Source organism: Sphingobacterium sp. LRF_L2 (genome assembly GCF_965644235.1).
Taxonomy (GTDB): Bacteria; Bacteroidota; Bacteroidia; order Sphingobacteriales; family Sphingobacteriaceae; genus Sphingobacterium.
Genome location: NZ_CBFFRI010000005.1, coordinates 332,491 through 421,387, shown reverse-complemented (window position 1 = coordinate 421,387; position 88,897 = coordinate 332,491). Strand labels below are relative to the sequence as shown.

Annotated in this window: 56 protein-coding genes and 1 pseudogene (1 of these 57 cut by a window edge); 14 read left to right on the top strand and 43 right to left on the bottom strand. The window is 39.9% G+C overall.

The annotated features are described in order from the left end of the window. Positions 1–667: 667 nt before the first annotated feature. The 3 genes from ACSZOX_RS12980 to ACSZOX_RS12970 form a co-directional block, all read right to left on the bottom strand. Positions 668–802: a hypothetical protein gene (locus ACSZOX_RS12980; RefSeq protein ID WP_437920429.1), complete on the bottom strand. Its 135-nt coding sequence runs from the start codon at positions 800–802 to the stop codon at positions 668–670. 65 nt (positions 803–867) lie between these two features. Beyond that, complete coding sequence (locus ACSZOX_RS12975) at positions 868–1,215, bottom strand: hypothetical protein (protein WP_437920428.1); 348 nt, start codon at positions 1,213–1,215, stop codon at positions 868–870. Further along, complete coding sequence (locus tag ACSZOX_RS12970) at positions 1,212–2,297, bottom strand: hypothetical protein (protein ID WP_437920427.1); 1,086 nt, start codon at positions 2,295–2,297, stop codon at positions 1,212–1,214. Before ACSZOX_RS12970 ends, ACSZOX_RS12975 begins: the two co-directional genes overlap by 4 nt. Positions 2,298–2,557: 260 nt before the next feature. On the opposite strand from ACSZOX_RS12970, the gene ACSZOX_RS12965 reads away from it, so the two are divergent. The 4 genes from ACSZOX_RS12965 (at position 2,558) to ACSZOX_RS12950 (ending at position 6,011) form a co-directional block, all read left to right on the top strand. Further along, the gene (locus tag ACSZOX_RS12965) at positions 2,558–3,547 is read left to right on the top strand and encodes a hypothetical protein (RefSeq protein ID WP_437920426.1); all 990 of its coding nucleotides are present in this window, start codon (positions 2,558–2,560) and stop codon (positions 3,545–3,547) included. Beyond that, positions 3,540–4,649 (top strand): hypothetical protein, encoded by a 1,110-nt coding sequence (locus tag ACSZOX_RS12960; protein WP_437920425.1) that lies wholly within the window; start codon positions 3,540–3,542, stop codon positions 4,647–4,649. Before ACSZOX_RS12965 ends, ACSZOX_RS12960 begins: the two co-directional genes overlap by 8 nt. A gap of 360 nt (positions 4,650–5,009) precedes the next feature. After that, positions 5,010–5,498 (top strand): MauE/DoxX family redox-associated membrane protein, encoded by a 489-nt coding sequence (locus ACSZOX_RS12955; RefSeq protein ID WP_437920424.1) that lies wholly within the window; start codon positions 5,010–5,012, stop codon positions 5,496–5,498. Between the two features lie 132 nt (positions 5,499–5,630). Then, complete coding sequence (locus ACSZOX_RS12950) at positions 5,631–6,011, top strand: hypothetical protein (RefSeq protein WP_437920423.1); 381 nt, start codon at positions 5,631–5,633, stop codon at positions 6,009–6,011. A 66-nt stretch (positions 6,012–6,077) separates the two neighbouring features. On the opposite strand, the gene ACSZOX_RS12945 is transcribed toward ACSZOX_RS12950, so the two are convergent. From ACSZOX_RS12945 to ACSZOX_RS12935, 3 genes are read right to left on the bottom strand one after another with little or no spacing between them, the layout of a single operon-like run. Then, the gene (locus ACSZOX_RS12945) at positions 6,078–7,469 is read right to left on the bottom strand and encodes a RagB/SusD family nutrient uptake outer membrane protein (RefSeq protein ID WP_437920422.1); all 1,392 of its coding nucleotides are present in this window, start codon (positions 7,467–7,469) and stop codon (positions 6,078–6,080) included. A 4-nt stretch (positions 7,470–7,473) separates the two neighbouring features. After that, positions 7,474–10,653: a SusC/RagA family TonB-linked outer membrane protein gene (locus ACSZOX_RS12940; protein WP_437920419.1), complete on the bottom strand. Its 3,180-nt coding sequence runs from the start codon at positions 10,651–10,653 to the stop codon at positions 7,474–7,476. Continuing rightward, positions 10,653–12,044, bottom strand: coding sequence for a redoxin domain-containing protein (locus tag ACSZOX_RS12935; protein ID WP_437920418.1), 1,392 nt, complete (start codon positions 12,042–12,044; stop codon positions 10,653–10,655). The genes ACSZOX_RS12940 and ACSZOX_RS12935 overlap by 1 nt, the downstream gene beginning before the upstream one ends. Positions 12,045–12,279: 235 nt before the next feature. On the opposite strand from ACSZOX_RS12935, the gene ACSZOX_RS12930 reads away from it, so the two are divergent. Together ACSZOX_RS12930 and ACSZOX_RS12925 are read left to right on the top strand one after the other, a co-directional pair. Next, the gene (locus tag ACSZOX_RS12930; protein ID WP_437920417.1) at positions 12,280–12,447 is read left to right on the top strand and encodes a hypothetical protein; all 168 of its coding nucleotides are present in this window, start codon (positions 12,280–12,282) and stop codon (positions 12,445–12,447) included. 430 nt (positions 12,448–12,877) lie between these two features. Beyond that, positions 12,878–13,360, top strand: coding sequence for a helix-turn-helix domain-containing protein (locus tag ACSZOX_RS12925; protein WP_437920416.1), 483 nt, complete (start codon positions 12,878–12,880; stop codon positions 13,358–13,360). Between the two features lie 223 nt (positions 13,361–13,583). On the opposite strand, the gene ACSZOX_RS12920 is transcribed toward ACSZOX_RS12925, so the two are convergent. From ACSZOX_RS12920 to ACSZOX_RS12885, 8 genes and pseudogenes are all read right to left on the bottom strand, one after another. Then, positions 13,584–14,108, bottom strand: a complete 525-nt coding sequence (locus ACSZOX_RS12920) for a hypothetical protein (RefSeq protein ID WP_437920415.1) — start codon at positions 14,106–14,108, stop codon at positions 13,584–13,586. Positions 14,109–14,120: 12 nt separating this feature from the next. Beyond that, positions 14,121–14,411: a hypothetical protein gene (locus ACSZOX_RS12915; RefSeq protein ID WP_437920414.1), complete on the bottom strand. Its 291-nt coding sequence runs from the start codon at positions 14,409–14,411 to the stop codon at positions 14,121–14,123. A gap of 37 nt (positions 14,412–14,448) precedes the next feature. Further along, positions 14,449–14,925, bottom strand: a pseudogene (locus ACSZOX_RS12910) (SMI1/KNR4 family protein). 200 nt (positions 14,926–15,125) lie between these two features. After that, a complete protein-coding gene (locus tag ACSZOX_RS12905) occupies positions 15,126–15,404 on the bottom strand; it encodes a hypothetical protein (protein ID WP_437920412.1) in 279 nt (92 codons plus the stop codon). Between the two features lie 2 nt (positions 15,405–15,406). Then, a complete protein-coding gene (locus ACSZOX_RS12900) occupies positions 15,407–15,673 on the bottom strand; it encodes a hypothetical protein (protein ID WP_437920410.1) in 267 nt (88 codons plus the stop codon). Positions 15,674–15,945: 272 nt separating this feature from the next. Then, complete coding sequence (locus tag ACSZOX_RS12895) at positions 15,946–16,410, bottom strand: hypothetical protein (protein WP_437920409.1); 465 nt, start codon at positions 16,408–16,410, stop codon at positions 15,946–15,948. A gap of 1 nt (position 16,411) precedes the next feature. After that, positions 16,412–19,897 (bottom strand): DUF6443 domain-containing protein, encoded by a 3,486-nt coding sequence (locus tag ACSZOX_RS12890; protein ID WP_437920408.1) that lies wholly within the window; start codon positions 19,895–19,897, stop codon positions 16,412–16,414. A gap of 33 nt (positions 19,898–19,930) precedes the next feature. Next, positions 19,931–23,659, bottom strand: a complete 3,729-nt coding sequence (locus ACSZOX_RS12885) for an RHS repeat domain-containing protein (RefSeq protein ID WP_437920407.1) — start codon at positions 23,657–23,659, stop codon at positions 19,931–19,933. A gap of 522 nt (positions 23,660–24,181) precedes the next feature. Between ACSZOX_RS12885 and ACSZOX_RS12880 the strand changes: the two genes are divergently transcribed. Next, positions 24,182–24,355 carry a hypothetical protein gene (locus ACSZOX_RS12880; protein WP_437920405.1) on the top strand — a complete coding sequence of 58 codons (174 nt, stop codon included), beginning with the start codon at positions 24,182–24,184 and terminating at the stop codon, positions 24,353–24,355. 115 nt (positions 24,356–24,470) lie between these two features. On the opposite strand, the gene ACSZOX_RS12875 is transcribed toward ACSZOX_RS12880, so the two are convergent. From ACSZOX_RS12875 to ACSZOX_RS12850, 6 genes are all read right to left on the bottom strand, one after another. Continuing rightward, a complete protein-coding gene (locus ACSZOX_RS12875) occupies positions 24,471–25,388 on the bottom strand; it encodes an Rpn family recombination-promoting nuclease/putative transposase (RefSeq protein ID WP_437920404.1) in 918 nt (305 codons plus the stop codon). A 187-nt stretch (positions 25,389–25,575) separates the two neighbouring features. Further along, a complete protein-coding gene (locus ACSZOX_RS12870; RefSeq protein ID WP_437920403.1) occupies positions 25,576–26,598 on the bottom strand; it encodes an endonuclease/exonuclease/phosphatase family protein in 1,023 nt (340 codons plus the stop codon). Between the two features lie 4 nt (positions 26,599–26,602). Then, a complete protein-coding gene (locus tag ACSZOX_RS12865; protein WP_437920401.1) occupies positions 26,603–27,994 on the bottom strand; it encodes a DUF5689 domain-containing protein in 1,392 nt (463 codons plus the stop codon). A gap of 7 nt (positions 27,995–28,001) precedes the next feature. After that, complete coding sequence (locus ACSZOX_RS12860; protein WP_437920400.1) at positions 28,002–30,728, bottom strand: TonB-dependent receptor; 2,727 nt, start codon at positions 30,726–30,728, stop codon at positions 28,002–28,004. 81 nt (positions 30,729–30,809) lie between these two features. Beyond that, on the bottom strand, positions 30,810–32,258 hold the full coding sequence (locus ACSZOX_RS12855) for a fimbrillin family protein (protein ID WP_437920398.1): 1,449 nt from the start codon (positions 32,256–32,258) through the stop codon (positions 30,810–30,812). A gap of 48 nt (positions 32,259–32,306) precedes the next feature. Beyond that, positions 32,307–33,896 (bottom strand): DNA/RNA non-specific endonuclease, encoded by a 1,590-nt coding sequence (locus tag ACSZOX_RS12850; RefSeq protein WP_437920397.1) that lies wholly within the window; start codon positions 33,894–33,896, stop codon positions 32,307–32,309. Positions 33,897–34,254: 358 nt separating this feature from the next. On the opposite strand from ACSZOX_RS12850, the gene ACSZOX_RS12845 reads away from it, so the two are divergent. From ACSZOX_RS12845 to ACSZOX_RS12825, 5 genes are all read left to right on the top strand, one after another. After that, positions 34,255–35,259: a clostripain-related cysteine peptidase gene (locus ACSZOX_RS12845; protein ID WP_437920396.1), complete on the top strand. Its 1,005-nt coding sequence runs from the start codon at positions 34,255–34,257 to the stop codon at positions 35,257–35,259. A 496-nt stretch (positions 35,260–35,755) separates the two neighbouring features. Beyond that, positions 35,756–36,580: a helix-turn-helix domain-containing protein gene (locus ACSZOX_RS12840; RefSeq protein WP_437920395.1), complete on the top strand. Its 825-nt coding sequence runs from the start codon at positions 35,756–35,758 to the stop codon at positions 36,578–36,580. Between the two features lie 352 nt (positions 36,581–36,932). Next, positions 36,933–40,184 carry a SusC/RagA family TonB-linked outer membrane protein gene (locus tag ACSZOX_RS12835; protein WP_437920394.1) on the top strand — a complete coding sequence of 1,084 codons (3,252 nt, stop codon included), beginning with the start codon at positions 36,933–36,935 and terminating at the stop codon, positions 40,182–40,184. A 27-nt stretch (positions 40,185–40,211) separates the two neighbouring features. Next, entirely contained in the window at positions 40,212–41,699 is a 1,488-nt protein-coding gene (locus ACSZOX_RS12830) for a SusD/RagB family nutrient-binding outer membrane lipoprotein (protein WP_437920393.1), read from the top strand. Between the two features lie 9 nt (positions 41,700–41,708). Continuing rightward, positions 41,709–44,162 carry a phosphocholine-specific phospholipase C gene (locus tag ACSZOX_RS12825; RefSeq protein ID WP_437920392.1) on the top strand — a complete coding sequence of 818 codons (2,454 nt, stop codon included), beginning with the start codon at positions 41,709–41,711 and terminating at the stop codon, positions 44,160–44,162. An 84-nt stretch (positions 44,163–44,246) separates the two neighbouring features. Here the strand turns inward: ACSZOX_RS12825 and ACSZOX_RS12820 are convergent, their stop codons facing one another. The 13 genes from ACSZOX_RS12820 to ACSZOX_RS12760 form a co-directional block, all read right to left on the bottom strand. Further along, the gene (locus ACSZOX_RS12820) at positions 44,247–46,751 is read right to left on the bottom strand and encodes a sugar-binding domain-containing protein (RefSeq protein ID WP_437920390.1); all 2,505 of its coding nucleotides are present in this window, start codon (positions 46,749–46,751) and stop codon (positions 44,247–44,249) included. Between the two features lie 46 nt (positions 46,752–46,797). Then, positions 46,798–48,723, bottom strand: a complete 1,926-nt coding sequence (locus ACSZOX_RS12815; protein ID WP_437920389.1) for a family 43 glycosylhydrolase — start codon at positions 48,721–48,723, stop codon at positions 46,798–46,800. 146 nt (positions 48,724–48,869) lie between these two features. Further along, positions 48,870–49,547, bottom strand: a complete 678-nt coding sequence (locus tag ACSZOX_RS12810) for a DUF3823 domain-containing protein (protein WP_437920388.1) — start codon at positions 49,545–49,547, stop codon at positions 48,870–48,872. 14 nt (positions 49,548–49,561) lie between these two features. After that, positions 49,562–51,397, bottom strand: coding sequence for a RagB/SusD family nutrient uptake outer membrane protein (locus ACSZOX_RS12805; protein WP_437920387.1), 1,836 nt, complete (start codon positions 51,395–51,397; stop codon positions 49,562–49,564). A 15-nt stretch (positions 51,398–51,412) separates the two neighbouring features. Next, a complete protein-coding gene (locus ACSZOX_RS12800; protein WP_437920386.1) occupies positions 51,413–54,550 on the bottom strand; it encodes a SusC/RagA family TonB-linked outer membrane protein in 3,138 nt (1,045 codons plus the stop codon). Positions 54,551–55,093: 543 nt separating this feature from the next. After that, positions 55,094–59,116: a two-component regulator propeller domain-containing protein gene (locus ACSZOX_RS12795; protein WP_437920385.1), complete on the bottom strand. Its 4,023-nt coding sequence runs from the start codon at positions 59,114–59,116 to the stop codon at positions 55,094–55,096. 36 nt (positions 59,117–59,152) lie between these two features. Then, a complete protein-coding gene (locus ACSZOX_RS12790) occupies positions 59,153–61,105 on the bottom strand; it encodes a glycoside hydrolase family 97 catalytic domain-containing protein (protein WP_437920384.1) in 1,953 nt (650 codons plus the stop codon). 240 nt (positions 61,106–61,345) lie between these two features. Then, complete coding sequence (locus ACSZOX_RS12785) at positions 61,346–62,908, bottom strand: SusD/RagB family nutrient-binding outer membrane lipoprotein (RefSeq protein ID WP_437920383.1); 1,563 nt, start codon at positions 62,906–62,908, stop codon at positions 61,346–61,348. 59 nt (positions 62,909–62,967) lie between these two features. Then, positions 62,968–66,117 carry a SusC/RagA family TonB-linked outer membrane protein gene (locus ACSZOX_RS12780; protein ID WP_437920382.1) on the bottom strand — a complete coding sequence of 1,050 codons (3,150 nt, stop codon included), beginning with the start codon at positions 66,115–66,117 and terminating at the stop codon, positions 62,968–62,970. Positions 66,118–67,307: 1,190 nt separating this feature from the next. Beyond that, positions 67,308–67,934, bottom strand: a complete 627-nt coding sequence (locus ACSZOX_RS12775; RefSeq protein ID WP_437920381.1) for a TetR/AcrR family transcriptional regulator — start codon at positions 67,932–67,934, stop codon at positions 67,308–67,310. A 757-nt stretch (positions 67,935–68,691) separates the two neighbouring features. Next, positions 68,692–69,696: a class 1 fructose-bisphosphatase gene (gene fbp / locus ACSZOX_RS12770; protein ID WP_437920379.1), complete on the bottom strand. Its 1,005-nt coding sequence runs from the start codon at positions 69,694–69,696 to the stop codon at positions 68,692–68,694. 147 nt (positions 69,697–69,843) lie between these two features. Continuing rightward, complete coding sequence (locus tag ACSZOX_RS12765; RefSeq protein WP_437920378.1) at positions 69,844–71,472, bottom strand: RagB/SusD family nutrient uptake outer membrane protein; 1,629 nt, start codon at positions 71,470–71,472, stop codon at positions 69,844–69,846. A 45-nt stretch (positions 71,473–71,517) separates the two neighbouring features. Continuing rightward, complete coding sequence (locus ACSZOX_RS12760) at positions 71,518–74,472, bottom strand: SusC/RagA family TonB-linked outer membrane protein (protein ID WP_437920377.1); 2,955 nt, start codon at positions 74,470–74,472, stop codon at positions 71,518–71,520. Between the two features lie 603 nt (positions 74,473–75,075). Between ACSZOX_RS12760 and ACSZOX_RS12755 the strand changes: the two genes are divergently transcribed. Beyond that, entirely contained in the window at positions 75,076–75,720 is a 645-nt protein-coding gene (locus tag ACSZOX_RS12755; protein ID WP_437920376.1) for a TetR/AcrR family transcriptional regulator, read from the top strand. A 600-nt stretch (positions 75,721–76,320) separates the two neighbouring features. Here the strand turns inward: ACSZOX_RS12755 and ACSZOX_RS12750 are convergent. From ACSZOX_RS12750 to ACSZOX_RS12720, 7 genes are all read right to left on the bottom strand, one after another. Continuing rightward, positions 76,321–77,199, bottom strand: coding sequence for an aldose 1-epimerase family protein (locus ACSZOX_RS12750; protein ID WP_437920374.1), 879 nt, complete (start codon positions 77,197–77,199; stop codon positions 76,321–76,323). Positions 77,200–77,271: 72 nt separating this feature from the next. Continuing rightward, a complete protein-coding gene (locus ACSZOX_RS12745) occupies positions 77,272–78,270 on the bottom strand; it encodes a mannose-1-phosphate guanylyltransferase (protein ID WP_437920373.1) in 999 nt (332 codons plus the stop codon). Positions 78,271–78,345: 75 nt separating this feature from the next. Then, a complete protein-coding gene (locus tag ACSZOX_RS12740) occupies positions 78,346–78,777 on the bottom strand; it encodes an adenylyltransferase/cytidyltransferase family protein (RefSeq protein ID WP_437920371.1) in 432 nt (143 codons plus the stop codon). 83 nt (positions 78,778–78,860) lie between these two features. Further along, entirely contained in the window at positions 78,861–79,340 is a 480-nt protein-coding gene (locus ACSZOX_RS12735; RefSeq protein ID WP_437920370.1) for an adenylyltransferase/cytidyltransferase family protein, read from the bottom strand. Positions 79,341–79,785: 445 nt separating this feature from the next. After that, positions 79,786–80,385 (bottom strand): hypothetical protein, encoded by a 600-nt coding sequence (locus ACSZOX_RS12730; protein WP_437920369.1) that lies wholly within the window; start codon positions 80,383–80,385, stop codon positions 79,786–79,788. 77 nt (positions 80,386–80,462) lie between these two features. After that, entirely contained in the window at positions 80,463–81,506 is a 1,044-nt protein-coding gene (locus ACSZOX_RS12725; protein WP_437920368.1) for a glycoside hydrolase family 43 protein, read from the bottom strand. A 23-nt stretch (positions 81,507–81,529) separates the two neighbouring features. After that, positions 81,530–82,564, bottom strand: coding sequence for a glycoside hydrolase family 43 protein (locus tag ACSZOX_RS12720; protein WP_437920367.1), 1,035 nt, complete (start codon positions 82,562–82,564; stop codon positions 81,530–81,532). 466 nt (positions 82,565–83,030) lie between these two features. Here ACSZOX_RS12720 and ACSZOX_RS12715 point away from each other — a divergent pair, with 466 nt between their 5' ends. Further along, on the top strand, positions 83,031–85,433 hold the full coding sequence (locus ACSZOX_RS12715) for a TonB-dependent siderophore receptor (RefSeq protein WP_437920365.1): 2,403 nt from the start codon (positions 83,031–83,033) through the stop codon (positions 85,431–85,433). 87 nt (positions 85,434–85,520) lie between these two features. On the opposite strand, the gene ACSZOX_RS12710 is transcribed toward ACSZOX_RS12715, so the two are convergent. The 3 genes from ACSZOX_RS12710 to ACSZOX_RS12700 all read right to left on the bottom strand — a co-directional run. Beyond that, positions 85,521–86,870: a PepSY-associated TM helix domain-containing protein gene (locus ACSZOX_RS12710; RefSeq protein ID WP_437920364.1), complete on the bottom strand. Its 1,350-nt coding sequence runs from the start codon at positions 86,868–86,870 to the stop codon at positions 85,521–85,523. Between the two features lie 115 nt (positions 86,871–86,985). Further along, positions 86,986–88,224 carry a hypothetical protein gene (locus ACSZOX_RS12705; RefSeq protein ID WP_437920363.1) on the bottom strand — a complete coding sequence of 413 codons (1,239 nt, stop codon included), beginning with the start codon at positions 88,222–88,224 and terminating at the stop codon, positions 86,986–86,988. Positions 88,225–88,256: 32 nt separating this feature from the next. Continuing rightward, positions 88,257–88,897, bottom strand: the 3' end of a protein-coding gene (locus tag ACSZOX_RS12700; RefSeq protein ID WP_437920362.1) for a TonB-dependent receptor. 1,813 nt of this gene lie beyond the right edge of the window; 641 of the gene's 2,454 nt are visible here — the last part of the coding sequence; its start codon lies beyond the right edge, outside the window; the stop codon is at positions 88,257–88,259.

Genomic DNA, 88,897 nt, shown 5'->3' with positions numbered 1-88,897 from the left:
TGTCTCCGATCCAAAAATCAATTTGAACCCATAATCCGTGACAGGATCAATGTAAATAGGTGTTGTTAGCATGGCTTATTATAAATGGTTAAGCAACAAATATAATAAAACAACATAATAAAAACTAATAATTTTAGCATTAAAATTTGTATAAGCAAATGTTTTACATAGCACAACAGTCCCCAAAGTCACAGAACGATATAAAAACCGATGAATACTCACGTATCATTTAATCAAACAGTTTTAATATGTAATAGACAAATACGGGTTCCTTCTGAAATATAATACTTGCCAATTTGACCCTTTCTGACCTCTTTCCTGCCAGGAACAACAAAAAATCCCCCATAACCGACATTAAGTCTGAAGCAACCCGATGTACGTTTGTCTCAACCGCATATGAGTCTATCGCAAACGCAACTGCTTTTATCCCAAACTAGAATAAGTGTATCACAAACGCAACCAAGTCTGTCTCAAACGTAGTCAAGTTTATCGTCAACTTGCATCTGACACCCCAACCGCATATCAATCTGAAACAGCCGCGACTGCTTTTGTCACAACCGCAACCAAAGTTGCTCCAAACGCATCCAAGTTTATAACAAACGCATATCAGTTTATCACAAACTAGGTTCCGGTTACGACAGACTTACATCAGGTTATGACAAATTTTTCAGCATCTGCCCTTATTTCGGCCCTCTCCCATAGCCTTCAAAAGGTCCTCTTCGAAGTAAACATCCGTCCCGTTCAAGCGCATAGGCTTGAGCAATCCCAAGCGTACATCCCGCTTATAGGTGCTTTCGCTCATACCCAATTTGTCAGTGACCCACGTATCATTTAATAAAAGTAGTTTTAAAAAAATATTTCATCTCGTTATTGGTGGTTATCGTCACCTTCTTTCAAAAATGAATACTTTCGTTCCCAGAGATTCTTTAACCGCTTATACTCCTCCGGATGTTGCTTTGTGAGGTGATACCCATCGCAATACACACAGAAATATACAAAACGAATCTTAGGCCTACCATGACCACGCTTTCTACTATTTGCTCGCCGTTGAAAACGCTTATATTTCCATTTGAGCCAATACATGAAAAAAGTAGCTTCCGCTTGACTATTAAATTTCACTTTCCCTGTACCACGGCATTTACTCCGTTCGATACTATCGATATCGACCTGATACATCAAAGCATCCAGCGACTGTTGTTTTCTTCTTATCCTCATCGCTTATCTCCTTTATCTATCTCTATTTTCACATAATTTAAAATCCAAGGTTTAATGCTCTTCGACCGCTCTCTGGACAAGATAAAATCCTGCGGAATAGGTTTTTCCACCGAAATAATTAAAATCCCTCCCTTCACTTGCCTACAGCGCGAAATCAGATGTCCACCGATGCAATGTTTTCTATCGACAATTCTATAATGTCCCCTCAAGTTCCTTTCCGCCATTTTCAGCGATTCTTCTTTCGTTATAATCAAAGTAGGATCATCTTTCATGTTACACCAAACCTGTTTATCTTTAAAAAAGAAAATCCCAAAATTTTTAATTTCCATCGACTCAATAGCCTTTGTCCCATTAAATTCATATTTATCCTGCATGAAAGGCCCGGCATTAAATTTCTCTCTTTTTCTATCTTTATTATCCTGTGTATCTATCTGATCCGAGTCCGACGTAGTCAACTTTGCAAGCTGCTCCTCCACACGTACAATCAAAGCCCTCGATGATTCCGACTGTTCTACCAGAGAAGCATACGTTCTTTCCAGTATACCATATTTTTCGTCCAACTTCCGTTTTCGTTTCTTTATCACAGTACTGTATCTTGCCTGTCTTTCGAGCAGATTATAAGCATTGTACAACATACCGCATAAATTAGTCACCAACAGCACTAATGCCACCACGAAAAGATTTGTCTGGATGAACTTCGATTCACGCATCTGCAAAGGAGAGAAATACGATAGAAGCGCATAAACCATCGTAAAGAAAAAACAAGGTAATACCCAACACATAACCGCCTGATACACGATACGAACCCCCATCATTTTGTCCCAACGAACTTCGCGATCCAACACAGCATTGATCCAGAACAGATATCGGGTAACAACGTAAGATCCAAAAACAAAAAGGCCCAATATCTTGAAGAATGGTACATCCATCATCCATGCAGAGAATCCTCCTTGATAACCATAAAAACACAATGTTCCAGAAAAAAAAGCAATCAACAGCCCCTGTACCGCCCAGTGACGATACCGCTGTCCGTATGAACGAGCCTTTAACCTACGCTTTGTTGCTTGTTTTTCCGTATTCATAATTTAATACTACCTGGTCAGCCTTCCACCTAAAAATAGATTCAGGAAAAGGAAAGATTAATTTACGAAAAAAACCGATCTCAATAATTCTTTTTTTATAGACAAAAATAAATCATGCTTTTCTATCCCAAAATTTAACGCTTCAAACCACAAATCCGACAGTTCATCCGCAAAAATGCCTCTTCGTTAAAAAAAGAAAACCAACATCTAACTTTCCCTCAGCAACTTACTAAATTTACATAGATAACTAGCCTACCCAAATGAAAACGACATCTTACAACCAATGGCTTATAAGGGGCCTTATTATTATTACCGCTTATCAGTTATGCTGGAGTGGAGGTCGGCTCATTTCGCAGCTAATTGATCAGACCCTACCAGCTATCTACCCCATAAACGACCGGCTAAGCTCTCTAGGAAATCTATTGTTAGGCCTGCTTCTTACTATGCTTATCTTTATCGTGTTTTTCCTTGGTTACATCCTCATTATTTTCGCGACAAGACGAACGAGCATGTTTTTTGAACAGCTACACGCAATCCTTTACCGGCAGAACGAGCAAGGCGTCTACCATCCCTACTTATCACCTCGTAACCTGCTCTTGCTTTTATCTTCTTCAATAGGCACCTATTACATGCTATTTATCCATGACAGGACCTCCGGGATACTTTACTGGACGGCCTGCCTCTTAGTCATTGCGCTGTTGATCCAAAAGGAGCGCAAGTCTTCTTCAACCTTCGTTATGATTAGCCTTTTGGCTGTTTATCTTTTCTTTTGCACTGTCAAGCTAAACATGCTCATCGAATATCGGCTTCTCTATGACTCCGCCACAATTATTCTATCCCATATTCTTGCTATTGTTTTTACCGGCATACTGATTATACGGTTTTGGAGAAAAATACCAAATGGTATCCAGAAGCTATCATGGCGCATCAACTTAGTTATCTTGCTGAGTATACCCACTATTTTCTACTTCAGAACAGCATTAACAGTTATCAACTGCGAATTTTGGACAAACCGCCCCGGCGAAAATTATAAAGCAGTAGTACAAGAGAAATGTCCAGTCTACCAAAACACATACGATCTATACATCAGCTATCACGACGGCAAAAAAACAAAGAGTACATTGCTGACCGTACATCCCAAATTATACGCGAAAGTAAAACGAGGTGATACCATTTCTATGCACCTACATGGCGGTAGTCTAGGTTGGCCATGGTACCACGACCATATTAGCAAACGTTATTATGAATAATGCGTTAAACATATTATTTGATACCGTTTCAACCTGCAACAAACAAGTACAGAGGGACGAAGAAGCCATTTTTAAAAGTGCTCTACAAGAAGCTTGTGCCCAGACGTTCTTAGAAATAAATAACATTTATCGCAACTACAGCAGTTTTGATATGGCTAACAAAGCGATCCAGCATTGCCACAAGTTACTAGTACAGTTCCATGATTCGATAATATCTGATACAGACATCCCCCCATTATTGCCTGAGACCGTTGGCCAACTACTGAACAGATTTGAACAGTCCTTTCACGAGCATCTACTTGCTGGCAGCCCACTACGGCAAGACATTCAAGACACACTCTACCAAGAAACCATTCAAAGGCTCACCTATATACAAGATGGCCTGCAACAAAAAAACATAGCCTCCTGTTATCTTTCCGAGCTCTTTACAGCAATAGAGAGCCTTTTCCGTAAAGGCAAACTCCCTTCACTACATTACCATCACCGGCACTATCTCGATCGGTTTCTATATGCGCTGGAAGAACTTGCAGCCGATCAGCGGAAGAAAAACTGGACATACCGGTTCATACAGACTCTTCTCAACTACAATTTCAACTATATGGGGATGATCAACCGATGGCAGCAACAACAGGAATCGACACTCACAAAGATGCTCGATTATGCGAGCCAAGAGTTCTATATCCTCCAACAAGAAGACAAACTGCGGCTTCATAGTCACAATAAAAATTATGTTTTCGATCTGGATCGTCCCTCGTTGGCAAAACATATGAAGGACTATCTAAAGCGGAAGAAGAGCCGATTGAAAAAACAAAGCGAATCTCAGCCGATAGCCGATACAGAAGTCTTGTTAAGTAACCTCAATGCCGATGAGCTGACAATTCTTTTCCATTATAGCCATAAAGTTCAACTCTTCCAATATTCCACCAAAAGAGAGGCTGCCAAAGCTTTTTCGCAGTATGTAAAAAGTAAAACCAACAGAAACATTTCGTGTAAAACATTAGAAAAATTTGACAAGGTCGATTTAGAGATCGCAGCCATCGTGATCCGTAAAAAACTAAAAGAAATGGCCAACCTACTGGAAAAAGATTTCAAAACCTTCTAATAGGAACCAGCCCCCGACACATTTCAACCATAAATGGCTATAAAAACATAGGACAGATCTACCAACCTCAAAAAAGAGGGGGAGATCCCTTTTCTCCCCCTTTGCATACTGTCAAGAAAACCAATCTTTCAGTGTCTTATACCTCTGTTATAATACAATCAGCTCATCTTTACACAGCACATTTTTTTTGCACAGCAATCTCTTTTCACCTTCAAAGCATCTGTTTAAATCAAAAAAAACGATACGGCTTAAAAATCTGTCATCCCCACGCTCACCTGTTTTTTGAACGAACTTTAACCTAAAGCAAAAGAGCAGAGGTCGTATAGACACTGAAATAGGAAATCAAAAACAACACAGATCATGAAAGCAGAAGCAATACATCCAATCACAAAAAATTACATGCATACCGTGGTGTATAGCTTTATCCTTCTCTGGAGCTATGCGGCGATCAGCAAACTCGCCCACTGGGAATTAAGCCGCGCAGAGATGCACAAGCAGCTATTCCCCTCGTATATAGCAAGCATACTATTCTGGCTCATTCCATTGCTAGAACTGGGGCTAGTCTATCTGCTGCTTATTCCCAAAAACAAACTGTGGGGAATACGCTTTTCCATCGCTCTTCTTTCTCTATTCAGCCTTTACCTGCTGACAGGCATAACACGGCTGTTCGGAAAAAATCCATGCATCTGTGCAGGTATCCTTCCCCAGCGCAGTGCAGGCGAGCACATCCTTTTCAACATTCTATTTATCATCTTAGGTATATCCATTTTGGTATTGGCCCATAAAAGCAGGGCGGGAAAAGACGTCGTTTCCGAACCAAGCAGAAAGGAGGATAATATCTCATCGTGATTTATCTTCAAGGGACAAGGTCTACCCCATCAAGGATTCCCTTTCCGGTAAACACCTTTGGAATACCGGCAGGCAGGTCATGCAATGGACCTGAGGAAATCAAAGCACGCTAACCATTAAATAATTTCAATTATGAGAAATCTATTTAAAAAATTTGACAGATTTGGTCTGTTGGCATTTGCAGCAGCGGGTGTATTTGCTATTTCTTGGAATACGCCAGAGAGCAGCACCATTGCCTCTACAACAGGCTGGTACAGTATCAGTGTAAACCCGTCAGACCAAAACAACAAATCCTCACAACAGATTGATGCTTTCGTAAGTTCGTCTGCACCATCTGGCAACTGTAACGTGTCGAACCCAGATAAACCATGCCAGGTTCACTTAGATTTGACAAACTTCAGTTCTGCAACCCCAATTGAGGATATGACTGTCCAACAAGCGCTTAATGCCGGAGCTAGCATTACCAGTGGTGGCACTGCTTCCCCAGACGGTTACGCGAGAGAAGAGGAGTAATCAACCAACAGTATAATAACAGGGCTGTATCAAAGAGATGGGGGAGACTATGCGCCTCCCCCATCTTTATGGATTCTGTTCAATCCCTGAGAGCGTTATTACCTCATCCGGGATTCTCCACACATACCGATCACTATTCGGTGCCAACGTATAAACCGTTCCATCAATCTCGCGTGAAAGCGTAACAGCATGAACACCCTCTTTATTAAACCGTCTCAGATCAGACCAACGTTGCCCTTGAAAAGCCAACTCCCTTCTTCTCTCCATTATCACAGTTGCCACCGCCTCTTCTATACTTGCAAAGGAAAATCTGTTCACGGTAGCATCCGTACTAAAGCGCGAACGCTGCAAACTAAATAAGAGTGCTGAAGCCTCTTCCAAACGATTGGTTCGAGCAAGACACTCCGCTTTCAACAGTAAAGCATCCGGAATACTGAGACCTAAAAAATATTGGTTCATTCCAAGGTAAGACCCTCGATAGTAAATATTACCCTGCGAATGTTTCAGATAATACACCGTTTTTCTCAGGTCATTTATTTCGTAAAGACCAAGGAGATCTTCTTCAACATTCATCCGGGTGGAATTCATTATGGTAAAGTTCGCCACATAGCAGAAAAACAACATTTCAGTATTAGTGGCGCCATAATCTGCGGAAAAGGGATAAGTAGCTGTCTTGCTCAGCCCATTGAAATCAATGAGAAGAAGTGGTAAATCACCCATAGCGTCGAGCTGCACCAACCCTTTATCATAGTTTTCCATATCGATATAAACCTTTGCAAGGAGGAGGCGTGCAGCATTTTCCGTGGGTCGGCTCTTTGCTGCCGCATTTGCAGGAAGGAGCTCAACTGCATCCAACAGATCATCCATAATCTGCTGATAAGTTTGCCTAAGCGATGACCGAACAGATCGGATAGTCACATCCGCTTCTAAACGTAAAGGTAACCCAAAATCTTCATCTGCGGTTGCGGGGCTATACATCTTGCAGAACTGCTGAACCAAAAGATAGTGGTTCCAAGCTCGGTAAAAGAGTGCCGAGCCCTTCACATTATTCCAAGCATCTATCTGAGCACTTGGAGCTGAGATCCCATTAATTCCTTCCAATGCGATATTTGCATACAGAATCTTTTTATAACCTTCGTCCCAATCATTCCCCGACTCACCCTGATACACATCCGCCGCCCAGATATATGCATTTTTCTGTTGGATACGATTGTTTGTTACAGGAACAGCGTTCCAGACCGCAGATGTAATCCGATATTCCTCTCCGGCAATAAAATTTAAGGAAATCGGAGGAAGCGAATTCATCGCTCCAGCCGCATTATCCAATAAAGCTTGAAAATCTTCAATTGTCGATGGATTCGCTATACTTGCACTGCTTTTCACATCCAGAAAGCCCTTAGAACATCCAGAAGTAATCAGCAGCAAACATACAAGCAACCATTTATTTGTCTTTGTCATGCTATTAGAGATTAAGATTTAAAGAAAGCGAATAAGTCCGCGGTGAAACAGACCATGCATCTACCGCATCCGGATCGATTCCCAGTCTGTTCTTTTTCCAGAGCAGTCCAACATTATTGACATGAAGCCCCAACGATAAGCCTCTTAAGCGGAGCTGACGAAGTAACACCTCCGTGAAGGTATAAGAGAGCGTAATATCCTTCAACCTTAAATGATCACCTTGCTCGATAAGAGCAGTACTGTAAACATAAGCCGATCTAGCACCGGCATAATTGCTTACCTCATTCATAGTGACAGCAGCTGGAACATTTGTAAACAGCTCATCGCCGGGCTTTTCCCATCGCTTTAAATAATCCCGGTGATAGATATTAGAATATTCGTCACCCTGTCCCATACTCGCCCTCCGAAATACATACCCCGCCTTCCATGACAACATAGCAGTAATCTCAAATGATCCATATCGAAATGCATTTCTCCAAGTTGCGTAATGTGTGGGGACAGACACTCCCGCGTTAGCCAACATATCTTTCGTAAGGTAATATTGATAATACGTATTATAATCCTGGCTACTCTCACCGTCCATGTAGATAATAGGCTGTCCAGTCTCAGCATTTAATCCATTCCAGGGTATCGCATATATAGCATCTCTAGACACGCCCTTTGCAGGAGGAGAAGGCGCATTAAAAAAATTATAAAGTTCCAAATTATCATCCGTACGGTAATTCTGAACAGCATTGCGAACCAGGCTATAGTTAAATCCGCTCGTCCAGCCCCAGTTATGCCATTTTTTCTTCAAAACAAGAGCCATGTCCAAACCTTTGGAACGGATATCAGCGTAATTAATCTTATAGTTTCCTGTAACACCGGTTGTCGGATCCATATAGTCGTCACCGATCAGATCTGTCCCATCCTTCATATAATAGTCTACATTCCCTCTCAAGACATTATCAAATAAACCGAAATCCAGGCCAAAATTGAAGGTACTCACTTTTTCCCAACGCAGCGATGGATTACCCACACTAAGGAGTGTGGCGTCCGTCAAACCTAGGAAACTCGTGCCATATTGCACCGTTGGGTAATGGGTCACCGTTTTGTTCACATTTCCAGCCACACCATAAGTTATCCGCAATCTGGCGTAAGGCAGGAAACCTCCCAAACGATAAAAAGACTCTTGGCTCACATCCCAACTCACTCCCGAAGACCAAAGTGGCACTCCTTTTTGGTTGGCCTTTACGCCAAAAAGATTTGATCCGTCCCATCTTAAACTACCATTGAATACATAGCGATTCCTAAAAGAGTAACCTACATTACCAAAATAAGACAAGTCCCGGTTTATGCCCAAGGCATGCCTGTTAGATGCCGAGGGGATATAGCGCGTTGCGCCATTAGGTCTAGTCGTATAAAGTTGTGAAAAATTATATTGATTGGAACCAGTAAGGTACTCATCGTTATAATTATAAAGAATAGATCCTGGGAAAACCTCGTTCTGTGCATGCCTCATTTCAAGCCCTGCAAGAGCCGTGAGTCGATGAGCACCTTTCCATAATGCATCGTAATCGAACTGACTGCGGCCATAATGAGAGATTCCTTCACCAGGATTACCACTTGACAAGATCCCATTGTAAGGAATTACCATTGATCCGTCAGCCTGTGTAAAACGATTGACCAGATCCCGCACATAATAACTATCCTTAAGGTAGTGCGTGCTGCTCCCGTTTTTATTTCTTGTAAGCTGGTAATTTGTACTTAACGAAAGACCCCCCACCAGTTTGATCTTCACCTCTGCACCGAAGCGAATCTCGTTTGACCATGACCGATTATCTGATAGATTGCGGTCAGCAAGCGGTCTATAGAGCCAGTCCAACAGGCCATTTTTGGAAGCTTGTTCCGCATAACTATAACGTATACCAGAGACTACAGCAGCAGGTCCATCTTCTCCCATCAGCCTGTAATAAGAAGAAACAGGAAAACTCGTATTGGTTGCAAGATCGTCTATATCGATTCCGTTCGATGTAGCATCCTGTTCAACATAAGCTAGTCCAAGACCAATATCCAAAAAATTAAACGGACGATAATCATTACGAAAATTAAGATTCAATCGCCTATTGTGGTCACCAATGACAGATTGGTAAGCCTTCATATATCCAAAAGAAGCCTGAAAGCTATTTCTGTCGTTACCACCTGCCATTCCAAGGTTGTACTGACTATTTCTTTCTCCACGGTACAAATATTTTTCTGCCTCGCGCCTTATGTCAGCCGCTAAAAACCTTTGTTCGTAAATCTGCAGTTCATCAGCAGTAATTAGCTCTTGCTCAGCTTGTTTCAAGAGATCAACGTAAAGAGGTATAGCGGTTTCATTATTAAACGAATAGCTTCCCTCCAAATATTTCTTCTTTTCTATTTCCATCTGTGCGGAAGAAGGCAAAAAAGAACTACCATAATCTAGTGTCACCTTTTCTCCCATTAACTGCACCTGATTAAAGTTAAGACGCATCTTTCCATCTCTGCCTCCCTTTTTCGTCGTTATGACAATCACTCCATTACCGGCCCTTGCACCCCAGATACTAGCGGCAGCAGCGTCTTTCAGCACAGAAATATTTTCAATGTCATTGGGATCAAGATTGTTTATATCCCCTTCGTAGGGAAAATTGTCCAATACGATCAGCGGCGTTGCATCAGATTCGATCGTCGAAAGCCCCCTTATACGGATATCCTCTTTGGAAGCCCCATTTGTATTCACAAATTGAAGCCCTGGCGCCAGCCCCTCTAGACGCGAAATAATATTCGAAGCGGGATTCCTGCTCAGATCACTGTTATCGATCAGAGAGAAAGAACCTGCTGCACGTTCCCTTGACATCAGATAATATCCTGTATTAATATTGACCTCCTCAATCTGGAGGCTATTGCTTTCAAGCAGCACAATCAACTCAGCCAAATTGTCTATAGGCAACATCCTTTTTTTATAACCGGTAGCGGTTACGATAAGGGTATCAGCAAGATTACAGTTCAACCGAAAATACCCCATCATATCGGCATGCACAACCGGTTCCTTACCTGCAATACGCACCGTTGCCGAACCAACCGCTTCTCCAGAAGAATTATCCAGTACACGTCCAGAAAGCTGCTGCCCTTTTAAATTGGAAGCAAGCGCAGCGTAAATTAACAAAAAGAGCATTATTCGCATCAGATCTTTCCTCCCTTCCGCTTTTTATCATGTTCGGTACCATTTATTTTAGATCTCAGCTTGACATCCTCACCGGCAAGCAGTTTTCTAAGCATCACAGCATTAAGATCTTCTGTATAGGGCATACCATACAGTCGGCCATCCTTTAGTATAAGCAGACCACCATATTGCCGTACCCTATAAAAAAAAGCGTTCAACAATCGCGTCTGCTCCCCGTAAAGCACTGGAAAACCCCAATCTCTCGCCTTCAAAAAATCTTGAATCCGGTCAGGACTGTCAACATACACAGAGAGCAACGGAATATCAATTTTCTCTTCCTGCCTTATCTGGTTAAAATATTCCATAGCCCTTATACATGGTCCACAGGCTACTGACCAAAATTTCAGCAAAACAAATGGTCGGTCTCTATATTCTGCTAATGTGATATTTGTTCGTCCCGATGCATGGTTATATACCGGAATTGGGAGCTGCCAGAATAACGGGGGCAACGAATCCCCCAATACGACTTCTGGAATGCCAGAAACATCCACATCCAAAAATACGATATCGGCTCGTCCATCTATAGCAAGAGTATCGATTTCGTATTCTTTCTTTGTAGAAACATATCCATACAACGATAAACGGATCTTTCCCACAATCTCTGATAATCCCTGTAGTTCAAAATAACCATTCTGATCTGTATAAGTCTCTTTGCCCGACATAACATCGACAACTTGTACAGCCTCCATTGGAAGAAGCGTAAGCGCATTTTTCACCCTTCCGTTGATTCCATATACAGTCCGAACAGCATGCCCATTTGCCCCGCTGTCCTTGCGGGGCTCCTGAGCTTGCAACTGATTACTAAACAACAAAACGGTTAAAACTATCAGCAGTAGGCACACCACTGTAGATCGTTGAAATATTAAAAACTGGAGCGAATGCAGGAGATTCTTCGGGTATCCATTTCTTCGAAGGTTCTTCGGGTACGCTTCGACACTTGTTCGTACCTCCTTCGAGGCTTGTTCGACTGTTCTTCGAGTCCAGCTCGAAGCGAGTCGAACAGCTCCCGAACAGTAGTCGAAGAAACCATGAGCAAAATCCCTTATTTTTACGAAAAAAGGCGAGCCAATTTCGGTTCCTTTTAAGTACCCGTAAAGTACCCTTCTAGTTCCAGTTAAGTACTTTTCGCTTAGTACTACATCAGTACTTGAACAGTACTTAACAGGTACTTGAGAAATGAGGGGTACCTGAATTGGAATTATCTTCCGCAGATCCCTCTTTTTTTGCTGAATATTTTGCGAATCGAAGCACCGGAAATAAAGTGTTCGGCTTCGGTTGTTCTTGGATTTGAATAGATGGGATAGCCATTCCAAGACATGCAGTCCTCTCCCACCCTCATAAAAATTCTTCATTTTTTAAGGTTTTATGCGATTTGGCATAAGCAGAGATAAAAGGGCTGCAGCTTCCTTTAAACCAGCGTACTTAGTGCCGCATCGCGGTTAGTAAATAAATTTGATAGAGACTACGTAACAAGGAAATTCAGATCAGATAATCGGTTTTATATAACGTAATGCCCTAAACGGTCTGCAAGTGAACCGACCACAGCGTATAAAAAATACAGCTGTACATTAGGAAAAATGGCAGAAAATGCTAATTTTAGGGTTGCGAATCTACAAATTAGACTGTCCATCGTACCAAAATCCTGCTACAGGCTTTTATAAGGTGGTCGGTCAGCAGACGGATGGTATGCAGAAGTGGCACTTCACCATAAATGGAGCAGCCTCTTCCGCATTAATACCCGTCTGTTTCCTATAGATTCGCCTTAAGCCGGCGAGCGGATAATATTTTTGACAAGCAGTTTACACGGATAACAAGGTGTAGCATCGCTTAGCGATTGCAATCCTGTGTTGTTGGTGTTGGTTAGTAAGAGTGACCTCATAAGCTACTTTATTTTGTGGTTAAAAAGATTCGGAGCAAATAGAGGAGGCTGTTGATATAAAGAAGCAAGCTCCACTACTGTCCACCGCTAACGAGGCACGACGAAGAGCCTAGAACGCGATTTCGAATAGGGAGCTTGCCCCTTCTTTCTGCAAACTTACAAAAAGCATGGGGGTTCGCAAACCCTACGTCTCGCGTTCATTGAAAATTCGTCGTTTTCGTTAACGAGACTCAATCAGAAAACTGATTTAAACAAATATAAAAATAAAAAATAAAAAAGTGAAACAAATATTTCAGATTAAAACAAATGACTGATTACAAGACTATTAAAATTAAAGAAATTAAACAAATATTAACGTCCTTAATTCAGCAGCGTCTAGTATCTGATGAAGAGAAGCGATTTCTGCAACAAAAAATAAATGATACAATCGGAACTAGTGCTCAGAGTTTTTCTGCTATAAAATTCTTAATTGTAGCAAAATTGATCAAAATTGATATTGATGACCTCTGTGAAAATGTGTTTCATGATCATAAATGGAAAAAATTAGATTGGAGTACTTTCGGCACCAATCATCTAAAGACATTTCTGACTCCATTTACTTTTAGTCAAAATTCTATTGCAGAATATGCAGGCATAGAGAAAGCGAGACTCAGTAGAGTGATGAATGGCCTCTTGGAAACACTTTACCCGCATGAAGTTTATGGCTTAGCAAAAGCTTTTGACTTAAATCCCAGCGAACTTTTCGATTACTTTTACGGAAATGGAGAGAAGCCTTTGGTCGGTTTATAAAGGCAAATACTCTACATAAAAAAAAGCTGGCTAAGATTTTAGATACTACGGTGGGCTATCTGTTGGGAGAAAACGAACAGGCAGACCTGTTTAAAGACCCTGCTATGCTCAAACGGTTTCTGGATATTGCAATGCTCCCCGAAAAGGAAAAGGAATGCCTGCTCACTACCGTTGACCATTTCATAAAGGCAAGTAAGTCAGGGCTTTTTCTATTTATAATCTGCTACAACTTCTGTTTGGCTATCTTATACTTCAACTGATAAGACTGCGGTATTTTACTAAAGCCTATCTTATCTATACTATCTACAAAAGATAAATAATCACTAGCTTCCCAAGCCTTTGATGCAACTTCTAATATCTGCTTTTGCATTAACTCAGATGTGTAATGATTATCTTCTGATATTTTAAACTTTATAAAATCGTCAATATCCCCTTTCAATAGTGCAATTCCTTCTTTGGTTTCAAAAAGCGTAGAAAGGTTTTGGACAAAAATTTCCGGAGTTACCTGTTCAACTGACAATGAAGAATTTAAAAGTTCTCTAACTGCATTATTTCTCAATTCATATAATGATTTTCCTTTCCTTCCAATTGATATATAGCAAGATTTTTCACAATCATTATAAACGATATTTATTTCAATAACAGAAGATTGAAATCGAAGAATATTTTTAAACTCTTCTGCTATCTCAACCCCATACTTTTGAAGTACCGGAAAAAGCTGTGTTTTTACAAGTGTGTTAAATTCCATAAACTAAATTATTTAATTGGTGGTAACCAAGCTCGTTGACTTGGGGTTATAAATCCAACCACGACTTTGTAATGTAAATCTTTCTGCGTTTAAGAAACCGCCTGTTGACCTTAATGCTCCATTTGGATGAACGAATGTTTCGTATATCGGTTTGCCTAACCCCATTTCTCTACGTAATGCTCCATAATTAGCTTTCCAATTTAATGCAGGTGTTCCCTTGTTAGGAAGGTGCAACATATAATCCCCTGTTCTCCAACCATGCGTAGTAGTAGTTGTCTTCTCTCCCCACTTAAATAAATTCAATCCACCTTATGTTCCCGTCTTAGCGGCAACTCTATTTTTATACAAATTCTTCTTTCAACCCATCTATGAATTCTTTGAAACCCTTAGCTATAAAATGTAAATTAGAATCATCTGCATCAGAAGAGACATTATAATTTACTTCATTTTCGTGATCCCAAAAATAAATATACCCTTCATCATTTTTATGGCATGAAATGCAAATCAAATTTCCCCCTGGATCGTGAGCAATTGGCAGTATATGGTCAGGAAGACGTTTTTCCTATAATTTGTATATCTGAATATACTTTTTCAAATTGCCATATTCTCCCTCATATATCGCTAAGAACCAGTCAATACACGATTCTGTGATTTTTCCATTCGCATTAAAACTAAAAATATTTGGCTCACAACGTCCTCCATTATATTTAAGCAGATGCTCTTTATACTCCCTTGGAAAATTTAATCCAACAAATTCTTCAATTTCTTCAATTTGAAAAAGGTTTAGTGGAGTCTCTGTTTGTAAGAATACAGCCATGTTTATGTTCTTTTATTTGTTAAGACATTCAGTGCCGGAGATGTTTCACATTTTTAGAGTCTTCTAATACACCATTCAATAAGTATAATCTGTCCGGAAATCTTGTTCTGCCACCGATATTGATTGCAGCTTTAGAATTCGACATTCCTAAAGCCTGTTCCATAGCACTTCCCATTGCTTTAGAATTTGCAATTCCCCCCTTAGCAGCTTTCGTCTACAAATGTACTTTTCAATTTATTTTTATATTTTATTTCATCATAGAATTTCTCATCAGGAATAGTATCAAACTCCATATTGTCATCATTCACTTCAGAAAACCCAACGTAGTTATCAACGTCAAATTGAATAACATAAAATTTATCTTTATGCCATACATCTAACATTATTGCCCCTGAATCAAAATTTGTATACTCATGCCTTATTGACATTGATTTCAAGAACTCGATTGTAGATTGAAATAACTTTTTAATATTTTCCATGTTTATTTACTAAAGAATAAATTCCCTGTTTTTCTTTCAAAAATGCTAAACATACCATTAGACTGAATTTCAATCCTATATCTCTTCGTTAAAGCAGTAGCACTACCATTGCTGTGATACGTCACATACTTATCATCTAGAATTCCAAACATCCTGTCATTGCCACCAGCATGTCTCAATTCAATATCATCTAATGTTTTATTGATTAAGCTCAAAGCATCTTTTGGATTTGATGGATTAGTTGCTTTTGATAGATTATTTTTGAACATTGAAAGTCTTTCTGTCCTTGAAAGGACCGTCTTAGCGACATCTGCCTCAACTCCTTTACCCTAGTTTCTATAATTTACTAAATCTTTCTCATTTTGATAACAATTCGTCCATTCATTTTCTGAGAATTTAAACTCCGTCTTTGTTATCCTTTTATGAAATAAATTTGAATTTGTTGCTTGCTGAATATGTGGAAAAGTAATAGTCGCAATTGTTACTTTCACATTAGCTACAAGTGCAACAAAAACAAACAGTAATATTTTGACAAGCAACTTCATTGTTTAAAAATTTCTTGAGCATCCGTATTTGCTTTTAATAACGGCAATTCAAGCGGTGATTTTCTTTCATAAATTATAGGGAAACACTTTAGGAAGTCAGTATTGCTGAACTCTTCATACTTCTTAATGCTTCCAATAAGGTAGCCATTTAATTCATAGCTACACAAAGCGTACTCTAAATGTGGGTTACACTGAAAGCACTGATTTACAAAATTTGTAATCAGTGCTAATTCACTATCAAAATTTTCTTTAGTAAAAAGCTGTTCAGGTATGCCAATACTCATTTCATCAAAATCACTTTCTTCATCTTCAAAGCAAGAAACAATAATTTGTTTTCCTTTAAACAGTTCTGACTTATTTTCGCCTTCAGATAAACCAAGTTGATTTAAACAAGCACCCATTTCAGATTTAGAAGTACTTGTTTTCCGGCTTATTAATGATATATCAAAGAATTCTGGCATACTATTTTACTGCTCCTGTTGATAATAAATATTTCACTTGGTCTGCACTCAATTTCCATCCACCTAGAAGATTTCCACTCATATCAGTCATCACATTCAAACCCGTACTTGGATTATAATAATGTAACGCTTGTTGAGTTCCCCTATATGTTCCTTGAATTGGTGTTAATCCTTTCATATGAGTTCTTAGCACTCCTTCAAATTCACCTGCCATCGCTTTGCTCCAATTTCCTGTAACTCCAAAATCTTTGGCGTGACGGCTAAACATATGCTGTAAAGAACGTTGTTCTATATTAAGTACCGCCTTAGCGGCCTTTCCCCCTAATTTGAAAGGTGTCGAGACCCAACCGGCGAAAGGAACCATAGCAGAAACGCTTAATGAAGCATTTAGATAATCTCCACGTCCCGCATACACTAAAGCATTGAAACCATCAGCAAATTCTCCGAAAACAGGAACCATACCGAGAAGGTCCAGTCCCGTCTGTATGCCATTTAAAGCTCTCTCACTGTTAGAGACGGTCTTAAATGAGTATGCCATACCTCCGACATTCACGTTGCCGTTTGTCGAAGAATATCTATTCGAAGCTATATTCTGACCATCCGTATAGCTTTCATTTGCAAGTGATACAGGATTAATTTCAACATGATCCAATTCATATCGAAATCCATTGGCTTCATCTTTAATGTAAGAGGAAAAGTTTTCAAAAGAGTACCCTCCAGACGAAATATACCCAAGAGCTTTCGCAATCTCATCCGGATCGGTAATATTTATATTCCCGGCGGCGTCTACACGATACATACCTGTAGGATCTGCGAACGAAATTGGATCATTACCAACATACGCATACGGAGAATACATAGAATATACTTCCGCCAGCGGATCCATTACGTTCCACCGTCCGATCTCCGCATCGTAGAACCTCGCGCCGTAATCCAGTTGGTCACCAAGTTCCGTCTGAACTTCCTTACCGTTATAAAGATACTTATTATTACCGCCCGTTACAAGAGCCCTTGTCTTACCAAATGGATAATAATCCTGCTGCTGTACGATGTCCACCGTAGTAGCCGAGGCTGTCCCTCGTTTGATAACTGCGCGAACATTACCTAAGTGGTCACCAAGATTGTAGTGGTAACTGTACGTCCCAGCGCTGTTCTGCAGGTAACCTTCCTCCGTCAGGATCATATCAATGGTACTGCTTCCTGTGCCCGTCTTGCTGTATTCGATTCCGTAGACATAATCACGTTGCGTCACCGTTGTACCTACCGTCGCGGTCTTACGCAGTTTTGCTCCCGTAGCATCGTAGAGATACGCTACACTTGTACCCGTTCTATTTGCCGTCTTCGGCAGGTTCAGGTAATTGTAGGCAAAGGTAGTCGCAAGGCGGTCTTTCGTCGCATTGCCATTCACATCATAGGTATACGTATTGGTGTTACCCGATAAGCTTGCCAAACGGTTACTCTTCCCATTATTGTTATACGTGTAGGTAGTCGAGGTTGTAGTTGTGGTATTCCCCGTATTACGGGCAAGCGTCTTGATGTTGCCCATATCGTCATAGGTCAATGCCTCGATCATGACCGTCGTGCCGGAGCTTGTACCGTTCTTTAGGCGGTTTAGCTTATCGTAACTGTAATTGAACGTACTGCTTGTCGTTGCCGCATGCCCCCAAAGCTGCTGGGCGATATTACCGTTAAATTGCGGTGCGGTAAGCTGTGCTCCCGCTGTATTTACATTGTAGTTCAGCAGTTCGGTAAACTGGGGAGCAGAGATATTCGTCACCCAGCCCCGTTCGTTATAGCCGTAACTTACGGTGGTCAGGAAACTCGTTCCGCTGTTCTCACTATGGATACCCTTCGTCTTGAGCTGACCGATCTCGTTGTAGGCCAAACGGCTCTGCAGGACCTCCGTCTGGCTATTGATCTTCTTTTTGGTATCCTTCAACCGACCCACATGGTCGTAGCTATTCGTGGTCAGGATCGTCGTCGTACTACCTGAGCCAGGGATATGCTCACGCTTAGATGTCAATAACTCACCGGCAAAACTATACGTATTCGTCACCCTCTCCGTACCGCTCAAATGGTTCTGAGCAATAGACTGGATCAGTCTTCCTCGCTTATCATAATAGTGCACTGTAAGCAGTGGTGAGGTACCGTCGTCCTGGCTCACCTTCGTTCCCGTCAGAAGCCCCTTGACCATAGCCGTACTGTCCAGTCCTGATGTGGCCGGCAGTACAGTCGAGGTCTTAAAGGCGTAATCATCATAATAGTTCGCCGTATATTCCGCTATCTGGGCAGATGTCGTTGGAAAGCTCACATTGGTATAGGAAGTCGTTCCCACACGACTCTCCCATTGGCCGCTCACCGCATCAGCAAGCGACTGTACCTGTTTGCGCGTAGTCTGTCCACTGGTGCTATTTGTATAAATCCCCGTAGAGACCACACGACCAAAAGCGTCGTATTTGGTGTAGCTCCATTTTCTGCTCACACGCTGCACAGAATCCTGTGTCAGTATGGGCTGATCATTCTTATTGTAAACGATATATTCCCAGCCTTTACCGGGGATCTTCTTCTCTACCAATCGACGCCTGCCGTCGTAACGGTAAGCATAGATCAGCTCGTTAAAGTCGGGTACACTATCTGTCAGCGCTGTTGCCGTGTAGCCTGGTGGCACCACATAGCGCAGATCACCGAAATCGTCATATACATAATACGTGTTCAGGGCTGCGGTATCGCTTTCCCACACTCTATTTAGCACTACCCTCCCCTCAAAATCTGTATATTCATCTACAGTACCGGCCTTACCGTTTACATTTACCCAGTTCTCGTCTTTAAATATTGCTTTGTATAGCTTGTCGGCAGCATAGTATGTTGTACCTCTTGCCCCCGTGGCCGTTATCTGCCATAGACGTACATCGCTCGCTGCGTTCGTTCCATAGTCCAACACCAGGGTATGACCCGTAGTCGAAGCAGTCGTTACAGAAGTTCTTACTGCCGCAGGCTGCCAGGCTGCCCCCGGAGCTCCCTGCTCCAGCACACGGTTCAGCGGACTGTTCTCGACAACAGTTACCATATACGGATAATCCGTTTTCTTCACATGGCTGTCCCAGCCCGTACTCTTGTAATAATTCGACTGACTCGTCTTCGCCGAAGTCTTGTAACTGCCATCATTACTTGTCTGCTCGGCATAGGGAAGGTATTTGATAGATTCCCTCCCGAAGCCGTCATATTCTATATACTGAACGATATCTTTCTTATCGTTGGCACCGCCCTGCCAATGTACCGTCTGCGAGTGACGCCCCAGACCATCGAAATAACGGATGGTACGATTAACCGAATCTACTGGCTTATCGTTCAATAATGTAGCGAGACTATTATAGGGACTGCGCGCAATAATTTCCAAAACGTAGTTCTGATCATTGCCGGAAACCTGCCCGCAACAATAATCCAACATAACAAAAAAAACTCCTAAAACAATTGATAATTTCTTCATGAAGCACAAGGGTTAAACTCATAGATAGACTCATTACTCAGATAATGGGACAACGCCATTTTCTATAGACGCAGCACCTACAGAGGGCATACCCTCGTCTGCACAAGTTCCCGACCAGATTAACTGTCCGCCCGTAATCACATACCAAACATATTTACCTCCCACAACCTCAAACAGTGTATAATAGCCATTGGGAACATATTGATCGGCACTGGGCGATGAATAAAAGTGCTGATCACCTTCCTCGGAAATCAGGAACGATCCAGTTTCGTTATATAACGTTATTCCTTCAAGCGGTTCCTGCCCATCGTCTTCGTATTCCTCTCCGTCGCCTAAAGGGGGGAGCTCACTTCCGCTACCAGATCCAACCGAATAATTACAAGCCTCAGACTGCCCCACCGCATAGCCTGCAAAAAATGAACTCAACTCTATCGGCTGTTCGGATTCATCAACCCCGCATTCCACTTGCTGACCTGAATGATTATAACAGTAGGTTTTTAGAATATAGCCATCAGCGTCTTTCACTACGGAAAGCCTTCCCTTAGCATCGTAACTATAATACGCTGACACCCCACGTCCATCCGTAACACTTGTAACTCCGACCAGAGGTTCGTATGTATAAGAAATAATATTAGCTCCGGGAAAATTGCTTCGTAATAATTTGGAAGTTTCGGTTATAAACTGATCATAAACATTGGACGAATGAAGAAAATCCAGTCTCCACTGCGCCACAGCCCCAACAATCTCAGGATAGGATATACCCTCAACTAAAGCAACCAAATAACGTCCTCCATATCCCCAGATATAAGAACTGGATATTCCATGTGCCGATTTGATTTCCAATGGATTTCCATAAGTGTCATACGATAATATCTCCGACTCCTTTTCATAACGTCCATCAGTATAATATGTAAAGTTTTCTGTCGCGGACTCTTCTTCCAACGGATCCCCTGAGTCCAGCAGAAGATAACGAAGCGGAACAAAATCCAACAAACCGACATTGTTGATCTTACCCTGTTCCCTAAGTGTCCCATTAGAATTATATTCATATCTTTTTGCTGAAAAAAGCTTTTCCTCGCCGCTTCCCATAACCTTTGACTCGCTCCGTTCCAAGGGAAGGGAAACTATATGCTTATTCCTTAATGCAGCAACCTTTACCAGATCATCATCGGTAAGATATATACCGGGTACATCTACTGGAAAATCACCTACATATACTGTTGATTGCCTTATGGTATCTCCTTGCGAACGATAGAACACTTGTTCGATCTTCTGCCGGCTCCCGTTATAGACATAGTGCAGACTGTCAACGACCTGTCGGTCTCCAACAATATCTTTGGTGATAACTTCTTTAAGATATGGATAGTAATTATAACCAAGCGTTGCGATATATCGTGCGGAAATTCCGTAAACAGCTCCGAATATGGGATTGGTATAATTTTTTAATAGCCGCTGGTTTTTGCCGTTATCTTCAAACCGGGCCTGATCATCGTAATACACATAGTCAATGACACGCAACAGGTCATTACCGGAATTATAATATTCTGCTTTCAGAACCTGCCCGCGTTCTAGATCCAATTGGTTTACAGCATCGGCTTTCCAGATGGAGCTCATTTCCTTATGATCATAAACGGCATTCTGAGCAGGTCTATTGTGGTAGCCGTTGTCATAATTTTTAAACCTTTTAACGGTCTTTCCGCCGCCATCATACACCACTGAAACACAGGAATAGGTGAGGATCTCTTTCTGTTTGTAATTTTTGGGATTGATGGGATTGCTCGCATATTGGTAATAAGAAACCGTTCTGTTCTGATTGTTGAACTGGTTCGCACGGTGGGAATTCGTCAGCGGTTGATTAACGTAATCTTCGTAATATAGAGGAACGTAACTTAGGATTCCCGAAGAAAGCGCGCTATCCTGAGGATCTGTATAGCGATAACTAGATCTTTTGACCATAGTACCATCTTTATCAAAGTCCGCAATGCCCTTCACCCGAATACCCGGACCCAGCAAATTTAAAGTATCGATTAAATTTATTGGCCAGCTTTCCGCTACTTTAGCATATTGGTTCCCTTCATAATCTATAACGGTAAAACCCTTTGTAGGATAGGTGATCTTTGTGAGAATATCAGCCTTCGCATAACTTGTATCAATCGCCAGTCCCGCAAAGAAAGCACTCCTAAAAGTAGAGTTCTTCATGTTTGTCCAGAAATAGGTCGCATTTGAAAGCGCATGACTTGGGTCAAGAAATGTCTTTCCATTATTATATCCCCACAGATCGTGGCTAAAAAGCATATAACCGCCAAGCTTCCTTGCATTATAATCAAAGGAATAAATCATCGGATTCGATTCATTCTTACCTTGGATTGATATGTTCCTCAGCTTCAGACGTTCACTCGTACTGGACGAATAGTTAAAAGCGATCTTCTTTACATAGACACTTTTCCCTATTTCCCGAACCGTAATGGCATTCAGTTTATCCGGATAACGGTTGTATAATCCCGAAGCTTTAACAACATCGGGGTATATATTATAGTAGACAGGACTATGTATCCTATCGGCATACCAGCTTGAATAGCCTGTAACCTCAATACCATAGTCTCCATTTATCATTTTGGGTGTGATATGGCTCCAGATCTGGCTACTGGCCGTACTATAATCAAAATCGATCTGATATGTACTAGCCTTGATTTGCGATAGGTAGACTGGGTTATACAGCGTAGATTTAACGTGCGGCAAGGTCGGTATACTGGTCGAAGTACTGCCCGAAGCGGTACTGATGATCGATATATTATCGTGTAGTACGCTCGAATTGACGATATAAGCCTTACCTCTCCTATAAACAAAATCTATCTTTTCGCCTAATGGGGATTGCATAGATGTAAGGTACCATCTTGTTGCTGTAATCTTACCAACCGAAGAATTGTTGAAGAGCTGACCTTCCCTTGAAAACTCAATAGATTCTGCCGTGCCACCAAAAGTATACGCAATACCTTTACTATCCGTAATCTTTAGACTGTAAGGACTCTGATAGAGGCCAATGTTTGCGCTATATACCTGACCGTAAAGCCCTGCTCCAACAGGATGGCTGGCGTCCTGACTTTCTACAGGGACAGCGACCGCCATGCTATTTATATACGAAACCTCTATCTTGAGTGCTTCTCCCTGTTCACTGATAAATTCGTAACCTCCTTCTTCGTTCTGGTAAAATATTCCCGATAGGCCGGCAAAATTATAATAGTATTCGTCGTAAACCCCAACTCCTTGGTACATTTGGGTAAACTCGCTTATGTACGACTCCATCTTTGAGGTACTTGACCAGTCTATTTCATCGGTAAGCCTGGCACTCTCTACAGGATTCCCTGTAGGGCTTGAATTTGCTATGACCTTCGAATGAAGCGCAATGTATCCGCCCGCGTTGATTTCCCACCCTAGACCTATTGAAGAAGGCGTTTGATCAGTCTTTATACCTCCCCCGGAAACATAATTTGCTGAAATATCCGTCCGGAGACCATGAAAATCAACACTGTGGAGCGCAATGGACGCAGACAGTCGACCAGTATATTCATCTACACCAACAACACGGCTGTTCAGATACTCTGGAAAACTACCCATACTTGGGGAAACTACAAGGAGTTCTTTTTTGAAAGAGGTGAGGTCTCCACTGGAGAGTTCAGCATTATACTGAGCATAGAGAGGAACAAAAAAGCATAAAATAAAAATAACAACAACTGTTATAATAGATAGTTTGATTTTTTCCATAGAAATATAATATACTAAACCTTTACACAAGCAAAAAAAACACCTAACAACTATTTTTTTTTTAAAAAGAAGAGACATATCAACCGATATTCCACACATAATTCAAATCAACACTACAATATAGCAATATTTAAAACAAAAAGATATTGTTTTTAATAAAAAATCAAACTATAACAATAAAAAAAATTATTAACCTATATTTTTTTTAATAAAAAACCATTAAACACACCTTAAAACATAAAAAAACAACATTTCATGTAAAAAAAAGGACAATCAACCTTTTTAAACAGACACTTTTCTATAAACAGCGAAGAATACTCTACTTCAACAAATAAATCAAAGTCGGAAAATTTCAATACATTCAAAGAGGAGTCATATACAAATAATAGAAGATATTTTAAAGATGAAAAAACCTCATTTATACGTAAACCTATCAGCACAGGTAACAAACGTGAGCGTGAATATATAGCGTACATTATACACCATACTGCATATTTCGACACCAACAGATCTATCTCCCAGATGTCTGCAGATTTTGTCAAGGAACACGACCTTCATCTTGAATCTGGAAGATTATATGAACTATTAAAAAAACATGTATCAAATGGGGTACTGGTTCGCGAACAGTCTACACGGGTGACCAACGATGAGATCATCTCCTCGCAAAAGATCTTTCTATTTCGAAAAAAGAAATAACAACAAAAACGAGCTCCAAAACCGAAAAATTTATCCTTGTTCGGATAATAAAAAATAGCCACCTGAAATATACAGATGGCTATTCTTTATTATATTTAGCAAATGCTTAAGCTTGTTATTTTAACTTCTCGATATCTTCAATTGATAGTCCCAACATATCGGCAACTACTTCAACTGCAAATCCACTGGCCAGCATCTTTAATGCAGCCGATTTTTTCTCTGCTTCAGCTTTAGCACGTTCTTCAAAACGTCCCTGTTCTAGACCTTGCTCGAAACCTTCTTCGAGTCGCTTCTTCTGCTCTTGTTCCTGATATTGCCGCGCAGCCTCCTGATCCCACTTCCGCTTTAAACTTACGTCATACATCGTACGTTCCTCCTTGTTTAATTTACAATACTCTGCTATCTCAAATAGTTTTTCAAATATCGACTTCCGCAAAAAAATTGGCAGCTTATCTAGCTTTGATAAATCACGTAAAACATAAAGCCAACGATCCAGATCGCTTTCCAATTCATGTTCTGCTTTTGTAAAGTTACGCAACTGCACGTAAATAAATCCCAAATCTTCATAAAAAACTTCACCTGTCTCCCTATTACACAGACAGATATCGTGCATAACAGCCTGTGACTCCTCCGCATCTGGTAACACAAAGCCATCCATCAGCACAATGACGTATACTTCTGTCACTTCGTAATTCCAGGCCTTTCGATTCCCTTTTGGTGCCTGATCGGCTATAATTTTGCTACCGTAATACAACATACGACGTTTCAGGTTCACCTGAGCCGTACGCTGGACCTCAATGACGAATTTTGCGCCATCAGCAGTGGTGCACATCAGATCAAAAATAACTGTACCGATCTCGACCCCATCCCCAACATGTTCATTCCGCACATAAACCAGATCAACGATATTCTTTCTACCGCGAAAGAACCCGTTTAATAGGGCTATTAATAAATCTTTGTTTGTCTCCGATCCAAAAATCAATTTGAACCCATAATCCGTGACAGGATCAATGTAAATAGGTGTTGTTAGCATGGCTTATTATAAATGGTTAAGCAACAAATATAATAAAACAACATAATAAAAACTAATAATTTTAGCATTAAAATTTGTGTAAGCAAATGTTTCACATAGCACAACGATCTTCCGCATAAAATTACATAGAAAAGGGGCTACCCAACCTTTTTGGACAGCCCCTTTTCTATAAACAGCAAAGAATATTCTACTTCACCAAATAAATCAAAGTTGGAAAATGGTCAGAGAAACCATTGATAAAAACACCAGAAAGGAACGTTCGCAACGGGTATCCTTTGTTACGTCCTTCTTGCTGAATTAAAAAATCACGGTTAAAAACTTCGGAACGCAGGTAACGAAGTCCTTGGTTTGGATTGTCGAGTAGCGGTTTCGAAATGATAATCTGATCAAAGAGATTCCACTGTCCTTGATAAGAAAGAGACCCTATTCCCTTATCGTAAAATTTCCACATCGTATTAAATAGTCCCTGCTCAGGTACCTCAGCTATATTTTTTTTTGCCTGCAAGACCTCTTTCACACTATTGTTCGTAGGATCATCGTTTAAATCGCCCATGATAATAATTTTCGCTTGCGGCTGCTCCGCATACAAAGAATCACAGATTCCTTTGGTGATTGAAGCAGCATGTTCGCGCAGCGTAGACGATTTTGCGCCGTAGCGCGATGGCCAGTGGTTCACAATGATGTGCAGTGTATCTCCAGCCAACGTTCCAGAAACCAACAGTTGATCCCTTGTACGAAAGCTGGTATCTGTAGGATGCACATAGCGGTAAGCACGCTCGTTAAAGGGCTTAAACAATTCTTTTTTATAAAGAAGAGCAACATCTACACCACGACGATCAGGTGAATCATAGTGTACAATACCCAAGTCGAGGGCACGCAACTGCGGGTTCGCGACAAGATCCTCCAATACTTTTCTATTTTCTAACTCGCAAACTCCTAGTACAGCGGGACCAGAGGATGATGTCGGGGAACCGATAGCGCGAATTGCGCGCGCCATCTGTCCTACCTTTTGTTCGTATTTTCCTAAGGTCCATGCATTGGCTCCATTAGGCGTAAACTCTTCATCGTTTATCGCTGGATCATCCTCGGTATCGAAGAGGTTCTCCAGGTTATAAAAAGCTATGGGATAAATTCTCTTGCCTTCTTGCGCCTGTAATGTACTTGACAAAAAGGAAAAGAATAAGACCCATAACATAAATTTCAACTTCATATGCTTAATCTTTTGTGACTACAATAGCATCAGATGAACCGCTTGAAGAACCATCTGAAGCTTTCTTGATAATGATGTTATCCATACGCATACCGTAAACGTTGTCCGCACCCGCAATAGAGAACTCTAAAGTGGATGTAGCTGCCGTAGCAATATCAGAAATCGTAATGGTATAATATTGGTTTCTATCCGCTGCCGTCCCAATAGTAACTAAGGTACTCGGTATAGTATAGGATACTCCATTCATTTTGACCTTCATAGCGTTGAGATTGGCGGACGCACCAATTTCATATACACTTGACATCAATTGGAAGCTCAATGTCAATCCAGTTGCATTATTGGTAGCGATACCTGCAATTTTTAAGGTAATATCCTTCGACGCCGGGAACCAAAGCGATGCGTTGATACCTGATCCTGTACGGATATCTGCAGAGCCACTTTCTTCGGTATAAGTAACTGGCGATTTCATATCAAAATCTGTAAACTCGGCAATTTTTGGACGATTGCCAGAAGCGTAGGTACCGTCACCAAAAGTTTCCTGAAAAATAATTTCATTATCCGGATCAGTTGGTGTTGTCGTGTCATCGGCTGCTGATCCATCGAAATTTTTCACATCATTTTCATCACGCAAGAACAACTGCCAAGAACCGTTGTAACGGCCAAGCAAACCTACTAAGGTTCCTTTTCCTGTTGGCAAGATGTTATTCGCAAAGCTTGAATACGAACTTGAACGTACATCTAATGTATTACCACTCAAATCCTTCACAGATTCATTTGTGGTTGCGTCGTTCGATGTGAAATTGTTTTTGCCTTCGTTCACAAAACGGACATCGTTTATGACAACTAATTTATTCACCATCGATGCATCCAAATTTGCCAAATCAATTTCTAACGGCTCAAGTGATGCCTCTTTCGGCCATCCATTAAGAGACACGTGCTCGTTGAAGATTTCCCAAGCGATACGGTTTGCATTGGTTCCGGCATAGCCAATCTGCAATTCTCCACCATACATCACCATAGAGAGTCCTTTTAAGTTGATGTAGATTTCTTGACCAGCTCGGTATGTTGTATACATACTATTTTGATCGACACCAATATTAATTGCTGCTGTCTCGTCTTGGATATACAACTGTTTGTAGATGTTTCCAGAGATATCGTTTCCAGAAACGACGGCACGAATGATATAATCTTCGGTAATCGCTGTTGCCGTAGAAATAGAAGCATATTCGGCCTTGAGTGCCGCTATCGTTTTATTAGCAGAAGCGCCCTCATAAACAGGCTCTGCAAGAGGCGGAGCCTCATAAACACGCTCGCAAGATGCCTGAAATAAAATCAACCCGATACAGCATACCGCAACAAAAATTCGGAACGGTAATGTTTTATATATATTTTTCATTTTCTACCTATTTAAATTTATAATTCACATTAATAAAGCAGTTTGTGCCCTGCATGTAGTAATATTTGGAAAGGAACTTGTTTGGATAGGAAAGATCCAGACGCCCTTGTTCGTACCCCCCTGTACGGATATTTGTGTCGTTCAACAGGTTGTTGACTGCAATATTCACATTGATAGAGTTTCGATTTTTCAAATAAATAATCTTTCCGATCGACAGATCCACGGTGTAGTAATTATCGTATTTCTCTTGTGTAGTCAACGATTTGTAGGCGTCGAACAATTCGATATCAGCTGGATTCACCGTGATGTAATTAGAAGCCAAACGACGCAACGGCGCTTGATCAATATAATAATCACCTGAGTAATTGATGTTTGCTCCTAAGAACCAGTAATCGTAAAAATAACGAACGCCAAACGTTCCTACAGTTTGAGGCATCCCTCCTACATAAGAATTCTTGAGGTAAACGGTCTCCATCTCGTTATTGATTTGCCCATTTTCCGAATTTAGAATCCCCATCGGATTATTTTTGTAATAGTATTCTGCTTTTGTTGCAGCCAAATCCAGTGTCCAGTTATTGTCTATTTTATAGGATAAACCTAACTCTACACCGCGATTTACTTGACTGATATCGCGCAATGCATGATTCACGAATGTACGCTGTGAGTCGTGGTAGTAACTAAAACGATCAATTAAATCGTTGAAATTAGTCTGAAAGACCGACAAGCGACCATTAAGACGTGGCATAGAAAAGATGTAGCTAAGATCGGTAGAAAAGATTTTGCTACTTTCTAGATCGTCCGTCGTGCGGTCGTTGATACGAGGAGAGATATAAGCGTCGTTCACCAAAGGTGCTTTCGTCATGTAATTGATATTTCCGGTGAACATGTGTCGACCATTGATCTTATAGGTTAACCCACCTTTGACTCCGTAATCTAAAAATTCATGACTTTGTCCTTTCCCATATGAATTATTCGGGTTACGCCCGTTTTTCATGTAGCCTACACGATCAAACTGGGTATAGGATAACTGCGTCCCGTAATAGAAATCCACCTTATCGTAACTGTATTCGTTTTGAATCCAGGCATTGGCCGAACGGATGTTGATATTAAAACGGTAACCGAAAATATCGCCTTTATAGGCTTTTGCATTGGGATTTAAAAGATCGTTTTGGCTGACTTGATTGTTACCTGCAAAATCTCTTTCTGAAAATTTATCAATATCCAATACATAAGATGCTCCAAGAAGATCGTCTACGGTTTTGTATTGCTGTGATTGCGTTCCCTTTGCCGCTATACCAGCTGTCAGCTTAGCGTGTTCATTGATTGTTTTGTTCAATGTACTGTTGAAACCACTTTCCAGCAGATCGCTATGTCTTTTTTCCAACATATAGATGGCCGCACCATCGTTCAATTTCTCTTCCAATTTATTGGCTAGATACATGTTATCCCAATTGATCTGGGTGAACGATGTTTTATTTGAGGTCCAAAGGTTTGTGTAGTAATCTTTGGTGGTTTGTTCCGTTTGATAAGACGGCAGATAGCGGTAATAATCTGGACGTGGGTCAGGTCCATCGTACCAGTTCAATGCGGTGTTCGCATACTTTCCATAATGCAGGGAGACACCTGTAGTCAAGCGTGTATTCGCGTCTATCTTCCAGATATGCGATAAAATTGCGGTAGGGTCATAAGCGGTCACCACCCGTGAATTACGCACTTCGCCATTTTGGTATCCCCAGTTGGGGTTATACAGGTTATTATCCAATAGGTCATACACTTCTTGGAAAGAAGCGGACTGTTGGCCACGGCGCACCGGTGAACCGAAAGTAACGAACGATAAGCTGTGTTGGCCTTGCTTAAATTGTTTTTCGACGGAAAAAGCATATGAAAAGTTTTCGTAGAAGGTTCCTTCAACATTTCCTTTATCAGCATATCTTCCTCCGATCAAGGCAGTAAAAGCCCAACCGTTGTCCTGTAAACCCGTGGAGTAGCTTAACATACCCCTACTGTAATAATTTCTATTGGTATAAGTCCCGGTAGCTTTGAAACCTTTGGCATATGTACTTGCCCGCATGTTGATATTTTCGGTACCACCGATAGAACCAAACGCAAAGGTAGAAGCTGTCATGTAATTATCATCGTCACCATTTCTTGTGAGATCGTTGATCGCTCCAATGGAAGCAAAATTGAATACCCCACGTAGCTGGTCATTGAAATGTACACCATTGATGTATTTCTGCTCGTAGATGTTCTGATACCCGCGTACACGGAAGCGGAAAGGGGATAATTGAAAAGCGACCTTATTTAGATAGACATCATTAGAAAGGATCACCTTGGCAGATATATTTTGACCTGCTGATTCGTTATCGTCGTCCAACATATCGTCGGCCGCCATCATCAGCGGTTGTGGATTTTCAATATCGATATTGGGTTGTACCGCGATTTCGCCCAATGCCAGAACGCCGGACGCCGGTACAAAAATAGCGAGTCGCTTTAATTGGATATTTTCTCCGGATATACTGACGGTTTCTTCACCGCTTGTTATTTCCGCTGTAGAAAAATTCCCACGCTCATCCGTGAATACGGTAATATGACTGCGCTCGAAGTAGACCTTCGCTTGTGCATAGGGGTCTCGCGTCCCTTGAATTCGTACAGTTCCATTTACGGCAACCGTTTGAGCCAGAACTGGCACTGCGGCGAGTAAAAAGAATAAATAGAGTATGTATTTTTTATACATTGACGTGTTTGATTACGAAAAAGAACAAGGAGTGCCTGAAAAGTAATATGCCTTCGAGACACTCCTTGTATGAATTAAATTTTATTTTGTACCGGAAAGAACGATGTCATCTAGACGGACACCTACTGTATTTGTTGCTGTTGTTGTAGAAAATACAAGAGTTGACGATGCAGGAACAGAGGTCGCTGCTGAAAGGTCTAATTCAATCTCATAAAAGATGTTTGCATCATTATTATCTCTTGATAAAACCTTTGATGTAGGAGTAAACTCCTGTCCATTCAATACAATTTTCAAATTACTTACATCGAATGTTGTTCCCGTATTAAATACATTGGCTGCAATTTGAAATTTCAAGCTTAATTGACTAGCTCCTGCTGTGTTAATACCCGCAATAGACAATTCTGCATCCTTATTCGCAGGCAACCAAACATGATTTGTACTTGTAGAAGTTTTACGAATATCAGCTGCACCGAACTGATCAGTATATGTTACCGAACTATTAGACCAACCTGTATACGCAGCTATTTTAGGATTACTAGAAAATGTAAGTGTTCCGAAGTCTTCTTCATAAATCGTTACCGTTTCGCCTGTAGGATCAGTAGGCTCTGTTGTACCGCCATCCTCGTCTTTGATAATAGTATACGAACCGGAAGGCACATCTGTCCAGTTGACAATTGTCGAAGAAACAACCGCCGCTGTTTGCCCGGAAGCATCGTTACTCAACTGAATCGAATACTGGTATTTTTTACCCGCTTCGAAAGTTGCTGTCGAAGGCATTTCCCACGTATAAGTAGCGCCACTCAATTGGAATACAACTTTTGCTCCGCTGATTGCGGTAGCAGGCAACACGATAGCTTCTGCTACTGTTGTACTCGTGCCTGCAGTCATTTTCGCATTGAAAGCTGTTTTGTTTGCTACATTCGATAGAGAACCACTTGCCAATGCAAAATCTGCAGTCGTGTTCAATCCATCAAACTGTACCGCTAGTCCGCTTAAACTAGAAACGCCCGAACCTGCCGCAACTGTTAGCTCAACTTTACTCAACACATGGCTGAATTCTAATTGTGCATTTGTATTGCTCTTGCTCAAGCCTGTCGCGTTTGCAGAGTACAACAAATCAATCTTATTTTGAGTCGACTGATCAGCAAGGTTAACAGATAGACTGTTGTTGCTTACTGTTGCCTGATATGGATAGTATGCAATGAAGTCTACAGTCGATCCATCTGTAGGGTAGAGAATCTCTTCGGAGGTAGAAGCTGCTGTGAAATTTCCACTCGTGTTTGGTGTAACATACTGTTTGTTACTAGCCAATACATTGGAAAGACCTGTACCTGTCTTCATGAAAACACCGATCGCATCGTTACTTTCCCAAGCATTGTTGGATGCTTTAGTCGTCACTTGGTTTGCAATTTTCGACGAAAACGTAACCGCTGATGTCATTTCGCTCTCTGGAAGAGGGGCCTTCTGACAAGAAGATGCTAACGCGATAGCCGATACCGCTGTTGCCAATAAAAGTTTGTTAACTTTCATAATTTCTAATTAGATGATGATTTGAACAATGTATATTGATTTCTTTTTTTATTTCCAGATCGTTGTATTGATTTGTCCTTTTTGCGTTGCCGTCAAATCGGGAAAAAACGTAAAGCCCGTCGCACTTTCTAATTCGGATACTGTTAACTGATAACTTGTATAGCTCGCTCCACTTCCTGGATTTGCATTATCCATCTTATAAGCTATGGTATAGTAATCCGTCCCTTTTTTCATAGCTAGGGCTTTGAAATAGTATTTTGGCAATGCGACATCGTTGCTGTTATTATCTTTCGTGTAAGAAACGGTAGTGCTTGTCGCCGAAGTTGGCATAGCACCAGTCACTACGTACATCGTGTCACACTGCGCTGTCCAAGTACGGATCTTGCTTTCCAAACTTGCCCATATTCCCTGATTCAACTGCGAGTTCTGCGCAGTCATATTGGAGAAATAAAATGTGGTATAGTTTGCCGCCTTGCTGGAAGTACGGTCTGCACTTGGTATTTGATGCCCACGATCGTAACCTGAGGCAGGAAAACCCGAGAACAAAGCTGGCTGATAGGCGCTGCTGATATCTGGATCATACTGCCATTCGTCTGTACGGCCAGAAGAACCGATATAATCGCTATGTAAAGGATAGGCTACCCAGTAGGCCATTTTTAATGCATTATCGTAGAGCATAGCATAGTTCCTTTTAGTATCGCTCCCTGGAAGATATTTGAAAACAAATTGCATATCACTCGACAGATTTTCCATTTTCGGGATTTCCAAATACGGCTGTGTAGTTGACGGACCTCCTGTCGCAGTACCGTTATCAATTTTGATATCAAGCGTATAACGATTGCCTTTTTCCAAAGCGGAGAAGGTAGGAATCGTCCAGCTATAAGATTCACCTGTGCTGCTTTGAAACTGAATAGTTTTCCCGGTCAATTCCTCTCCCGGCAGTAAGGTAAACTCCACAAGAGCTTGGGCATTTGTCAATGCGGTCAATTTACCTTTGATATTGGTCTCTTCACTTGTAGAGTTTGACAAGGTTCCTGCTGCCAGATCAAATTCGGCTTGCGTATGCGCGCTGGAAAGTACCGGCGTTAAACCGCTAACTTGAAGAGCCTCTGAGTTACTCAGCGTTAGACTGATCGCTAACCGAGAAAGTTGTCTTTCAAAAACCAGTGGTACAGCGGATGTGCTTTTCGTGATATTTTTCGCATTCGCAGCATACATTAAATCTAAAGCGGCCTGATCATCTTGATCGCTTAAATTCACTGCGTAAGTGAAATTGGTATTTTCCTGATAAGGATAGTAAGCTAAAAAATCGACAGCTTCCTCTTGTAGGTAAACAGGACTACTGCTCTGAAAAACGGATCCATTGATGGTAAATGTGGTATTTGCGACGTTGTTGACAATGTTAGACGAACTTAATTGTTTTCCGCTTTGCAACATGTATACACCAATTTGATCGCCTGCATCCCAAGATGTACCTGTAGCTTTTGTTGTGATCTGTCCAGTAATAGTCGGTGTAAAATAAACTGCCTCTTCTTGTTCTTTCAGAAAATTGTTTTGTTTACACCCCGAATAAACAATCAGTAGGATTGTGCTCAAAAATACAGCTTTCTTCACCCCGAAACCTTTGCGTTCGCTCATTTCTCTGTGTTATGGATATATGTTAATAATTCTATACTGCAAAACTAATTTTGCTGTGTTAAGTTAATATTAACACAAAATTAAGAATAACCTATTGGAAATCGAACCAAATTTTAAGCAAAAAAACAGCTTTTTCAGTTAAACCGCAGAAACACGCTCTGCCACAAAAGTTTGAATTCAATTTTATTTTACTATTCTTATATTTGCATGGATAAAATTCAGAAATCAAGGTATTCAGATGCATTTTTTTGACAAAAAACAGACATTTTTCTTATTAACCTGCATGCTTTTGCTCTCAGGATGCAAAAAAGACGATGAAAACCCTTTAATTAAAGCGAAACGAGCCGTTTTAATTTATATGGGTGCCAACAATAATCTGGTGTCCGATGCATACGATAACATCAACAAATTGGAAGAAGGAATGCAAGAATTACAAGGAGTTGATGCTGATATTATCGTATACGCGCGATTAGCAGGAACAACTCCTAAAATATACCAAATTAAAGAGGATCATACCACAGGTATCGCAAGCACCGTACTAAAAACATATAATGAGCACAATTCTGCCGACCCCGAGGTGATGCAAGAAGTCTTAAACGATATGCAAACTTATGCTGGTAATCAATCTAAAGGATTAATTCTATGGTCGCATGCTACAAACTGGTTACCGGAAACGACGATCAAACTGATGTCTTTCAATGACGATAGCGGTGAGAAAACAGATTTGAGAGACCTCATCGATATTATTCCTTCGGGTTTGGATTTTCTAATGTTCGATGCTTGCTCCATGGCAAGCGTGGAAGTGTTATATCCTCTCCGCAACAAGGCGCAGTATAGCATAGCTTCACCGACGGAAGTATTGGCGACAAGCATGCCCTACCAGCTGATTTTAAATGATCTTGCAAATACAGATCTAGAAACTGGATTAAAAAACACTGCCGAAAAATACTATCAATATTATGCAGCACAAAGTGGAGACTACCAATCCGCCTCAATCAGTGTCATGAATAATAGCTACTGGACAGACTTTGTTTCTCAAACGAATACGTTGATTACAAGTAATCCTATCTTAACAATAGACAGGGAGGCGTTACAACGTCTTGATTTTGACCCGTCCTCACTTTCAGCAGGGTTTGATTTTCTTGACTTCATCCAGCAACAATATGGAGAACAAATAGCGTTAAAGGAAAGCTTTAATAAATTGGTGGTTTATACTGCACATACCGATAATTTTTTAGGAACGCCGATACGTACATTCTCTGGTTTATCATGCTATGTGCCCACTTCGGCAAACAGTTGGGTACATGATTATTATAAAACATTGAGTTGGACACAAGATAGCAGCTTTTCTCTATTCCTTTAAGAATTTCGTAAAGTATATATACAACTATATAACACTTTTGAGAAGCAAGGAAAGCAGCTTCTCTTTTTCTGGTTTTTGAGACTTAAAGTATAGAAACGAGCGAAAACAGTTAAACGATAGTTTTTAAAACTACATTTCACTAGCTATAAGCTTTAGTCGATTTTAACGTAAAGCAAATTTACCACCTGCCTTAACCGACTTTTCCAAAAAACAAACACTATTTATCAACAAGTATTAACACGTTAAATTATAGGAGTTACTTTTTTTGGCATACTTTCAGCCTTACATTTATTAGTTATAAAGAAACGTATTGTAGTGCACGTGGATAAGATAAAACTGACACGAAAACAACGAATTTTGATATGAAAACAATTCCTGCGGTATTGTAGTTTTAGCACAATTTTATATCTATAAAGATCCGTCTCCAAATAGACATCGTATATGAACTTGAGGCTATAGCTTCGATTATTAAGAATGAAAAGAGGCGTAGGAATTCATGAAAAAAAACCTGGAAAAGATAAACATTTTTACCTTAACAGCGCTGTTCAGTCAAACGAATGCTTCCCTAGGAGAAATAAAAGATCTCTTCTTGGTAATCCGGACGTTAGGCCCTCTAGCTCTTTCTATTGGTCAAATACATTACCATATTCCAGCCAATAAGCTTGTATTTATCAGCCCCGGAAATCTGATTGCTCCACTAACTCGTATGGAAACTAAAGGATATGGTGTTACATTTTCAGCAAGTTTTTTCGATCGTTCAGATAAAGATTCTGAAATTCTCTATTCACGACTATTTTTTGATTACGAAAAACAAGTGCAGATTACAGACAGTATTAGCTCGGAAGAAGAAGCAAAAGATATTTTGAAAAATCGTGTCCCGGCTTTTGCGAGAAAGAGCAAGATTCTCTATCATGCGCTATTGCGTAAACATATCGAATCTATATTACTGGAAGGACTATTTAGTTTACCTGAACAAAGTTACGAGACAACAGCAGGCGGCTATTCAGATAGGAGTTTAGGAAATGCTTTTTTGGTTCTTGTAAATAAATACTGTAAAGAACAAACCAAGGTTTCGTACTATGCAGACTTACTGAATGTCACCCCTAGAAAGCTATCTACAGCCTGTCAACAAATTTTTGGACAGACTGCGAAACAGATCATTTCAGAAACACTTGTTAAAAAAGCGATAAACTATTTCCAACATAGCAATTTGTCAATTTCTCAAATTGCCTTTGAGATGGGCTTTTCCGACGAGAGCAACTTCCGCCGTTTTATAAAGACACATACTGGAAAGACTGCATTATCATTTAGGTACAAATAGTGGATATTAATCATTTTTGACACGGAAAATGTATGTTTTAACACGAAAGATTCCACAAAAGAAAAATAACTTTGTGCAATCTCTCTCCCAGGGAGATAATTTTCATAAGCATGATGGCCGAGCGTAAGTTTGGCCATTTTTTTATGTGCTAAAACGATACGATCGTAATTAAATTGCTTTAAACACCTAATATGAAGTGGAAGGTACATTTTCGTTGAGTCAATTTTATTATACAACAATTTCTTAACAGAGTCATGTTTTTAACTTCTTTTGGGGTTAATACTTGGTTAATATAATTTCTTTTGCTTTGCATCAATCTAAACACAGATTTTTTATTAATCGCTCAAGTGAAATGAATGAATCAAAATCCCGATTAGCAAAGCCTACTATAAATTTAGCTTTTGCTCTAGGCCTATCCATGGTACTCTCCGTACCTGGAGCTTGGTCTAAACCGTTGTTATATCATACGGATATGTTAACGAACCAAACTGTGCAATCCACTGTAAAAGGTAAAATCATATCAGAAGATGGTGAAGCTCTTGCAGGTGTCACCATTACGAATTTACGTAGTCAGCAAGCCACTGCTACAGATTTTAACGGTAGCTTCAATATAGAAGCTCAGCAAGGTGATTCCATAGAAGTAAAGGTAATGGGTTATCAAATAGCTGTCCAGATGGTTACCGGAAATAGCCTAAACATTACCCTTAAAAAGGAAGAATCCGCTATAGAAGAGGTTGTCGTCACAGCAATCGGTATCAAACAACAAAAAAGGAAAATTGGTTACGCTACGCAAGAAGTTAAGACAGATGTATTGCAACAATCCAAAACGATGAATATCGGGAATGCATTAACTGGACAAGTGGCAGGTTTAAATGTGAATAACCCAACTGGTATATTTCAGGCACCGACTTTTAATCTTCGTGGAAAAACACCGCTGATCGTAGTGGACGGTATTCCTGTAGAAACTGATTTCTTTGATATCCCAAGTCAAAATATAGAAAACATCAACGTGCTTAAAGGAACATCGGCATCTGCTCTTTATGGATCTAGAGGAAGAGATGGTGCTATCTTAATCACAACAAGAAATGCAAAAAGTGAAAAACTAGAGCTAACCGTGGGGACAACCAACATGTTTTCGGCAGGCTTCACGGTCTTTCCTGAATCACAGATGGAATATGGCAGTGGTTCAAATGGGCAATATGAGTTCTGGGATGGTGCTGATGGGGGTATTTCAGATGGTGACATGGCTTGGGGACCGAAGCTAAATACCGGGGATAAAGTTCCACAATGGAATAGCCCAATACGGGATAAAGAAACTGGAGAAGTTATTCCATGGTGGGGCGATGTAAGCGGGACCATTTATGATGACAAATCACGTTACGAACGTGTACCAACGGATTGGGTCGCGCACGATAACCTTCGGGATTTTTTACAAACGGGTCTAATCACAGAAAATAATGTTACACTTTCCTATAAAACGGATAAACTAAGCTTGTTTACGTCAGGAAAATATGCATTTCAGAAAGGTCAAGTACCGAATACAAAAGTAACAACTGGTGGAGCAAACATAAACGCTTCTTATCGTTTTTTACCAACGGTACAATTTGATTTGAATCTTTCGTATAATAAAGTTCAATCTCCGAATTACCCTCGCTATGGCTATGGCCCGAAAAACCATATGTATACGATACTCTTGTGGATGGGGAATGATGTGGACGGAAAAGATCTTGCAAACCATTTGTATGTACCTGGACAAGAAGGTTACAGACAAGCGAACTATAACTATGCCTGGTACAACAACCCCTACTTCGCTGCTTATGAATTGACACAACTTTATGATCAGGACGTATTGCATGGGCAAAGTAAATTAAGTTGGCAGATCTCACCTAAGTTTACTGTGCAAGGCCGTGTATCCGCACGCCAAAAGTCAAAATTTGAAGATATGAAGGTTCCAAAATCTTATATGAATTATGGAGATTCGCGGAATGGAGACTACAAGACCTGGGATAATAAACAAATCAATTTTGATGCGGATGTGTTGGCAACATATACAGAGAAATTCTCAGACAACTTTGGTCTGACATTGAATGCTGGGGGATCTACCTTTAAGCGTGATATACAAAATGCTTATATGTCAACAGATGGCCTTGTTGTTCCTTATATCTACAATATGAACAATAGCCAAGGTCCATTAATATATTATGTGGAAGGTGACACAAAGTCTCAAAACTATTTGACCGAGAAAGTTGTTCGAAGTGCATACGGGTCTTTAAACTTTGATGTTTTCAAATCTACTTATATCAATTTCTCTGCACGTAATGACTGGTCTTCAACACTACCTGTGCAAAATGCTTCTTATTTCTATCCATCTGTTTCGGTAAGTTCCATTCTATCGGATTACTTTAAACTAGGAAATGGAGTAGATTACTGGAAGATATATGGTTCCTGGGCTTCGGTGTCTAACGATTTGGATCCGTATAGTATTTCTTCTGTTTACAAAAAGTCATTGACTTACAGTTCAACACCTTCTGTAACATATCCTTCAGAACTTATTAATAACAATATTCTCCCAGAGCAATCTATATCGTACGAAATAGGAACCTCTCTCGGTCTTCTAAAAAATAAGTTGACGCTAGATTTAACGTATTACAACGTATTAGATAAAAATCAAATCATAGACTTGGATGTTTCGCAATCTTCGGGATTCAGCTCCAGGAAGGTAAATGGCCCTAAAACACGAACACAGGGCTTTGAGGTGATGCTAAATGCCAACCTGATCCAACACCGTAATTTTAGTTGGAACACTGCAGCAAACTGGAGCCGTTCGGTAGAACGTATTTTAGCCATATACGATGGCGTAAACACCTGGTCCGATCGAAAAGTTGGAGATCGTGCAGACGCCTATTATGCCACCGTATGGCAAAAATCAGCAGATGGTCAGCTAATCCTTAACGAGAATACAGGAATGCCCACACAGGATCAATACTTATCAAATATAGGGTATTTCAATCCGGATTGGCAATTTGGTTTCTTGAATACATTCAAATACAAAGACTTTACAATTAACTTGGATATCGACGGTTCTGTAGGTGGTATCATGCGTTCGCAGACTATAGAAAAAATGTGGTGGGGCGGTAAACACCCATCTTCTACTTTATATCGAGACCAAGAATATGAAACAGGACAAAATGCTTATAAACCTACGGGTGTCGTCGTAACTGGTGGTGAACTTGTACGCGATACGAACGGAAATGTCACTTCAGATACTCGGACTTATAGTCCTTATACGGGAACCGTCAATTGGCAATCTTGGAGCCAAAACTATCCTTATCGTGCGCGTGTCACCGAGGAGGAGAGTGAGCTATTCGCGAACGTGTATGACCGTTCTTTTGTTAAATTAAGACGTTTAGCCGTTTCTTACGATTTGAATAAGATTATTCGATCGAAAAAACTGAATGCGCTTGACGCTTCTGTCTTTGGATACAACCTCATGGTCTTAAAAAACATTCCTTATGTGGATCCTGACTTTGGTATCGGAAATGATGATAATCTGCAAGATCCATCGACACGTTACATTGGCGTATCGCTTAATTTTAAATTTTAAAGGGTATTCATTCCTCAAAAAAACACAATGAAAAACACAAAAACTATATATATCGTTCTTCTGCTGATTACAACATTCACGGGCATGGTTTCCTGCAAAAAGTTGTCAGATATCAATGAAAATCCGAACGACGCATCGACAACACATCCTAGAGCACAGCTTCCAAAAGTAGAATGGGATGCTTTTACAACCTGGCACGGTACTGCTCCCTTATATATCCTCAAAATGATCGTGCAAACGGATGGTGAGAATGCCAATCAAATCTACAACTGGCAACGGGGAAGTTTTGACCAATATGGTAACCTAAGAAATGTACTTAAGATGCAAGAGGAAGCCAAAAATATTAATGAACCAAGCTATATTGCGCTGGCAAAATTCTTTCGGGCGTATTATTTTTACAACCTTACGCTTACGTTCGGTGACATCCCTTATTCGGAAGCTCTACAAGGGGAAACTACAGGAGTCTTTACGCCAAAATATGACACACAAGAGGATGTTTTTTCTGGAATTTTGAAAGAATTGGAGGAAGCTAACGCTCTGTTAAAAGAAAATCCAGCAGTTATCGAAGGTGACATTATTTATGGTAGCTCCGAAAAATGGGTCAAAATGATTAACGCGTTCCGATTGAAAATTCTAATGACTCTGTCTAAAAAAGAAAGTAATACAACCTTAAATGTAAAAACACAGTTTGCAAACATCTTTGCGAATGAAGATCTTCTATCAAGTAGCGACGATGCTCAATTGCTCTTTCTAGATCAAGAAGATAACAGGTATCCGGAGTTCAACTCTAGTGGGTACGGATCAGGAATGTATATGGACTCTACCTTTATCCGTCGCTTGCAAGACCACAAAGACCCTCGCCTATTTGTTATTGCTTCACAAACACGTGTAGGTCAGGAAGCTGGTCTTGAAACGGATGATTTCTCTGCTTATGAAGGAGGCGATCCTATCGTCCCCTATTCACAGGTAAACGATAAAGCTGTCCTAGGAAAATTATCCAAAGTTCTTGGTCGATACACAGAGGATGCAACCACGGAGCCTTACGTGTTAATGGGCTATGCAGAGCAACAATTTATTATTGCGGAGGCAATGGTTCGCGGCTGGATCAGCGGCGACGCAAATGCGGCTTATAACGAAGGTGTAAAATCTGCATTTAAATTTTACGAAACTTACGCCAAGAATTTAAGTAGCTTTGTTTCTGAAGATAAGGCGAACAGCTATTTAGCACAAGATATTGTTCGTTTGGATGCAGTTTCTTCATCCGAGGATAAAATTGCCCGTATTATGATGCAAAAATATTTACGTTCGTTTCATCAGGGGGGATATTCAGCTTACTTTGACCATTTACGTACGGGGTATCCTACACTACGTAAATCGGCAAATGTACAAACGGCCTATCGTTGGATGTATCCACAAGCAGAGTATAATTATAATAGTACCAATGTATCTGCTGCAATACAGTCTCAATTCAATGGTAACGATAATATTCAAAGTAAACCTTGGTGGGTACAGTAAAAAATAACTATGGAAAATAGACGATCATTTTTAAAAAAGGCATCGTTATTGGCGGGGGCAACGGCAACTTTTCAGCTGTTGCCCTCTTCCATTCAACGTGCTTTAGCTATTGAAGCGCCCGAGGGCTCTTCTTTTCTTGACGCCGAGCATATTGTATTTCTAATGCAAGAAAATCGGTCTTTTGATCATTGCTTTGGAACATTGAGAGGAGTACGGGGATTTAACGATCCGCGGGCTATCAAACAGCCTAACGGACTACCGGTGTGGTTACAAAAAAATAAAGCGGGCGAGATCTATGCTCCTTTCCGTTTGGACATAGAGAATAGCAAAACAACTTGGATGGGTTCTCTTCCACACAGCTGGAGAGACATGGTCTATGCTCGAAATGCGGGAAAAATGGATACGTGGTTGGAAGCAAAAAAGGCTGGGAATGCCGACTTTCGTCATATGCCTCTTACTATGGGATACCATAATCGGCAGGATATTCCATTCTACTATGCTTTGGCGGATGCCTTCACTGTTTGCGATCAGCATTTCTGTTCGTCGCTCACTGGGACTAGTGCGAATCGTTCGTATTTTTGGTCGGGCACCATTCGGGAAGAGGCTCACAATGCCGCATCGACAGCGCATGTAGACAATGGGCAAATCAATTATCAAGATGTACGTTGGACGACTTATCCCGAGCGTCTACAGGAAGCAGGTATCTCTTGGAAAGTGTATCAGAATGAACTGAGTATACCTGTAGGATTTGAGGGAGAAGAGGAAGATTGGTTGGCTAATTTTACAGACAACAATCTGGAGTTCCATAAACAATACAATGTGCGATTCCATCCTGCTCATTATAGATATATGCAAAAACGCTTGCTTGAGGTAGAGCACTTATTGCGTACAGCACGCTTTAGCGACTCGAAAGAACATCGTAAGGTACAGGAGGAAGCAGAGCAACTTCGGAAAGATATTGTGCGTTTTAGCCCGGAAGAATTCAACAAATTGAATAACTTATCTAAAGAGATCCATAGACGTGCTTTCGTGACGAATACTTCAGACCCTGACTATCACCAGCTGGAAACTATTCGTTACAGCGATGCTGATGGTGAAAAGGAGGTGGAGGTTCCTAAGGGAGATATTTTCTATCAGTTTCGTCAGGATGTAAAGACTGGAAATCTACCTACCGTTTCGTGGTTGGTAGCTCCTTGCAGATTTTCGGATCATCCGGGATCTCCTTGGTACGGCGCCTGGTACGTTTCTGAGGCGATGGACATTCTTACTGCGGATCCTGAGGTGTGGAAGAAAACGATATTTATATTGACTTACGATGAGAATGACGGTTACTTTGACCATATACCTCCTTTTGTTCCTCCTCATACGGGACGTCCTGAAAGTGGTGCTGTTGCTCAAGGTATACATACGGAAGAAGAGTACGTAACGGTCGATCAGGAACGTATACGTAGCGGGAATTCAGAAAGCACACTAGATAGCCCAATTGGACTTGGATTCCGCGTTCCTTTGGTAGTGGCTTCCCCTTGGAGTAAGGGCGGCCGTGTAAATTCCGAAGTATTTGATCTAACCTCGCCCATACAGTTTATGGAATACTTTCTAGAGAAAAAATTCCGTAAGAAAGTAAAAGAAGAAAATATAAGCGATTGGCGTCGATTGATCTGTGGCAATATGACTTCCATATTCCAGCCTATTGATAAACAAGAGAAGGTGAATCTAGTACCTGTGGATCGCGACGCTTATGTGGAGCGTATCTATTCGGCAAAGGACAAAGGCTTTCCTTCGGGATTTATCGCCATCAATCCCGCCGATATGACAAACAATGACTATTCAACGCATTGGTCTTCGCCTCAAGAGGTTGGCACAAAGGACGCTTGTGCTTTACCTTATGACCTTGCTGTAAATGCTTTTATCGACGAGAAAAACCAACAGTTGACAGTACGATTTGAAGTCAAAGGTAAGCTTCCAAAAACAAAAACAATCGGTGTTCCTTTCATGGTTATGGCCGCTGTACCTTTTGGGGACGAACAAACATCGGGGCGCACTTGGAATTTCGCTATTCGGGAGGGTGAAATGTTAGCATACAGCTGGCCTCTTTCTGCATTCGGAGGTGATTTTTATCACCTGACCCTACATGGCCCTAACGGTTTCTACCGTTCATTTAAGGGAGGAAAAACTGGAGAAGTCGCATCAATTGAGGTATTGCAACTCGAACAAGAATTGGCATTGACGGTAGAAGTGAAAGAAAACCGAAAAGAGATCATGATTAAGGATCTGTCTTACGGTCAACAAACACAAGCTTCCCAAGCCAAACGTTTAAAAAAACGTATTGTACTGGAAGAATCGCATGGATGGTACGACCTAGAGATTACCGATAGCACCGACCCTTATTTCTCCTACCAATACGCTGGACATTTGGAGAACGGAAAAACAAGCCGCACCGACCCTTTGATGGGGAAAGCGTAATAGCCTTACATAAAAAGAAAATAACAAAAAAGCGTGCCTCTTGAGAGACACGCTTTTTTCAGGTTATTAAAATAGTTCTTGATGCTACAATAGCTTTATTGCAGCGGTAGTCGATTTCAACCAAGGGGCTGTAAAACGGACCACAACTTCTTCTCCGGCGTTTCCTTCGACTTGAATATAGACAATCATCTTACCGTGATAAACGCGTTGCTTATTATCAGTATAGTCACCCATATCCGCATTATTGCCAGCTTCCATTCCTAAGAGTCGTGCATTCCCTGAAATGTCACAAGTTATTTCATCTTCAGATAACAATACGGGAACACCTTTCTCATCAACGATTTGCAACTCGATTTGTGCAACACCTCCTTTTGAAGTGACATGCAATGGCGTCTTATTCATTATTTTAATCGCCGTTGGACGTGCACTTGATTCCAAATAATGCCGTGTAACTTCGGCTCCATTCGCATCTAGACCTACCACTTCTAATTTTCCATCGGCATATGGAATATCCCAATAGATCATCCCATGCTGATCCTCATCATAGCTTTTCACGGCACCTACAATCTTTCCATTGAGCTCTAAACGAGCTTTCTGCGCGTTCGTGTAGCAAACTACACGAATTTGTTGCCCAACAGTATAGTTCCAGATAGGCCAAGCATCCATGGAAGGAGCTTCGTTAGTCCGTTGCCCTTGCTCAGCTTCCAGCATAGACCAGGTATCTGTCGCTGCGCCTCCTCCCTGTACAGGATAAGTACCTAGATAAGCCATCGGTTTATCTGACCAAAGCGATTGACGAAAATAACCTCGAGGTTTAATAAATCCGGCAAAATCAACTAAGCCTGAATAGAAACCACGTGATGGCCAACGTCCGGATTCGCCTAGATAATCAATACCAGTCCACAAAAACTGACCAAAGATATGCTCATTATCGCGCACGGCTTTCCATGCAGAGAAATCGTGGCGGTTTTCACTACCGAAAATTACCCTTTGGGGATAACGCTCGTGGTCTTCTTGGTAACGACTTTCGGTGTAATTGTATCCCGCAATATCTAATGCTCCAGGATAAGCAGTCTCGTTGGACATCGCTACGCCTGCTAAACCAGCTGTTACTGCGCGGCTTTGGTCATATTTCTTAACAACGGCAACCAAACGCTTTGCAATATCGCCTAGACGCATCGCATCTGGAGCGTCTTTTTTGTAACCACCGTAAGAGGCTTGCGTGAAACCGCCTTCTTTTTTTTCTCCGCCTAAAATAGGATGAGAATAAGGATCATTTGGATAATCTACCTCGTTGCCTATGCTCCACGCGAAGATCGATAGGTGATTTCGGTCGCGTTTTACCATATCGGCCAAATCACGCTCGCCCCACTCTTCAAAGAAATCAAAAGTACCTTGGAAACCTGGCGTTCCGAAATTCCATCCTTCTAGCCATTTTCTTTTCGGGAATTCCCATTCATCGAAAGCTTCATCCATCACCAATAGACCTAATTCGTCACAGAGATCATACAATGAAGAAGCCTGTGGGTTATGGCTGGTGCGAATAGCATTTACGCCAAGTTCTTTCAAAGCCAACAACCGACGACGCCAAACTTCTGGATATACTTCCGCGCCTAACACACCTGCATCATGGTGCAAACAAACACCCTTAACCTTCATCCATTCTCCATTCAGCGCAAAGCCTTTATTTGGATCGAACGTAAAAGTACGGAATCCCGTCTTTATCTCCGATTGGTCAATCTGCTTCCCATCCTGGACTACTGTTGTCTTCAACGTGTATTGATTCGGTTTTGCTAAACTCCAAAGTGCGGGGTTCTTAACGCCTAATTGAAGTTTCAGTTCTGCACGATTTGCTGCAGCTACAGTGATCTTACGGGATTGCTTTGCAACAACCTTTCCGTTGCTATCCAGCAATTCTTGTTGTACCGTAATAGGGGCTGAACTGTTTGTGGTATTACTAACAGCTACCTGTGTCTGCAAGGTTCCAGCATTACCTTTTACCTCAGGATAGGCGTAAACGCCCCATTGTTCTAAATGTACAGGATTGGCTTTTACCAACCACACATCCCGATAAATGCCAGAACCAGTATACCATCTCGAATCTGCGCTTTGTGTATGATCTACCTTAACTGAAATTGTATTTTCTTTCCCATATTGAATATATGGTGTCACGTCGTAACCAAAAGAGATATATCCGTTAGGGCGTTTGCCAATAGACTTCCCGTTAACAAAGACCTCACTTCTGTTGTATACGCCTTCAAAATAGAGATACAATTGCTTTCCCTTGTCGGCTTCAGGAATTGTTAATTTCTTCTGATACCAAGCAATACCGCCGGGCAAATATCCTGTAGCACTAGCTAAAGTTGGGCTTAGCGGATATTTTACACTCCAGTCGTGTGGAAGCTGCACGCGTCTCCAAGAACGATCGTTATTATTTTTCGCGTCTTCACCATTTGTATCTCCCAAATGGAAACGCCAATCGGCGTTGAGCTTCTCCGCTTGGCCAAATCCTGCCTGTCCGAACAATGCGCTCGAACTCAAAAGGGCTAAGGCTAAACTTGTCGTTGTATATTTAAAAAAATTCTTCATATGCTATATTCGTTTTTGTACAACTACGTATATATTGTGTACACGATTAATGGCTAGGTATTACAGGTAAGATTTTTCCTTCGTTATCAAACAACAAGGGATCGATACACACTTCACGATTGAATCCGGCCGCATCCCCCATCTCTATTCCTTTCGGATAGTTGAAACGATGATATACGATGTACCATTCGTCCTTGCCCGGAATCTGCAATACCGAATTATGTCCTGTCCCGTATATTCCTTTTGTTGGGTCTTTCGTTAAGATTCGGTTGTTTGCGGGGATATCTATAGGGCCGAAGGGTGATTTTGATGTACCATAACGAACACTGTAATTTTCGCTACGTGTATCGTCTTCTGACCAAAGAAAATAATACGTTCCGTTTCGATAAATGACATATACTCCTTCTCTAAATGTTTTGTCTGGAGTTAATACTTTAATGGTATTTTTTTTGATTGATACCATATCTTTATTTAACTCTGCAACAGCGAGGTAACCATTTCCCCAATACAGGTAGCTTTTACCGCTTTTCGGATCATTGAAAACAGCAGGGTCAATCTCTTGCCCTCCTTTCACGCCTTCTGGTTTGAAATCAATCAAGGGTTTTCCAGAATCCTTAAATGGTCCCGTTGGTAAATCGGATACCGCTACACCAATTTTCTGTGCTGCGGTAAAATAATAGTAGTATTTGTAATCATTCTTTATTTTCTTCTCGGTGATTGTTGGTGCCCAAGCGTGACGAGGTCCCCAAGGAACGTCTTTTTTCAAATCAAGAATTACGCCCTCGTCTTTCCAATCTTTTAAGTTTTCAGATGAGAATGTCTTAAAATAGTACCCTCCCCAGCCGTCGAAACCATCACTTGTAGGGTAGATGTAATATTTTTTTGTTTTATTGGAGTATAACACGTCTGGATCTGCATAGAAACCATCCAATACCGGATTTTTCTTAAATGTTAAATCCATTCCTTCCGGTGTACCCCATTTTGTGGTCAGCGCAATCAGTTCTTTACGCGACAAGGGAATGATAGATCCATGCCGGGGATGAAAATCCATTGTCACTTCCTGATCAATAACTTTAAATCGATCTAAGTCATAAGACTCACAGAATTGGTACTTACCTTTTCCGTAGACATCATATGTCAAAATGTATTTATCGGAATGACTTAGTTTAAAAACACTTGAGCCCTCAACAGCGTCTCTTGTTTGCTGTTTATAACCGGGCTGTTCGATCCATTTACCAGAAGTTAATGAATCCGTCAGGGCCAGCTTAATGCCGTTGCCGTTACCTTCGGTTTTATAAAAAAGGTGAAACAAACCATTTTTATTGATGATATCACCATCAATACATGAAGTGCCATTTTTTGGAATAAAAAGCACTTTCGGTTCGCCTTCAAAATCTGTAAAATCAGCATTTGCATAAGCATAATATATGATGTCGGGGCCATTGCCATGTTGCATAGACCAATACACCATATATTTCCCTGCTGCAGGATCAAATATCGTTTGTGGAGCCCATACTCTTTTTAGATCATCTTGACCTTTATAACGTTGTTGTATATTGATAACACTATGTTTCCAATTCACTAAGTCATCTGATTTCAAAAGAATCATAGCACGATTAGAATCCCAACCTTTGGAGGAGGTCATGTCGGTAATAACCATATAAAATGATCTTCCATCTTCACCACGTAGAATATGTGGATCTCTGACTCCACCTGTCGTACTGATTTGTTTGGAATCGAGCACAGGTTTATTTCCATTTAAAGCACGATAGTTATACCCATCGGTACTAATCGCATAACAGACGGCTTCATCTTCTACAGCGTTTCCTTTGAAATAGGCGAATAAATAGCCTACATAATCCTTATCGGCCGGTCCATAGACGTACCCTTGGCCAAGTGCGCTTCCGATAAATCCTGTCCCTAGTACGACAGCCATCATCATCCGCAACCACTGAAATCCATTTTTCTTCATTTAAGGTTAAGTTTATATAGTTAAAAAATATAATTCATGTATACATAGCAAAGGCACGAGACCATATCTCGCGCCGGCACCTGATTCTATTTTGCCTTGATAGGTGCAGAAGAAATTCTGCACCTGATCGGTAGTCATTGCGGCAACTACTTTAAGGCAATTTTTTGTACTTGAGAATAATAATATTCTCCTGACGATGTGGACTTCACACCTACTCTAGCAAAAACATAGTCCAAGTTTTGTAAAGAACTTGGAATTGCAGCTGTAATATTTGTAACTGTACCTAACGTTAGGCTATTAACATCTAATTCTTGCGAATACTCATATTTAGAATTGTCTGTAAAAAGGGTCTCTCCAAGATAGAGTTTCACCGCATCGACATTCGCTGTGGAGACAATCTTGTTTACTTTAAAGGTAGCAATTAAGCTGTTATTCGAAACCAAAAAAGACTCATCTTCGACCGTAAAATATGGCGTAACAGGAACATCAATCTGCGTGTTCCCTTTTACCGTAATTTCTATGGTATCAGCAGCTTGGGGCAACCAAGGCGCATCGCCTACACGAAAAAGTTTATAATCACCATCAGAGACCACAGCTGAATATGTACCATCTTGATCAATATAGATATCCATAGGCGTCTGTAGGGCATATCCTTTTTGAATTACTTGCAATCTTGTTCCATGTCTACGTACACCTATTGTGGTGTTTTCGTACATTACTTTTCCGGTTAACATCGAAGATGGCTCCTCAAAATTATCGTACTCACAAGAGGTTAATAATCCCGTTATTACTATAGCTACTGCTAAAAAGAATTTCATTTTCATAATCTACCTCTTTATTATTGATACGGATTTTTAACAAGTTTTGGATTATTATTTAATACCGTCTGATTGATCGACGAATAATAATTTGCCATTCGGAAATAACGCGCTTGATAAAAACGTGTCGGTCTTATCTTTCGGAAAATAAATTTGCCATTGTCTTCATGCCCTGGCCTAACAATTTGATAAGGATATAGGCCATATACTACGGCATTTTGATCACTTTCTGAACCGTTCCATACGGTGTGCGCAATACGCCATCTTTTTAAATCGAAATAACGGTGATCCTCAAAAGCCAACTCTACTCTACGTTCATTCCTAATAATGTCATTGGTTAAGTTCGTTATACTATTTGCGGGGAATCCAGCTCTCTCGCGGACTTTATTAACGTAACTTACAGCATCAGCTTGTCCCAATTCAAATGCTGCTTCTGCTGCATTTAAGTAAATTTCTCCCATACGGAAATAAGGCCACCAGTTTTCAGCAGAAGTACCGCGCGTACTTGCTGCAGAGGCATCGCTCACAAACTTACGGATGTAAAAACCAGTATTACTCACATCCTGAGCATTGTCACGCGGTCCATCAAACCCCGTCCAAAGAATATCTCCGCTGTAATTTTTCCCCAATTCTCCCGCTGTCGAAAACTGATATGCACCGCTGGTCCAAAGCGCAACACCTGCTTGAATACTAACCGACTGCCCTTTAAATGTTGTACCAGGATAAACGACCGTACCATACAAACGACCATCCTTATTTGCAAAAATATCAGAAATATTTTCATAAGGAATATAGTTTCCTGCTTCATCTTGATAGCGTAATGTTCCTTTAGAACCATCTAAATAATCGAAACTTTCAACTAGGCTAAGCGATGGACTAATTGAAGACGAAGACTCATTATCTTCTGTCAAACTTTTCACAATATTATCGTAGGCAAAACGATGAACTTTTACACCAGTCTGAAAATCTTTAGCGAAGATTACTTCATCCGAATTCTTCTTATTCAACATATCATAGAAGTTCGCTCCTTTATCAGTATTGCCATTGTAAAGGCCATAGGCGCCATTAGAAATAAGAGCCTTAGATGCGTTTAAGGATTTCGTATAATAGTCATTGGCCATAGTACCCGGAATACCAACTTCTCCTCCAGTTGTTTGAATAGGGGATCCTAATAAATTATTATATTTAGCTATCGAGGCGGCATACAACATTGCTCTACTTTGTAATGCCGTTGCCGTCATCGCATTTGCACGTGTACGGCTATCAACATTCCCCCCAAGATCTTCTTTAATAGCTTCTAATTCCTCATAAATAAAATCATAGACCTCATACTCCTTCGCGCGTGGCAACTGTAACGGCGTTGGGTCTCCATTAAAGTTGTATTCCATGGTTTCCGTAACCAACGGAACTCCCCCCATACGCTTCACCAATTCAAAATAAACATAAGCGCGTATAAAACGAATTTCTCCTTTGAACAAAGCTTTTTGCTCTGCACTCAACTTTGTTCCTAATTCATCGAGCTTCTCCAAGGAAAGATTGAGATGACGGATGAAATCATAGTCCCAATAGCGTCCATAATCATCTCCAAATTGAAAATTATTTTTTGAATTTTGATCAAAATGTCCAGACCACATCGCATCATCAAGTTCTGTCATTCCTCCCGTATTAAACACGCCATGTAAATATGGTATGCGATCGTAATAATTAGCAAGATTAGCCAATATTAAATCAGGATCATTCCATAACTGTTCATCTGTAATATTTTCTTGGGACTCGCGTTCTAACCATGCATCGTGGTTACAACTTGTCAATAATAAAGAAACAACTGTTACTATACTGTATATAAAATATTTCATATCGTATTTTCAATATTAAAATGTGATATTAAAACCAGCCATCATCGTCCGTTGTTGTGGGTACACCACTGCTGCCTCAGCTTGTATTTCAGGATCAATCTGGAAACGTCCTACATTATCGAACGAAAATAAATTAGATCCACTGACATAGAATCGTATTTTACTGGCTTTGATTTTCTTTAAAAGCACTGGCGCAAAAGAATAACCCAATTCCAGATTCCTTACACGTAAATAACGGACGTTCGTTAACCAAAAATCACTATTTCGCGCATTACTCTCGCCTGGATTTCCGTTACGTAACGCTGGGTAATATCCCGCAACCCACGCACTATTCTCGTCGTAAGGATCCTCACGATGCCAACGGTCTTCCAATAAATAGGCTGGGGAATTTCCTCCACTATGGAAAGGATTTCGCAATTCGTAATTCTGATACCACGATTGCAACGCTCCGCCAGCAAAATCGATATTTAAATCAAACTGACGCCAGTTCAATCCAATACGTCCTCCAAAGGTCAACATCGGTGCCCAACTATTTGGATAGCCTATAGGTCGCTCATCCAGACTATTGATTACACCGTCACCATTCTCGTCTTTGTAAATAAAATCCCCTGGTAATAAGGTACGATTTCCCTGTCCGTCAATATCGACATCATAGGTTCGTATTTCTTCTTCTGATTGGAAACGGCCAACAACTTTGTAACCCCACCAAACACCTCCCCAACGATCTTCAGAGGAGTTTCGGTATTCATCCCAACCACTTGAAAAGCGAGGCTTATAGGACTCTAGTGCACGATACCGCGAATAAGTAACATTACCGCTTACGGTATAATTTAGCTCCCCCACTTTGTCTGAATATGTCAACATACCTTCAGCTCCATAGTAGCCATCTTTACCTAGATTTTCATTAGGCAGATCATAACCGATTTCTTCAGGCAGTAATACATCATATCTTTTTCCAGGCGTACCAGTACGTATGATTTTAAATGCATCCGCAGTAAAAGTCAACTTATTATCGAACATCGTAAGGTCTAGACCAATATTGTAATTCGTGTTCTTTACCCAAGAAAGATTTGTTACGGGAGGATCATTAGGACGTAAGCCGGTTTCATATGTTCCGTCCAAAACCGCACTACCTTGATTCCATGTATACCCATCCAGATAACCTAACATATTTACACCATCTTCTTTACCTGTCTGCCCTATGGACGCACGCAGCTTTAAGTCATTTACGACACTCTTGAGTGGTGCAAAGAAAGATTCATCAGATACTCGCCAGCCTAGTGATCCTCCTGGAAATAGTCCCCAACGTTTTCCTTTCGCGTAGAGGTAAGAACCATCATAACGTCCCAGAATCTCAACAAGATATTTTCCTTTGTAGTTATAGTTAGCCCGTCCAATAAAGCCCGCACGAGCTTCATATGACCAATCATTATCGTAACCACTTATTTCGTCTGCCGACACCCCTGGAATATAATTGTTTGACGGAATGGATGTTAGAGCTTTGTATTGTTTATCGTAGTCATAGCGCTCATATCCTAATGTTCCTGAGAAATTATGGTCGCCGATTTGTTTTGCATAGTCCAACTGAAAATTTGCATAGCGATACACAACTTCACGTTCGGTTTGAAAACGCCATCCCGCATCAGATCCTCCTGTTCTGTTGTACTCGTCTTTGTCTTTATCGTATGTATATACATCATAGGTATATTGGAATCCATTAAACTTATTATTTGTATAGTTATATGAAACAGTACCTTTTCCCGACAAACCAAATTTCGTTTTATATTGTGCGTAGAAGTTCATGTTGATATTCCGATTTAGATTATCTTTAAAACCAGCAATATCACGACTAAACAAGGCAGGATTATAAGAGAAGTTGCTCGTATGATTAATATATTCTGGATTATCATTTGCATAAGGGCCAACGGTTGGTCTATTCGTGAAAATCCCAAAAATAGAGGAAAAGTATCCATCCCCACCAGGTAAACCTACATCTTCACTTTTTTCATGAATACCAAAAATCTGTGTTCCTACAGTTAATCCTTCTATAACATTAGATTCTAAACTTAATTGGAGATTATTCCGTTTGTAGTTAAAGTCCTTTATCATCGCGTCCTGATCCATATTCCCTACAGATAGGTAGTAATTGGATTTTGAGCTTCCACCGGATATATTCGCATTCAAATAGCGTTGTGGGATATTTTTACGCACAATCATATCGTAATAATCATACCCCTGATACCCTGGCTCTGTACCAGCTTGCCACTTCGCAAGTTCCTCCTTAGTATATACACTATTTGGATCCTTACCCTCATTTTGTGCAGCCTCAACTAGCCCACGTGTATACTGTGCAGCATTCGCCATTTTCGGGAAACGTGTCAAATTCTGCCAACCAAAATAACCATTGGCATTTACTCGAGTAGTTTCGTCACGTTTTCCTTTTTTCGTTGTGACCAAAACAACACCGCTTGAAGCACGTAGACCATAAACTGCGGCGGCAGCATCTTTCAAAATAGAGATGCTTTCAATATCCTCCATGTTTAAGGCATTAAACATATCCTGACCTGAAACATTTGGAGAACCAACCCAATCTGTACCTGTCTGACCGCCGTATGCAATACCGTCAATTACATACAAAGGTGTTCCCATGTTACGAATCTCTAGACTTGCGCCACGCCCTGGACGTGCATCTTTCGCACGAACAGATATACCCTGTACTTTTCCTGCCAATGCACCAGCAGTAGTAGTCGACGACGAACGCACTAAATCTTCCGATTTAACACTACTAACCGCCCCGGTCACATTCCGTTTAGATTGCGTACCATAACCAACAACAACAACGTCTTCCAATGTTTGGTCATCCCCTTCAAGTACTACCGTAAAACTAGTCTGTTCTCCGATCGTTATTTTTTGGGTTTTGTAACCTATATAAGAAATTACCAACGTTCCTTTGGATGTTGTATTTAGTTCAAAACGACCATTCTCATCTGTATTTGTAATGATGTTGGACAAACCTTCCACAAGAACACTAGCTCCAATAATAGCTTCGTTATTCTTGTTTGTTACCTGTCCAGAAATCTTACTTTGTGCGTAAGTCAGGCTGGGGACTACCCACAACATGACATACATAAAAAGAGTTCTTAGGTTTTTCATATTTTGTTAGCGTTCAATATTCATTTTCATACGTTAATACTTTAGTTTAAATTTCACTTCCTTTATGGCACCAGACACACTACGGTCCCTGTCCATTACTTATCGTTTTATAAATAATCATACATGTGGCTTATTGCCATTTTATAAAAAAACCTAGGGAATGAAGGGCCATGATTACATGGTTTTAATTGGTGCTTTTTGATGACTCCCACCTCATTGTTACCTAGATCTATAATTGAATAACAGCTCAAATTTAACAGGTTTTTAACACTTCAATCATACACAAATCCGTCAAAAAACAGCTGTATTTTCGTCAAAAACACAGCTAAAACCCTTTAAAACGCATATTTTCAATTTCATGAATTTCATCCACGAGTAGGGAATTTAGAACAAAAACAACAATACAATCCTGCGATTCATTAGTAGATATATTATACCTATGCAACCGATTTCAATTTACGTCCATTGGATAACATTATTTGTTCAACTGAAAGAATTACTTTTAGTGTGGGCAATTAAAAAAATTCCCTCACAGAGGTAACGCTAAGGCTTATTGGCGAAGTTTTTCTGATATTCGGATGGAAGCTGATCGAACTCTTCCTTAAAGCATTGCCTAAAATATATCGCACTATTTATCCCAACCATAAAAGAAACTTCTGTCACATTATAATTTCCAGATCGTAATAATTCGGCAGCTTTATGTATACGGACTTTACGTACCAGTTGGTTGATGTTCTTCCCCGTAATTCCTTTAAGTTTTCGGTACAATGTAGATTGACTCATATTCATTCTTTCTGCCAAAGTTGCGGCATCCAACACCTCGTCTTGAATATGTTCTTCAACAATAGTGACAAAATCTTGCACAAAAACATTCTCTCGCCACATGTCGTGATTTGAGTTCTTATGTTCTTCTTCTTTGACAGCTTCCTGTGAAGACAATTGCTGTAACAACTCCGTATATAAGATTTTACGTTTTAACAACAAGTTATCAATACGTCTAAACAGCAGTTGGGCAGTAACAGGCTTGGTCAGATAGGAATCGCTTCCTAACTCGTATCCACGCTCCCTATCCAATTCTGTATCTTTTGCTGTTAAGAATATAAAGGGAATATGGCTCGTTTCCCGCTCCTGTTTCAATTGAGTTAACAACTGAAATCCATCTATATCGGGCATCATCACATCACTGATGATAATATCAGGAATTCGCGCCTTAGCCGAAATAAAGCCTTCCGCTCCGTTACTGGCTTCAATCACCTCGTATTGCGTGCGTAGCGTTTCTGCTAGATAGTTCCTTAGGTCGGCATCATCTTCCACCAGCAAAATTATTCCATTTTGATTCTCTGTTAATTCTACTTCCTCTAGCTCCACTTGTTTCCGCTCACTCTCGTTTACCATTTTCGTGCTTTTGTTTGTCAACAAGCGTACAGTAAAGATTGTTCCTTCTCCCTCTTCGCTCTGCACCGAAATCTTACCATGATGTATCGCTACAAGTTCTTTAACCAAGGCTAACCCTATACCAGTTCCTTGTCCCGTGGATTGTGGCACTTGATAAAATTTATCAAAGACACGATTAAGATACGGAGCAGGGATACCAATTCCTGTGTCTGAAACAGTAATTATTGCCCAGTTGGTCAATCGATCTTCCTCATACTGCAACTTAACAGAGATGCAACCTTTTTCAGTATACTTGTACGCATTCGCAAGGAGGTTATCAAAAATAAGCTGTACAATTTCGCCATCAAAGACAGTATTATTGTTCTTTTCAGGTAAATCACAATCTATCACGATTTCTTTATTCGTGTTTGCTTCAGCATGCTTTTGCACAATATCTCGTAGCATCTCTTCTAATGAGCCTTCGCCTAATACTAAAGTCTTATACTGCGATTCAACCTTTCTAAACTCCAAAAGCTGATTCACAAGGCTAAAAAGGCGATTAGCGCTTTTTTGCACCGTATGCACAAGTTTTTTATTTCTGGTCGTCAACTTTGAGTCTCTTACTAAATCATCCAGCGGACCTAAAATAAGCGTCAATGGTGTACGGAGCTCATGGGTAATATTCGTATAGAAATTTAATCGTTCTGTATATAACTTCTGATCTTGTCCATGTTGATGTTCTTTTACTTGAAGTTCTGATTCCGCCTTTATCCTTTTCACATAAAGTAATACGAGGACGTATATGATCGCTAATCCAAGAACAATATAGAAAACGATAGCCATATTGCTCCAATAGAAAGGCGGCTTGATTTTGATGAGCAGACGTTTATATTCCCCTGACCATTCTCCATTTTTAAGACGTGTACGAATCCGTAGTTCATAATCTCCAAAGGGAATATTTCGAAAATCTAGATTCTTTTCATTTCCTATAAAGATCCAATCATCGTCAAGTCCCTGAAGTTTATAGCTAAATTCCATTAAGTCATCCATCGCATAATCCATAACAGCCAATTCAATACGAAAGCTGTTTTCATTGTATTGGAGTTGAATTTTTTCGAGATTCGAAGGATATTTATCGGATTGAATATTGGCCTCTCCTGCGTTAAAAACGACAAATCGGGCAAGGCGAACGGGCGATGCAGTTAGCTTCAAAGGAACGTCCACCGGATCAAAAAAACAGAGCCCTTCTTGCATACCAAAATACAGTCGACCTCGCGTATCCATGGCAACACTTCCATTTATAAATCCTCCTAACGGCAAACCAAAAGATTGATCATAACTTAAAAAACGTTTTTCCTCAGGTAAATAACGAAGTAATCCACATTTTGTCGAACACCAGATATTGCCATTCCTGTCTTGAGCAACAGCATCAATAATATGCCAAGCTCCTGTTGCTGGGGGCAGAATCTGCTCAAGCTCTCCCATTTCTTTATTTACACTTTGAAGTGCCAAACCTTCGTTTGTTGCAACCCAGATATTGTTGCTATTGTCCTTAAAGAGATGATTAATCGTATTACTCTTCAAACCTTCCTTAGTAGACATCTTGCGCAATAACTGGTAGTTCGAGTCATATACATACAATCCCTGACCATATGTTCCAACCCAAACATTTCCAATTCCGTCCTGCAACAACGCCCTTGGTGCATAATCACCCAACATAGACTTATTAATTAATATTTTATCTACGGTCTTCTTTTCAGGATCATAGACAAATACTCCTTGCTGTGCGGCAATCCAAATTTTTCCACCTGTATCTTGCATCATCGAACGCACTTCTGTCACACGTTCACCTAAATTCAGCTCGCGCCAATGATTTGTTTGCTTATCTAAAATAGCTACTCCTCCTTTCTGCAAACCGAACCATTTATTCTGTTTATGATCCGAGAAAGCCGAAAGCAAAAAATTATCTGGAATAGCACTATTATGAGTCGTATGTCGGGAAATATCGCCATTTGTGCCCATTTGCACTAAGCCATCTCCTTCGGTTGCTAACCAGGAGATTTGATCTGATTCAGTTAAAATTCCACTTACAGTTGCCAACCTAGTTGCTTGTTGATCTTTATCCCATCGCGGAAAAACATTAAAAAACGATTTTAAATGTCCTATAAATCCAATTCCCCCTCCATACAGCGCTAGCCAAACATTCCCAAATTGATCTGGAGATATGTGTTGTACAGAAGTATTGGTACCTCGTGCTAAGTCAAATACAGTTGGGGAGCCAACTGTTTGCACTTCCTTTTTGAAGTTGTAGCTTGGTTTTAAAATAAACAATTGGGAAGAGGCTGCGCCAATCCAAAGATCGTCTCCAACCTCTTTTATAGAATAAACAAAAGGTTCAACCTGATTTTTTGCTTGGCCGGCCAAAGGAATAAACTGAATACTCTTTGTATAGGGACTATACACTGCGATCCCTTTACGCGTCCCTATCCAAATATTACCTTTGCGGTCACAAAAAAGAGCTTTAACTTCATTATTAGGTAAAGCTGATTTGGTATTTTCTACATTGAGATTTTCGAGTCGATTTTGGGTTCTATTGAAAATAGACATACCTTCATTGACATGCCCGATATAGAGAAGTCCGCTTTCATCTTCCACCAAAGTCCAGCAACTATTCTCAGGTAACGTGGGGATTTTCTTTTTGTTAAAAGTTTCAAAACGCTTATTATCTGGATTAAAACGCTGAACACCTTGGTGGTATGTGGTTAACCATAAATGACCATCCTTACTTTTAATAATATCTGTGATATCATTTGTTGCAATCGAATTTTTATCTTCTGGATGATGTAAAAAGTAAGAAAAATGATTTGTTTGCAGGTCTAACACGTTCAAGCCATTCGATCGCGTGCCGACATATAGTTTATGATCGTCATAGAAAAGCGTGTTGATTTCACTGCTATTTACCGATGTCCCATCTTGCTTTTCCGACTCATAATAGGTTTTAAACGAATTGCTTGCAAAACGGTTCAACCCCAATTCGGTAGCTATCCATACAAAACCTTGATCATCGTGAACCACATCAAGGACCTGTTGATTGGAGAGCCCATCCTGCAGACCTAAATATTTTGCTTTAGGGGATTGTGCGACTGCAAACATCCCCTGTAGTAAAATAATAAAAAGAAATAATCGCCTCATATACATCCCAAATTCACAGCACTCTACACAAAAGGATTATTGTCCGACGATTATCGTCCCCCCACCCGATTGTAAAGTCAGTTTTATAGTTTTATTTTTCGATAACTTGATCTCCTCTTTTTTAGGATTTCGTGATTTATCGTCGGAATACACAACAATTGTATTTCCAGATAACATCGGCAAAGATACATGAATTGTCTTTTCTTTCTCTTCAGCATTTATTCCTGCGATATACCAAGTGTCACCATGACGACGGGCTAACACGGCGTATTTACCTGGATAGCCATCTATGAACAGAGTTTCATCCCATGTTGTAGGAACCTGTTTCATAAAATCGATGACATGTCCTGGCATCTCCGTTAAATTGTTGGGGGTAATTCCAAAATTTTGTACTGGAGTTTGGAACAAGACGGCAGTAGCCAACTGGAAAGTCTCTGTGGTTTTACGTATTGTGCCACCACTATTCTCACGATTGTGCTGTTTATTTAGCAGTACCGGGCCAAAATCCATTGAAGCAACAGCATTCCGAATGAAAGGATGTAAGCTTGCGTTAAAAGCTTCTGTATCGTTGGCGTGCTGTGTAAAGATCAGGTTCTCTGAAGCCAATACGGCCTCACTGCCGACGAAATTAGGATACATACGCTCCCACCCACGAGGCAATGTACAACCGTGAAAAATCACAACCAAACCATGGTCATTAGCATCCGATAAAATATCTTCATAGAGCTTTAAGGTTTCCTGTTTATCACCTCCAAAAAAGTCTACTTTAATTCCCTTAATACCTAAACGCTGCATCCAGGCCATTTCCTTTTTTCTTTCTGTGGCTGTATTCATACGGTTTTTAGGTCCTTGAGGTGCATCATTCCAAAAACCATTAGAATTGTACCATAAACAAATGCCGACATTTTTTTCTTTTCCATAAGCGACCAACTCTTCGATCTTTTGATGACCAATTCTAGTGTCCCACCAATTGTCTACGAGAACAAATTCATATCCCATAGCTGCCGACAGATCAACAAACTTTTTTTGGTCCTCAAAATTGATACTTCCATCTTGCCATTCTAACCAACTCCAAGTTGATCGTCCAAAACTGTAATTTTTCGAGGCTTTGTATTTAGGTTCTACTACATCAAAAGGCACTGTTGTCTCTACGATAGGCTTTAAGTTACTACCCACAGTCAGTGTACGCCATGGTGTATACCCCGGCAATCCGATCGTTGGATTTGCACGACCAATTCCATTATTTTCTCCCGACTCCGGAAACGCTATTTTGTATAGACCGTCTTTGCTACCTTCACTAAGTTTAGATCCGCAATACAAGGCATCAACGCCTGTTTCAGATAATAAAACCCATCCCTGATCACCTACGTGAAATAAGGCTGGAAATGTATAGCCAACACCATATTTAGAAGGCACTCCCATCGCTTGATCTGGGTTATACTCCTCTTCATAGCTGGGCTTTGTTTTCATCCAACCAATCATTGGTGTTGCCTGTGGGGTCAAAAATGTTGTAGTAAAGGATGGAAATTTGTACCCGCTCACTTCTTCTTCGATAATAAAATTGGCAGGCTCTCCGACTTGCGGCACATGATAACGAAATGCAATATCATTGTTACTTACACGAAAAATAACATCAAGCTTCTGTTTAGCCTCGTTTTCAAAGCGACCAATCAATTCGTTCGCTTGGTATTGCACCTTACTTTTTTTAATTTTTAGCTCCTCATAGGTCTCTTCGATTTTCCGAGATTCATTCCCTACTAAATGTAATTTTACAGAAAGATCGCCCTGCGGACCTTTAAGTCCTAACGGAGACTTTTCTAACATTTGCTTACCATCTAAAAATACTTGATAATAGAGCTTACCGGTGTCTAACGATACATCTACCCGAAGTTTTTTATCTGGACCAGAAATACTTAAATCTTGCGCAAAAGCGTTCGAAAAAATTGATAGTGCTAAGCATCCTAAAAGAATACGCTTCATCGTGTTCATATACATCTATTTGAAAAGAGGAACATGCTTTACAACATTGGCCTGTTCAACTATTGGTTATCCTTGGAAGTAAAGATAACATTTTTTATTAAATGTAAAATACACATTTAATAAAATCAAGAACATCTTCGAAGGGAACAAGGGCACAAAGTTTTTATAATAAGGTCTTTTACGCTATTCTTGTAACAATAAAAAAGGCTACCCTATTGGGTAACCTTTTTTTATTCTAGTTGACTGCCATTATTGAGCATCCCACCAAACGCGAGAAGTCATGCGATCTCCGTTACTTAAGCGAGCTACCGCTTCCTGGTAGTTCGCGCTGTTGATAGTCGCTTCTTCTGTCGGGTAGGTGAATCTTCGTGGTATAGTCCCATTCGTTACATTACCAATATAATTCACGGGTGTTAGCTCTGGATATCCAGACCGACGCCAGTTTGCAAAAGACTCGTATTCGTCTGTAAATGTGTTAATATAATACTGCGTGTTAATTTGTTTTAATGCTGTCGCCTCATTATAAGGATTATTCGCAAGATAATTCTGTATTGCGGCAGAACCGACACCTGTAATACCAAATTGTGAGAACTGTTGCATTGCAGCAGTTACCCCCGCATTATAATATTCTTCTGCAGAACCATTAATCCAGCCTCTGTAAGCCGCTTCAGCTAACAAAAGTTGATTTTCAGCATAAGTCACTAAAAATGTTGGTGCATCAATTCTACCGTAAGTATATCTATTCACCACCGAATATTTGTTCATCGAACCAGGATACAAAGAATAATTAGTAATGTTTGTCGCCCCAGTAGTTGTTTCATCATAGCCATTCGGCATCCCCAATTGATTCGCAGACGTCGTATCACCTCTCGACCAACCTTCTACGTCTACCTTCACTGACGGATCGGTTACAACAGTTGCTAAAAGAGATAATCTCGGGTCTTTGGTATCTTTCAATAAATTGATGAAAGACTCACTCATTCGGTACGCATTCGGATCTTCATGTACGTATACCTTTCCAAACGGTTCACAACTGTTGTTTGCAGTAGTTGCATCTGGATGTTCAATTAAAGCATTATCACTATTCGCTGTAAATAAACCGCCTTGGACAGCCGTATTCACCCATGTACGCGCTGTTGTAGCATCGACTTTAGATAAACGCATCGCCAAACGCAACATCAACGAATAGGAGAACTTCTGCCATTGCGCCACATCGCCACCGTAAATTAAATCTGCATCAGAAATAGAGGAAGTCTTACCCTCTAAGTTTGTTGCAGCCTCGTTCAACTCATTCAACATATCCAAATAGATAGATTCCTGCGTATCGTATTTCGGATAACCATTTGCCTGATAATAAGCTTGTCCAGCTTCAGAATACGGAACATCACCATATAAATCCGTCATACGATGAAACAACAACACTTTGAGAATCCGCGCCATTTCATATTCAGCAGCAAAAGACTCATCATCTTTCCAATTTTCCATGAGGTCAATGACATCGCGGATTCCATTAGGGTACATACGATCCCAAAACGCGGCATTATAGCCAGCACTATAGGTATATTTATCCCCATTCCAATAGCTTTGAACCGAAGCCGTGTGTTGGATCATCGTACTGATATAAATTAACCCATTACGCCAAGCTTCATATTCTGTACCATAAGCATATTGCTGTACATTAGTAAATACTAGCCGATAGTCCATCGTCTCTTGTCCTATTGCCTCTGGATCCACATTTAAGTCTCCAAAATCACTACAAGAGGACATACCAATTCCACAAGCAGCAAGTATATATAAAAGTTTCCTTTTCATGTTATTCTCTTTTTTTTAATCCTTAAAACTGTAAAAGTCCGATTTAAAGTAATTCTCTTTTAGAATTTCAGATTTAAGTTAAAACCTACATTACGTGTATATGGATAACCGTTTAATTCTAAACCTTGACCATTGGTATTATTGATGTTAGATTCAGGATCAATATTTGGGGTACTTTTATGAATGGTCCATAAATTCCTTCCTACCAATGAAAACGATGCTCCTTTAAATGGGCCATTTCCAAGTATAGATTTTGGCAAGGAATAACCGAACGAAATCTCACGTAATTTGACAAACCCTGCATCATAAACAAATTCTTCAGTAAATGATTGGTCAACTACATATTTCCAATACGTCTGCGCATCAACAGAGGTGGTGTTTACATCGCCTGACGCTGTAACGCCCTTACCTATAATTCCCCCTTCACGCCCTTCTAACGTATTTTTATGTAAGCCAGAGCTATACAAATTTAAATTTGTACCTGAAAATATTTTAGCCCCCAATTTAACATCTAACAAAACGCCTAAAGTGAAATTTTTATAGCTGAAATCATTTCGGAAACCTCCTGTAAAACGATATACACCGTTACCCAATATTTCTACATCATCAGAACGTATAGGAAGCCCATCCTCATCAAACATACGATTGCCAGCAGCATCAGTTTTATATTTGTAGCCTACAATTTGTCCATAGGACTGACCAACAATCTGCTGAACAGAGGCATTACCTGAACGAGATACAGCACCATCTACACTCAGACGGTCTTGATTTCCTAAATAGCCAATTTCACTATCATTAAATGCAAAGTTGACAGATGTCTTCCATTTAAAATTTTCCTTACGTATAACGTCACCGTAGATCAATGCTTCAATTCCCTTGTTTCGTACTTGACCAATATTTTGGATTGCCGAAGAGAAACCTGATGCCGAACTTGTCGTTACTTGGACGATATCATCTGTGGTTGTTTTCTTGTAAACCGCTAAATCCACTCCTAAGCGATTATTAAAAAATTCAAGATTTGTTCCCGCTTCCCATTCGGCAATGCGAACAGGTTTTAGGCTTGCATTAGGTACTGTAGTATTTGCAATCGTACCCAGAGACTGGCTTTGAAGTTCAAAAGACTTCGTCTCATAATAGAGTGCTGTTTGATAAGGAGTTGTACCATTGGAAGCTGCAGCTCTAGATAAGCGCAATTTACCCATATTGATCCAAGAAGGAAGATTCAAATGATCTGTAAACACGTAACTCAAACTGGCAGATGGATAGAAATAGCTATTATTTTCAGGATCTAACGTAGAGAACCAATCTTTTCGTCCAGTTAAATTCAAGAATAAGAAATCTCTAAAACTAAAATCAGCTATCCCATAAATTGATTTTACCTGATACTTTTCGTATCCCTTGGCAAAAGTCCGGGTGCCTGCCGCTACGTTTCCTGTATTGTACACCCCACTAATGATAAACGGGCGGATACCACCATCAGTTCCCCACTGTTGATACCCCGTTGTCTGCACATTTCCTCCTAACGTCCCAGAAAGTGAAAAATCACCTACCTGTTTTTTTGCGCCAATCAAATAGTTAAAGTTTGTTTCTTCGAATTCCTTTTGATATTCTTCAATATAACCATTAGGATCAGCAGATGCTCCTTTGGGCTGAACTTGCTTGAACGCCAACGTATAACCATCACGCGTAGCAGCACCTTGTATATACAACCAGTCCGTAATGTCATAACGTAAATTAAATCCTCCTGTCAAACGTTTACGTGTAGAACTATTCGATTTTCTATATTGTAGAAAATAAGGATTATTAAAGTATACATTATTACCTGGCTGAAGTTCTAATCCATTTTCATCAACAGCCGATTCTAACCAACGCACATCATAACCATTCGCCAAATAAAGCAAACTTGCATTCGTATTACCGTTCCCGTCTGAAAGATTTGCCCGGTTGTTTACGAACTCAAACATATAATTTAGGTTTAATCCTAATTGTACCTTTGGAGTTATTTTATAAGTTGTATTTAAATTTGCTCCGCGCTGATTTGACTTTGCATTAGGCAAAATATTACCTTCGTGAATATTGTTTAGACCTAGGCGAAATGTAGATTTTTCATCACTACCGCTAACAGCGACTGAAGTTTGATTCGTAAGACCTGTCTCATAGAAATTTTCCCAATTATCAATTGGAGAATAGGCATATTTATTACCTAATCTATTTATGGCCTCGCTACCGTCCATTAGCGCTCCCCAACTTTGATCATAAGTTTGATAAGCAGCTGCTTGCGTTGTTGGCTTGACACCTTGAGTACCTTGACCATAAGTCTTTTGAAAATCCCGGTAATCATAAATACTATTAACGGTTAGGTTATTATTCACTTCTATTCCCAAACCTTGCACACCTTTACCTGATTTCGTCGTAATCATAATGACACCATTACCACCACGGTAACCATATAAAGCGGAAGCAGATGCACCTTTCAATACCTGAATGCTTTCGATATCATCGGCATTGATACTATTCAACCCGTCCCCCATATCTAAACCGCCATACTGCCCTGCAGAACCTGAGTTCTGATTATCTAAAGGGACTCCATCAACGATATAAAGGGGTTGGTTATTCCCCGTAATAGACGCCGCTCCACGAATAACTACACGACTACTTCCTCCCATACCTGTCGAGTTTCCTGAGACACTCACACCAGCCACTTTTCCCGATAAAGCATTACCTAAATTGGGCTCACGGGCTTGGGTAAACTGATCACCTCCAACAGTTGTCGTCGAATACCCCAGTGATTTCTTTTCTCTTTTGATACCTAAAGCCGTAACCACAACTTCACCAATATTGGTATCTGAGGGAGACAAACTGATATCTAATACAGCACTTTCTCCAACAACAATCTCCTTACTCTCATAGCCTAGAAAATTGACTACCAAAGTTTGTCCAGAATTGACCGTAAGTGAATAACGACCATTTGCATCTGTAAAAGTCGCCGTACTGGTTCCTTTTACTGTCACCGTAGCCCCAGCTACAGGCTGTCCTGTACTGTTGTCTTTTACAGTTCCAGAAATTGTTTTTTGATTCTGTACTGTGCGTACCTCGATTACCGTCGAGGGGGTACGCGCTTGAACATGACCATAACTTGTTGCTAGAAGAACAAGAGGAATAACCCACATATTCCTACCCGCCACTTTCTTTTTGTCAGAGTGCCACATAAATTTGTTTTTGTTGTAATTAATTTGTTTCCAAATGATTGCAGAAACATTATCGTATCCTCTCTCAGACCACAATTAGTGCAATCGGTTGCTTTTTTGCCATACGAAGTAACACATTTATTTTGAAAGAAAAAACTTTTTATAAAAAATATGTTACATTTTTAAAACCTTTTAGCAAAAAGGCTAAATCGTTAATAATCTTTTAGCAAACACACTCTTTTGCTAAAAAAACACTCCGAAAAATGTTAAAAACAAACAGGAATAAGACTTCTTTAGTTTTAAAGAACATTGGATGATGTAAGGATAGCAAAACCGGCCCTTCTTCATTATTAGGCATTCTTTCTATCCGTTGAAAAATTGTTCCCATTTCTTTACTTCTTAACTATTAAAAATTCAATTATGACGGGATACTCATCCCTGTATTTTTTGTCTGACGAAACAAAAATAAAAAACAGGTCAACAAAAAAATAGTATCTGAAGCGACTTGTCGTATGGTTGGCGGACGTTCGCTTACATCTTGTCGGATGCTGTCGGATGGATAACCCTCCTTCGGAGCTTCTTATAACCAATTCCCTAGAATCTTCGCTAAATGTTCGTCCGTTGAAGTACATTTATGATACTCCCGTTATACTGTTTGGTTACTTCAGTAAAGAAAATATATAACGACAGTAAGAAAAAAGTAAAGCGGCGACCGAAGAAAGGGCGAAGTTGGTCCGAAGAAAGGTAGAACAAAGGCAGAACAACGACCGAAGAAAAGCTTAAACAAGCATGCACTTTCTTTGGCTTTAACATCAATTATCTGTCGATATTATGCTAATATTGCCAAATACACGTCCATGCAATATTTTTAAACTGTATCATATTTGGCAATTCGACAAACTCTACAAAGATTCAAGGATACACAATTCTTCCTTTGAGTAAAGTAAAAATTATATGCTTATCCTCCAAGAATTTGATACAGCCGCTACATTTTCTTCTATCAGTTTAGTTATACAGATCAAAACCTTTTCCATAAAAAAAAACTATTTATTTAGCTAAATAGCGTGGGGAATACGAGAAATTTAGCGAAAAACATAAACTAAAAAAAACACTTAAACCTCTCAAAAACAATATCCTTATAGAGGCATTTGATTGCTATAGTAAAAAATATTTTTGAGAAAAAGCAAACGACAAAAACAGAACTTGGTGAGTTAAAACCTCACCAAGCGTTCCAAAGATGTTTTAATCCGGCTCTGTGATTCGGCATCATTAAGATCCAGTCCGAAAAAAGGAATTTCTTCTGTTCTTAGGCGAACAGATAAAAACTGTATACCGGCCATTAATATTGCGAGTTCATCCAAAGTATCCTGGTTAGCACGTTTGTTATCCCGAAGAGCATTCAGAACCAACAGCCATTTTTCCTGCTGGTCTTCTATGGCTTTCCGAAGCACCTTATCTTTCGCAACAACACTCCAGTGTAGCATCCCTTGCCATTCTTTATCCGAAATAAGCTCCTCAAATTTCTTTTCTAGCAAAAAAACGACATCTTCAGATAAAATCTTCTTAGGTTTGTCCAACATCGCGGTTCCGATCTGATTGGACAAATCAAATGCGGTAATTTTCGTCTCCAAAAAAGTATGGACAAGCCCATCTAAGCCCCCGAAATAGAGATAAATCAACTTTGGATTTAAATTTGAAACTTCTGACACTTTGCTTATAGTTAGATCGGCATAACTGTATTCTGCAAATATTTTTCCAACCGTAGCAACAAGCTTCTCTTTCGTACGCTCTTTGTTTCGAATAGGTCCTTCAACAATTTTTCTTACTTTTTTTTCCATAATCTGATTGTTTATGTCTGCCGTTTTATCAACCTTTTATACAAAAGATTTTCTCCTTGACAAAAGGCCTATAATATTGGTTGCCGCAAATCTAAAAAAATTAAGCATAAAACCATATTATTTACCGATAAATAAGGTATATATTAAAAATAATTTTGGTGTATTCTTGCTGTCTTTCTTATTAAAAATGTGCGAGAACCGACGCCTATAAAAGTTCTCTAAGAGAACAACATGACGGAACTATCGGTAAAAAGTATCAAAAAAATTACAACAAGCTCGAAAATTAAGTTCCTAAAACATACTTCCTATTTAGCCTCAGTAAGATAAAAAGACATTAACGAACTTTTCTTCAAATTGTTCAAAAAAAACGATCGATGAGACAGATTTTTATTATTGTTGCCTTTCTCGTTATTTTAACACAGCGGATAAAGCCTTCGAGTTTCGAAAATTCTATTTCATGGAGAGGTCCAACTATCTACAAACACAGACTATTGTTACTCAAGACATTGAACGAACTACTTTAATCTCCATCGAACAAGCACAACGTCATAGGAGAAAAAGAAGAAACTCGAGCCTTTCAAGGCTTCTTATAAATTTCAAGACCTTCGAGCAAGCAATTAAGAACGATAAATTGCAATTTGATTCAACGACTGTGCATAAACTCATAGCCAACCTAAAGAATACAAAAATAAAGGGAACATATCATAAAATAAGGGAATACGAATCCGCATTCCCTTACTTGCAAAAACATTTACGTTTACAGCTCTTTTGCGAGAAACTCTTCCACTTTCTCCACCATATCTAAACTCCCCATAAAGCATGCAGACCGCTGATGTAGTGCTGTTGGTTCAATCTCTAAAATACGTTGTTTTCCATCGGACGCTTTTCCACCTGCTTGTTCAATAATAAATGCAATAGGATTACATTCATACATGAGCCGTAATTTTCCATTGGGATGACTTAATGTTGCTGGATAAATAAAAATTCCACCAAGTAATAAATTTCGATGAATATCAGCCACTAAAGAACCAATATAACGAGAAGTATAAGGGCGTTTTGTCTGTTTATCCTCGCCCTCACAATACTTTATATATTTCTTTACTCCATCAGAGAATTTAAGGTAATTACCTTCGTTAATCGAATAAATACACCCATCTTTTGGGATACGGATATCGGGATGAGACAAACAAAATTCGCCGATGCTCGGATCTAAGGTAAAACCATTGACCCCTTTTCCCGTAGTATAAACCAACATTGTTGAAGATCCATAGACAACATAGCCTGCAGCGACCTGCTTCAGACCTTTTTGCAAAATATCTTCAATGGTAGCAGGTCCACCCACAGAATCTCTTCTATATATCGAAAAGATAGTCCCAACCGATACGTTGACATCAATATTACTGGAACCGTCCAAAGGATCTATGCAAACAATATATTTTGCATTCTTCGAAATTTCAGAATCTATGAACACCGGAAGCTCATGCTCTTCAGATGCCACCACACAACACTCCCCGCCATTCTGGAGCGCTTTTATAAATTGTTGATCGGCATAGACATCCAACTTCTTTTGCCCTTCTCCTTGAACGTTTATCTGCCCTGCATCACCCAAGATATCTCCTAGCCCAGCTTTATTTACTTCCCGATTCACAACTTTTGCAGCGATCCCAATATCGCGTAGTAAGCGAGAGAGTTCACCTTTAGCAAAAGGAAAATCTGCCTGTTTCTCAATTATAAATTGTCCCAGCGTCTTAAATGTAGTCATCTTGGTTAAGTTATTTAGGTAAATTTTCGTAAAGGTAAAGATTCTCTACAATCAACCGTCCTGTACTATCTTTACAGTACCATCAAAATAAAAATAAGCCAAGGAAGTTGAGCATCTACTTCCTTGGCCTATCAAACCACAAAAACACTAATAACCAGAATTTTGAATAAGGTTAGGATTTACGGCCAGTTGTGAATTAGGAATAGGAAATAATTCTAAATGTTCACTTGCTGTAGGTTCATGATCCCACCAAGAACCTGTTAGAAATTTACCAAAACGAATAAGATCAATCCGACGCTTTCCTTCAAAAATAAATTCTCTACCTTTTTCCGCCAACAGCTCATTCATTGTCAGCGAATTTACCGTATAAGCATAGTTTCCTGTAGCCCAATCGCTTTCCGTAAATGCGCGCATGCGTATTGTATTCACCAATTCCACAGCTTCGCTCGTCGCAGAATTTCCATTTTGACGCATAAGAACTTCCGCCTTCATCAAATAAAACTCAGCGAGACGATATAACACATAATCGTTATTACAGAAATCGTCCGCTGTTGTTATTCCACCCCTATATTTATTAAAGCGAGCACCACTATTTTCCTCACCTGTATACATTGTAGATTCTGTTCCGCCAGATTTATTCAACCGTATCTCTTTCACAAAAACTAATGGTTCTCCGGCATATTCTACTGTGCCTTTTACCGTAGTTGCAGGATCACTTTGGTAATACTGTGTACCAATCAGCATCCACTCCTTCTTCCTAAGGTCCTTGTCATCAAAAGCATCATATGCAGAAGGCACGACAACAACCCCATTGTTCCCATTTCTATTCCCTCCATCTATATTTCGCTGTGCAAAGTGGTAAAAATCACTAGCCCAATTACAGCGGTCCCCGGAAGCTTGGTAATCATAGGATATGACCAATATATTCTCGTTAGAAGATTCTGTATTTTGTGTACCAAAAGGTGTCAAAATATTTTCATCGAGCGCTACAGCCCCATGTTGTCCTCCACCCTCACTCGCTAAAACCTTATTACAATATGTCAAACAATCGGTCAAACGTGCTGTCCCAGTCCAGGTCTCTGCATTTAAATACAGGTCTGCTAACATGGCATAGCCTGCTATCTGCGTAAATCGACCGGAATTACCGCTATTCATCTCTGGCAAATCATTGATAACGACTAACATCTCAGATTCAACAAAATCAAACACCTCCTGCTGCGTATTCGTCGCTGGATATTCGGGATCGCCCACTGTAGTCACAATTGGCACATTACCAAAGGTCCCCAAGGCCTGTAAATAATAGTACGCCCGGTTTGCACGTAACTCCGCAATAAATGCAGCTTTCTCCTCTTCTGTAATCCCCATATCCGTCGCCTCACGAGCTTCTAATCCTTCTATTCCACTGTTGCAATAACCAAGCCCTTGGAACAGGAGACTCCAGGCTCCTGAAATGGTCGCATGTAAATCATTCCATGTGTGATAATGGAACTGTATCCATTTTCCACTATCATAGCCGTGAATACCTTTTTGTGGCCAAGCAAGCTGGTCGGCAGAAAACTCGTTCATACGCCAAACATTTTCACGAGACTGAGCAGCAAAAACGGCTCTACTATGCGTGTAAGGTCTTAAAACAGCCGACATCACCTCATCTCTTGTTGTATAAAAATTCGTTGTATTAATCTCACTATACACAGTCTCCGACAAATCTGTACATGCAACATTAAAAACCAGCATGCACCCGGCTAAACATATATTTAATCTATTTTTTGCGTTCATAATCTGATCTTAAAAATCAACTAAGTTTTTTCAATTCGTCTACTATTAAAATTGCACTTGAAGTCCTAACATGAAATTTCGAGTCACTGGAGTGCTGTAATATTCGGCCATACCCGGATAAAGCCCCGTATCATCAACTTCTGGGGTTTCTCCACTATATTTAGTGAAGGTAGCCAGATCACGGACAGTAAAATACACTCTTCCTCTTGGAATTTTCACATTCTTTGGTTTAAAGCTATAACCCAACGTTACGTTATCCAATTTCATATAATCTCCCTTTTCAATAAAATAATCAGAATACTGATAAGACGCATTCAAGCCTGTTTCAAGTGCCTCTTGCAATACATTATAACCACTTGTCAAGGTCTTCATATTGCCATAAGCCATTTTTTGACGGTTCAAAATATCGAAGCCAAATTTTCCGCGTAGTAGAAAAGAAAAATCAAACTTTTTGTATTGCAGCGTATTTGTCAAAGACAGATAAAAACGAGGAACACCGTTTCCGATAATCGTCTTATCCGAATCAGAAGTACTACTTCCAGCTACTTTTTCACCTGCAGCGTTATAAAACAACCACTCACCATTCTCATCAAATCCGGCAAACCGTTTGCCGAAAAAATTACCTATAGCAGACCCTTCGTATATACGAACGGCATTACCTAAAGCACCAAAACCTCCTATACTGCCAAATTCCAAATAGGCAGCTGAGTTACTCGCAAATTTGTCCATCGTATTGGAAAGCGTGTAGCTACTTACCATATCTACCTTCCAAATAAAATCGCCTTTGCGATATGGCGTTGTATTTAAACTAAGCTCTAAACCTTTACTCGAAATCCTGCCTATGTTCATTGTAGAAGTCGAAATAACATTGGAAGGAATAGGCACCGTAACACTCCCTAGCAATAAATCGTCGGTTATCCGATTATAAAAATCAAAACTCCCCGATATACGATTTGATAAGAACCCAAAATCGAGTCCAAAGTTCCATTCTTTCTTGGTTTCCCAGCGCAAGTTGGGGTTCGGATTTTTGTTCGGCCCATAGGTCTGAATCCAAGTTCCATCGTCACTTAGGTAATATCCACCAGTTCCTATGGTCGAGACAGACTGATAGGGATCCATACCAGAATTACCGGTTTCACCATATCCGATTCTCAATTTCAGATTAGAAAGCAAATTTTGATCTTTCAAAAACGCTTCGTTGCTAATGTTCCAAGCCAAAGACACGGAAGGAAAATTCCCCCATTTATAATTACGCCCGAATTTGGAAGACCCCTCTCTACGTAGGGATGCCTGAACAATATACTTATCGTCAAAAACATAGTTTAACCTACCAAAAAAAGCGATCAGGGTCTCGTCGACTTTCTCACTCCCCATTCCGGCTAGGCCTTCAACAAGATAACTCCCTGCCCCGAGATCATTTTCCTCATTGGCATCGTTTAGAAAGCCGCTATTAGACGCATTGAAAGCCTCTTCTACTTGATAACGATAGCTATATCCTCCTAATGCAGTAAATTGGTGCTTGTTGTTTACATTAACGCTGTAATCGATCGTCGGTTCAAAAGCATAATTACTCTTAAAATAAGACCACTTGTAAGCATAACCCTCTCCATCATAACTGTTCACCGAAGTTCGCGAAGCTTTGTCATAATACTTATTATCCTTTTGATCATCCCGCTGTACGCTACCGAAAGCCGAAAACCGAAGATTCTTTATCGGCTCGAAAATCAGTTTTGCATCCGCCGAAGTTGTTTGCTGAATACGATCATATTTTTGCTGCGATAACCGCGCAAATTTATTTTCATCAGAGGCCATATCCTCATAAAATGTACCATCTTCGTTATACATTGGGTTTGTGGGATTTGCGCGAGCAGCGGCAGTCCAACCTTCATTCCCTAACATGTCCATATTATTATAGTTCGTCGCTAGATTGGACTGGAAAGTCAACATATCCTGATATCCCTTCGCTTGCAGAGACATCCGTCCGCCATATTGTTGCCTCGAATTCGCTAAGGCCACTCCTTCTAAATTACTGTAGTAAACAGATCCTCTATAGGATGTATTTTCGCTACCACCTGAAACCGCCAGATTATGACTATGGGAAATATTTTCTTTGTTAACAATAGCTGCATACATGTCCGTATTTCCTCCACGATCATAAGCTGCCGAATTATAACCTAAATCTGCCATCGCTGTGCGATATTGATCCGCGCTCAAGAATTTAGGCTTATTTGATTCGTAATATTTATTGACGAAAGTCGAATAATCGAATTGCGCAGGTCCAGCTTTTCCCTTTTTAGTGGTAATCAATATAACACCGGCATTTGCGCTAGAGCCATAAATAGATGCAGCAGCTCCATCCTTCAATACCTCAAACGACTCAACATCCTCTGCTCGAAGCAAATCTATATTTCCGCCAGGTATTCCATCGATAACAACCAAAGGAGATTGACTACCATTCACAGAAACAACTCCTCGCAACTGAATAGCAACATTAGAATTAGGAGAGCTTCCTCCCGTTCTTGTTACAGTAAGTCCTGCAACCTTTCCCTCTAACAAGGATTTCACATCACGCCCACCTCCCATATTAAACTGCTCAGGCTTCACCGAGGTGATCGCCGTGGCAACATCTGATCGTTTCATTGCTCCGTATCCTACGACTACCACTTCTTCCACACGTTGTAAATCCCGCGACAAAGAAACCTGCAAGGTAGTTTGTCCCTTAACCTCGACTTCCTGCAAAAGATATCCTATATAGAAAAACTCCAACATATCACCATCTTTTGCTGATATGAGAAACGTACCACTACCATCTGTCGCGGTAACATTTTTTGTTCCCTTTACCTTAACCGAGACACCAGCCAAAACCGAATTATCGATAGCGTCATAAACGACACCTCGCAGCTGTTTATCCTGTGCAAATAAATTTGTCGTGCAAAAAAAAGCGCAACAAAAGAATACGCCGCACAGCCCTATTTTTTTAAAAATTTGAAGATATTGCATAATTAATGAACTGTGGAAACACCTAAAACGACATTCAAAACCATCTACATAAGCATATGTCTTCTAAAGAAGACTGTCTTTTCAACGACAACAAATGAAATCTTAAAACATGTTTGATGAACACCTTTTAAACGGCTTAGATGCCACCTCTACTTGAAAAATTAATATTGTTTAGTTTAGGATATATAACAAAGCGTAAATCACCTAGTAATCTGCGCCAACCAACTATTTTGTTCGCGAACTTTAGCTCATTTAATCGTTTTAGTTAACACTCAGTTAATTTTCATCATTTTTCTACATATACATATATGGCGTGAAAGCACAGGACTAATATACCCCCATTCTAAAGGAAGAGATGTTAAAACATTCCCAATAAGTTGTTAATGAAATGCAAATGATTTGTTAATCAACGTAAAAATAAGTTAATTATTGTTGAAAAAATTAATTCAACAAGAAACACATAACAATCTCTTTTAAAATGTTTTAAACAAAATATTATTAAATTAATAAATATTTAATATATTGATTTATGCTTCATTTATATAAATTTGTGAGAGAAGGTAGAGATTCAGCCCCAATCTACTTAACTAAACAGAAACAAACATGACAACAAAAACAAGGAAAGCAGTAAACGGCGAAATCAGAAACAAAGAACGTACAAAAGAGAAATTGGTAGCTAGCATTGGAAAAATACTAGCAGAGGAAACCTACAGCAATCTTCAGATCAGCCGTATTCCAACAGCATCAGGTTTTAACCCTAAACTAATTTATTTATACTTTGGCGATCTAGAGAAGCTTATAAGTAGCTACCTGCAGCAAAAATCTACAAAAGAGACATTACCAGAAAAAATAAGTACACAAATACATCAAAATGCAACACAAACGCATGCTGAGGATATCGCATACCTATTTGAAGAGGAATACAAGACATTAATAGAAGATCGTGAGTTATCAGGCCTATTACATTGGGCACTCACATCCAAAAATAAAGAGTTAACTCCGTTTACAAAAAAGCAAAAAAGCATTTGGGAAAAAGCATTATCAAACCTATCCGATAGTAAGGACAACAAAATAAATCGGGAGGGGGCACAAGAGGAACTCCTATTGATACTGGCAGGGATTACCTACTTAGCTATACGTTCAAAAGTAAGTCTTTCGTCTCCTTTTATGGGATTAGACATGAGTGACGATAACACACAGGAACGTATCAAGAAAACCATCGATCGGCTAATCTGTGGTAATTTCTAAAGATGTCGGAACTATCTAAAAAACACAACTAATTTCTATTTCGAACTTTTCGAAACAAAAAGAAGAGTGTAAAGCTCCAAAAAAGAAGCATAGAAAATAACATCATAAAGAGAGTGGCAAGGGAAGGGTTATATAGATAATAGGCCATCAACACAACCAAGACCACTATAGAAATAAAAACAGTTCGTAATAACAATTGTCGCGATCGTCCAAAACGCCGATCATAGCGATCGCGGCATTGTTCAACTCCCATGGCAATATAGACATTCAAATTTCATCGGCCTCAAATATATCATTATCTTTTACTAATCGTGCAAAAATAAAACCTACCAAAAACACACCCACAAACATCCTTTTAGAAACGAAGGATGTAAGAGCCTATTTATCAAAAATTTAAAACAATAAAAGATTAATAAAAAGTTCCAGCACACTCACTTTGTAGTTGTAAAGTTACAAAAAAAACTTATGACGAAAGAAAACGAAGAAGTTAAAAAGTAATTTTTTTTCCAGTATGTTAACAATTAAACAACAAAATGCAATCAACTGCTGAGAGCTCAAGCTTCAACAAAGACCGGCAATTGCTATTTTTTGAATTGATTTTTAAATATTGCTATCCGAAACAGCAACCGACCATGTCCTCCTCCAACGTTCTGAAGCTTCAAGACGTTCAATCCCCTCTTTATTTTGTAAAACACCGTTATGTTGATTACTATCATTCACCCCACACCAGGGTTCGAGGCAAATAAAAGGAGCATCCAGAGGCGCCCAAAGCCCGAAATAAGAAAATCCTTTGAAGTCAAAATCCAGCCGATAGCTTCCATTACGATTACGCAAAGATACCTGTGCAGAACGCAAGTCTTTTAATACCCAAGCGTCTTGATAAAACATATTTTCTTTCAAAGGAAGTCTAACACCTTCCAATGGTTGCCATTCCGATTGCGGCAGAAGAAGACCTTTCTTTAAAAAGAATCGTGTCAAAGCATGATCTTTTGGAAATACAATATAGTAATCGGAAAAGTATTGCCGACTGGTCAAATCGAGTTGAAAAGCGGGATGACCACCAATAGAGAAAAACATTTCTTCTTCTCCTCTATTCCATACCTCATATGTACACGAAAGACGACCGAGATCAAGTTGATAACGTACCGTCAACGTAAATTCAAAAGGGTATATTTTTTTTGTATGTTCATCAGATTTTAAAACGAAAACCAAACTATCTTTTTGCTGATCAAGCAGCTCAAAAACACAGTCTCTAGCAAAACCATGCTTAGGCATCTCGTAAGATTTCCCCTGATATTTATACTGGCCATTTTTTAACTCACCCACAAACGGAAACAATATAGGAGACGACTTCGCCCAATACTTCGCATCTCTTTGCCAAAGACACTCCCTACCGATCCGTTTATCAAATAAACTACGAAGTTCTGCCCCCTCTGGAACAACCTCTACACGTAAATACTCATTTTCAATTATATGCATTTCCTATATGGTGAAAAGGTTAGAAGTAAGCAAGGTAAGCAAATCAGCCAACCTTCTCACCAGCTAGACACATCAATCGATCAACTTTGATTGATGTTTTTCCAATGTATTATATACTTTCTTCACATCCTGTGATTTTTCCTTCTGTAAGAAAAGTAATGCATCGTCAGTGTAGACGACAATAGCATTTTTTAGCCCTACAAAGGCGGTATACATATCGGAACCGATAATCATATTTCCATTTTCATCGACAGGATATCCCGTAGAAACCAAATAATCATATAATGATTCAAAAGATCCAAGATCAGACCATTGAAACTGTGTTGCCACAACACGGATTTTTTTGGAACGCTCCATCACAGCATAATCAACACTAATGGATGGAATTTTCTTCGATAAACTCTCGTCCAGGCGCCCATCTTTTTGATGCTGCCAAGCCGCAAACGCTGTAGCATAAACTTTAGGCTCAAATTGCTGCAATTCAGTTAAAAAAGTATCTGCCCGAAAACAGAACATCCCTGAATTCCACAGAAAATTACCTCGTTCAATAAAATCTTCTGCCGTATCCTGATTTGGTTTTTCGCGAAAAGATAAAACCTTATCATCTTCGTATTCAATATATCCATATCCTGTTTCAGGTCGCGTTGGCTTAATCCCAAAAGTCACAATATAACCTTGTTTAGCTTTCTCAATACCTGTTTGGATAGCCTTCTCGTAAGCATCCTCACCCACAATCACATGATCCGAAGGTGTAACAACCAAGACATCATCCGGAGAAGCAGCAAAAGCAGCAAAAGCAATCGCTGCAGCGGTATTACGAGGAGTAGCTTCAACGATATCCGTATACTCTACCCCTTGCCCATCTAACACTTCTTTACTCAACTGAAAATTATCACAGTTGCCAACTACAATCACTTTATTACAAAGTAATTTATTGCGGAGAACTGTCATACCAAAAAGAGAGCCCTCTTTAAACAGGTTTAAATATTGTTTCGGATTACTTTTCCGGGAAAGAGGCCAGAGCCTACTGCCCACACCACCAGATAAGATGACGTGTATATTATTACTCATTATTTTATTTTTTTATATACTATTTGATTACAAAAGCCACTTACTCGCTAACAAAGTTAACTAGATCCGATCTAGCTATGCTTTAAGTTCCTTTTCAGCCTCTTTATCAGCAACAACTTTACGCAAACCATGACTCGAAAAACGATGCGAACGCTTATTGTAATGAATTTCTATACCTTCTTCAATACAGTATTTTCTGCCAGTGAAGTCTTTATCCCGATACTCCTCTCCTAAAAAACGCACATTAACATGCAACGCCTGAATCATATCTGCCAAATCCTGTTCAGTTTCATAAGGAATAATTTCATCCACATAATGACAACCTTCCAACTGAATATAACGCTCTACAATAGACTGTGTAGGCTTATTTTTTTCGGGATCCACTTCAGACGGATCGGTATTTAACCCTACTATTAGATAATCGCAATGTCTTTTGGCTTCTTCTAACATCATAATATGACCCGCATGTAGCAAATCAAAAACACCAAATGTTATCCCTACTTTCATTTTTCTTTGTTTATAAAGTTCGGAGTGAATGCACTAAGAAAATCTTAAGATATATAATCGTTTTCTTAGTATTCAAACAAATATTAAGCTTTCTTTCTTTTTGTATCCGCTTTAGTTGCTCCATCTATCGTGACCACCATAGCTTCCTTTTCTCTTTCTTTTTCTGCCACAACCTTTCTTAGGCCTGAGCTCGAGAAACGATGATCCCGACTGTTAAAATAAAGAGCAATACCTTTTTCTTCACAATACTGACGACCAGTAAAGTTCTTCTCTTTATACTCATCACCTAAAATACGAACGTCTATCTTAAATGAACGAAGAATGTCTTCCAAATCCTGTTCTGTAGCATAGGGCACAATTTGATCAACAAACTTACAGCCTTTCAATTGTATATAACGTTCAACAACAGTTTGTGTAGGCTTATTCTTTTCCGGACGATCTAATGTTGGGTCTGTTTGCAATCCACAAATTAAAAAATCACACTGTTCCTTTGCATCTTCAAGCATTTTGATATGTCCTGCATGGAGGAGATCAAATGCGGAGAAAGTAATTCCAATTTTCATATTCTAAATTCAAAGTTAAATTTACGGAAAGGGAGAAGTTAAATAAAGTCTGGGTACCTCAATTCTTTCCAACTTTCACTACATGTTTTTCAAGGTTGATGAATTATGCTTCTAATATACGAACTTTGACATTTTTTTCTGTTAACGATTGATATTTTTTTATAATTTAATATAAAATTAACAAAAAAACCCTCTATTTTTCGCAGAAAATCGTCAATATTCCTGTACAGCAAAGATTTACACCAAGAAACCAGACAATTTCTGACTCCACCTAACTGTACAGCCGATTTTGCAAATACCATGCCCATTCTGACAAAACATCGTGTCATCAACATGAGAAGACAAAAAAATCACCTCCCAAACAGCCCCCTTACAATCACTATCTATACGCAGAAAGGGCAGTCTTTCGACTGCCCTAAACTCGATTTATGATGTTAAACAATTTTTAAAATGAAAAACTGGCTTTAATACCTGAAGTAATGGTAAGATCGCTCACGCGACTCCTACTGTAGAAATCTTCCGGATCATTATTAAATCCATAATGATAGTGCTCATAAATAGGTTGATCAAAGATATCCACAAAAACACTCAATCGAATCTGTTTATCACTTAGACCGCGAGCCAAACCAACACTTGAGTTCACAAAAAGCCCCCCATCATATCCACCGGCTACAGCAGGCAAATAGCCCATCGCTACATCCGTAAATGGACTAAATTTCATGTTGATGAAATTGGCTCGAAATTGCAGAAACAATGGAACATACACCCCATCAGCATCATATATTCGAACGCCTGTTCCAGCCCCTAGAGCTATATGAGGATTAAATTGAAAACTTCGCACAAAATGAGCTCCAAAAACGGTGTAATCATCGTCGGCAGCAACACCACCATACACCGAGGTTTCCAAGAAAAAGCCTCTAGACAATCCATTCTTTACCGACGACAGTTGTTTTTCCATCACCTCCTCTAGAGGTTCAACCTGCGATTGTGCCTTTGTCGAAAACGCTACAGCAATAAATAAGAACGTTAAAAATAGAGATTTCATAAAATATTAAGCGAATACACTGCCAAAGATATCATTTTTCAACAAAAAAAGAATTTGACACAGCGAAAACATCTTATTTATTCAAATGTTCGTTCTAATCGAGCTAACTCGGCATCCGTAATTTGAATAACAGATCCATGCCTCGGTGTAAAATTTCCCTTTGTATCTGTATTCTTCAAAAATTCAAAACTCTTTAAATCCGTGCTCGTACAAAATTGATAATAACCTTCAGCATAGCAGTCATACATCAAAATATATTCATCTGAATTAATTTTCTGGAAGACACTCGATCCCTCCACAATTGCAGAAGTTTTATGCAAATGTTTATATTCAGTCTGATAAGGTCCCGTCAACTTCGACGAGGTCGCACGCATAACACCATTCTTTGTTTTAAAACCATTATTGATTGTTGATAAGCCTTCATCCTTGAAGAATAGGACATAACTCTTATTCTTTTTATCATAGACAATATCTCCATCTATAGCAGCAGAGCCAAAATCAAACAAAAGTTTGGGTTCCGTTAAATCCGTAAAATCTTTATTTGCATACGAATAAAACAGTTTAAAATACGGCTGTGAACCATCCCCTACAGCATACTCCCAATCATGTCTGCCAATTGTATAATACACCATATACTTTTTCTTCTTTGCATCCCAAATCGTTTGAGGCGCCCATACAGCATGTAAATTATCTTTATCAAAACCTTTCAATTTTGGAAAACGTGTTGGAAAATCTATTGCCTTGTGCTTCCAATGAACCAAGTCCTGACTCGTTAACAAGATAATACCATCGTTACTTTGCCAACCTTCACTGGACCTCATATCGGTCAATACCATATAAAATGTCTTCCCATCTTCACCACGTAAAATATGTGGATCACGAATTCCTTTCTTTAAAGCAATACTATCCGATCCCAAAACTGCACCACCATTTTTCAATGCCCGGTAATTAACGCCATCTTTACTCACCGCATAGCGTACTTGCTCCCCATCGGGACTATTGTTCGAAAAATATACAAATAGATAATTTGTAAAATCGGCCTTTTTCTCTTGTGCCCGTCCCATTTGAAGAAAACCAAGCCCAAGCAAAGACATGTAAAAAAATTTAACTAATAATTTCATCCTCTTCGTGTTGATAAATGCAGTTATTTGATTTTTGAGAACTCTTCATCTCCAAACTCTTGGCCAAAATCTGGCATACCATCCTTTGTCCATTTCAACACACGAACACGCGTATGGCGATTCGGATCATACAGTGGCTCACCGTCGATATCCTTATACTCACGGGCGTGATAAACCATAATATCCGTCTTGCCATCTTTTGTTGTCGTAAAACTATTATGTCCAGGGCCGAACCGATTCAACTTTTCATTGGTAAAGAATACCGGTTCTGGTAATTTATGCCATGATTTAGGATCCAGCAGATCAGCATTTGTATCTGCCCACAATAGCCCCATACAATAAGATGCATCCGTTGCGCTTGCAGAAAACACTAAAAAAACCTTACCATTACGTACTAACACAGCAGGTCCTTCGTTCACGCGGTGTCCACGAATTTCCCAATCGTACTCAGGTTGGCTAATAACAACTTGCTTCTCGTCGAGCACCGTTGGACTGTTCATTTTCGCTATATACAAGCCCGTATTCGGAACCGTTGTCGAAGCTCGATCAACCCATACCATATAGCGTTGTGTCCCGTTCACAAACGTAGTCGCATCCAATGTAAACTCATTTCGAACGCTCAACATTTCCCCCTCTTCCTTCCAAGTTCCTTTGGTTGGGTTACTTGATTTATTCGACAGCACATACTTGCGAATCTTCCACTTATCTTCAGCAGAACCCGCAGCGAAATAAATATACCAAGTACCATCTATCTGATGCATTTCAGGAGCCCATATATGATTCCCCATAGCACCTTTATCATGCTTATGCCATACAACTACAGCCTTGGCCTTCTTTAATCCTTTTAATGTTTTGGATTGACGTATTTCAATACGATCATACTCAGGAACGGTCGCTATAAAATAATAATTCCCATCATCTCCTATTGTGATAAAAGGATCAGCCCGTTGTAAGATAAATGGCGCGACATCCTTTCGTTGTGAAACTTCCTGGCTCTTTGCTGTATGCATCAACAACAATCCGAACCCCAATAAAATCGTACTAAAAAGTTTACTCATTACTTCATTTTAGATTATTAAACTCAATTAAAAAGGCTATCAAAATAATACTTGTCCACAGATGGCTTATATATCGGTTTATAGCGCGTATAGCAAATATAATAAAACATATTAAATGTCAATAATACATTTTAAATTTATTACAGTAGAGCATCAATGGTAATTGCATGCATAACAGCCCTATAAATAGAACAAAACCATCACTTCACCAAACGTGGCAAAGCATCCTCAAAACCTACCCGGTTTTTCTCAATACTTTATTAGAGCATTCCCTATTGAGAGAAAATATTCAAAAATCTATTAAACCTATAGCTTTTCAGGAAAAACAACCTAACCCAAAGTATATCAACTATTAAATGATTTGAATATTTTTTCATTTTTCTTTTGAAATCTTCCACGATAACGATAGATTTGCACAGTTTAAAACAAGTCTAAATAAGAATATAATCGAACAGCACAATTCATTATGCGAAAACTTCTACTCTCTCTTTGGCTCCTACTGCCAATAATGCTATTAGCACAACAAAAAACAGAAATTTACGGCAGAGTCTTTTCATCGGATGGACAACCAGCCGAAGGAATTACCGTAAACCTCTCCCCACAAGGAATTACAGCTATAACAAACACAAAAGGAGCTTATATTTTTAGGAATGTAAAACCTGGAGAATATACGTTATCTATTTCTGCTGTCGGCGTACAACCCCAAAATAGAAATGTACATGCTACAGGAACAAAAACAGAGGTTACCACGGTTTATCTATCAGAAGATAGAGCCACATTGGAAGAAATTGTGGTCAATGGTGTAAAAAATAAATATACACGAAAAACGAGTGCTTATGTGGGAAAAATGCCACTAAAAAACTTGGAGAACCCACAATCGTACGCCGTAATCACCAAAGAATTATTACAAAGTCAAGTCAACACAAACTTTGATGATGCCTTAGCAAATGTTTCTGGCGTAGACAAACTATGGTCGGCAACGGGAAGACCTGGTGATGGCGTAACCTATTATACTTTACGGGGATTCTCTTCTCAGGCTGCAATGGTGAACGGCATCGTCAGTATCGCAAGCACAAGTCCTGACCCCGCAAATCTAGAGACCATTGAAGTTCTTAAAGGTCCATCTGGTTCATTGTATGGCGGAGCAGCTATTGGTTTCGGTGGACTGATTAACAACGTAACGAAGAAGCCTTTGGATACACTTGGCGGACGTTTTAACTATATTTTTGGCACATTTGGGCAACACCGCCTAACAGCAGACGTATACGGACCCTTGACCGCCAACAAAAAATTATTGGGAAGATTAAATGCAGCCGCAACACATACGGGTACTTTCCAAGATGCTGGCTTTAACAAATCTCTATTTATTGCACCATCTTTAGTATACAAACCAAATGACCGTCTTGACATTCAGCTCGATGCAGAAATTTACCAAAGTAAGGCTACTAATCCTTTAATGGTCTTCTTGAATAGATCACGCCAACTTTTCGCAAGAACACCAGACGAATTAGAATTTGATTTTAATAAGTCATATACGAATAATGATGTAACGTTCAAAAACCCGACTACAAACCTAAGAGGAAATGTCGTATATCGCATCAATGATCAATGGACATCCAACAGCGCTGTTGTATACAACAATAGAAAAGCAGATGGTTATTTCCAGTATGTAATGTACCTGCAGACAGACAATGATACGCTAATTAACCGTTACGCTGGTAATCAGGATTACGTCGCCAAGACCGTCAATGCTCAACAAAACTTTGTAGGTGACTACCATATTGGAAATTTGCGTAACCGGACATTGATTGGATTAGACTATCTTTTCCAACAAGCAGAGACACACAACTCACCGTATGTCCTAATCGATCAAATAAACACATCTTATGATGATCCAGATTATTATAAATTCAACGCTGCCAGTATAGATGCCGCAATCGCAGCCTCCACTTCAGCAGAAACCAACAACCGCAGTCGCACACAAGTATTTGGTGCTTATGTGTCCAATGTCTTAGACATCACATCACAAGTACATTTACACCTGGCGCTACGCATGGATTACTTTGACAACAAAGGAACTTACAATTTTGATAAAGACACCACTACAGGAACTTATAATCAAATGGCATTCTCTCCTCGCGTAGGATTGGTATATGAAGTTTTAAAAGATAGAGTCTCCCTATTCGGTAATTACCAAAACGGATTCAAAAATGTCGCCCCAGTAGTACAACCATTGCCTGATATTTCCGGCGATTTCAAACCGCAACAGGCAAAACAGTGGGAAGGTGGGATAAAAGTGAATCTATTGAACAATCGCTTAGGTTTTACGGCTAGTTATTACGACATCAAGGTCAGCAATACAACAAGAGGAGAATCCATCGAACGCGATGGACAGACATACAACATCACCGTTCAAGATGGAACTCGTCTAAGCCGTGGTATTGAGTTCGATGTGACAGCAGCACCTATCGATGGCCTTAACCTCATCGTTACCTATAGCAATAATTCCAGTAAAACCACCAAAGCTGCCGCAACAGTGAATAACCTTCGTCCTACAGAGGCAGGCCCAAAAAATCTTCTTAATGCTTGGGCGAACTACGTTATACCTCGTGGACTCGTAAAGGGCCTAGGTTTCGGTGCAGGAATAAACTATGCTAGTGAGAATTTGATAACAAACAGCACTCCTACTGGAACATTTAGTCTACCAGCTTACACCCTGCTCAATACCAGCATATCATACACCTTTAAAAACTATGAGTTCGCAGTCAAAGGAAATAACTTAACAGACAGAACCTATTACAGAGGTTGGACAACCGTCAACCCTCAAATGCCAAGAAATATACTCGGAAGTATAGCTTATCGCTTCTAAAAAGAAAAGGGAATTCGTTAAAAGCGAGTTCCCTTTTTTATTGCAAAACAAATTAAAATGACTTTAACTCCCAAAGCAACATTCAGATTATGCTTTTGGAGAAGACGAACTGGAGCTATTTACTTGTCTCAATCGTACCTTATGTGGAACAACTTTCTTGTCCGAGACGTCATTAGAACTTTCAGGCAGTGAAGCCCCCTTTTTCATACGCTTGGTTGAAGTCTTTTTCTTACCCCATTTCCGATTATACCAAATAATAAAACCCGTTACAGGAAGAGTCGCACCAATGAATGAGGCGAAAAAAGCTAATATCTTCGTGGGTAACCCCAGCACCGAGCCCACATGGATATCGTAGTTCATACGGTATATCTGCTCACCGACAGTATTCTCATGAAATTGCTTATTGTATAAGGATATATTATTAAGAATCCGTTTACCCGTATATTGATCAAATACGTACGATTGTCCTCCGTAATAACGATCTCTATATTTATCTGCATAAATCGCGTAAGCTGATTTTGCATTAGCCGTATCGGGCATATACAAAGAAAAACGGAAAAAATCTTGATGTTTCGACATAATGCCAGCCATTTCACGATCTAAAATAGGTCCAACCTCCCTTCCTAGTGTGCGCATTGTAGTATCCGAATCTTGCGGCTTCCAGTCTGGTAATGACTCACCCCAATTCGTCGTCCAGAATAATGCTTTGCTATACCAATTGATACCATACACCATCCCAGTTAGCGCTAGCGCAAGCACAACCAGCAACGAATAAAAGCCAAACACATTATGTAAATCTAAATTCACGCGCTTCCAATTCGCCCGCCATTTAACTTTAAAGCTCTTATCCCTTGTCGATCTATTCCATTTTTTCGGATACCACCACACAAGCCCCGTAATGAGGGTCACGGTAAAAACCAAAGTTCCATAATTAACAATCGGTCGCCCTATATCCCAAGGAAGCCAAATGGCGCGATGACCTCTGATGGCCCAACCAAAAAATGCAGAAACACCTTTTCGTAATTCCTCTTCCTCTTTATTCAATTCTTTTATAGTCCCCATATACATTCCAGAGTAGGGATTTACTAAACCTTGAATAGGCTTGTTTTTCTTTACGGTATCTACAATTGGCAAATCAAGATGAAAAACAACAGGACGCTCACGTTCATAAACGACACGTCTCACAAGACCTTTTGGAAACAACGAATCAGCAACAGCTACCACACGTGAAGGAGATACAACGGCTGCATTTCTTGCTATAATATATTCTTGCTCTTGCCGAGGTACGATCATATCCGTAATTTCTCGTTGAAACACCCAGAGACAAGCAGTAAAGCACACAATAAGCATGATAACACCCGAAATCAATCCTAACCATAAGTGAATCCAATTGTTAATATCCCGGAAAGACACCTGTTTCTTTCTAACTGCCGCCATAAGCTATTCATAAAAAAGGAAACACAGAAGGTGCTTCCAAGTAAAAAAGAGAAGTCTACTAAAAAGAGCTAAAGAACTTTTCAGTAGACAACCCCTCGATTAAAAATGTATAAGTTTAATATTTTACGATCCCGAAAGCACGAGTAATCCCTCCTTGAATCTGTATACCTCTCTTAAACTCATTAGTATCTGCATCATAAGCCGCTACGTACCATTTTGAGTCCGCAGATTTGACAAACATATAAGCCTTACTTCCCTCCACTAATACGCCATCTGCTGGCACGGACTGAACACTTCCAAATCCTGAATCATTTAAATTCTTAATTAGCGTTTTGTTGTGCACATCAAACACGTAAGCACCCAATAGAGCTTTACCATCTTTTAAATAAGCATATTGATCTGTCTGCTGCCCCATAAATCCTTCTGAATACAGACTATAATTCGACAAATCAAACGCATAATCTGGGTCGATTTCGGTTGATCCAGCCTTTACACGTAAAAGGGTATAATACGTATTTTCGCGGATAGTTGTAAAATAATAGTTTCCGTCTTCGTCAAAGAAACTGGATTTGGTCTGATACCAAGTACCTGTAGTATGCCCATATTGGTCATTCGATGCAATCTTTTGATTTGTCAAACTAGGGTAGTCAGCGGTTAAAACATAGGCAACTTGTTTTTCAGGTGCTGCCCAAGACGGTTTCAAGTACAAAAAGCCCACATAAATCTTTCCATTTGCAATTCCTAGACTGGTTGGAGAAATCGGAATATCGGCTTTGTTAAAATATTCACCTACGTTCTCTGGATCTTCAATTAATGGAACAGGAAAACTCAAAGCAGTTTCACCCTTCACCACCATCGTTGCTGTATCAATAATAAATAGGCGTTTCTCACTAGCTTCTGTAGTTGCATTGTAAGTCGACGCCCAGTTGATAAAATTAAGTCTTCCATCGATAAAAGCAGACTTCATCATACCCAAATAATTTCCGGGATTTGAAAGTACCGCGTTCCCTTTTTCAACCACAGCACCTGTTGCCACCGAATATCTTTTCACGGCAGCACCTTCCGTAAAAAATAAATTAGCTCCTTCTCTTACACCGTAAGATGCATCAACTTTACCAGATACATCGATACCATAACCAACAGGAGAGATGGAGCCATCTGTCATTAGATCCTCTACAGGTAAAATGTACTCGTATCTTTCTCCTGCTGCCTCCACACGTACGGTTATTCCATATTTACCTCCCGCCAAACTACTATCAGGTTCCGTATCGTCAGAATCCTTACAAGCAACGGTACTCAAAGCCAAAGCTGCGATCCAGCAAGACTTTTTAAAAAAAACATTAAAAAAATTCATATTGATTAAATGTATAATATTTATAAAATTTATTACAAAATAGAGACTCGAAACTTGGTATAAAATGAACGACCAGCCTTTTGAAGTCCAAAGTTATCGTATAAGCGGGAGTCGGTTAAATTCCTGGCTTCTGCAGAGATCCCATAACGGTTATGTTTCCAAGAAAAACTTAAGAGCACAGAGTGTACATATTGTGAGGGAACTGAACTTTTCGTCGATGGAGAACCATAAATTGAAGGTGATAAATAAAACTGCTTCGTATATTGATTCATGGCCGTTAATTCTATACGCGTACCACTTCCTAACCAATCATTTTTCCCGAACGAAACATCAAAATTTCCATACAGCCAAGGCCTATTACCAATTTGCTGGCCCAGAAGAGCTTGAGCCCCCTCTCCTTGCTCTTCCGTACCTAGCTCATCAAAAATAGCTCTATCATAACTGCCGTTAAAGGTCACACGAATTAGATCTTTATAGCCGTACCTTGCATCCAGTTCCAGTCCATAAAGTCTAGCTCCTTCAATATTATCTGCTATAAAATAGTTACCTTCTTGTGTTGTTTGTATATAATTTCCCGTATTACGAAGAAATGCTGTAATATCCAGGTTAACAAAGTGTACTCCCGAGATATAGCTATTAAAAAATACTCCTGCATTTAGATTGTTTGATTCCG

Coding starts and splice junctions, on each gene's coding strand:
- ACSZOX_RS12980 (WP_437920429.1), bottom strand. CDS start 802: ATGAGCGAAAGCACCTATAAGCGGGATGTACGCTTGGGATTGCTCAAG.
- ACSZOX_RS12975 (WP_437920428.1), bottom strand. CDS start 1,215: ATGAGGATAAGAAGAAAACAACAGTCGCTGGATGCTTTGATGTATCAG.
- ACSZOX_RS12970 (WP_437920427.1), bottom strand. CDS start 2,297: ATGAATACGGAAAAACAAGCAACAAAGCGTAGGTTAAAGGCTCGTTCA.
- ACSZOX_RS12965 (WP_437920426.1), top strand. CDS start 2,558: ATGAAAACGACATCTTACAACCAATGGCTTATAAGGGGCCTTATTATT.
- ACSZOX_RS12960 (WP_437920425.1), top strand. CDS start 3,540: ATGAATAATGCGTTAAACATATTATTTGATACCGTTTCAACCTGCAAC.
- ACSZOX_RS12955 (WP_437920424.1), top strand. CDS start 5,010: ATGAAAGCAGAAGCAATACATCCAATCACAAAAAATTACATGCATACC.
- ACSZOX_RS12950 (WP_437920423.1), top strand. CDS start 5,631: ATGAGAAATCTATTTAAAAAATTTGACAGATTTGGTCTGTTGGCATTT.
- ACSZOX_RS12945 (WP_437920422.1), bottom strand. CDS start 7,469: ATGACAAAGACAAATAAATGGTTGCTTGTATGTTTGCTGCTGATTACT.
- ACSZOX_RS12940 (WP_437920419.1), bottom strand. CDS start 10,653: ATGCGAATAATGCTCTTTTTGTTAATTTACGCTGCGCTTGCTTCCAAT.
- ACSZOX_RS12935 (WP_437920418.1), bottom strand. CDS start 12,044: ATGAAGAATTTTTATGAGGGTGGGAGAGGACTGCATGTCTTGGAATGG.
- ACSZOX_RS12930 (WP_437920417.1), top strand. CDS start 12,280: ATGCTAATTTTAGGGTTGCGAATCTACAAATTAGACTGTCCATCGTAC.
- ACSZOX_RS12925 (WP_437920416.1), top strand. CDS start 12,878: ATGACTGATTACAAGACTATTAAAATTAAAGAAATTAAACAAATATTA.
- ACSZOX_RS12920 (WP_437920415.1), bottom strand. CDS start 14,108: ATGGAATTTAACACACTTGTAAAAACACAGCTTTTTCCGGTACTTCAA.
- ACSZOX_RS12905 (WP_437920412.1), bottom strand. CDS start 15,404: ATGGAAAATATTAAAAAGTTATTTCAATCTACAATCGAGTTCTTGAAA.
- ACSZOX_RS12900 (WP_437920410.1), bottom strand. CDS start 15,673: ATGTTCAAAAATAATCTATCAAAAGCAACTAATCCATCAAATCCAAAA.
- ACSZOX_RS12895 (WP_437920409.1), bottom strand. CDS start 16,410: ATGCCAGAATTCTTTGATATATCATTAATAAGCCGGAAAACAAGTACT.
- ACSZOX_RS12890 (WP_437920408.1), bottom strand. CDS start 19,897: ATGAAGAAATTATCAATTGTTTTAGGAGTTTTTTTTGTTATGTTGGAT.
- ACSZOX_RS12885 (WP_437920407.1), bottom strand. CDS start 23,659: ATGGAAAAAATCAAACTATCTATTATAACAGTTGTTGTTATTTTTATT.
- ACSZOX_RS12880 (WP_437920405.1), top strand. CDS start 24,182: ATGTCTGCAGATTTTGTCAAGGAACACGACCTTCATCTTGAATCTGGA.
- ACSZOX_RS12875 (WP_437920404.1), bottom strand. CDS start 25,388: ATGCTAACAACACCTATTTACATTGATCCTGTCACGGATTATGGGTTC.
- ACSZOX_RS12870 (WP_437920403.1), bottom strand. CDS start 26,598: ATGAAGTTGAAATTTATGTTATGGGTCTTATTCTTTTCCTTTTTGTCA.
- ACSZOX_RS12865 (WP_437920401.1), bottom strand. CDS start 27,994: ATGAAAAATATATATAAAACATTACCGTTCCGAATTTTTGTTGCGGTA.
- ACSZOX_RS12860 (WP_437920400.1), bottom strand. CDS start 30,728: ATGTATAAAAAATACATACTCTATTTATTCTTTTTACTCGCCGCAGTG.
- ACSZOX_RS12855 (WP_437920398.1), bottom strand. CDS start 32,258: ATGAAAGTTAACAAACTTTTATTGGCAACAGCGGTATCGGCTATCGCG.
- ACSZOX_RS12850 (WP_437920397.1), bottom strand. CDS start 33,896: ATGAGCGAACGCAAAGGTTTCGGGGTGAAGAAAGCTGTATTTTTGAGC.
- ACSZOX_RS12845 (WP_437920396.1), top strand. CDS start 34,255: ATGGGTGCCAACAATAATCTGGTGTCCGATGCATACGATAACATCAAC.
- ACSZOX_RS12840 (WP_437920395.1), top strand. CDS start 35,756: ATGAAAAAAAACCTGGAAAAGATAAACATTTTTACCTTAACAGCGCTG.
- ACSZOX_RS12835 (WP_437920394.1), top strand. CDS start 36,933: ATGAATGAATCAAAATCCCGATTAGCAAAGCCTACTATAAATTTAGCT.
- ACSZOX_RS12830 (WP_437920393.1), top strand. CDS start 40,212: ATGAAAAACACAAAAACTATATATATCGTTCTTCTGCTGATTACAACA.
- ACSZOX_RS12825 (WP_437920392.1), top strand. CDS start 41,709: ATGGAAAATAGACGATCATTTTTAAAAAAGGCATCGTTATTGGCGGGG.
- ACSZOX_RS12820 (WP_437920390.1), bottom strand. CDS start 46,751: ATGAAGAATTTTTTTAAATATACAACGACAAGTTTAGCCTTAGCCCTT.
- ACSZOX_RS12815 (WP_437920389.1), bottom strand. CDS start 48,723: ATGAAGAAAAATGGATTTCAGTGGTTGCGGATGATGATGGCTGTCGTA.
- ACSZOX_RS12810 (WP_437920388.1), bottom strand. CDS start 49,547: ATGAAAATGAAATTCTTTTTAGCAGTAGCTATAGTAATAACGGGATTA.
- ACSZOX_RS12805 (WP_437920387.1), bottom strand. CDS start 51,397: ATGAAATATTTTATATACAGTATAGTAACAGTTGTTTCTTTATTATTG.
- ACSZOX_RS12800 (WP_437920386.1), bottom strand. CDS start 54,550: ATGAAAAACCTAAGAACTCTTTTTATGTATGTCATGTTGTGGGTAGTC.
- ACSZOX_RS12795 (WP_437920385.1), bottom strand. CDS start 59,116: ATGAGGCGATTATTTCTTTTTATTATTTTACTACAGGGGATGTTTGCA.
- ACSZOX_RS12790 (WP_437920384.1), bottom strand. CDS start 61,105: ATGAACACGATGAAGCGTATTCTTTTAGGATGCTTAGCACTATCAATT.
- ACSZOX_RS12785 (WP_437920383.1), bottom strand. CDS start 62,908: ATGAAAAGGAAACTTTTATATATACTTGCTGCTTGTGGAATTGGTATG.
- ACSZOX_RS12780 (WP_437920382.1), bottom strand. CDS start 66,117: ATGTGGCACTCTGACAAAAAGAAAGTGGCGGGTAGGAATATGTGGGTT.
- ACSZOX_RS12775 (WP_437920381.1), bottom strand. CDS start 67,934: ATGGAAAAAAAAGTAAGAAAAATTGTTGAAGGACCTATTCGAAACAAA.
- fbp (WP_437920379.1), bottom strand. CDS start 69,696: ATGACTACATTTAAGACGCTGGGACAATTTATAATTGAGAAACAGGCA.
- ACSZOX_RS12765 (WP_437920378.1), bottom strand. CDS start 71,472: ATGAACGCAAAAAATAGATTAAATATATGTTTAGCCGGGTGCATGCTG.
- ACSZOX_RS12760 (WP_437920377.1), bottom strand. CDS start 74,472: ATGCAATATCTTCAAATTTTTAAAAAAATAGGGCTGTGCGGCGTATTC.
- ACSZOX_RS12755 (WP_437920376.1), top strand. CDS start 75,076: ATGACAACAAAAACAAGGAAAGCAGTAAACGGCGAAATCAGAAACAAA.
- ACSZOX_RS12750 (WP_437920374.1), bottom strand. CDS start 77,199: ATGCATATAATTGAAAATGAGTATTTACGTGTAGAGGTTGTTCCAGAG.
- ACSZOX_RS12745 (WP_437920373.1), bottom strand. CDS start 78,270: ATGAGTAATAATATACACGTCATCTTATCTGGTGGTGTGGGCAGTAGG.
- ACSZOX_RS12740 (WP_437920371.1), bottom strand. CDS start 78,777: ATGAAAGTAGGGATAACATTTGGTGTTTTTGATTTGCTACATGCGGGT.
- ACSZOX_RS12735 (WP_437920370.1), bottom strand. CDS start 79,340: ATGAAAATTGGAATTACTTTCTCCGCATTTGATCTCCTCCATGCAGGA.
- ACSZOX_RS12730 (WP_437920369.1), bottom strand. CDS start 80,385: ATGAAATCTCTATTTTTAACGTTCTTATTTATTGCTGTAGCGTTTTCG.
- ACSZOX_RS12725 (WP_437920368.1), bottom strand. CDS start 81,506: ATGAAATTATTAGTTAAATTTTTTTACATGTCTTTGCTTGGGCTTGGT.
- ACSZOX_RS12720 (WP_437920367.1), bottom strand. CDS start 82,564: ATGAGTAAACTTTTTAGTACGATTTTATTGGGGTTCGGATTGTTGTTG.
- ACSZOX_RS12715 (WP_437920365.1), top strand. CDS start 83,031: ATGCGAAAACTTCTACTCTCTCTTTGGCTCCTACTGCCAATAATGCTA.
- ACSZOX_RS12710 (WP_437920364.1), bottom strand. CDS start 86,870: ATGGCGGCAGTTAGAAAGAAACAGGTGTCTTTCCGGGATATTAACAAT.
- ACSZOX_RS12705 (WP_437920363.1), bottom strand. CDS start 88,224: ATGAATTTTTTTAATGTTTTTTTTAAAAAGTCTTGCTGGATCGCAGCT.